General features: G+C 69.1%; 98 protein-coding genes, 1 tRNA gene, 1 pseudogene and 1 riboswitch (2 of these 101 only partly in view). Of the genes and pseudogenes, 56 read left to right on the top strand and 44 right to left on the bottom strand.

Going from position 1 to position 115,343, the window contains the following annotated elements; genetic code table 11:
- The 6 genes from U9J23_RS03195 to U9J23_RS03220 form a co-directional block, all read right to left on the bottom strand.
- On the bottom strand, positions 1-814 hold the 5' portion of the coding sequence (locus tag U9J23_RS03195; RefSeq protein ID WP_326601351.1) for an MCE family protein. 344 nt of this gene lie to the left of the window's left edge; the window shows 814 of its 1,158 coding nt (coding positions 1-814); it begins with the start codon at positions 812-814; its stop codon lies beyond the left edge, outside the window.
- A gap of 5 nt (positions 815-819) precedes the next feature.
- Positions 820-1,680, bottom strand: coding sequence for an MlaE family ABC transporter permease (locus tag U9J23_RS03200; protein ID WP_037190328.1), 861 nt, complete (start codon positions 1,678-1,680; stop codon positions 820-822).
- Positions 1,681-1,705: 25 nt separating this feature from the next.
- Positions 1,706-2,470, bottom strand: coding sequence for an MlaE family ABC transporter permease (locus U9J23_RS03205; RefSeq protein WP_016692401.1), 765 nt, complete (start codon positions 2,468-2,470; stop codon positions 1,706-1,708).
- Between the two features lie 119 nt (positions 2,471-2,589).
- Positions 2,590-4,224: a long-chain-fatty-acid--CoA ligase gene (locus U9J23_RS03210; RefSeq protein WP_059382471.1), complete on the bottom strand. Its 1,635-nt coding sequence runs from the start codon at positions 4,222-4,224 to the stop codon at positions 2,590-2,592.
- A gap of 4 nt (positions 4,225-4,228) precedes the next feature.
- Positions 4,229-5,344 carry an acyl-CoA dehydrogenase family protein gene (locus U9J23_RS03215; protein ID WP_326601356.1) on the bottom strand — a complete coding sequence of 372 codons (1,116 nt, stop codon included), beginning with the start codon at positions 5,342-5,344 and terminating at the stop codon, positions 4,229-4,231.
- A gap of 15 nt (positions 5,345-5,359) precedes the next feature.
- The gene (locus U9J23_RS03220; protein ID WP_326601358.1) at positions 5,360-6,544 is read right to left on the bottom strand and encodes an acyl-CoA dehydrogenase family protein; all 1,185 of its coding nucleotides are present in this window, start codon (positions 6,542-6,544) and stop codon (positions 5,360-5,362) included.
- 132 nt (positions 6,545-6,676) lie between these two features.
- On the opposite strand from U9J23_RS03220, the gene U9J23_RS03225 reads away from it, so the two are divergent.
- The 12 genes from U9J23_RS03225 (at position 6,677) to U9J23_RS03280 (ending at position 18,365) form a co-directional block, all read left to right on the top strand.
- A complete protein-coding gene (locus U9J23_RS03225) occupies positions 6,677-6,862 on the top strand; it encodes a ferredoxin (protein ID WP_016692405.1) in 186 nt (61 codons plus the stop codon).
- 133 nt (positions 6,863-6,995) lie between these two features.
- Positions 6,996-7,922: a 3-oxoacyl-ACP reductase gene (locus tag U9J23_RS03230; RefSeq protein WP_016692406.1), complete on the top strand. Its 927-nt coding sequence runs from the start codon at positions 6,996-6,998 to the stop codon at positions 7,920-7,922.
- A gap of 464 nt (positions 7,923-8,386) precedes the next feature.
- Complete coding sequence (locus tag U9J23_RS03235; RefSeq protein WP_006551898.1) at positions 8,387-9,151, top strand: MlaE family ABC transporter permease; 765 nt, start codon at positions 8,387-8,389, stop codon at positions 9,149-9,151.
- A 16-nt stretch (positions 9,152-9,167) separates the two neighbouring features.
- Positions 9,168-10,016, top strand: a complete 849-nt coding sequence (locus tag U9J23_RS03240; protein WP_059382468.1) for an MlaE family ABC transporter permease — start codon at positions 9,168-9,170, stop codon at positions 10,014-10,016.
- Positions 10,017-10,026: 10 nt separating this feature from the next.
- Positions 10,027-11,205: an MCE family protein gene (locus tag U9J23_RS03245; RefSeq protein ID WP_326601366.1), complete on the top strand. Its 1,179-nt coding sequence runs from the start codon at positions 10,027-10,029 to the stop codon at positions 11,203-11,205.
- A gap of 2 nt (positions 11,206-11,207) precedes the next feature.
- Positions 11,208-12,227, top strand: a complete 1,020-nt coding sequence (locus tag U9J23_RS03250) for an MCE family protein (RefSeq protein ID WP_033096865.1) — start codon at positions 11,208-11,210, stop codon at positions 12,225-12,227.
- Positions 12,224-13,282 (top strand): MCE family protein, encoded by a 1,059-nt coding sequence (locus U9J23_RS03255; protein ID WP_033096864.1) that lies wholly within the window; start codon positions 12,224-12,226, stop codon positions 13,280-13,282. The genes U9J23_RS03250 and U9J23_RS03255 overlap by 4 nt, the downstream gene beginning before the upstream one ends.
- Entirely contained in the window at positions 13,279-14,604 is a 1,326-nt protein-coding gene (locus U9J23_RS03260; RefSeq protein WP_106200646.1) for an MCE family protein, read from the top strand. Before U9J23_RS03255 ends, U9J23_RS03260 begins: the two co-directional genes overlap by 4 nt.
- A complete protein-coding gene (locus U9J23_RS03265; protein WP_272266989.1) occupies positions 14,601-15,818 on the top strand; it encodes an MCE family protein in 1,218 nt (405 codons plus the stop codon). The genes U9J23_RS03260 and U9J23_RS03265 overlap by 4 nt, the downstream gene beginning before the upstream one ends.
- Positions 15,815-17,227, top strand: a complete 1,413-nt coding sequence (locus U9J23_RS03270; protein WP_059382464.1) for an MCE family protein — start codon at positions 15,815-15,817, stop codon at positions 17,225-17,227. Before U9J23_RS03265 ends, U9J23_RS03270 begins: the two co-directional genes overlap by 4 nt.
- Positions 17,227-17,739: a hypothetical protein gene (locus tag U9J23_RS03275; RefSeq protein ID WP_326601372.1), complete on the top strand. Its 513-nt coding sequence runs from the start codon at positions 17,227-17,229 to the stop codon at positions 17,737-17,739. The genes U9J23_RS03270 and U9J23_RS03275 overlap by 1 nt, the downstream gene beginning before the upstream one ends.
- A complete protein-coding gene (locus U9J23_RS03280) occupies positions 17,736-18,365 on the top strand; it encodes a twin-arginine translocation pathway signal (protein WP_230824365.1) in 630 nt (209 codons plus the stop codon). The genes U9J23_RS03275 and U9J23_RS03280 overlap by 4 nt, the downstream gene beginning before the upstream one ends.
- A 10-nt stretch (positions 18,366-18,375) precedes the next feature.
- Here U9J23_RS03280 and U9J23_RS03285 read toward each other — a convergent pair whose 3' ends face one another.
- On the bottom strand, positions 18,376-19,887 hold the full coding sequence (locus tag U9J23_RS03285) for an alpha,alpha-trehalose-phosphate synthase (UDP-forming) (protein ID WP_085469375.1): 1,512 nt from the start codon (positions 19,885-19,887) through the stop codon (positions 18,376-18,378).
- An 85-nt stretch (positions 19,888-19,972) separates the two neighbouring features.
- The gene (locus U9J23_RS03290; protein ID WP_016692417.1) at positions 19,973-20,182 is read right to left on the bottom strand and encodes a hypothetical protein; all 210 of its coding nucleotides are present in this window, start codon (positions 20,180-20,182) and stop codon (positions 19,973-19,975) included.
- Positions 20,183-20,377: 195 nt separating this feature from the next.
- On the opposite strand from U9J23_RS03290, the gene U9J23_RS03295 reads away from it, so the two are divergent.
- From U9J23_RS03295 to U9J23_RS03305, 3 genes are all read left to right on the top strand, one after another.
- Positions 20,378-21,178, top strand: coding sequence for an alpha/beta fold hydrolase (locus U9J23_RS03295; RefSeq protein ID WP_085469374.1), 801 nt, complete (start codon positions 20,378-20,380; stop codon positions 21,176-21,178).
- Positions 21,179-21,412: 234 nt separating this feature from the next.
- A complete protein-coding gene (locus U9J23_RS03300) occupies positions 21,413-22,804 on the top strand; it encodes a lysine N(6)-hydroxylase/L-ornithine N(5)-oxygenase family protein (protein ID WP_085469373.1) in 1,392 nt (463 codons plus the stop codon).
- The gene (locus tag U9J23_RS03305; protein ID WP_006551884.1) at positions 22,801-23,037 is read left to right on the top strand and encodes an MbtH family protein; all 237 of its coding nucleotides are present in this window, start codon (positions 22,801-22,803) and stop codon (positions 23,035-23,037) included. Before U9J23_RS03300 ends, U9J23_RS03305 begins: the two co-directional genes overlap by 4 nt.
- Positions 23,038-23,373: 336 nt before the next feature.
- Here the strand turns inward: U9J23_RS03305 and U9J23_RS03310 are convergent.
- Positions 23,374-24,771, bottom strand: a pseudogene (locus U9J23_RS03310) (threonine/serine ThrE exporter family protein); the annotation flags it as partial.
- A gap of 145 nt (positions 24,772-24,916) precedes the next feature.
- Here U9J23_RS03310 and U9J23_RS03315 point away from each other — a divergent pair.
- Positions 24,917-24,991: transfer RNA gene (locus U9J23_RS03315), tRNA-Thr, on the top strand.
- A 32-nt stretch (positions 24,992-25,023) separates the two neighbouring features.
- On the opposite strand, the gene U9J23_RS03320 is transcribed toward U9J23_RS03315, so the two are convergent.
- The 4 genes from U9J23_RS03320 to U9J23_RS03335 form a co-directional block, all read right to left on the bottom strand.
- Positions 25,024-25,311, bottom strand: a complete 288-nt coding sequence (locus U9J23_RS03320; protein ID WP_059382459.1) for a hypothetical protein — start codon at positions 25,309-25,311, stop codon at positions 25,024-25,026.
- Between the two features lie 87 nt (positions 25,312-25,398).
- On the bottom strand, positions 25,399-25,626 hold the full coding sequence (locus U9J23_RS03325) for a hypothetical protein (RefSeq protein ID WP_272266984.1): 228 nt from the start codon (positions 25,624-25,626) through the stop codon (positions 25,399-25,401).
- Between the two features lie 122 nt (positions 25,627-25,748).
- Positions 25,749-25,991, bottom strand: a complete 243-nt coding sequence (locus U9J23_RS03330) for a hypothetical protein (protein WP_026061175.1) — start codon at positions 25,989-25,991, stop codon at positions 25,749-25,751.
- Positions 25,992-26,171: 180 nt separating this feature from the next.
- The gene (locus U9J23_RS03335) at positions 26,172-26,645 is read right to left on the bottom strand and encodes a general stress protein (protein ID WP_059382457.1); all 474 of its coding nucleotides are present in this window, start codon (positions 26,643-26,645) and stop codon (positions 26,172-26,174) included.
- A gap of 134 nt (positions 26,646-26,779) precedes the next feature.
- On the opposite strand from U9J23_RS03335, the gene U9J23_RS03340 reads away from it, so the two are divergent.
- Both U9J23_RS03340 and U9J23_RS03345 read left to right on the top strand, forming a co-directional pair.
- A complete protein-coding gene (locus U9J23_RS03340; protein WP_059382456.1) occupies positions 26,780-27,391 on the top strand; it encodes a TetR/AcrR family transcriptional regulator in 612 nt (203 codons plus the stop codon).
- A gap of 44 nt (positions 27,392-27,435) precedes the next feature.
- On the top strand, positions 27,436-28,305 hold the full coding sequence (locus U9J23_RS03345; RefSeq protein WP_326601384.1) for a ribokinase: 870 nt from the start codon (positions 27,436-27,438) through the stop codon (positions 28,303-28,305).
- Between the two features lie 15 nt (positions 28,306-28,320).
- On the opposite strand, the gene U9J23_RS03350 is transcribed toward U9J23_RS03345, so the two are convergent.
- The 3 genes from U9J23_RS03350 to U9J23_RS03360 all read right to left on the bottom strand — a co-directional run bounded on the left by U9J23_RS03350 (position 28,321) and on the right by U9J23_RS03360 (position 29,857).
- A complete protein-coding gene (locus U9J23_RS03350; RefSeq protein ID WP_059382455.1) occupies positions 28,321-29,151 on the bottom strand; it encodes a hypothetical protein in 831 nt (276 codons plus the stop codon).
- Positions 29,152-29,216: 65 nt separating this feature from the next.
- Complete coding sequence (locus U9J23_RS03355) at positions 29,217-29,531, bottom strand: DMT family transporter (RefSeq protein ID WP_059382454.1); 315 nt, start codon at positions 29,529-29,531, stop codon at positions 29,217-29,219.
- 13 nt (positions 29,532-29,544) lie between these two features.
- Positions 29,545-29,610: riboswitch (guanidine-III (ykkC-III) riboswitch) on the bottom strand.
- Positions 29,611-29,650: 40 nt separating this feature from the next.
- On the bottom strand, positions 29,651-29,857 hold the full coding sequence (locus U9J23_RS03360; protein WP_085469369.1) for a hypothetical protein: 207 nt from the start codon (positions 29,855-29,857) through the stop codon (positions 29,651-29,653).
- 147 nt (positions 29,858-30,004) lie between these two features.
- Between U9J23_RS03360 and U9J23_RS03365 the strand changes: the two genes are divergently transcribed.
- The gene (locus tag U9J23_RS03365; RefSeq protein WP_229579846.1) at positions 30,005-31,105 is read left to right on the top strand and encodes an alpha/beta hydrolase; all 1,101 of its coding nucleotides are present in this window, start codon (positions 30,005-30,007) and stop codon (positions 31,103-31,105) included.
- A 30-nt stretch (positions 31,106-31,135) separates the two neighbouring features.
- Here U9J23_RS03365 and U9J23_RS03370 read toward each other — a convergent pair whose 3' ends face one another.
- The 4 genes from U9J23_RS03370 to U9J23_RS03385 are packed head-to-tail and all read right to left on the bottom strand — an operon-like array spanning position 31,136 to position 34,757.
- Entirely contained in the window at positions 31,136-32,635 is a 1,500-nt protein-coding gene (locus U9J23_RS03370) for an MDR family MFS transporter (RefSeq protein ID WP_085469474.1), read from the bottom strand.
- A 58-nt stretch (positions 32,636-32,693) separates the two neighbouring features.
- The gene (locus U9J23_RS03375; RefSeq protein WP_059382450.1) at positions 32,694-33,119 is read right to left on the bottom strand and encodes an HIT family protein; all 426 of its coding nucleotides are present in this window, start codon (positions 33,117-33,119) and stop codon (positions 32,694-32,696) included.
- A gap of 25 nt (positions 33,120-33,144) precedes the next feature.
- The gene (locus tag U9J23_RS03380) at positions 33,145-33,651 is read right to left on the bottom strand and encodes an ArsR/SmtB family transcription factor (RefSeq protein WP_226950066.1); all 507 of its coding nucleotides are present in this window, start codon (positions 33,649-33,651) and stop codon (positions 33,145-33,147) included.
- Positions 33,648-34,757, bottom strand: a complete 1,110-nt coding sequence (locus U9J23_RS03385) for a serine hydrolase (protein ID WP_059382449.1) — start codon at positions 34,755-34,757, stop codon at positions 33,648-33,650. The genes U9J23_RS03380 and U9J23_RS03385 overlap by 4 nt, the downstream gene beginning before the upstream one ends.
- Before the next feature lie 132 nt (positions 34,758-34,889).
- On the opposite strand from U9J23_RS03385, the gene U9J23_RS03390 reads away from it, so the two are divergent.
- The 4 genes from U9J23_RS03390 (at position 34,890) to U9J23_RS03405 (ending at position 39,892) form a co-directional block, all read left to right on the top strand.
- Positions 34,890-35,555 carry a nucleoside/nucleotide kinase family protein gene (locus tag U9J23_RS03390; protein WP_059382623.1) on the top strand — a complete coding sequence of 222 codons (666 nt, stop codon included), beginning with the start codon at positions 34,890-34,892 and terminating at the stop codon, positions 35,553-35,555.
- 10 nt (positions 35,556-35,565) lie between these two features.
- Positions 35,566-36,819 carry a phosphoribosylamine--glycine ligase gene (gene purD, locus U9J23_RS03395; protein ID WP_059382448.1) on the top strand — a complete coding sequence of 418 codons (1,254 nt, stop codon included), beginning with the start codon at positions 35,566-35,568 and terminating at the stop codon, positions 36,817-36,819.
- An 84-nt stretch (positions 36,820-36,903) separates the two neighbouring features.
- Entirely contained in the window at positions 36,904-38,685 is a 1,782-nt protein-coding gene (locus tag U9J23_RS03400) for a CocE/NonD family hydrolase (protein ID WP_226950067.1), read from the top strand.
- 31 nt (positions 38,686-38,716) lie between these two features.
- Complete coding sequence (locus U9J23_RS03405; protein WP_059382447.1) at positions 38,717-39,892, top strand: pyridoxal phosphate-dependent aminotransferase; 1,176 nt, start codon at positions 38,717-38,719, stop codon at positions 39,890-39,892.
- A gap of 27 nt (positions 39,893-39,919) precedes the next feature.
- On the opposite strand, the gene U9J23_RS03410 is transcribed toward U9J23_RS03405, so the two are convergent.
- Complete coding sequence (locus tag U9J23_RS03410) at positions 39,920-41,563, bottom strand: GMC oxidoreductase (protein ID WP_326601392.1); 1,644 nt, start codon at positions 41,561-41,563, stop codon at positions 39,920-39,922.
- A 145-nt stretch (positions 41,564-41,708) separates the two neighbouring features.
- Between U9J23_RS03410 and U9J23_RS03415 the strand changes: the two genes are divergently transcribed.
- From U9J23_RS03415 to U9J23_RS03445, 7 genes are all read left to right on the top strand, one after another.
- Entirely contained in the window at positions 41,709-42,323 is a 615-nt protein-coding gene (locus U9J23_RS03415) for a TetR/AcrR family transcriptional regulator (protein WP_016693982.1), read from the top strand.
- A 44-nt stretch (positions 42,324-42,367) separates the two neighbouring features.
- Positions 42,368-43,789, top strand: a complete 1,422-nt coding sequence (gene purB / locus U9J23_RS03420) for an adenylosuccinate lyase (RefSeq protein ID WP_085469365.1) — start codon at positions 42,368-42,370, stop codon at positions 43,787-43,789.
- A gap of 97 nt (positions 43,790-43,886) precedes the next feature.
- Positions 43,887-44,489, top strand: a complete 603-nt coding sequence (locus tag U9J23_RS03425; protein ID WP_085469364.1) for a TetR/AcrR family transcriptional regulator — start codon at positions 43,887-43,889, stop codon at positions 44,487-44,489.
- Positions 44,486-44,914 (top strand): HIT family protein, encoded by a 429-nt coding sequence (locus U9J23_RS03430; protein ID WP_016693979.1) that lies wholly within the window; start codon positions 44,486-44,488, stop codon positions 44,912-44,914. Before U9J23_RS03425 ends, U9J23_RS03430 begins: the two co-directional genes overlap by 4 nt.
- 4 nt (positions 44,915-44,918) lie before the next feature.
- Positions 44,919-46,520, top strand: a complete 1,602-nt coding sequence (locus U9J23_RS03435; protein WP_326601400.1) for an L-lactate permease — start codon at positions 44,919-44,921, stop codon at positions 46,518-46,520.
- A gap of 19 nt (positions 46,521-46,539) precedes the next feature.
- Positions 46,540-47,604 carry a Dyp-type peroxidase gene (locus U9J23_RS03440; RefSeq protein WP_179161793.1) on the top strand — a complete coding sequence of 355 codons (1,065 nt, stop codon included), beginning with the start codon at positions 46,540-46,542 and terminating at the stop codon, positions 47,602-47,604.
- Positions 47,601-48,419, top strand: a complete 819-nt coding sequence (locus U9J23_RS03445; RefSeq protein WP_085469361.1) for a family 1 encapsulin nanocompartment shell protein — start codon at positions 47,601-47,603, stop codon at positions 48,417-48,419. Before U9J23_RS03440 ends, U9J23_RS03445 begins: the two co-directional genes overlap by 4 nt.
- A 66-nt stretch (positions 48,420-48,485) precedes the next feature.
- Here U9J23_RS03445 and U9J23_RS03450 read toward each other — a convergent pair whose 3' ends face one another.
- The 3 genes from U9J23_RS03450 to U9J23_RS03460 all read right to left on the bottom strand — a co-directional run bounded on the left by U9J23_RS03450 (position 48,486) and on the right by U9J23_RS03460 (position 50,592).
- Complete coding sequence (locus U9J23_RS03450; protein WP_059382439.1) at positions 48,486-48,971, bottom strand: MarR family winged helix-turn-helix transcriptional regulator; 486 nt, start codon at positions 48,969-48,971, stop codon at positions 48,486-48,488.
- A 58-nt stretch (positions 48,972-49,029) separates the two neighbouring features.
- Positions 49,030-49,779 carry a cutinase family protein gene (locus U9J23_RS03455; RefSeq protein ID WP_106200631.1) on the bottom strand — a complete coding sequence of 250 codons (750 nt, stop codon included), beginning with the start codon at positions 49,777-49,779 and terminating at the stop codon, positions 49,030-49,032.
- Between the two features lie 150 nt (positions 49,780-49,929).
- Positions 49,930-50,592: an alpha-ketoglutarate-dependent dioxygenase AlkB family protein gene (locus tag U9J23_RS03460; protein WP_326601405.1), complete on the bottom strand. Its 663-nt coding sequence runs from the start codon at positions 50,590-50,592 to the stop codon at positions 49,930-49,932.
- A 121-nt stretch (positions 50,593-50,713) separates the two neighbouring features.
- On the opposite strand from U9J23_RS03460, the gene U9J23_RS03465 reads away from it, so the two are divergent.
- A complete protein-coding gene (locus U9J23_RS03465) occupies positions 50,714-51,544 on the top strand; it encodes an SDR family oxidoreductase (RefSeq protein WP_085469359.1) in 831 nt (276 codons plus the stop codon).
- Positions 51,545-51,587: 43 nt separating this feature from the next.
- The gene (locus tag U9J23_RS03470; protein WP_016693969.1) at positions 51,588-52,559 is read left to right on the top strand and encodes a phosphotriesterase family protein; all 972 of its coding nucleotides are present in this window, start codon (positions 51,588-51,590) and stop codon (positions 52,557-52,559) included.
- 6 nt (positions 52,560-52,565) lie between these two features.
- Here U9J23_RS03470 and U9J23_RS03475 read toward each other — a convergent pair whose 3' ends face one another.
- Both U9J23_RS03475 and U9J23_RS03480 read right to left on the bottom strand, forming a co-directional pair.
- Positions 52,566-53,285: a 2OG-Fe(II) oxygenase gene (locus U9J23_RS03475; RefSeq protein ID WP_326601408.1), complete on the bottom strand. Its 720-nt coding sequence runs from the start codon at positions 53,283-53,285 to the stop codon at positions 52,566-52,568.
- Positions 53,286-53,367: 82 nt separating this feature from the next.
- Positions 53,368-53,796, bottom strand: a complete 429-nt coding sequence (locus U9J23_RS03480; RefSeq protein WP_272266960.1) for a MarR family winged helix-turn-helix transcriptional regulator — start codon at positions 53,794-53,796, stop codon at positions 53,368-53,370.
- Between the two features lie 89 nt (positions 53,797-53,885).
- Between U9J23_RS03480 and U9J23_RS03485 the strand changes: the two genes are divergently transcribed.
- Positions 53,886-55,784 carry an ABC transporter ATP-binding protein gene (locus U9J23_RS03485; RefSeq protein ID WP_085469472.1) on the top strand — a complete coding sequence of 633 codons (1,899 nt, stop codon included), beginning with the start codon at positions 53,886-53,888 and terminating at the stop codon, positions 55,782-55,784.
- Here U9J23_RS03485 and U9J23_RS03490 read toward each other — a convergent pair.
- The 3 genes from U9J23_RS03490 to U9J23_RS03500 are packed head-to-tail and all read right to left on the bottom strand — an operon-like array spanning position 55,735 to position 59,350.
- Positions 55,735-57,384, bottom strand: a complete 1,650-nt coding sequence (locus tag U9J23_RS03490; RefSeq protein WP_272266959.1) for a (2,3-dihydroxybenzoyl)adenylate synthase — start codon at positions 57,382-57,384, stop codon at positions 55,735-55,737. The two genes, U9J23_RS03485 and U9J23_RS03490, sit on opposite strands and share 50 nt — an antisense overlap.
- 44 nt (positions 57,385-57,428) lie before the next feature.
- The gene (locus U9J23_RS03495; protein ID WP_326601412.1) at positions 57,429-58,211 is read right to left on the bottom strand and encodes a 2,3-dihydro-2,3-dihydroxybenzoate dehydrogenase; all 783 of its coding nucleotides are present in this window, start codon (positions 58,209-58,211) and stop codon (positions 57,429-57,431) included.
- Positions 58,208-59,350 carry an isochorismate synthase gene (locus U9J23_RS03500; protein WP_326601414.1) on the bottom strand — a complete coding sequence of 381 codons (1,143 nt, stop codon included), beginning with the start codon at positions 59,348-59,350 and terminating at the stop codon, positions 58,208-58,210. Before U9J23_RS03500 ends, U9J23_RS03495 begins: the two co-directional genes overlap by 4 nt.
- A 178-nt stretch (positions 59,351-59,528) precedes the next feature.
- On the opposite strand from U9J23_RS03500, the gene U9J23_RS03505 reads away from it, so the two are divergent.
- The 5 genes from U9J23_RS03505 (at position 59,529) to entS (ending at position 79,340) form a co-directional block, all read left to right on the top strand.
- Entirely contained in the window at positions 59,529-67,322 is a 7,794-nt protein-coding gene (locus U9J23_RS03505; protein ID WP_326601415.1) for a non-ribosomal peptide synthetase, read from the top strand.
- A gap of 94 nt (positions 67,323-67,416) precedes the next feature.
- Positions 67,417-68,445: an ABC transporter substrate-binding protein gene (locus U9J23_RS03510; RefSeq protein WP_326601418.1), complete on the top strand. Its 1,029-nt coding sequence runs from the start codon at positions 67,417-67,419 to the stop codon at positions 68,443-68,445.
- 111 nt (positions 68,446-68,556) lie between these two features.
- Positions 68,557-77,793, top strand: coding sequence for a non-ribosomal peptide synthetase (locus U9J23_RS03515; protein ID WP_326601420.1), 9,237 nt, complete (start codon positions 68,557-68,559; stop codon positions 77,791-77,793).
- A 64-nt stretch (positions 77,794-77,857) separates the two neighbouring features.
- Positions 77,858-78,079 carry a phosphopantetheine-binding protein gene (locus tag U9J23_RS03520; protein ID WP_059382429.1) on the top strand — a complete coding sequence of 74 codons (222 nt, stop codon included), beginning with the start codon at positions 77,858-77,860 and terminating at the stop codon, positions 78,077-78,079.
- A 10-nt stretch (positions 78,080-78,089) separates the two neighbouring features.
- Positions 78,090-79,340 carry an enterobactin transporter EntS gene (gene entS / locus U9J23_RS03525; protein ID WP_172414896.1) on the top strand — a complete coding sequence of 417 codons (1,251 nt, stop codon included), beginning with the start codon at positions 78,090-78,092 and terminating at the stop codon, positions 79,338-79,340.
- A gap of 68 nt (positions 79,341-79,408) precedes the next feature.
- On the opposite strand, the gene U9J23_RS03530 is transcribed toward entS, so the two are convergent.
- Positions 79,409-79,807: a hypothetical protein gene (locus U9J23_RS03530; protein WP_085469349.1), complete on the bottom strand. Its 399-nt coding sequence runs from the start codon at positions 79,805-79,807 to the stop codon at positions 79,409-79,411.
- Positions 79,808-79,881: 74 nt separating this feature from the next.
- Entirely contained in the window at positions 79,882-81,315 is a 1,434-nt protein-coding gene (locus U9J23_RS03535) for an MDR family MFS transporter (protein WP_059382427.1), read from the bottom strand.
- 105 nt (positions 81,316-81,420) lie between these two features.
- On the opposite strand from U9J23_RS03535, the gene U9J23_RS03540 reads away from it, so the two are divergent.
- A complete protein-coding gene (locus tag U9J23_RS03540; RefSeq protein WP_085469348.1) occupies positions 81,421-82,308 on the top strand; it encodes a phosphoribosylaminoimidazolesuccinocarboxamide synthase in 888 nt (295 codons plus the stop codon).
- Positions 82,309-82,314: 6 nt separating this feature from the next.
- On the top strand, positions 82,315-84,462 hold the full coding sequence (locus tag U9J23_RS03545; protein WP_326601425.1) for a S9 family peptidase: 2,148 nt from the start codon (positions 82,315-82,317) through the stop codon (positions 84,460-84,462).
- A gap of 115 nt (positions 84,463-84,577) precedes the next feature.
- Here U9J23_RS03545 and U9J23_RS03550 read toward each other — a convergent pair whose 3' ends face one another.
- From U9J23_RS03550 to U9J23_RS03560, 3 genes are all read right to left on the bottom strand, one after another.
- Positions 84,578-85,204 carry an LppP/LprE family lipoprotein gene (locus U9J23_RS03550; protein ID WP_085469346.1) on the bottom strand — a complete coding sequence of 209 codons (627 nt, stop codon included), beginning with the start codon at positions 85,202-85,204 and terminating at the stop codon, positions 84,578-84,580.
- Positions 85,205-85,388: 184 nt separating this feature from the next.
- Positions 85,389-86,081 (bottom strand): response regulator, encoded by a 693-nt coding sequence (locus tag U9J23_RS03555; RefSeq protein WP_120281438.1) that lies wholly within the window; start codon positions 86,079-86,081, stop codon positions 85,389-85,391.
- A complete protein-coding gene (locus tag U9J23_RS03560) occupies positions 86,078-87,625 on the bottom strand; it encodes a sensor histidine kinase (protein WP_272266953.1) in 1,548 nt (515 codons plus the stop codon). The genes U9J23_RS03555 and U9J23_RS03560 overlap by 4 nt, the downstream gene beginning before the upstream one ends.
- A 261-nt stretch (positions 87,626-87,886) precedes the next feature.
- On the opposite strand from U9J23_RS03560, the gene U9J23_RS03565 reads away from it, so the two are divergent.
- A complete protein-coding gene (locus U9J23_RS03565; RefSeq protein ID WP_272266952.1) occupies positions 87,887-89,251 on the top strand; it encodes a cation:dicarboxylate symporter family transporter in 1,365 nt (454 codons plus the stop codon).
- A gap of 95 nt (positions 89,252-89,346) precedes the next feature.
- Here the strand turns inward: U9J23_RS03565 and U9J23_RS03570 are convergent, their stop codons facing one another.
- The 8 genes from U9J23_RS03570 to U9J23_RS03605 form a co-directional block, all read right to left on the bottom strand.
- Positions 89,347-90,210 carry a fumarylacetoacetate hydrolase family protein gene (locus U9J23_RS03570; RefSeq protein ID WP_272266950.1) on the bottom strand — a complete coding sequence of 288 codons (864 nt, stop codon included), beginning with the start codon at positions 90,208-90,210 and terminating at the stop codon, positions 89,347-89,349.
- A 27-nt stretch (positions 90,211-90,237) separates the two neighbouring features.
- Positions 90,238-91,617, bottom strand: a complete 1,380-nt coding sequence (locus tag U9J23_RS03575; protein WP_272266949.1) for an MmgE/PrpD family protein — start codon at positions 91,615-91,617, stop codon at positions 90,238-90,240.
- A gap of 79 nt (positions 91,618-91,696) precedes the next feature.
- A complete protein-coding gene (locus U9J23_RS03580; protein WP_272266948.1) occupies positions 91,697-93,043 on the bottom strand; it encodes an MFS transporter in 1,347 nt (448 codons plus the stop codon).
- 112 nt (positions 93,044-93,155) lie between these two features.
- Complete coding sequence (locus U9J23_RS03585; RefSeq protein ID WP_326601432.1) at positions 93,156-94,400, bottom strand: flavin reductase family protein; 1,245 nt, start codon at positions 94,398-94,400, stop codon at positions 93,156-93,158.
- Entirely contained in the window at positions 94,393-95,682 is a 1,290-nt protein-coding gene (locus U9J23_RS03590; protein WP_272266945.1) for an MFS transporter, read from the bottom strand. The genes U9J23_RS03585 and U9J23_RS03590 overlap by 8 nt, the downstream gene beginning before the upstream one ends.
- A gap of 83 nt (positions 95,683-95,765) precedes the next feature.
- Positions 95,766-97,010 (bottom strand): acyl-CoA dehydrogenase family protein, encoded by a 1,245-nt coding sequence (locus U9J23_RS03595; protein ID WP_272266943.1) that lies wholly within the window; start codon positions 97,008-97,010, stop codon positions 95,766-95,768.
- Between the two features lie 43 nt (positions 97,011-97,053).
- Positions 97,054-98,055, bottom strand: coding sequence for an alpha/beta fold hydrolase (locus tag U9J23_RS03600; protein ID WP_272266941.1), 1,002 nt, complete (start codon positions 98,053-98,055; stop codon positions 97,054-97,056).
- A gap of 134 nt (positions 98,056-98,189) precedes the next feature.
- Entirely contained in the window at positions 98,190-99,050 is an 861-nt protein-coding gene (locus U9J23_RS03605) for a VOC family protein (protein ID WP_272266939.1), read from the bottom strand.
- 202 nt (positions 99,051-99,252) lie between these two features.
- Here U9J23_RS03605 and U9J23_RS03610 point away from each other — a divergent pair, with 202 nt between their 5' ends.
- The 6 genes from U9J23_RS03610 to bluB all read left to right on the top strand — a co-directional run bounded on the left by U9J23_RS03610 (position 99,253) and on the right by bluB (position 103,275).
- Positions 99,253-100,104 (top strand): hypothetical protein, encoded by an 852-nt coding sequence (locus tag U9J23_RS03610; protein WP_147414376.1) that lies wholly within the window; start codon positions 99,253-99,255, stop codon positions 100,102-100,104.
- An 84-nt stretch (positions 100,105-100,188) separates the two neighbouring features.
- On the top strand, positions 100,189-101,043 hold the full coding sequence (locus U9J23_RS03615; protein ID WP_272266936.1) for an IclR family transcriptional regulator: 855 nt from the start codon (positions 100,189-100,191) through the stop codon (positions 101,041-101,043).
- Positions 101,044-101,128: 85 nt separating this feature from the next.
- The gene (locus tag U9J23_RS03620; protein WP_106200617.1) at positions 101,129-101,650 is read left to right on the top strand and encodes an SRPBCC family protein; all 522 of its coding nucleotides are present in this window, start codon (positions 101,129-101,131) and stop codon (positions 101,648-101,650) included.
- Positions 101,647-102,072: a DUF1801 domain-containing protein gene (locus U9J23_RS03625; RefSeq protein ID WP_106200616.1), complete on the top strand. Its 426-nt coding sequence runs from the start codon at positions 101,647-101,649 to the stop codon at positions 102,070-102,072. Before U9J23_RS03620 ends, U9J23_RS03625 begins: the two co-directional genes overlap by 4 nt.
- A gap of 47 nt (positions 102,073-102,119) precedes the next feature.
- On the top strand, positions 102,120-102,614 hold the full coding sequence (locus U9J23_RS03630; RefSeq protein WP_106200615.1) for a glutathione peroxidase: 495 nt from the start codon (positions 102,120-102,122) through the stop codon (positions 102,612-102,614).
- 1 nt (position 102,615) lies between these two features.
- A complete protein-coding gene (gene bluB / locus U9J23_RS03635; protein WP_085469192.1) occupies positions 102,616-103,275 on the top strand; it encodes a 5,6-dimethylbenzimidazole synthase in 660 nt (219 codons plus the stop codon).
- A gap of 108 nt (positions 103,276-103,383) precedes the next feature.
- Here bluB and U9J23_RS03640 read toward each other — a convergent pair whose 3' ends face one another.
- Positions 103,384-105,510, bottom strand: coding sequence for an NAD(P)/FAD-dependent oxidoreductase (locus U9J23_RS03640; RefSeq protein WP_326601442.1), 2,127 nt, complete (start codon positions 105,508-105,510; stop codon positions 103,384-103,386).
- Between the two features lie 138 nt (positions 105,511-105,648).
- On the opposite strand from U9J23_RS03640, the gene U9J23_RS03645 reads away from it, so the two are divergent.
- On the top strand, positions 105,649-106,353 hold the full coding sequence (locus U9J23_RS03645) for a DUF2334 domain-containing protein (protein WP_272266934.1): 705 nt from the start codon (positions 105,649-105,651) through the stop codon (positions 106,351-106,353).
- Positions 106,354-106,411: 58 nt separating this feature from the next.
- Entirely contained in the window at positions 106,412-108,055 is a 1,644-nt protein-coding gene (locus U9J23_RS03650) for an FAD-binding dehydrogenase (RefSeq protein ID WP_272266932.1), read from the top strand.
- Between the two features lie 15 nt (positions 108,056-108,070).
- On the opposite strand, the gene U9J23_RS03655 is transcribed toward U9J23_RS03650, so the two are convergent.
- Complete coding sequence (locus U9J23_RS03655; protein ID WP_006551826.1) at positions 108,071-108,715, bottom strand: MBL fold metallo-hydrolase; 645 nt, start codon at positions 108,713-108,715, stop codon at positions 108,071-108,073.
- Positions 108,716-108,745: 30 nt separating this feature from the next.
- Here U9J23_RS03655 and U9J23_RS03660 point away from each other — a divergent pair, with 30 nt between their 5' ends.
- From U9J23_RS03660 to purL, 7 genes are all read left to right on the top strand, one after another.
- Entirely contained in the window at positions 108,746-109,636 is an 891-nt protein-coding gene (locus tag U9J23_RS03660; protein ID WP_085469196.1) for an LLM class flavin-dependent oxidoreductase, read from the top strand.
- 126 nt (positions 109,637-109,762) lie between these two features.
- Entirely contained in the window at positions 109,763-110,008 is a 246-nt protein-coding gene (gene purS / locus U9J23_RS03665; RefSeq protein WP_006551824.1) for a phosphoribosylformylglycinamidine synthase subunit PurS, read from the top strand.
- Positions 110,005-110,682 carry a phosphoribosylformylglycinamidine synthase subunit PurQ gene (gene purQ / locus U9J23_RS03670; protein WP_059384275.1) on the top strand — a complete coding sequence of 226 codons (678 nt, stop codon included), beginning with the start codon at positions 110,005-110,007 and terminating at the stop codon, positions 110,680-110,682. Before purS ends, purQ begins: the two co-directional genes overlap by 4 nt.
- Positions 110,683-111,025: 343 nt before the next feature.
- Positions 111,026-111,376 (top strand): VOC family protein, encoded by a 351-nt coding sequence (locus U9J23_RS03675; RefSeq protein WP_059384290.1) that lies wholly within the window; start codon positions 111,026-111,028, stop codon positions 111,374-111,376.
- A 71-nt stretch (positions 111,377-111,447) separates the two neighbouring features.
- On the top strand, positions 111,448-112,743 hold the full coding sequence (locus U9J23_RS03680) for a M18 family aminopeptidase (protein WP_272266928.1): 1,296 nt from the start codon (positions 111,448-111,450) through the stop codon (positions 112,741-112,743).
- A gap of 80 nt (positions 112,744-112,823) precedes the next feature.
- Positions 112,824-113,414 (top strand): Uma2 family endonuclease, encoded by a 591-nt coding sequence (locus tag U9J23_RS03685; RefSeq protein ID WP_016695412.1) that lies wholly within the window; start codon positions 112,824-112,826, stop codon positions 113,412-113,414.
- A 67-nt stretch (positions 113,415-113,481) separates the two neighbouring features.
- Positions 113,482-115,343, top strand: the 5' portion of a protein-coding gene (gene purL / locus U9J23_RS03690; protein WP_085469198.1) for a phosphoribosylformylglycinamidine synthase subunit PurL. It continues 418 nt past the right edge of the window; only the first 1,862 of its 2,280 coding nucleotides appear in the window; the start codon lies at positions 113,482-113,484; its stop codon lies beyond the right edge, outside the window.

The following is a 115,343-nucleotide window of genomic DNA, read 5'->3' on the forward strand; positions in this document are numbered from 1 at the left end:
CCGTCGGGCGCAGCAGGTCGAGCACGTCGACGATCTGCTCGCTGTTCGGCTCGACCACGCGGCGACCGGCGTCGCCCATACCGATCGCGGCGAGCAGGACGCGGTCGAGGTCGTCGGCGCGGTCGACGAGGGTCGTGCCGGTGACGGCGAGATTGTCGAACGACGCCACGATCCCGTCGGTGGCTCCGGTGTAGATGTCGGCGGTCGTCTCGGCGGCGGCGAGATCGCGTCGCAGTGTCTCGGTGCGCGGTTCGACCCGGGTGAGGACGGCGTCGGTGTCGACGAGCGCGCGGCCGAGCGACTCACCCTGTCCGCGTAATGCCGACGACAGCGCACCGAGCGTGCGGTTCAGCTTCGCCGGATCGACCGCCTGCAGGACGTCGGACAGCGACTCGAAGACGGTGTTCGTCTCCACGGTCACGCTCGACGCGCGCAGCACCGTGCCCTCGGCCAGGCCGACCGGCCCGGGCGACGGCGGGTCGGTGAGGGTGACGTACTTGGCGCCGAAGACGGTCGTGGCGCGGATGTCGGCGCCGGGGTCCGCGGGCAGCCGGGCGGCGGCGTCCGGATCCAGGCGCAGTTCGATCACCGCGCCGGACGCCGTCTGCTGCACCGCGGTGACGCTGCCGACGTGCACACCGTGCGCCTTGACCATGGCGCCGTCCTCGAGCATCAGACCGGAACGGCCGCTCTCGACGGTCACCGTCACGCCGGGCGTGAACGAGCCGCGGAAGCCGTGGTAGACGAACACGAGAACGAGCGCGGAGACGACGACGAAGCACGTCGCAGCGACCTTCGGCAACCAGGTGGGCACGATCCTCACCCCGCCAGGTGCAGCTGGCGGCTGCTGCCGTAGAGGACCAGGGAGATCAGCAGGGTCACCGTCACCACCGCGATGAGCGACATCCGCACCGCGCGACCCGTCGCGACACCGACACCGGACGGTCCGCCCGTGGCGGTGTAGCCGTAGTAGCTGTGCACGGTCATGACGACCACGGCCATGGTGATCGCCTGCCCGAAGGACCACAACACGTCGGTGGGACGCAGGAAGGTCGCGAAATAGTGGTCGTAGACACCGGGCGACTGGCCGAGCACCACGACGGTCGCGATGCGGCTCGACAGGAACGACGCCAGCACCGACAGCGAGTACAGCGGCACGACGGCGATCAGGCCCGCCAGGATCCGGGTGCCGACGAGATACGGCACCGACTTGATGGCCATGACCTCGAGCGCGTCGATCTCCTCGCTGATCCGCATCGCGCCGAGTTGCGCGGTGGTGCCGGCGCCGATGGTCGCGGCGAGACCGACACCGGCCGTCACGGGCGCGACGACCCGGACGTTGACGTAGGCGGACAGGAAACCGGTGAGCGCTTCGACACCGATGTTGCCGAGCGAGGTGAAGCCCTGAACGGCGACGGTCGCGCCGGCGAACAGGGTGAGGAAACCCATGATGGCGACGCTGCCGCCCACCATCGCGAGCACACCGGTGCCGAGACCGATCTCCGAGACGACGCGCAGTGTCTCGCGCGGATAGTGCCGGGCCGCTCGCACCGTCGAGAACAGCGCGCCGACGAGGAAGACGACCTGGCGCCCCAGGGTGTCGATGCTGCGCGAGATCCCGTGGCCGACGCGGCGCACCACCTGCGCAGTCCGCCCGGTGGCCGCCCCCGTGACACTCATCGGCTCATCACCACGCTCATCGCGTTCACCGACCCATCACTGCGATACCGATCGAGGTGAGCAGCATGTTCGCGAGGAACAACGCGACGAACGCGAAGACCACCGTCTCGTTGACGGCCTCGCCGACGCTCTTCGGGCCGCCGCTGACCGAGAGTCCGCGATGGCACGCGATCAGGCCTGCGAGCAGACCGAAGACCGCCGCCTTGATCTCCGAGAGCAGCAGCTCACCGGGACCGACGAGCAACGTGACCCCCGCGGCGTACGCGCCGGGGTCGACGTTCTGGAGTGTCACCGAGAAGAAGAACCCGCCGATCAGGCCGATCGCGCACACCGCCCCGTTGAGCGTGACCGCGACGGCGGTCGACGCCAGTGCGCGCGGCAGCACGAGCCGGGCGGCGGGGTCGATGCCGAGTACCTCGAGCGCGGCGATCTCGTCACGGATGGTGCGGGAACCGAGGTCGGCGGCGATCGCGGTGGCGCCGGCCCCGGCGACGACCAGCACCGTCACGAGCGGGCCGATCTGTGTGATGGCGCCGAGCCCGGCGCCCGCTCCGCTCAGGTCGCCGGCACCGATCTCGAGCAGCAGCGAGTTGAGCGTGAACACGACGAGGACGGTGAACGGGACGGACATCAGGATCGTGGGCACGAGCGACACCCGGGCGATGAACCAGAACTGGGTGAGGAATTCGCGCCACTGGAAGCGGGAGCGGAACAGGGCGGTGAACGCGTCGAGGGACAGCGCATAGAAACCGCCGAGTGCGTGTGCGGTCGCGCGTGGCACCGATCCCATGAATCCTCGCTTCTTCCACGGTCGCATCGACGAAACCGCGTCCCGACCTCTCGGGTGCGCCGAACATACCCCAGGGTATGTAGAGCGGCAAGGGAGCGATCCCGGGTCCCGGGACGACGCTATCGCGCAGAAGTGCCGACGGAGGCGGGTTCGAGAAGGTGCACCAGTTCGTCTGACAACAGCCGGAATTCGGAATCACCACGTTCCCGGAGCCACACCGGATCGCTGCAGGACCAGCGTTCGGCAGCCAGGGAACGGGTCAGGACCTTGAAGGTCGCGGTGCGGGGGAACTCGCTGCAGACACGGATCAGACCGGGCATCTGCTTGGGTCCGAGATCGGTCTGCGCATCGAGGAAACGGGCGAACGCCACCGGATCGAAGTCGGAGCCTGCCGCCGGGATCACCGCGGCCATCACGCGGTCGCCGACGTTGCGGTCGGGCACCCCGTACACCGCGACCTGAGCGAAGCCCTCGTACCGCATCAGAATGCGCTCGATGGGTGCCGCACCGAGATTCTCCCCGTCCACCCGGAGCCAGCCCGAGCTGCGTCCGGCGAAGTAGACGAAGTCGTTCTCGTCCCGGTAGGCGAGGTCGCCGCTGTGATAGCGCCCGTCGCGGAGTCGTTCGGCGTCGGCCTCGGGATTGTTGTAATAGCCGTCGAACAGACCGGCGCCGCGCACGTTGACCAGTTCGCCCGTCGCGGCGTCGGCGTTGGTGATCCTGCCGTTCGCGTCGAACACCGCGGGAGGGCAAGGTCGCCCCGTCTCGGGGTCGAGGATCTCGATGCCCTCGGGAAGCCGACCGAGGGCGCCGGCCGGTGCGTCGGGTGCCGACGCGATCGCGATGCCGCCCTCGGTCGAGCCGAACCCGTCGACCACCCGCGCGCCGAAGCGCCGCGTGAACTCGGTGACGTCGGCGGCCGACGCCTCGTTGCCGTACACGATGCGCAGCGGGTTGTCGTGGTCGTCGGGCTGCTCGGGAGTCGCCACCACATACGACAGCGGCTTGCCGACGTAGTTCGCGAAGGTCACGCCGTAGCGGCGGACGTCGGAAAGGAAACCCGACGCCGAGAACCGGCGACGCAGGGCGATGCTGCCGCGCGCCGCGAGCCCGATCGACCAACCGGCGATCATCGCGTTGGAGTGGAACAGCGGCATCGACACGTACACGGTGTCGTCGGGGCCGAGACCGAACCGCGTGGCGAGCATCGTCGCGGGATCGGTGAACTTGCGGTGCGTGCACCGCACGGCCTTCGGGTCGCCGCTCGTGCCCGACGTGAAGATCAGCATGAACAGGTCGTCGGGGGAGGGCGCGGCAGTCTCCACGACGGTATCGGCGAACGGGGCGAGCATCGTCGTCCACTCGGGGGAGTCGACGTCGATCACCCGCACGTCGCCGAGATCCACACCGTCGAGCAGGGACGCATGGGCGGCCTCGGTGAACACGACCCGGCAGTCGGCGAGCGCGATGTCGCGGGCGAGCGCCGCGCCGCGCCGGGTCGTGTTCAGGCCCACCACCACCGAACCGGAGAAGGCTGCGGCGCCGAGCAGCAACGAGAACTCCGGGACGTTGTCCATGAGGATCCCGATGTGCTTCGGCGCCGGGTCGTCGAGCAGGTCGCGCAACAGTGCGGCGCGTCGCCGGGACTGCGCGACGTGCTCGCGCCACGACAGTTCGGTCTCCTCGAAGCGCAGACCCCGATCGTCGACGTCGGCGAGTCGTTCGAGCAGTTCGGTGACGGTGAGGGCGGTCATGCGATCAGGCCGGGACGTCGGCGAGTTCGCGTCCGAGCGCGCGCAACTGGTCGGTGGCGGAGCCGAGCAGGAACTCGTGGTGCTTGGCCGCGAGGAAGTAGCGGTGCACCGGGTGGTCCTCGTCGAGCCCGACACCGCCGTGCGCGTGCACGGTCGTGTGCGCGACACGGTGTCCCGCATCGGCCGCCCAGAAGGCCGCGGTGCGCAGGGCGTCGTCGTGGTGCTCACCCGAGGCCATGCGGAAGGCGGCCTGCCACAAGGTCAGTCGCACCGCCTTGACGTCGATGTAGGCGTCGGCGAGTCGCTGGGAGACGGCCTGGAAACTGCCGATCGGGCGGTCGAACTGGACGCGTTCGCGCGCGTACTGCGCGGTGAGCTCGAGCGCCTGTTCGAGGACGCCGCACTGGTAGGCGGCGGAGCCGAGCAGGCTGCGGTCGCGCAACCACGTCGCCACGGCGAGGCCGTCGGTGCCGAGGACACGGTCGGCCGGGAGCGCGACCTGCTCGAGGGTGACGATGCCGCGACTGTCGAAGTCGGTGGTCTGCTGGCGGGTGATCGAGACACCCGGATCGTCGGGTCGCACGAGGAACACCGCCACCGAGTCGCCGACGGTGGCCGGGACGAGGAAACCGTCGGCGACCGGCGCGGCGTCGACGACGATCTTCACGCCGTCGAGCACGTGCCCGTCGCCCGTGGCCTGCGCCCGGGTCGCCGGCGTCGTGGGGTCGGGGTTCAGTTCCTCGGCAAGGGCTGCGGAGAGGATCTGCTCGCCGGTCGCCGCGGGACGCCCCCACTCGGCCTGCTGCTCGGCGGTGCCGAACTCCGCGATCGCCGACGCGCACGCGGCGATCGAGCCGATGTACGGGACGGCGGCGACGCCGCGGCCGAGTTCGCGCAGGATGCTCGCCTGCTCGAGCGGCCCGTACCCGTCTCCGCCCAGCGACTCGGGAAGCGCGGCGCCGAGCACGCCCGACGATGCGAGCGTGTCCCACAGGGTGCGGTCGATGCGGTCCTCGGAGGCGTCGAGTGTGCGCAGGTGCTCGTTGGTGACGATGTCCGCGACGATGCTGCGGGTCAGTTCTGCGAGATCCTGCTGGGCCTCGGTAAGGGTGAAGTCCACGGTGCGCGTCCTTTTCTAACGCTTGGCGGGCGGCTGGCCGAGCGCGGTCATCGCGATGATGTCGCGCTGGACCTCGTTGGTGCCGCCACCGAAGGTGAGGATGAGGGAACTGCGGTGCATGCGTTCGATCCGGCCGCGGAGCAGTGCGCCGGCCGAGTTCTGCCGCACCGTCGCCGCGGGGCCGAGGACCTCCATGAGCAACCGGTAGGCCTCGGTCGCGAATTCGGTTCCGAACACCTTGTTGGCGGAGGCGGCCTCCGGGCCGAGCGGGGTCGTACCGGCACTCGAGGCGATGTCCCAGTTCATCAGCTGCAGGTATTCGGCCTTGGCATGGACGCGTGCCAGGTTGATCTGCACCCATTCCTGGTCGATCACCCGTCGCCCGTCGGGCAGATGCGTCTCCTGCGCCCAGCGCCGGACCTCGGTCAGCGCGGTGCGCACGGGACCGGCGGAGGTGAGCGCGACCCGCTCGTGGTTGAGCTGGTTGGTGATGAGCGCCCACCCGCCGTCGACCTCACCGACGAGCGCGGACGCCGGGACACGCACGTCCTGGTAGTAGGTTGCGCTCGTGTCGGGGCCGGCCATGGTGTGCACGGGGGTGTACGAGAAGCCCGGAGCGTCGGTCGGCACGATGAAGACGCTGATCCCCTTGTGCTTCTTGACATCCGGGTTGGTGCGCGCGGCGAGCCAGACGTAGTCGGCGTAGGCGATCAGGCTCGTCCACATCTTCTGCCCGTTGATGACCCACTCGTCGCCGTCGCGCACCGCGGTGGTGCGCAGGGAGGCGAGGTCGGTACCGGCGCCGGGTTCGGAGTAGCCGATCGAGAAGTGCAGTTCGCCCGCGGAGATGCGGGGGAGGAAGAACTCCTTCTGCTCGTCCGTGCCGTAGTGCATGATCGTCGGCGCGACCGAGTCGATGGTGAGGAACGGCACGGGCGCGCCGGCGATGGCCGCCTCGTCGGTGAAGATCAATTGGTCCATCACGGAACGGTTCTGGCCGCCGTACTCCTCGGGCCACCCGAGGGTGAGCCAGCCGTCCTTGCCCATCTGCTGCACGACCTCGCGGTACACGTTGCCGGAGCCGTACTCCCCGGTCGTGGCCGCGAGCGCCTCGCGGCGCTCGGGTGTCATGATCTGTGCGAAATAGGCCCGCAATTCCTCGCGGAGGGCTTGTTGCCCAGGGGTGTAGGAGATGTCCACGAACGCTCCGTTTCGTCGCTGCGTGTCCCCGCGAATCGTCTCTGTGGGATCATCGCGAATCATTGCACAGAATTGGAACGCGTTCTAGTCTGGACGCGATCGGTCGGCGCGAATGTGAAACGAGGTCCCGGAATGGATGTCAAGGTCGACTTCGACCGCTGCGAAGCGAACGGCGTGTGTGTCGGGCTGGCGCCCGACGTCTTCGATCTCAACGACGACGACGAGCTGATCGTCACGCATCCCGTACCCGAGGGTAGCGAGGACGCCGTCCGCGAGGCCGTCGCCCAGTGCCCGCGTGCGGCGCTCGCCGAGGCGTGAGCGCCTCGCGGTGACCGGCCCCGACCCTTGCCAGGAAAAATAACAAGTTCTACATTTTCGGTGCCCCCGGGTCCTGGTGGGGAGAGTACCGGCGTACGGCCGGCAATCGGCCCGAATCTCGAGGAGTACGTGGATGAGTGCGGACGCCAACGGTGGCGTGGAGAACGACGATCGGGTGTCTCTCGAAGGGCGGGTCGCCGTCGTCACGGGAGCCGGAGCGGGTCTCGGACGTGCCGAGGCACTCGCGCTCGCGCGGGCCGGAGCATCGGTGGTGGTCAACGATCTCGTGGAGAACGACGCGGTGGAGGACACCCTCGCGCGGATCCGCGATCTCGGTGCCGAGGCGGAGTTCGTGCCCGGCAGCGTCGCCGAGCGTGAGACGGCCGATGCGATGCTCGCCGCGGCGCAGGGCAAATTCGGCGGTCTCGACATCGTCGTCAACAATGCGGGTATCACGCGGGATCGGATGCTGCCCAACATGTCCGATGACGAATGGGACTCGGTGGTCGCCGTGCACCTGCGCGGTCACTTCCTACTCTCCCGCAATGCCGCGGCCTACTGGCGCGACCGGTCGAAGCAGGAGGGTGGACCGGTCTACGGGCGCCTGGTCAACACGTCCTCGGAGGCCGGTCTGCTCGGTCCGCCCGGGCAGCCCAACTACGGCGCCGCCAAGGCCGGCATCACCGCACTCACCCTCTCGGCCGCTCGGGGTCTCGAGAGGTACGGGGTCCGGGCGAACGTGATCTGCCCCCGCGCGCGCACGTCGATGACCGAAGCGGTCTTCGGCGACGCGCCGGACGACGGCATCGATCCGCTCTCGCCCGACCACGTCGCGAATCTGGTCGCCTATCTCGCCTCCCCGGCGGCCGATCGCGTCAACGGGCAGGTCTTCATCGTCTACGGACCCATGGTGGCCCTGATGGCCGCACCGGTCGTCGAGCAGCGTTTCGATGCCGCCGGGCAGTGGACCCCAGCCGCGCTCGCCGACGAGCTCGGCGGTTACTTCGCCGATCGTGACCCGGGCCGGACGTTCTCGGCCTCGGCGGCACTCGATCTCTAGTTCCGGCCCCCTGCTGTTCCCGCTCGGGGACAGCAGGGGGCCGTGTCTTCGCCCCCGGGCCGGATCCTGCAACCACGGGTGACGGACACCGGGGATTCCGGTAGCGTCACGCCCACTCGGGCCGTTTCTCCGGCTCTCGCCAGGCCTCGTATTTCTGCCTGGTACGTGTTCTAGTTTTGTTTCGTCGTCACGACCCGCTCGCGAGTGTGACGACCTCCTGTGGCGACGTGGTCGAGCTCGGTTCCTGCGTCGAAAATCTCAGCGAAACCCCAGTGTAAACCCACTTATGAGCGTGTCGATGCGCGTCGGTCGACGCCCGTGTGTCCGTTCGGACGGAAATGGATCGAGATGCCCCTCGGCGGATCTTTGACAGGTGAACACGTTCTAGTTACTATGACCCGGGTCACAGCACACGCCATCGATCGGCCGCGCGCCGACGACGTGAGGATCGAAGGGGGCACACGATGGTAGACCTCCTCGAGGTCCCCTTACGGGCCGTCGGCGGACTGTTCGCCATGACCGGCGAGACCGCCCGGGCAGCCTTTCGTCGCCCCTTCCAGCGGCGCGAGTTCATCGACCAGGCCTGGTTCGTCGCCCGCGTCTCGCTCGTGCCCACCGTGCTCGTCGCGGTGCCGTTCACCGTTCTGGTGAGCTTCACCCTCAACATCCTGCTCCGGGAGATCGGCGCGGCCGACCTCAGCGGAGCGGGTGCGGCCCTCGGCGCGGTGACGCAGGTCGGCCCCATGGTCACCGTGCTCATCGTCGCCGGTGCCGGCGCCACCGCGATCTGCGCCGATCTCGCGGCGCGCACCATCCGCGAGGAGATCGACGCGATGCGTGTGCTCGGCATCGATCCGATCCAGCGTCTCGTCGTGCCCCGGGTGCTCGCCTCCACCGTCGTCGCCCTGCTGCTCAACGGTCTCGTGTGCACGATCGGCATCCTCGGCGGGTTCGCCTTCTCGGTCTTCCTCCAGGACGTCAACCCCGGCGCGTTCATCAACGGCATCACCCTGCTCACCGGTTTCGGAGAACTGATGATCTCCCAGGTCAAGGCAGGCCTGTTCGGCATGATCGCGGGGCTGGTCGCGTCCTATCTCGGTCTCAATGTCAAAGGTGGAGCGAAAAGTGTCGGCGACGCCGTCAATCAGACGGTCGTGTTCGCGTTCATGGCACTGTTCGTGGTCAACCTCCTCGTCACGGCCGTCGGCATCAAGCTGACCGCGGGATGAGGGGAGCGGAGATTTCATGGCAGTGATGTCCTGGCGGTTCCCCCGTGCGGTTCGGCGCATGTCACGTGCGTCGTCCACGGTGGACCGAGTGGGGGAGCAGGCGCTGTTCTTCGGGCGCGCCCTCGCGACGGTCCCCCGGGCACTGACGCACTACCCCAAGGAGACGGTGCGTCTGGTCGCCGAGATCAGCATGGGCACCGGCGCACTCGCCGTCATCGGCGGCACCGTTGTGATCGTCGGCTTCCTGACGCTCTTCACCGGCGGCATCATCGCCGTGCAGGGCTTCAGCTCCCTCGGCAACATCGGCGTCGAAGCGCTCACCGGCTTCTTCGCGGCCTTCATCAACGTGCGTATCGCGGCCCCGACGATCGCCGGCATCGGGCTGGCGGCCACCATCGGCGCCGGCTCCACCGCCCAGCTCGGCGCCATGCGTGTCTCCGAGGAGATCGACGCGCTTGAGACCATGGCGATCCCGTCCATCCCGTATCTGGTGTCCACGCGCGTGCTCGCCGGGATGATCGCGATCGTCCCGCTGTACTCGCTCGCCGTGATCGCCTCGTTCGTCGCGAGCCGTTTCGCGACGGTGGTGCTCTACGGCCAGTCGGCGGGCGTGTACGACCACTACTTCACGACCTTTCTGATACCCACCGACATCCTGTGGTCGTTCGTCCAGGCCATCGTGATGGCGATCGCCGTGATGCTCATCCACACCTACTACGGCTTCACCGCAGGTGGCGGCCCCGTCGGTGTGGGTGTCGCGGTCGGCAACGCGGTGCGGGCCTCGCTTGTCGCGGTCGTCACCGTCACCCTGCTCATCTCGCTCGCCGTCTACGGCGCGACCGGCAACTTCAACCTGTCGGGATAGGGCGCGCGACATGGACACTCCTTCGTGGAAGAAGAAGCTCGCCGCCTTCGGTCTCGTGGGCGGCCTCGCCGCGATCGTCGCGGTGGCACTGACGATGTTCGCCGGTGGGTTCACCTCGACGGTCCCGCTCACCGTCACCTCACCCCGCTCCGGTCTGGTGATGGAGCCCGACGCCAAGGTGAAGATGCGCGGCGTCGAGGTGGGCCGCGTGGCGTCGATCGAGCACACACCCGCCGGCGCGGTCCTGCATCTCGACATGCAACCCGGGCAGATGCAACTCATTCCGTCGAACGCGCGGGTGGCGATCGAATCCACCACCGTCTTCGGTGCCAAGTTCGTCGACATCGTCGTCCCCGACGATCCGTCCTCCGTGCCGATGCAGGAAGGCGCCGTGATCGCGGCCGACAACGTCACCGTCGAGTTCAACACCGTCTTCGAGCACCTGTCCGACGTGCTCGCCCAGATCCAGCCCGAGAAGCTCAACGCCACCCTCGGAGCGTTGTCGGAGGCGCTCAACGGACGCGGCGACGCCCTCGGCGCCGCCCTGTCCGAGGCCGATGCGTATCTCGCCGAGATGAATCCGTCGCTGCCGCAACTGCAGGCCGACCTCGTCTCGGCCGCGCAGGTCACCGACGTCTACGCCGACACGGCACCCGACCTCATGACCACGATCGGCAACGCCACCGACGTCGGAAACACCGTCGTCGACGAACAACAGCAGCTCGACCTGCTGCTCATGAACCTCACCGGTCTCGCGAACACCGGACGGGACGTCCTGGGGGAGAACGAAGCACAGATGACCACCGCACTCGACAGCCTGAGCCACACCACCGGCCTGCTCGGTGAGTACTCGCCCGAACTGACCTGCTTCATCGTCGGTCTCAACGACGCTCGGGTGGCGTTCGAACCGATGGCCGGCACCGGCGAGTACGCGGCCCTGACCCTGAGCACGAGCTTCATGGGTGGTGCCACGCCGTACAACGACGCCCAGGATCTGCCCGTGGTCGGCGCGAGCGGCGGACCGAACTGCTGGGGCCTGCCGAACTTCGACCCGCGCCGCGACGGTCACGCACCGTTCGTCGTGACGAACACCGGTGAAACGCCCTACAAGCCCGCAACGGAGGCCTGGATCCGCTACCCGACGATCTTCCAGTACCTGTTCGGCGATCATCTCGCAGGCGGGCGGTGACGATGAGAGCGACCACCGTCAAGTTCCTGATCTTCGCCATCACGATGGCATTGATCTTCGCCGGGCTCGCCGTCGTGTTCAGCCAGGCGCGGTTCACCGGCACCGAGAACTACCGGGCCACCTTCACGGACGTCTCCGGTCTCGGTACCGGCGACAAGGTCCGCATCGCCGGGGTGCAGGTCGGCTCCGTGAAGAAGGTCGACATCGGCCCCGACAACACCGCCGAGATCGAGTTCGACGTGGACGCGAAGCACACGCTGTTCACCAGTACCCGCGCCACCGTGCGGTACGAGAACCTCGTCGGCGACCGGTATCTCGAACTGCTCGAAGGCGCCGGCAGCGTCGACGTCCTGCCCGCCGGTGGCAGCATCCCGATCGAACAGACCGAACCGGCCCTCGACCTCGACCTGCTCCTCGGCGGGTTCAAGCCGCTGCTGCAGGGCCTCGACGCGCAGCAGGTCAACGACCTCTCCGGAGCACTCTTGCAGGTCTTCCAGGGTCAGGGCGACACGCTCGTGTCGCTGCTGGGGAACACCAACTCGTTCACCAACTCCCTCGCCGACCGCGACCAGCTGATCGGCGACGTCATCGACAACCTCAACGCCGTCCTCGGCACGATCGACGATCACGATCGCGAGTTCGAGAACACCATCGAACAGCTGCACACCCTGGTGGGCGGGCTGTCCGCCGACCGTGATCCCATCGGCGCGTCGATCCCGCAGATCGCCACCGGCACTGCGGATCTCGCCGCACTGCTGCAGAACAACCGGCCCGACCTGCAGACGGTCATCGCCGAGACGAACCGCACCATGACCCAGCTCGACCTCGGCAAGGACGACATCAACCGCACGCTCGAACGCCTGCCCTCCGATTACAAGAAACTCATCCGCGTGGGTGCGTACGGAAACTTCTTCCAATTCTTCCTCTGTGCCAATACTTTCAAGTTCTCCGGACCGGACGGCACCACCATCCGGTACACCACGGCGAACCACGACACGGGAAGGTGTGCGAAGGTCGAATGAGTGCACCTCGTGACCCCAACTACATCCGGACGGGCATCATCGGCCTGGCCGTGTCCGCCGCGATCGTGCTCGCCGGTCTGCAGTACGACCAGCTGCACTTCCTCTCGGGTGGCCTGAGCTACTCGGCCCGTTTCCAGGACGCCGGTGGCCTCGTCCCCGGCGACGACGTCATGCTCGCCGGCGTGAACGTCGGCGACGTCACCGACGTGCGGCTCGACGATCAGGCCGTGCTGGTCACCTTCCGTATCCGCGACGGCATCGGGCTCGGCGACACCACCGGTGCCGACATCAAGACCAACACCGTCCTCGGCCGGAAGTCCCTGGCGCTACGCCCCGGTGGCGACGGCGTGATGCGCCCGGGCTCGGTGATCGCGCTCGAACGCACCAACTCGCCGTACTCGCTGACCGACGCTCTCGGCGACCTCACGACGTCGGTCTCCGAACTCGACACCGACCGGATCAACGAGTCGCTCGACGCGTTGTCGCAGTCGCTCGAGAACACCCCGCCCGAGATCCAGGGCGCATTGGAGGGCATGACCCGCCTGTCGCAATCGATCAACGCCCGCGACGAATCGCTGGACCAGCTGCTCGAACGCGCCGAGGGCGTGACGAGCATCCTCGCCGAGCGCAGCGACCAGGTCAACGCGCTCATCGTCGACGCGAATGCGCTGTTCGGCGAACTGAGTCTGCGCCGCGACGCCATCACCGAACTGATCGCGAACATCTCGTCCGTCTCGCGTCAGCTCACCGGCCTCGTGCAGGACAACCAGGCGCAGATGGCACCGACGCTCGAGAAGCTCAACCTCGTGACGGCCAACCTGCAGGCGAACAAGGAGAACATCGCCGGCGCACTCGACGGTCTGGGCCCGTACATCAGCGCACTCGGCGAATCCGTCGCCAGCGGACCGTTCTTCAACGCCTATGTGTCCAACATCCTTCCGGCACCGTGGTGGAAGGCCGTGGTGGACAGCCAGGTCGCACCCGATCTCCTCCCCGAGGATCTGCAGGACGTGATCCCGGACGAACCCCCGACGATCAAGAGGGACGGCGAATGAGTACCGATACCGCCGCAACGACCCGGCGGCGCCCGACCTGGCTGATGGCGGCGATCATCGGCGCCGTCGTCGTGCTCGTGCTCGGCGCCCTCGCCGTGTTCGTCCTCCCGGACCTCGGCAAGCGCACCGTCTATGCCGAATTCGCTTCCACCAGCGGCCTGTACGAGGGCGACGACGTGCGGGTGCTCGGGGTGTCGGTGGGACGAATCAGCGACATCGAACCCCGCGACGACCTCGTGCGGGTGACGATGCAGGTCGACAGCGGTGTCGAGATCCCGTCCGACGCGAACGCCGTCGTCATCGCGCAGAGCCTCGTCTCGGCGCGTTTCGTCCAGCTCACCCCGGTCTACTCGGGCGGTCCGACGATCGAGGACGGCGCGACGATCCCGATGCAGCGCACGGCCTCTCCGGTCGAATGGGACCAGATCAAGACCGAACTGATGCGGCTGTCCGAAGCGCTCGGACCCGAGGAACTCGACCCGCAGGGATCCCTCGGCCGGTTCATCGACACCGCGGCCGACAATCTCGAGGGCAACGGGCAGACCGTGCGTGGGGCCCTGCGCGAGTTGTCGGACACGATGCGCACGCTCTCCGAGGGGCGCACCGATCTGTTCTCGACGATCCGCAACCTGCAGACCTTCGTGTCGGTCCTCTCGTCGAGCAACGAGCAGATCGTCCAGTTCGGCGGTCGTCTCGCGTCGGTCTCCGACGTGCTCGCGCAGAGTTCCGACCAGCTCGGTGTCTCCTTGTCCGAGTTGAACATCGCCGTCGGCGACGTGCAGCGGTTCGTGCAGGACAACCGGGCCGGTCTCACCGAATCGGTGCAGCGACTCGCGGACGCGACCGAGGTGCTCGCCCGCAAGCGACCCGAGATCGAGCGGGTGCTGCATTCGGGCCCGACCGCCCTGGCGAACTTCTACAACATCTACAAGCCGGCGCAGGGTTCGCTCACGGGCGCACTCGCGATCAACAACCTCGCCAACCCCGTGGAGTGGATGTGCGGGTCGGTCGCGGCCGCCGCCAACGCGACCTCCGAACGCAGTGAGGAACTGTGCCGCCAGCAGCTCGGACCGGTGCTGTCGTCCATCAACGCCAACTACCTTCCGCTGCTGGTCAACCCGCTCGCCGGTGTGCAGGCCTTCGACGGCGACATCGTCTACACCGAACCCTGGCTCGAAGGGGCGTCGGAAGGACGCGGCACCGCACCCGGTCCGTCGCTGTCGGAAGCGGCGTCGCCGCTCGACGGGATCCTCGGCGGCCTGCCGTCGCTGCAGGTCCCGCAGGATCTCGGTTCCCTGCTGCAGCCGGGAGGAGGACGATGACCGGCCGATCGATGTTCCGCCGCCTCGGTGTCGCGGTCACCGCCGTCGCGGTGGGCACGACACTCACCGCGTGCGAGTGGGGTGGGCTCAACTCGATTCCCATGCCCGGCACCGCCGGACGCGGAGAAGGCGCCTACCGGGTGCAGATCGAGATGCCCAACGTGACGACCCTGACCCAGAACTCGCCCGTGCGGGTCGACGACGTCACCGTCGGGTCGATCTCGGGGATCGAACTCGACGGCTGGCACGCGCTCGTGACGGTCTCGCTCGACGAAGGCGTGATCGTTCCGGCCAACTCGCTCGCGCGGATCGGTCAGACGAGCCTGCTCGGATCGCAGCACCTCGAACTGATCCCGCCCGTCGGCGAACCCCCGGAGGGCCGCCTCGAGGACGGCGACGTCATCCCGCTCGAACGCGCCGGTGCGTATCCGACCACCGAACAGACGCTCTCGTCGTTGTCGGTGGTGCTCAACGGTGGTGGACTCGCGCAGATCAACGACATCACCACCGAGCTGAACGCGGCGCTCGTCGGCCGGGAGGACTCGATCCGGAACCTGCTCCCGCGCCTGGACGAACTGGTCTCCACTCTCGATACGCAGCGCGGTGACATCATCGCCGCGCTGGAGGGCATGGACCGTCTGGCGGCGACCGTGAACGACCAGAACGCGACACTCGTCCGGGCTCTCGAGGAACTGCCGCCCGCGATCGAGGTGCTGGCCGACCAGCGCTCGAACCTCACGGCCGCGATGAGTTCGCTCGGCGAGATGAGCACCGTGGCGAGCCGGGTCGTGGAGACCTCGAACGACGACCTGAAGGCGAATCTCGAAGGGCTCGCGCCGACGTTGAAGGCCCTGGCCGATTCGGGCAGTGCCCTGACCGAGGTGCTCGGTGTGCTGCTCACCTATCCCTTCCCGCAGGCGGGCATCAACAACATCATCCGCGGCGACTACGCGAACCTCGCGATGACGATCGACCTCAGTCTCGAACGTCTCGACCTGAACTTCCTGTCCGGGACGCCGCTCGCGGGACGCCTCGCGGGTCCGGAGGGGATCCTCGGCCGCGACGCGGGACTCGCTGCGCAGGCGACGGATCCGTTCCGTGCACCGCTCGAGCCGCCACCGCCGCCACCGCCCGGTCCCGAAGGAAAACTGACGATCCCCGGCATCGGTGAGATCACCATTCCCGGCCTTCCCCTGGGGGTGCCCGCACCATGATGCTCACGCGGTTCGTCCGCATCCAGCTCACGATCTTCGCGATCCTCACGGTCGTCGGACTCGTCGTGATGTCGCTGATGTACGTGCGGCTGCCCGCCCTGTTCGGGGTCGGGCGGTACGAGGTGGTCGTCGAACTCCAGTCGACCGGCGGCCTGTACCCGCATTCGAACGTCACCTACCGCGGCAACACCGTCGGCACCGTCCGGAGCGTCTCGCTGTCGCCGGTGGGCGTCGAGGCGAAGTTGTCCATCGACAGCGACGCGAAGATCCCCGCCGACGTCGACGCGGCCGTGCGCAGCGTGTCGGCGGTCGGCGAACAGTACGTCGATCTCGTGCCCCGGGCCGACGGCTCGGGCGGTGAACGTCTGGCCGACGGCGACGTGATCCCGGTCGACCGCACGACGGTGCCCCAGGAGGTCGGTGCCCTGCTCGACCAGGCCGACGTGCTGCTCGCCTCGATCGGCGACACGCGACTGCAGACGGTGGTCGACGAGGCGTTCGACGCGTTCAACGGCTCCGGACCCGAACTGCAGGAACTGATCGACTCGACGCGCCTGTTCGTGCAGGAGGCCTCGGCGAACAGCGCCGAGACACGGCAGTTGATCGATCAGATCGGTCCGCTGCTCGACACGCAGGTGGTCACGAGCGACGCCATCCGGTCGTGGACACGCGACATGGTGACCTTCACCGATCGTCTGCGCGAGAGCGATCCCGACCTGCGGGCCCTGCTCGACGTCGGGCCGGGAGCCGCTGCCGAAGCCGAATCGTTGCTGCAGGACCTGAAACCGACACTGCCGCTGCTGCTCGCGAATCTGGTGAGCGTCGGCGAGGTGGGCGTCATCTACAACGCCGGCATCGAACAGATCCTGGTGCTGTACCCGCCGATGACGACGGCCCTGATCACCGCGGCCGGCGACGGCCCACCCGAGGACGGTGCCGTGGTGGACTTCCATCTGCAGCTGCACGATCCGCCGCCGTGCCTGGCCGGTTTCGTGCCGCCGGAACAGTGGCGCAGCCCGGCCGACACGTCCATGGTCGACACCCCGGGCGACGTCTTCTGCCAACTGCCGCAGGACTATCCGAATGCGATCCGCGGTGCCCGGAACCTGCCGTGCATGGAGTACCCGGGCCGTCGCGCACCGACGCCCGACATGTGCCGCACCGGGTACAGCCCCACCTACTCGGACAATCCGTGGACCGGGCCGCCCACGCCGGTGGCCTCGGAGAACGTCGCACCCACACCCGCCTCCTACGGCGGGGGAGACGACACGGCTCCCGCCGGGGTCGCGGCGCGACGGATCGATCCGCAGACCGGGACGTACATTGGTCCCGACGGCACCGTGTATACGCACGCCGATCTCGGTGGAGATCGGAGCTTGGAGAGTTACATGAAGGCGCAGCAGGGCTGATGGCAGACGAGATCGACAAGAAGACGAAGCCGAGATGGGCCAAGCCGGTCGCGATCATCGCGTCCGTGCTGGTGATCGCACTCGTGGCGGTCGGGGCCTGGCTCATCGTCGACCGGCAGCCCGCGAACGAACGCGACGAGCGTCGGGAGGCGTACCTGCAGGCCGCGCGGCAGACGGTGCTCAACCTGACCACCATCAACGCCGACACCGCCGACGCCGACGTCGCGCGTCTGCTCGAAGGCGCGACGGGTGATTTCAAGGCCGAGTTCGAGGGCCGCGAAGGACCTTTCGTGGAGGTCGTGCAGCAGGCCGGTGTCGACACCACCGGTGAGGTCCTCGAGGCGGGGATCCAGAACGAGGACGGCACGTGCGCGTCGTCGCTCGTCGCCTCCCGCGCGATGGTGAGCAACGCCGACCAGACCGAACCCGAAGCGCGCGACTTCCGTCTGCGGGTGACGATCTGCGACGAGAACGGCAGATTGTTGGCGTCGAAGGTGGAGTTCGTGCCGTGACCGACGAGAAGGACGATCGCGTGACGCTCGACAAGACGACCGACGACACTGTGGCCGGTGGGACCGGAGAGAAGGACGGATCCACCGCCGCCGAGACCTCGGCCGCCGACGCCTCCGTCTCGGACGTGGCCTCGGATCCGAAGGCCTCGTACCTCCCGCACATCGCGATCGGATTGTCGGTCGTGGCACTGGTTTTCGCGGTCCTGGTGGGATGGCTCGCCTACGGTACCGTCCAGCAGTCCGCCGCCGAGACGGCGCGGACGGAGGCGCGGGTCGCTGCGGAGGAACAGGCGGTCGCGATGCTCGCCTACACCCACGACCAGGTGGACGCGCAGACCGACGCCGCCGCGGAGGGTCTCACCGGCGACTTCCGCGACGAGTACACCAATCTGATGAAGAACATCATCGCGCCGGGCGCCAAGGAGAAGGCGATCAGCGTGCAGGTGAGCGTGCAGGCGTCGTCGGTGGTCTCCGCCGACGCCGACAACGCCGTGACCCTGCTGTTCCTCAACCAGATCACGACGAGTTCGGAGAACCCCGAAGCGGTGAGCAGCGGCAGCCGGGTGCGCGTCGAACTCGAAAAGCAGGACGGGCGTTGGCTCGTCAGCCGACTGACCCCGATCTAGGAGAGAGCCGTCAGGTGGGGTCGGGTTCGCCGGCCTCACCCGGCGCGATCAGCGCGCGCCCGGCAGCGCCGGTGTTGGCGAGGGTCTCGAGGAACGAACGGGCCCAGCGATCCACGTCGTGCGTGAGCACCTGACGGCGCAGCGCACGCATCCTCTTGCGGCCGTCCTCGCGCGGCACCTCGATCGCGGCCTGGATCTTGTCCTTGACATCCTCGAGGTCGTGCGGGTTGCACTGGAACGACTGCCGCAGTTCGGCTGCGGCACCGGTGAACTCGCTGAGCACCAACGCGCCGCCGAGATCGCTGCGGCACGCGATGTACTCCTTGGCGACGAGATTCATGCCGTCGCGCAAGGGGGTCACCAGCATGACGTCGGCCGCGACGAAGAATGCGATGAGCTCGTCGCGGGGGACCGGGCGGTGGATGTAGTGCACCACCGGACGCCCCACCTCGGCGTACTCACCGTTGATGCGGCTGACCGTCCGCTCGATCTCGCCGCGCATGTGGACGTAGGAATCGACGCGTTCCCGGCTCGGGGTCGCGAGTTGCACCATCACGGTGTCCTTCGGGTCCATGCGACCCTCGGCGAGAAGTTCGTGCACCGCCTCGAGCCGCACGTCGATGCCCTTGGTGTAGTCGAGCCGGTCGACACCGAGCAGGATCTTCTTCGGGTTGCCGAGTTCCTTGCGCAGCGCCTTGGCGCGGTCGCGGATGGCCTTGCTGCGCGACTGCTGGTCGAGCCGGCCCGATTCGATGGAGATGGGGAAGGCACCGACGCGCACCGAGCGGAAGCCGACCTGGACCACGCCGAGCTTCGACCGGATCCCGATGTTGCCGCGTGAGGTCTGGGCACCTGCCAGACGTCGGGCGAGATACAGGAAGTTCTGGGCACCACCGGGGAGGTGGAAGCCGATGAGATCGGCGCCGAGCAGACCCTCGACGATCTCGGTGCGCCACGGCAGCTGCATGAACAGCTCGATCGGCGGGAACGGGATGTGCAGGAAGAAGCCGATCGTCAGATCGGGGCGGAGCATCCGCAGCATCTTCGGCACCAGCTGCAGCTGGTAGTCCTGGATCCAGACGGTCGCGCCCTCCGCGGCGGCCTTCGCGGTCTCCTCGGCGAAGCGGCGGTTGATCTCGACGTAGGAGTTCCACCATTCGCGCCGGTACTCCGGGCGCACGATCACGTCGTGGTAGAGCGGCCACAGCGTGGCGTTGGAGAAGCCCTCGTAGTAGTCGGCGATGTCCTCGGTGCTCAACCGCACCGAGTGCAGGGTCAGCCCGTCCTCGACGATGACGCCCGACTCGGCGTCGGCCACACCGGCCCAGCCGACCCACGCGCCGTTGTTCGCACGCAGGATCGGCTCGAGCGCGGTGACGAGGCCGCCCGGACTGCGCTTCCAGCGGGTGGTGCCGTCGGGAAGCCGTTCGAGGTCGACCGGCAGGCGATTGGCGACGACCACGAAGTCCGACCCGGCGTGCGAGTCGTGGTTCCCCGCTGCGTCCGCTTCGCCTGCTGTCACGTTGTGGTCCTCTTTCGGGGCCGGTGCCGTCGCCGGCCCGGCAGGGTGGGTGCCGTCACCGGCACCGGGATGGGTGTCGAGCTCGTCAGTGCTTGTCGCTGGGGCCGATGCCGAGCATCGACAGCAGCATGCGGCACTCGTCCGCATTCTCTGCGTAGGCGGCGACGACTCGTTGCGCCTGTCGCGCGGTTTCGTCGGCGACGGGTTCGAGATCCTCGTCGGCGATGTCGTTCGCGGTGGTCGGGTCCGCGGCCATGATGTCCTCCCGGGGTCGCTGCTCTGTGCGAGCACGCATCGTCCTTCGACTCTAGGAGAATCGGACAGCTCGCCGCCACCCACCTTCCGAGGTCGGTCCTGGCGCGGCCCTGCCCGTCTACGTCGCGGTACCGTAGGACGGTCGTGCTGTAGGTACACCGTGTGTGTTTCCGGCGCGCGACGTCACGGCGCCGACCCGCGGCGCACAACCGCGCTCTCGTCGAGGAAGGTATTCATGCCCATTGCCACCGTGAACGGCATCCCGCTGAACTACCAGGTCAAGGGAACGGGCGATCTCGTCGTCCTCATCATGGGAACGGGTAGTCCGGGGCGCGTGTGGGATCTGCACCAGGTGCCCGCGCTCGTGAAGGCCGGTTACCGGGTCGCCACCTTCGACAACCGCGGCATCGCACCGTCGGGCGAGAGCCTCGGCGGCATGACCATCGACGACCTGGTGAAGGACACCGCCGGCCTGATCGAACTGCTCGGCGGTCCCGCCTACGTGATCGGTACGTCGATGGGTGCGCGTGTCGCGCAGGAGCTGGCGCTCGCCCGTCCCGAACTCGTCCGTAAGGCCGTCTTCCTGGCCGGGCACGCCCGCATGGACCAGTTCCAGCTGACGCTCACCGAGGGCGAGCGGCAGCTCTACGACAGCGGCGTGGAACTGCCGCCGAAGTACCAGGCCGCCGTCACGGCCGTGATGAATCTGTCGCCGGCCTCGCTGGCCGACGAGCACACCGCCCGCGACTGGCTGGACGTCTTCGAGTTCAGCGGCGGGAAGGTGTCGGCGGGCGTGCGTGCGCAGCTCGGCATGGACCGGGAGTTCGATCGGCGCGCGGCCTACCGCGGCATCACGGTGCCGTGCCTGGCCGTCGGGTTCGCCGACGACCGGATGATCCCGGCCTATCTGTCGCGCGAGGTGGCGGACGCCATTCCGGGTGCGCGCTACGAGGAGATCCCGGACGCCGGGCACTACGGCTATCTCGAGCGGCCGGAGGCGGTCAACAAGATCCTGGTGGACTTCCTGGCTTCGTAGGGGAGAACCCCGCACAGGGGAGATCGGCAGACGGGCGCGGTGGAATCGGTCACGATCCACCGCGCCCGTCGTTCATGGAGGCGTCGAAGGTGCCGGTGATCCGGTGGATCGGGACGTCCCACGGATCGCCGGGCGCTGGTACGCTCACCGAACAAAGGTTAGCCTGAGCTACCTTCAAGTCTCGTACGAACCGATCACGGGCCCCTCCGGCCCCTCTAGTACGGAAGTTGAGTGATGACCGACCGTTCCAGCCTTGTCGCCGATGACGCGGGGAGGTCGGAGGGCAACCCGCAAGGAGACGTCTTCGACCTCGTCGGTATCGGTTTCGGCCCCTCGAACCTGGCGCTCGCGATCGCCGTCGAGGAGCACAACACCGACAACCCCTCCTCGGCGATCCGGGCACGATTCTTCGAACGCCGGTCGGCCTTCGCCTGGCACCCGGGCATGCTGCTCGAGGGCGCCACGATGCAGATCGCGTTCCCCAAGGATCTGGTCACCTTCCGCAACCCCACGAGCTCGTACAGCTTCTTCTCCTACCTGCACGATCGTGGCCGTCTCGTGGACTTCGTCAACCACCAGACGTTCTTCCCCACGCGCCACGAGTTCCAGGACTACCTGCAGTGGGCAGCCACGCGCGTCGACGCCGACATCCACTACGGAACCGAGGTCGTCTCGGTCGAGACCGTCCGCAACCACAACGGAGTCGCCGACCTGTTCGCCGTGCGGACCGCCGACGGCGCCGTCGCGTACGCGCACAGCGTCGTGGTCGGAGTCGGACTGCGTGCCCGACTCCCGAAGTGGGCGACCGAGTCCGCCCGCTGCTTCCACAACCACCACTTCCTCTTCCACATCGAGGACATGCCGGAGCCGCAGCACCAGCGCTTCGTAGTGGTCGGCGCGGGACAGAGCGCTGCCGAGGTCGTGCAGTACCTGCACACGCACTACCCGCAGGCCGAGGTCCACAACGTCTTCAACCGCTTCGGATACAGCCCCGCCGACGACAGCCCGTACGCGAACCGCATCTTCGACCCGCAGGTCGTCGACGAGCTGCACGCGGCCCCGCTGTCCGAGCGTGAGCGTCTGCTCGCTCTGCACCGCAGCACCAACTACTCGGTCGTCTCGCCCGAACTCATCGAGGCGCTCTACGCGACCGAATACCGCGAACGGGTGAGCGGTCGTCGCCGCCTGTTCATGCGGCGTGCCTCGGAAGTCGTGTCGGCGATCGAGAGCGACGGTGGAGTCACCGTCGAGATCCGCGACAATCTCGAAGGCGACAGCGAGACACTCGAGTGCGACGCGGTGGTCCTCGCGACCGGCTTCGAGCCCGCGCCCCTCGCGCCGCTGCTGGGCGATCTCGCCCCCGAGACGCCCGTCCTGTCCGTCGCCCGCGACTACCGTCTGCCGCTGCCGGAGAACGTCACGGCCGACGTCTACCTGCAGGGCGGAACCGAGAAGACACACGGTCTGACCGCGTCGTTGCTGTCCAATGCAGCGATCCGCGCGGGTGAGATCCTCACCTCGATCGTCGAACGCCGAGAGCTCCGTCTGCCCGGAGCAGGGGGAGGAATCGATGAGCTTGGTAGGATATCGGACCATCACACCTACGCAACAAGTGAGGCGAGATGAGCACGAATCCATTTGACGACGAAGACGGCCGCTTCTACGTCCTCATCAACGATGAGGAGCAGTACTCGCTGTGGCCGACCTTCGCCGAGGTTCCGCAGGGGTGGCGGGTGGTATTCGGCGAAGAGTCGCGCGCCGCTTGCGTCGAGTACGTCGAGCAGAATTGGACCGATATGCGTCCGAAGAGCCTTCGCGACGCAATGGAAGCCGACGAGAAGGCCCGCCAGGGCAGCTGAACGCTTCCGTCAGATCCGCCGAGAGTCACGCCCGCGCCGAAAGCGCAGCGTGGCTCTCGTCGTCTGTACGGACGATCCTGCCTCCCGGCCCGATGACGACCCGTGTGAATCGAGAGGTATCGGGCCGGTGGCCAGGGGACCCGACGCGATCGGGCCCGTCGGTATCGGGCCGGTGGCGATCGGACCGGTGGCGATCGGTCCCGTCGCGAGGGGGCCGGTCCCGGGAGCTGTGGGTATCGGACCGGTGTGCAGCGATCCCACCGGGATGGGACCCGTGGCGGGGCCGGGCGCCGGACGCCACACCGGGCGGTTCTTGTCGAGCCGGATCCGGGGGATACGCCGCAGCTGCGGGCGACGCAGCGCGCCGACGCGGAGGACACCGCGCGGGTTGCGGGTGCGGCGGGCGAGCCATTCACCGAGCGTGACACCCGCGGCGAGCGCGCACCCGATACCGAACGCCGAGAACAGCGCCGTCATGCCGGTGGCCATCTGATTGCGGAGCATCGCGTACAGGCCGCGATAGAGGGCGAGACCGGGCAGCAGCGGCGTGATGCCGGCGACCGCGACGACCAGCGGCGGCGTGAGCGCGCGGCGGGCCATCAGACCACCGGCGAAACCGATGACGGTCGCGGCCAGTGCCGACGAGATGATCGGGCCGAGCGACAACCCGAGCGCGAGCTGGTAACCGAGGCTGCCGGTGGCGCCGGCGAGCGCGGCGACCGTGAGGGCCCGGCGTTCGGCGTAGCAGGCGAGGGCGTAGAACAACGCCGCCGCGGCGCCGGCGAGGATCTTCGTCGGCAGCTGTGTGAGGTCAGGGAGTGCCTCGTAACTGATGAGGGGGAGTTCGGCGCCGAACACCGACGCGACCCGCAGGGTCGTCGCGACGCCCGCGATGATGCCGCCCGTCATCATCAGCACTTCGAAGAAACGCGCCGACGCCGTGATGGGGGCACCGGTGATGGCGTCCTGCACCGAACCCACGAGCGACAGACCGGACAACAGCACCGTCACGCCGGCCGCGATGATCAGTCCCGGAGACACTTCGACCCCGATGGTCTCCCGTATCCCGTACAACGTGATCGCCGGGGCCGTCGCGATGATGCCGCCCACCAGATGCTGGAAGAAGAACGGCAACCCGGCCGCGTTGAGTTTGCGATTGACGCGGTCGATCACGAACGTCGAACCGAAGGCGACGAGCGCGACCAGCGCGTCGCCACCGAGGAGCACGGAGATCGAGGCGGCCATCGCCGACCACGCGATCGTCGCCACCCAGCGGTTGTACGGATGAGCCTTGGTGGTGATGGCGAGCAGTTCCTCGTGCGCCTGTGCCGGGGAGATCGCGTCGCGGCGGATGCGGCGGGTCAGGCGGTCGACGGCCGCGAGTCGCGTGAAGTCCATCGAGCGGTAGTGCACCACCCGCATCGTGCTCGACGGCGGCATGGTCGGTCCGCGATAGGCCGACAGCACGATCGAGTTGTAGGTGACGTCGACGTCGCACTGCGCCAGACCGTAGGTGGCAGCGACGAACCGCACCTGTTCGGCGGTGTCGATCGCGCCGGTGCCCGAGGCGAGCAGGACCTCACCGACACGTACGGCGACGTCGAGCGCCTCGGCGACCACTGCATCGTCGGTCAGATCGATCGGCTGCAGTGGCGCCGGCGCCTCGGTGACCGCGTCGATGGTCGCGCGGCGGGTCCCGAGAACCCGATCGAGGAAGTCGTCGAAGCGGCTCACCGTCCGCGGCCTCCGGTACGGCTGGGGGAAACGGGGAGGGTGGGCATGCAATCCACCGTAACGAAGGCGGGTGGGTGCGCGCCGGGAGTGTGACGCGCTATATGATGGCGTCGCTCACGCGTCGTCCGCGACCGTCGAGTTCTGTGCCTCCTTAGCTCAGTGGTAGAGCACTCGCCTTGTAAGCGAGCGGTCGTCAGTTCAATCCTGACAGGGGGCTCCAGTAGGGCCCGTCGCGTACCGCGCGGGCCTGTTTCATCCGGTGCTGCTGTGAACCGCTGCGAAGACCACGAATACGGCGAACAGCGCCGCAGCGCCCAGGCAGGCACCGATCAGAGCTTCGCGACGATGCGTCGCCGTACCCCTGTCGATCCGTTCGAGACCGATCCATCCGCACACCACCGCGACCAGACCTGCCGGGATCGCGACGAAGTCGCCGATGACGGGTACGAAGGCGAAGACGAGCGCGACGATTCCCGAGATCAGTGCCGTGTTCCCGGCGCCGTTGCGGGGCGGGACCGGGGTGAAGCGGTCTGCGGTCATCGTCCCTCGATCCGGGAGGCACACATGCACGGGCGGGTGTTCGCCCGGACCGGATCCCGATGTCCCGTCGAAGGCGAGAAGGACAACCTACATCGGAAGACGGGGCTCCGGGAGAGTTGCCGGGCCGTTGCCGTCCTGCCCCGACAGGTGGCGTTCCCCGAGGCGGAGTGCTCGGCGCTCGGACAGATCGATCACCGGCGCGATCGTGCGCGGCGCCTCGTGGAGGTCGCGTGCCGCGGCGACGCGGCCGAATACGAGGGCGACCACCGGGGATGCCGTGAACCATCCGAGCAGCGGCCAACCGATCCATGTCATACCCGGAGAACGGTTCGGGCGCACGGAGCGTTAACGGATCCGGTGCAGTTCACCCGGCAGTTCACCCCTCACATGTCACTGCAGGGGCGTGTGAATACGGAAGTGACGAAATGGATCGGATATCAGGACTTCGAGGATTCGAATGCGTCCATATCGACGAATATCAGTCGTCCGTCGTCGAGTGCCACGGCCCAGCGGCGCACGGGCGCCCAGTCGCGACCCAGCTTGTCGCCCACGGCTTCCTGTGCAGGACCGAAGTCTTCGACGATCGTGCCGGGACAGGCCTTGTCGCCCGCGACACCCGCGCGTACGACGACCTTCGAGCCCACAGCAGGCTTCGGGGGAGTATTCGACGATCCGGCCATAACTCGAATCATGCCATCAGTGGAAAGAAATGACCGGGCAAACATGCATTATCCGCATCGGACGAATGTGGTGATTCGAGTGGAATATCCCTTTTGCGTTGTTCTTTCCTCCGGAAACGACTTCGCCCACGCCGGTCGGCGTGGGCGAAGAGGTTCTCGAATCGGAGAAACAATGGTCGGTCAGCGCAGTGCGAGCTTCTCGCGCGCCTGATCGACGAACTCGGAATCGACCATGAGGTCGTAGCGCGAGGCCTCGATGCTCTTTCTCGAGACGAAGTCGCGGCGTCCCCCGGTGCTCCAGTGGGTGAAGAAGCCGAGTGATCCGCCCCATACCGCGCCGAAGACGACAGCGGCGAGGATCACGGTGGCCATGCCGGTAGCAGGCAGGAGCAGTGCCAGGAGCAGCCCGAAGAGCAAGCCCGTCCAGACGCCCGCGGCGGCGCCGCGAAGGGCGGCCTTGCCGTTGGTCATGCGGCCTTCGATGTGTTCGACGGTGGTGACTCCCTGGCCCACGACTCGCAGGTACTCCACGGGAAAGCCTTCGTCGGACAGGTGGTCGATGGCCCTCTCGACGGCGTCGTAGGTGCGGTAGCTCTCGAGGACGGTTTCGGATTCGGTGTGGTGCCCGGGTGTCGGTGCGTAGATATCTGTCATGCGTTCCCCTTCGTCGACGATTGGAACGATACGCTCATCGTAGCGTATCGTTTCGTAGTGTTTGATTCGGGGTCGCCTTTTCGGGGAGACTCGGGAATCCTGCGGGTGTATGCCCGCGCGAGGAGGATGTAGACATGGTGGGCGAGGTCGAGACGGAGTCCGTGGCCCTGACGTCGCGGCGTCCCGTCAAGGAGCGTGCCGGGACCGACGCACGCATCGTGAAGGCCGCGCTCGAGATCCTGCGCCTTCACGGGCCCAACCGCGTCACCGTCGAGGCGGTCGCGGCGCTGTCGGGCGTTGCGAAGACGACGATCTACCGGCGCTACGCGAACCGCGAGGAGATCCTCGACGCGGCACTGCACTCGCAGGTCGCCTCGCCGTGCGTTCCCGACGGGTTGTGCGTCTACGACCGCGTCAAATGGACCCTCGAACTGATCCGTCGCGGACTGTCGAACGAGGTGGGCATGGGCAGTGTCGGCGCACTGCTCACCGACCAGGAACCCGAGTTCACCGAGTCGATCCGCGAGATCATCAATGCCCGGAGCGAGGTCGTCGCCGACGTGCTCCGCACCGCGATCGAGTCGGGCGCGATCCGCAAGGACATCGACGTCGACACCGCCGTCTCGATGCTCGTCGGCGCGTATCTCGGCGCCTACCTGCGTCACGGCGAGGTGGGGGAGTCCTGGGCGGACGAGGTCGTCCACATCGTCTGCCCCGAACTGGAACCGGACACGAAGGGGCAGTGATCGTAGGCCCGCCCCCGCGGGTCGATCGGCCGTAGGCTCGACCCGTGACCGAGTCGAGTCGATGCGTGGTGGCGGTCGTGGGATCGCTCAACCTCGACCTGACGGTCGTCGTGGCACGTGCTCCCGAAGAGGGTGAGACGGTACTCGGCCGGCATCTGCGCACCTATCCGGGAGGCAAGGGCGCGAACCAGGCCATCGGTGCTGCCCGCCTGGCTCCCACCGCCATCGTCGGCGCGGTGGGCAGCGATCATGCCGCCGACGTGCTGCGCGGCGTGCAACAGAGGGCCGGGGTCGACACCTCCCATCTGCGCACCACACCGGGCCCGACCGGCCGGGCCGTCATCATCGTCTCCGACGACGGGCAGAACCGGATCGTCGTCGTACCCGAGGCCAATTCGCTGCTGAAAGCCGAGGACGTGACCACCGCACTCGATGCCCTCGATCCCGCGGTGGTGCTCACCCAACTCGAGCTGCTCCCCGCGGTGACCTGGGCCGCCGCCCAGTGGGCGCGCGATCACGACCGCCGGTTCGTGCTCAATCCGAGCCCGGTGATCGACCTGGACGAATACGTCCTCGCCGGCGCCGATCCGCTCGTACTCAACGAGCAGGAAGCCCTGCACTACGCGGGTCTTCCCGCCGGGGCCCCCTTCGACGAGATCGTGCCCCGCCTGCTCGAACAGGTACGCACCGTGGTGATCACCCGGGGCGGGGAGGACGTCGTGGTCGGAACCGAGGACGCGATCGAACATCTGCGGGTCCCGCAGGTCGACGTCGTCGACACGACGGGTGCGGGCGACCACTTCGCCGGCACGCTCGCCGCACTGCTCGGCACGGGGGAGGACCTGTTCGCGGCAGCGCGCCGGGCATCGGCCGACGCTGCCCGGCTGGTCGCATCCCGTCGCTCCGATCGCTGATCCGCGGGAACCGCGTCAGGGCGGCGGAAGCAGTTCGCCCTTGCCGCTGCGCAGCCAGCGGCCGGGAAGCCTGCCGGCGAGGTCGCCGAGCGGACCGACGGCCCCGCGCAGCAGCTCGACCGTTTCCTGCAGCATGTCGATACTCGCGTTCATCTGCGAGATGCCGGGCGTGAGATGCGCGAGTGTCTCCGAGAGCGAGACGATCTGATCGAGCGGACCGCCCTCGGCGAGCAGTCGTTCCAGGGCGCCCCGTTCGGAGAGCAGGACGTCGAGGACGCCGCCCTGGGCGAGAGCCCGCTCGACGACCCCGCCGGGCCGGATCGCCACGTCGACGATGCCGCCCGGTGCGGTGAGCCGCTCCACCGCCCCGTCCTGGGCGAGCAGCCGCTCGAGCGGGCCGTCGTGCGCGGTGAGGCGATCGAGCAGACCGCCTTCCGACACGAGGCGGTCGAGGGCACCGTCGTCGGCGAGGATCCGGTCGAGGGGACCGCCCGGCGCGGTGAGCCGGTCGACGGGTCCGCCCGGTTCGAGCAACCGATCGAGCAGGCCACCCGGCTCGGTGAGCCGATCCACGGGACCACCCGGCGCGAGCAGCCGGTCGAGGGGACCACCGGGACGCAGCGCGTGACCGAGTCCGCGGTCCTCCGACGTGAGCTTCGAGATCTGCTGCAGCAGACCCACCGAACTGCGGGTGTCGGGCAGGCCGACCGCGCCGAGCGCGGAGTAGGTGGTGGGCGACACCGCGACCCGCACGGTGCCGACGACCGTCTCGGCGACGCTCAGGGCGGCCTCGGCGGCGGTCAGACCCACACGCACCGGCATCACGAGTATGGACCCGAGGTTCATGGAACCGACTGTAACGGTCAGTGTCCGAGAACGTCAGTGCCGGAGGTTGTCGGTGCACGGAAAGGTCAGTGCACGAGTTTCAGGCCGACGACGCACAGCACGATGCCCGCGATCAGTGCGATCTTCAGCAGCGAGGCGGTCTCGGTGCCCGTGACCATCGCGTATCCCACCGTGAGGGCGGCGCCGATACCCACCCAGACGGCATAGGACGTCCCGACCGGCAGCGTGCGCAGGGCGTACGCGAGTCCTGCCATGCTCAGGACGAGGGCGACGACGAACACCAGTGTCGGTGTGAGCCGGCTGAAACCGGCGGATCTGCCGAGGGCCGTGGCCCACACGGCTTCGAGCACACCGGAGAGGACGAGAACGATCCAGGCCATGACGTACAACGCTCCTGCACCGTCTTGTCGCTGGCCGGGTACGGTGCGCTCGTCCGGGAGGCCGACCGGCGGCCACCTCCGTCGAGGTTAGGAATCCCGGGCGAGTATTGGCAAATTGCTCAGGACACGCGCAGCAGCTGTGATTCCTGCGCAATCACCGTGCACGAGCATCCGCCGTCCAGTTCGGTGCAGTCGAGAACGAGGGTGTGCCGCACGATCTCGAAGTCGACGCAGTCGGGTTCTGTGCAGTCGACCCGAGTATCGGCGTGGATCACGAGGGTGCCGTGGCAGTGGTCGAGATCGTGGTTGCACTGTGAGCACGTCATGCACCACTTGATAGCACTACCGTCGGACAGGTTCTCAGAGGCGGGTCGTGTGCCGTCCGGTTCGTCCGGTGCGCGGGCCCCGACGTCCCACGACTATCGTGAGCACGCGCAACAAGCAGGTATTGCCGACTCGGGGAGGAGTCACACATGGGGATCACGGACGTGGTCGGGAAGGCCGCGCGGAACGCGTGGTCGTTGTTCGTCGCCGACGGAATCGCGCCGCCCCATCGCACTCCCTCGGTGGTCGTCGGGGACGGTCGCCACCGGACGCTGCGTCGCTTCGGCCCGGAGAACGCCGGTCCGCCGGTGCTGCTCGTGACCCCGCTCGCCGCGTCGCCCACCTGCTTCGACCTGATGCCCGGCCAGAGTCTCGTCGAGCACCTGCTCGAGCTCGGCCGCAGCGTCTTCCTCGTCGAGTACGGCGAGATGACCTCCGACGACCGCGACCTCGGCCTCGAGTTCTGGATCGACGACGTCATCCCCGAAGCGATCGCCCGCACGTCCGAACTGTGCGGGAACCGCGAGGTGGACGTCGTGGCGTGGAGCATCGGCGGCACGCTGGCGATGCTCACCGCCGCGGCGCATCCCGACCTGCCGATGCGGTCGCTGACGGCCTTCGGCAGTCCGCTCGACTACTCCGCGATCCCGCTGATGGCGCTGCCCCGACTCGTCGGCCGGTTCGTCGCCGAGCCCGCACTCGGTCTGCTCGACGCCGTCTTCGGCGGGGTACCCGCACCCATCGTCCGCACGGCCTACCGCCTCACCGCGATCGAACGCGAGATCCAGCGTCCGTGGTTCGTCGCGACGCACCTCGCCGACGCGGAGACGCTCGCGCGGATGGAACGCGTCGACCGTTTCCAGGACGAGATCCACGGCTACGCCGGACGCGTGTTCCACCAGCTCGCGACGAGCGTGACCGTCGACAACGAACTCGCCACCGGACGTCTGGACCTCGGCGACCGGGTCGTCGACCTCGCCGATGTCACGGTGCCCGTGCTCGCACTCGGCGGCGAGGACGACGTGCTCGCCCCGATCCCGGCGGTCGAACCCGTCACGAGGCTGCTCGGCAGCACGCAGGTGCGCTTCGTCCGCGTTCCGGGGACGCACCTCGGCATGCTCACCGGCAGCGCCGCGCGCGACACCTCGTGGGTCGAACTGGACGCTTTCCTGCGCGAACCCCGTGCGAACGGCAACGCGCCGGCCGCCACGCTTCCCGTCGAACAGGAAGTCGTGACGACCGGCGCGTGAGTTGCCCGGCCGGCCGGTGGGTACCGCCGGCTAGTGCGTGCCGGCGGTCTCCGGGACCGACGCCTCCACCGCATCCGGTTCGGGCTCCGGGGCCCGTCGGACGAACAGCGAGCCGACGACGGCGATCACCGCGATCACCGCACCCCACGTGAAGGCACCGTGGACACCGTCGGCGAGCGCGCCTGCGGGATCGTCGGCGTTCTCGGCGCCCGCGACGGTCGTGCGGGTCAGCACCGTGATGAACAGCGCCGTACCGGCCGCGCCGGCGACCTGCTGCATCGTGCTGACGATGGCGCTGCCGTGCGAGTACAGCCGTCGCGGCAACGCTCCGAGGGCGGAGGTCAGCAGCGGCGAGAACATCAACGCGAGGCCGATGTTGAGCAGCACGTGCCAGGCGATGACCGTGCCGATCGCGGTGGTCGCGTCGAAGGTCGTCATGCCCCACATCGCGACACAGGCGATGACCGCGCCCGGCGCGACGAGCGGCCGCGGACCGAACCGGTCGAACAGGCGTCCGACGATGTAGCCGAGCAGACCCATGACGAGACCGCCGGGCAGCAGCATCAGGCCGGTGGTCAGCGTCGACTGACCCAGCACGTTCTGCAGGTAGATCGGCAGCAGGATGAGGGTGCCGAACAACGACATCATGCTCACCGACACGAGTGCGACCGCGAGCGAGAACGCCGGGGTGCGGAAAGCGCGCATGTCCAGCAGCGCGCCGTCGCCGAGGCGGAGCTGACGCAGGACGAAGACCGTCAGCGACGCGATACCGACGACCAGCGGCAGCCACGGGGGCAGCAGCGGATCGCCCTCGGCGGCCTCACCGAGACTGCTCAGACCGAAGACGAGACCGCTGAACCCGAGGGCCGACAGCACCACCGACGGGGCGTCGAGCGGAACGGCGACCGGTTCGGTGACATTGCGGATCCAGCTCAGGCCGAGTGCCGTCGCGACGACCGCGATCGGCAGCACCAGCCAGAACATCCACCGCCAGTTCAGCTGGTCGAGCACGACGCCACCGATGGTCGGGCCGATCGCGGGCGCGACCGCGATGACGATCGAGATCACGCCCATCGTGCGTCCGCGACGATCGGCGGGAACCAGGTTGAGCACCGTCGTGAACAGAAGCGGCAACATCACCGCGGTGCCCACGGCCTGGACGACACGACCCAGCACGAGGACCGGGAAGATCGGGGCGCTCGCGGCGATCAGTGTTCCGAGCAGGAAGCTGCCCATCGCGATCGCGAAGACCGTGCGCAGGGACAGTCGTGTGAGCAGGTAACCCGTGATCGGGATGACGACGGCCATGGTCAGCATGAATGCCGTCGTGAGCCATTGGGCGGTGGCTGCGCCGACGTCGAACTCGACCATCAGCTTCGGCAGCGCGACGCTCATGATCGTCTCGTTGAGGATGACGACGAATGCGGCCCCGACGAGAACGGCGATCAGCAGACCGGCGCGTGGTGCGGCAGCGGCCTGCGGCTCGGCCGTACCGGCCGGGGCTGGGGAACTCGGTGGAGTAGAAGACACGAGGAACTCAACGGGATACCGGTCGGAATTGTTCCGCCGATATCCCGTCGAGTGGAGATCAGTCCGGGACGTGCTCGCCGTGACCCTGTTCGCGCAGCGCATCCTTGATCTTCTGCTGCGCCCGGTCGAGCGATTCGGGCGAGGGATCCTTCTCGGCCGTCGCGAAGTCGAAGTCGCCGAGGGAGTAGGCCGGGAAGACGTGCAGATGCAGGTGGGGGACTTCCAGACCGGCGATCATCAGGCCGGCGCGCGGGGCGTCGAAGGCGGCGGTGACGGCGCGGCCGAGGATGCGGGCGACGTCGTTCACCTTCGCCCACAGGTCGTCGTCGACGCTCTGCCAGTGATCGACCTCCTGCCGCGGCACGACCAGCACATGCCCCTCGGTGAAGGGATTGATGGTCAGGAAGGAGACGACGTCGTCGTCCTGCCAGACGAAACGGCCCGGCAGTTCACCGGCGATGATCTTGCTGAACACGGAAGTCATACCGGGAGGATAAGGGACACCGTGTTCACCGGAGCTGTTCCCCGACATCGGCCGCCGCGACGGTGAGGACGAGCAGCGGCACGACCTTCTCCGGAGCGATCCGGTAGCGGTTGCGGCTCTCCTGCTCGACCACGCGCGCAGCCGACAGGGCCCGGAGATGGTGGTACAGCCGGCCGGTCGACGTGAGGTCGGTGGCCTCCTGGAGTTCGGTGGCGGTGGCGGGACCGCGCAGCAGGGTCCGCACGATCGCGAGTCGCGCCGGGTTGCCCAGCGCGTCGAGGACGGCGGCGACGGGAACGGGATCGAGTACGAGGGATGCGCCCGCGTCGTACTCGATGTTCCAGCGCACGTTCCCGTGCAGGGAGACCGCGCCCCCGTAGGTCACGGACCCGGTGCCCGCCGCCACGTCCGCCGCGGGGCCGGGACCGTCCCCGGCGCTCGGACGGGTCGCGTCGCCCTCGAGGATCCGCACACGGCGTTCGAGATCCGCGAGCCGGGCCTCGTACTCGTCGTTCACGTCGCCGTCGCTCACATCGCGCAGCGTATCCGCTCGAGGAAATCGGGATCGTTCGCCGCCGTGAAGAGCATCTCCTGGTGGGCGAACGATTCGAAGGCTCCCGCATAGTCGCTGTCCGACATGCCGGACGCGAGCATCACCGTGGTCGCGATCGTGCCGTCGTCGCGGCGGAAGGTGATCGCGTCGGTGAGGACGCCGGGCAGGCTGCCGCCCTTGAAACCGATTCCTTCGAATCCCGGAACCGTGGACGGTTGCCATTCGAGGTGGGTGCGCGCGAGGTCGCTGCCGGCGCCGAACGAACCGTCGGCGATCGCGCGATGCAGGTCGGTGAGTTCGGCGGCCGATCCGGTGTTGTCGAAGCGCTGGACGCGGTCGACCCGGGCGGCCAGATCCTCCGGCACCGGGTTCTGCACCACTTCGGCGCGGTAGGCGGGGTCGGAGGCGTAGCGGCGCGCGGCGTCCCGGACCGCCGACGAGTCGTCGAGCGTCGGGTCGAGCAGCGCGAGCGTGTTGCCGAGCATCGTCGGCGGCGTGAAGTCGTCCCAGCCGCCCTGGGCGGCGGCCTCGCGCAGGGCGTCGTCGCCGAGCCGGTCGCGCAGGTAGTCGGGGACGGCGTTGTCGCTCTCCTGGATCATCGCCGACACCATCTCGTCGAGGGTGACGGTGTCCTCCGGATCGTTCACGCCGAGCCGTTCGAGAGCCCGGGGATGTGCGCCGCCGTCGGTGTCGGGGAGATGCCAGCGTTCCCAGTCGGTGAGCGGTACACGCTCGTCGGGGGAGAGTTCACCGGCTGCGACGGCGCGGGCGTAGGCGGCGAGATGCACGACCTTCACGGCCGATGCGAGCGGTTGCCGCTCGTCGGGTCGCTGTTCGAAGGACCCGCCGTTGCCGTCGTGGACCGCGACGGCGACCGTGTCGGAGTTCTCGGCGAGGTAGCCGATCCAGCCTTCGGCGGTGGTCACGTCGGCGGCGGGGGTCGGCAGGCATTCACCGGTCGGCGCGGATCCCTCGGCACCGGAAGGTGCGGCGACGTCGGGTTCCGGCGGGTCGGTCTGTCCGCATCCGGCGAGTGCGATCACGACGCTCGTCGCGGCGAGGGTGGTTCCGATCCTGTTCGGCATGGCGATGTCCGTCCGTGTCGAGGTTGGTAGTTCGTAATTTCGAACTTACGAAATAACGATAGACCGGTCGGGGTGGGCGTGTCGAGAGCTCACGGCGACTCCGATGTCGCGAGCGGTCGTATCGTCGGGCTCATGGGAGGTGACGGGAGTGTGCGGGAGGCGCCGCTGCGCGTGCTCGTGGACGAACTCGTCACGCACGTCCTCGTGGGACTTCCCGCGGATCGGCGCACGGTCGTCGGTCTGTGCGGGCCGCCGGGCGCCGGGAAGAGCCGCGCCGCGGCGCTGCTCGTCTACGCCCTCCGATGCGCGGGGGTGTCCACCGGGCAGGTGCCGATGGACGGCTACCACCTGTCCAACCGCCAGCTCGACACCTTCGGCGCGCGGGACCGGAAGGGAGCGCCCGACACCTTCGACGTCGCCGGCTTCCGCGACATGCTGAGCCGGGTGCGGCAGTGCCGCGACGAGACGATCTACGCCCCCGACTTCTCCCGGCCCCTCGACGAACCGATCGCGGCGGTGCACGCCGTGCCGGCCGACGCGCGGGTGATCGTCACCGAGGGCAACTACCTGATGTTCGAGACCGGGGGATGGGAACACATTCGCCCGCTGCTCGACCTCGTCATCTACATCGACGCACCCCGCCGCACGCTCACCCGGCGTCTCGTGCGCCGGCACCGCCACAACGGGCGGGACGACGACGGAGCGCGCGAGTGGGTGCGGACCGTCGATCTGCCCAATGCGGAAGCCGTCCAGCGCACGCGCTCCCGCGCCGATCTCGTGTGGAGACCGGTCCCGTAGTCTGTCCTGCGTGCGCGTACTCGTTATCGGCTCCGGTGCCCGTGAACATGCTCTTGCTCTCGCCCTGTCCCGCGACCCCGGCGTGACCGCCGTGCTGGCCGCGCCCGGCAACCCCGGTATCGCGAACGTCGCCGAGCTGTTCCCTGTCGACGCGGCCTCCGCCGAGAGCGTCGTCGACCTCGCCACCGAGCAGAAGGCCGACCTCGTGGTCATCGGCCCCGAGGTCCCGCTCGTCCTCGGTGTCGCCGACGCCGTCCGCGCCGCGGGCATCCCCTGCTTCGGACCGTCCGCCGCCGCCGCGCGCATCGAGGGATCGAAGGCGTTCGCGAAGGACGTCATGGCCGCCGCCGGTGTGCGTACCGCCCACAGCGAGGTCGTCGACAGCCCCGCGACCCTCGACGAGGCGCTCGACCGCTTCGGGCCGACCTGGGTGGTCAAGGACGACGGTCTCGCCGCCGGTAAGGGCGTCGTCGTCACCACCGACCGTGCCGCGGCCCGCGACCACGCCGCCGAGATCCTCGAGAACGGCCACCCCGTCCTGCTGGAGTCCTTCCTCGACGGCCCCGAGGTCTCGCTGTTCTGCCTCGTCGACGGCGAGACGGTGGTGCCGCTGCTGCCGGCGCAGGACCACAAGCGCGTCGGCGAGGGCGACACCGGCCCCAACACCGGTGGCATGGGTGCCTACACGCCGCTGCCGTGGCTGCCCGAGGGCAGCGTCGAGCAGATCGTCTCCGAGGTCGTCGAGCCGGTCGCGGCCGAGATGGTGCGTCGCGGATGCGGTTTCTCCGGCCTGCTCTACGCGGGTCTGGCGATGGGTGCCGAGGGTCCGGCCGTGGTCGAGTTCAACTGCCGTTTCGGCGACCCGGAGACCCAGGCCGTGCTCGCCCTGCTCGAGTCGCCGCTGGGCGAGGCCCTGAACGCGGTCGCCACCGGCACGCTCGCCGAACTCCCGCCGCTGCGCTGGAAGGACGGCGCCGCGGTGACCGTGGTGCTCGCCGCCGAGTACTACCCGTCCACCCCGCGCACCGGCGACGTGATCACCGGTGCCGAGGGTGAGACGGTGCTGCACGCCGGCACCAGGCGTCGCGACGACGGTGCGCTGGTCTCCGCAGGTGGGCGCGTGCTCAACGTGATCGGTGTGGGTGCCGATCTCGCGTCCGCGCGCGAAGCCGCTTATGATCGGCTCGCCGACGTGAAGCTGCCGGGCGGTCACTTCCGCCGCGACATCGGTCTGGCAGCCGTCGAGGGCCGGATCTCGGTCTAGCCTTTCACCCGCGTCCTTCACCTTGCACCTACCGGGTGTATGTTGCACACTCGGTGCATCTTTGATGCCGCCAGGGGTGACTGCATGGTTTCTCGAAGACGACCGCCGAAGCCGGACCCGACACCGCTACGGCACCACCACGTCGTCGTCCACGGGCTGCCGGACGACGTCCTCGTCGAGCGCGACGTGCCCATCCGCACGGGCGACGGCACCGTACTGAAGGCCGACGTCTACCGCCCCGCAGGCTCCGGTGAGCACGACCGCTGCCCCGTGCTGGTCGCCGTCACCCCCTACGGCAAGGACGCCGGCGTCGACCGGTATCCCGTCGACTTCGACGATCTCGCCGAATCCGGCAACCACGTGGGCGATCTCGAGATCAGCGACTGCACCTCCTTCGAAGCGCCCGACCCCGCCTACTGGGTTCCTCACGGTTACGTGCTCGTCGTCGCGGACATGCGCGGCCATCACGCGAGCAGCGGCCGTCCCCGACTGCTGCTCGGCCGGGCCGCGCTCGACTGCGCGGCCGTCGTGGAATGGGCCGGCGGTCAGAAGTGGAGCAACGGCCGCGTCGGCCTCGCCGGCGCCGACTACCTCGCCACGCTGCAGTGGTACACGGCCGCGCTCGACCCGCCCTATCTCGCGGCCATCGCACCCTGGGAGGGCGTGAGCGATCCCTGCCGCGACATCCTCACCCAGGGCGGCATCCCCGAGACCCGCTACAGCGCGTTCTGGTACAGCGCGATGAACACCGGAGCCCGCTGCGGCGCCGCGTCCCTCCGGCGATTCACCCCGTGGTTGCTGCGCCGGTTCCCCGACCTCTTCCGCCACGTCGCCCCACCGCCCCGGCTCGAGGACGTCACCGTGCCCGCCCTCGTCGGGGTCTCGTGGTCCGATCAGGGCCCGCGCGCCCGCGGATCGGTCGAGGGCTACCGCCGCATCGCGTCGGAGCACAAGTGGCTCTACACCCACGGCCGGAAGATGTGGCAGACCTTCTACGGCAACGAGGCACTCGACTACCAACGACGTTTCTTCGACCGCTTCCTCAAGGGCGAGGACAACGGCTTCGAGGACACCCCGCGCATCCGCCTCGAGACCCGCCACGACCTGCGCACCTATTCCGAACGCCTCGAATCCGAGTGGCCCGTCCCCGACACCCGCTACGTCGCACTCCACCTCGACCACGCGAACGCAGACCTGAGCACCACCCCGTGCGAGAGCCGCCAGTTCCGCCGCACCTTCCCCGTCGCGGGCGACGAACTCGTCTTCACTCACACCTTCGACGAGGACACCGAGATCACCGGCCACGCCGCGCTGCGTCTGTGGGTGCAGGCGAAGGACGCCAACGACATGGACCTGTTCGTCGGGCTGGCCAAGCGCGACGAACACGGCCGCGACGTGTGGTTCGAAGGCCACGGCGGCTACGAGAAGGGATTCGTCGCCCACGGGTGGATGCGGGTCTCGCGCCGGGCACTGGACCCGGAGGCCTCCACCGCCTACCGGCCCGTCCACGACCAAAAGAAGTACTGGCCGTTGCTGCCCGATCAGATCGTGCCGGTCGACATCGAGATCATGCCGCACAGCACCTTCTTCGAGGCCGGATCGAGCCTGGTGCTCGTCATCGCCGGTCACGACCTCGACGAGAACCCGCGCGTCGGGCACGATCGCACCATCAACAAGGGCTTCCACATCGTGCACGCCGGCGGACAGTTCGACTCGCATCTACTGTTGCCGGTCGTGCCGCAGCCGCAGCCGGAACCCGACGAGACCGCCACCGACGCGGACGCCGTACCCGCGAAGGGCGTCGATCGTCACGACTACCCGATCGCGTGGGGCGCCCTCACCCGACTTCAGCGCGTCCGGCTCTGACGAACGACACAGGCGTACTACCGTCGTCGACGTGCGCCCCGAATCCCAACGCTCCGGTATCGAGACGTTCCATGTCATGGATGTGTGGAAGGCGGCTGCCGAGCGGCAGCGCAGCCACGGCGACGTCCTGAGTCTCGCCGCCGGACAACCCTCGACCCCCGCACCCGCTCCCGTGCTCCGCGCCGCCAACCTCGCGATCGACGCCGAACTGCTCGGTTACACGGAGACCTTCGGCATCCTGCCGTTGCGCGAGGAGATCGCGGCGTACCACCGCCACAAGTACGGCATCGACGTCGACGCGGACGACGTCGTCGTCACCACCGGCTCGTCGGGTGCCTTCACCCTGGTGTTCCTCGCGGCCTTCGATGTCGGCGACACCGTCGTCGTCGCCCGCCCCGGTTACCCGGCCTACCGCAACACCCTCGCCGCCCTCGGCTGCCGCGTCGTCGAACTCGACTGCGGCCCGCAGACCCGCTACCAGCCGACCGTCGCGATGCTCGAGGAACTCGACACTCCGCCCGCGGGAATCGTCGTCGCCAGTCCGGCCAACCCGACCGGCACGATGATCGAACCGTCCGAGCTCGCGGCGCTCGCACGCTGGTGCGACGAGCACGGCAGCCTGCTCATCTCCGACGAGATCTACCACGGCATCGAGTTCGGTACCCCCGGATCACCGGCGACCTCCACGGCGTGGGCGACCTCCCGCGACTCGGTGGTGATCGGCTCGGTCTCGAAGTACTTCTCGATGACCGGCTGGCGGCTCGGCTGGATGCTCGCGCCCGAGACGATGCGTCCGGCCCTGCAGCGACTCGCGTCGAACATGACGGTGTGCCCGCCGTCGATCTCCCAGTTCGCGGCGATCGAGGCGTTCGGGACCGAGGCCCGCACCGAACTCGACGGACACGTCTCCCGTTATGCCGTGAACCGGGAACTGCTCCTCGAAGGCCTGCCGGATCTCGGAATCACGAAACTCGCCCCGGCCGACGGCGCCTTCTACGTCTACGCCGACATCGGTCATCTGCTCGACGGCGAGAACTCGACGGCGTGGTGCGCGCGGCTGCTCCACGACACCGGTCTCGCGCTCGCACCGGGCGTCGACTTCGACACCGTGCGCGGCGACGGGACCGTGCGACTGTCGTTCGCAGGATCGACCGCCGACGTCACCGCGGCGCTCGACCGGCTCGCGGGCTGGCTCCCCGTCTCCTGATCGCCGGCCCGGACCGCCGCGGACGGATCACCGCCCGTCGGCGACGATCCGCGCGATGTTCCGTTCGGCCAGCGCCGCGATGGTCAGCGACGGATTGGCGGTGCCGGTGCTGCCCGGGATCAACGCGCCGTCGACGACGTAGAGGCCGGGATGACCGTGCACGCGGCCGTACCCGTCGGTCGCGTCGCCGAGCACCGCACCACCGAGCGGATGCGCCGTGAAGGTCGCGTTGACGTCCTCGGCCATCGGCGATGCGCCCGGGATCGTGCCACCGGCCTGCGCCATCGAGTTGTGCACGGCCCGAAGGGCCTCGACGCTCTCGCGTTCGCCACCGGCCGGCCAGTTCGGAACCGCGCGATCGGCACCCGGGTCGTACGTGAAGTCGGCGCGGGTGGGGTCGAGGGTCATGCCGAGGGAGGCGAGCATCCCGACGTCCTTCGCGGTGCCCGCGACAAACCAGTTCTCGAGGCTCAGCGGCAGACCGGACTCGTCGACGATGCGCGACGCCGACGGCGCGCCCTGGTCGCCGCCGAAACCCTCGGTGAGCGCGAACGAACGGACGAGCACCGCGTCGCCGTTGGTGCCCCAGCCCCGGCCCACGCGCTCGTCGAGGTTCGGCAGCGAACCCGTGTGCCGCGCCTTGACGAGCAGTTCGGTGGTGCCGATCGATCCGGCGCCGAGGACGAGGCGGTCGCACGTGATCGTGGTGGTGCGCAGCACCGCACCCGTCGGGTCGACGGCCTGCACGTCGAGCCAGTACCGGCCGTCGCCGTCCTGACCGACAGCGAGCACCCGGTGACCGTGGCACACCAGGGTGCGCCCGGTCGCCTCGGCCGCCGGGATGTAGTTCTGTGTGAGATCGAACTTCGCGCCGTTCGAGTTGCCGAGATTGCTCTCACCCGCGACGGCCGACCGGCGGACCGAGCCGGCGAGTTCGGCGCGCACGACGTCCCAGTCCCAGATGCCGTCGATGCGGTGCGGGCTGTAACCGGCGGCGCGGGCGTCGTCGTCCCAGCGCCGCGAGTGCGTGAACTCGGCGGCGTTGTAGATGTCGTCGGGCATCGGATCGAGGCGCAGCATCGAGCGCACCTTCGGGTACCAGGTGGACGCCATCTCGTCGTAGGAGAGACGGCCGCCGAAGACGTGCTCGAAGAAGTGCCGCTCGGGAGCGATCATCACGCCGGTGAACACGATCGATCCGCCGCCCACCGCGGCGCCGCGCCACACCGACATGTTCGGGTAGTCGACCACGTCGAGGACGCCGGCGAAGTCGTCGCACACCACCGGGATGCCCGTCGGGCCGGTGAACCGGGTGCGGTGGTGGTAGCCGCGACCGTCGGCGAGCAGGTCGGTCGTGAAGATCTCGCGATGCGGGTCGCGGGGCCAGCGCATACCGCGCTCGAGCATCGTGACCCGACCACCGGCCTCGGCCAGGCGTAGCGCGGCGACGCTCGCCCCGAAACCGGAACCCACCACGACGACCTCGGAATGCTCCGGCGGGGCGGGCGGCGGCACGAACAGTTCGGGCACGAGACGGAGGTACTCGTCGACCCCGACCGGCAGGGCGTCCGCACGGGGGACACCGATGCCGGTCAGGCCGGAACCTGCGGCGCCGGTGCCCGCCAGGGCAGCCCCGAGAAGCGAGGCCTGCAGAAAGCGTCGACGTCTCATCCGGTACGGCTCCGATCGTTCGATGACCTACTCGCGGGGCGGCGCCCGCCGAGGACTCGACACGCGCGGGCGGGCGCAATGGTACCGGTTGGTCTCCAATTCCGTTTTCCCCTGGTGAGACGCTCGGGACTGTCACCATGAGAAGGTGTCGATTGCTGCGACCCCCAAGGGCGAACGGCGCCGTCAGGCGCTGGTCGAGGCAGCGGCCGACCTCATTCTCGAAGGGGGGATCGACGCCGTTCGCCACCGGGCCGTCGCGACCCGCGCGGGCCTGCCGCTCGCATCGACCACCTACTACTTCGAATCACTCGACGACCTCGTCGCGTGCGCGGTCGACTACAACAGCGAGCGGGAACTCGACGCGATGCGGGAACGCGTCCGCGACATCGAGCCGCTCCCGCGCAGTCTCGAGGGCACGGCCGATCTCATCGTCGACCTGCTGATCGGGCCGCGGGACTGCGACGGCGGCATCGACCGCGAACGCCTGATCTCCCGCTACGAGCGGTGCGTCGCGACGGCCCGCTATCCGGAACTGCGCGACGTGCAGGTCCGCATGCGCGAACAGATCGACCACCTGCTCACCGACCTGCTCGAACGCTGCTGCCGATCGGTGCGGCCCCGTGAGGTGCGCCGGCTCGTGGCGGTCGTGGACGGCGCGGTCCTCGGCGGACTGGGCGAACTCGATCCCGACCCGCGCTCGCTCGCGCGCGGCATCCTGCTCGACGTCGTGGAGACCGTCGCACCCCCGGTCGAGGATTGAGGTCGGGGAATACGGGAACAGGCCCGGACCGTAAACTCACTTCTGTGAGCCACATCCCCAACGTCCTCGCCACCCGCTACGCCAGCCCCGAACTCCGGGACCTGTGGTCGCCCGAGTACAAGATCGTGCTCGAGCGCCAGCTGTGGCTCGCGGTGCTGCGGGCGCAGGCCGAACTCGGGATCGACGTTCCCGCCGAAGCGATCGCCGACTACGAGCGCGTGATCGAGCAGGTCGACCTCGAGTCCATCGCGCAGCGCGAACGCGTCACCCGCCACGACGTCAAGGCTCGCATCGAGGAGTTCAACGCCCTCGCCGGTCACGAGCACGTCCACAAGGGCATGACCAGCCGCGACCTCACCGAGAACGTCGAGCAGCTGCAGATCCTGCGGTCGCTCGAACACGTCCACTCCCACGGTGTCGCCGTGGCCGCACGCCTCGCCGAGCGCGCCACCGAGTACGCCTCGCTCGTCATGGCCGGCCGCTCGCACAACGTCGCGGCGCAGGCCACCACACTCGGCAAGCGCTTCGCGTCGGCCGCCGACGAACTGCTCATCGCGCTGCAGCGCGTCCGGGAGCTGATCGCCCGCTACCCGCTGCGCGGGATCAAGGGCCCGATGGGCACCGCCCAGGACATGCTCGACCTGCTCGGCGGTGATTCCGCCAAGCTCGCGCAGCTCGAACAGAAGGTCGCGCAGCATCTCGGCTTCGCGAACGTCTTCACGAGCGTCGGCCAGGTCTACCCCCGTTCGCTCGACCACGACGTGCTCTCCGCGCTCGTGCAGGTCGGCGCCGGCCCCGCGTCGTTCGCCCACACCATCCGGCTCATGGCCGGCCACGAACTCGTCACCGAGGGCTTCCAGCCCGGCCAGGTGGGATCGTCCGCCATGCCGCACAAGATGAACACCCGCTCGTGCGAGCGCGTCGACGGCCTGCAGGTCGTCCTGCGCGGCTATGCCTCCATGGCCGCCGAGCTCGCCGGCGCGCAGTGGAACGAGGGCGACGTCTTCTGCTCCGTCGTCCGCCGTGTGGCCCTGCCCGACGCCTTCTTCGCGATCGACGGCCAGATGGAGACCTTCCTGACGGTCCTCGCCGAGTTCGGTGCCTACCCGGCGGTGATCGAGAAGGAACTCGTGCGGTACCTGCCGTTCCTCGCGACGACCAAGGTGCTCATGGCCGCGGTCCGGGCCGGGGTGGGTCGCGAGACCGCCCACGAGGTCATCAAGGAGCACGCGGTCTCCGTCGCACTCGCGATGCGCGAGGAGGGCCGCGAACCCGATCTGCTCGACCGTCTCGCCGGCGACGACCGGCTCCCGCTCGACCGCGCCGCGCTCGATGCGGCGCTGGCCGACCGGGAGGCCTTCGCCGGGGCCGCGGTCGCGCAGGTCGAAGCGGTCGTCGCAGCGGTGCAGGAACTCGTAACGCAGTATCCCGAGGCGGCGAAGTACACGCCGGCGCCGATTCTGTAGGAATCACGGGAGCCGACCGACGGGGGAATGTCCGATGGGGGTGGCGGTATCAGCAGGGGAGAACGAAGTGTCGGTGAAACCGGGAAATACGGGTCGGGTGCGTGACGCAGCGCGAACACGCACCGCGCTGCTCGATGCGGCGCGCGAGGTGTTCCTGCGCGACGGATACGCGGCTGCGGCCACGGAGGAGATCGTCTCGGTCGCCGGGGTGACGCGCGGTGCGCTCTACCACCACTTCGCCGACAAGCGGGATCTGTTCCGCGGCGTCATCGAGCGCCTCCAGAAGGAAGCGGAGAGCTCCCTGGTCCCGGCCGAGCCGGTCGACGACGCCTGGGAGGGTTTCACCCAGGCCGTGCTCGCCTCGCTCGATGCTGTCTACGATCCCGCGACCCGCCGACTGCTGCTCATCGAAGCTCCGGCGGTCCTCGGCTGGGCCGAGGTCCGCGAGACCCACCGGCACTCCTCGCTGAGGGCGATCGAGCGCATGCTCGTCACCCTCGACCCCGACACTTACGAGGCGTCGCCCACGCGGACGTCGGTGCTCGCGCACCTGCTCGTCGCAGCCGTCGAGGAAGCGATGCTGTGCCTCGCGAACAGCGACGATCCGGTACGCGACCGTCCCGCGGTGCAGAGCGAACTGCTGCGGCTGCTCGAATCCGCCCGCGGACCCGCACGTACAGAGGACTCCACGCCACGGTGACGGACTGCATCTTCTGCGCCATCGTGGCCGGGCAGTCGCCGGCCAGCGTCGTGCTCGACGAACCCGACGTGCTCGCATTCATGGACATCCGCCCGTTCACCCCGGGGCATCTGCTCGTGATCCCGAAGCGGCACGCCTCCGGACTGGCACAGCTCGATCCCGACGACGGAGCGAAGGTGTTCGCCGCCGGGCAACGGATCGCCACAGCGATGCGCGCGTCCGACCTCCCCATCGAGGGCGTGAACATGTTCCTCGCCGACGGCGTGGCTGCCGGCCAGGAGGTCTTCCACGTGCACCTGCACCTCGTGCCGCGCAGGGCCGGGGACGGCTTCGGGATCCGCGCCGACTGGCGGACACCGAACCGGACCGTGCTCGACGGCACGGCCGCCACCATCCGCACCGCCGTGGAGACACACCGGTCGTGATGCAGTGACAGGTACATACGTTCAGCCGATCGCGCCGGTCGGCGGGTCGCTCGCGTGGTCGGCACTGGTGGCGGTACTCCCGCTGCTGACCATGCTCGTCCTGCTCGCCGTCTTCCGACTGCGGTCGCATTCGGCCGCGGGCATCGCGGTAGTGGTGGCCCTCATCGTGGGCACCGCCGTCTACGGCATGCCGGTCGGGTCCGCGCTCAGCGCCGGTGTCGAAGGTGCGGTCTTCGGTCTCTTCCCGATCATGTGGACGGTGGTCAACGCCGTCTGGGTGTACCGGCTCACCGTCGAATCCGGGCACTTCGACGTCCTCACCCGCGCGTTCGGGCGAATATCCCCGGATCCGCGGATCCTCACCATCGTCATCGCCTTCCTGTTCGGCGCGCTGCTCGAGGCGGTCGCCGGCTTCGGCACCCCCATCGTCGTGTCGACCGTCGTGCTCATCGGCGCCGGTCTGCCGCCGGTGCGTGCAGCCGCGGCGTCACTGCTCGCCAACTCGGTCGTCACCCCGCTCGGAGTCATGGGCACACCGATCCTGACGATGTCGCGCGTGTCGGAGATCCCGATCGACGAGATCGGACCGGTCGTTGCGCGCCAGGTCTGCCTGCTCGCGGTGTTCGTCCCGCTCGTGCTGGTCGCGGTGATCGGCGGATGGCGCGGTGTCCGCGAGACGTGGCCGGTCGCGCTCGTCGTCGGACTCGCCTTCGGCGCCGCCCAGTTCGTGTGCGCGAGCTACCTCACCGTCGGGCTGAGCAACATCGCCGGTGCCGTGGCCGGTCTGCTCGTGCTGCTCGTCGCGGTGAAGGTGCACCCCACGCATCGGGAGGCCCGCCGGGCCGCGGCCGAGCGAATCCACGACTCGCGGCGACGCGTCGTCGAGGCGTTCGCTCCCTACGCGCTGATCGTCATCGTCTTCCTCGTCAGCCGGTTCGGTCCGGTGGCGTCGCTGCTGTCGAACGCGAGCCTGTCCTTCCCGTGGCCGGGTGTGGACGTGACCACGGCCGACGGGGACGTTCCCACCGCGGAGACCTTCACCATCGATCTGCTCACGGCTCCGGGCAGCCTCGTCTTCGTCGCCGCGCTGCTGTCCATGCCGGTGCTGAAGGTCGCGGTGGCCGACGCGGTACGGTGCTTCGTCGCGGCGGTCGTGCAGTTGCGGTGGTCGTTCGCGACGGTGACGGCAGTTCTCGCCCTCGCGTACGTGATGAACCTGTCCGGGCAGACCGCCACGATCGGCGGGTTCCTCGCCGGTGCGGGCGTCGCGTTCGCGCTGTTGTCGCCCGTGCTCGGCTGGCTCGGCGTCGTGGTCACCGGCTCGAACACCGCCTCCAACGCGATGTTCGGCAGCCTGCAGGTCGCCGCGGCCCAGCAGTCGGGACTCGACCCGACCGTGCTGGTCGCCGGGAACATGGCCGGCGGCACCACCGGCACCCCGATCGCACTGCAGAACCTCGCGCTGGTGTCGTCGGTGAAGGGACTGTCCGGCAAGGACGGGCTGCTCATGCGCCGCATCTGGCCGCTGAGCATCGCCGGCCTCGCGGTGCTCTCCGTCCTCGTATGGCTGCAGTCGACCTCGGTGTTGGGTTGGATGGTGCCCTGACACTCCCGGCGTGCCGTGAATGCCTGGTTCGCCGGGGTGCACTAGCGTTGTCCGAGTGGTTCGCGCACAACCGATACTGACCCCGCTCACCGAAGCGGCGATCTTCCTCGTCGTCACCGTCGACGAGGGTGCAGAGGACACCGTGCGGGATCTGCTCGAAGATCTCTCGGGCCTGCGCCGCTCGGTCGGTTTCCGCATCCCGGAGGGCGGCCTGTCGGTCGTCACCGGCATCGGCTCGGACATGTGGGACCGGCTGTTCGACGGTCCCCGCCCTGCCGAACTGCACCCGTTCGTCCCGCTCGACGGCGGTCGGCACCAGGCACCCTCGACCCCCGGCGACCTGCTGTTCCATCTCCGCGCGTCGACGATGGACCTGTGCTTCGAACTCGCCGCGAAGATCAACGATCGGCTGCGCGGAGCGGCGCGGGTCGTCGACGAGACCCACGGCTTCCGCTATTTCGAACGCCGCGACCTGCTCGGCTTCGTCGACGGCACGGAGAACCCCGAGGACGACGAGGCCGTCGAAGCGGCCCTGGTCTCCGACGAGGATCCGGACTTCGCCGGTGGCAGCTACGTCATCGTCCAGAAGTACCTGCACGACCTCGCGTCGTGGAACTCGTTGACCGTGGAGGAGCAGGAACGGGCGATCGGCCGGACCAAGCTCGACGACATCGAACTCGACGACGAGACCAAGCCCGCGAATTCGCACGTCGCGCTGAACGTGATCGTCGACGAGAACGGGATCGAACGGCAGATCGTGCGCGCGAACATGCCGTTCGGCAGCTTCGGCGCCGACGAGTTCGGCACCTACTTCATCGGTTACTCCGCCACCCCGGAGGTGACCGAGCAGATGCTGCGCAACATGTTCCTGGGCAGCCCGCCCGGCAACACCGACCGCATCCTGGACTTCTCCACCGCGGTGACGGGGTCGCTGTTCTTCTGCCCCTCGCTGGAGTTCCTCGAAGATCTTCCGCCGTCACCGGCGGACAACCCCTCCCATGAAGATTCGAGTGCCTCGACCACCGGCCGGCCGGCCGACGGATCACTCGGAATTGGCGCTCTGCGAAGGAGTTCGACACTGTGAACAATCTGTATCGCGACCTCGCCCCGATTTCCGAGGCTGCATGGACCGAGATCGAGGAGGAGGCCGCGCGCACCTTCGAGCGGCACGTCGCCGGGCGCACCGTGGTCGACTTCTCCGGCCCGCACGGCACCGACTTCGCGGCGGTGGGTCTCGGCCGCACCCGCGAGATCGAACCCCCGGCGGCCGGAGTGCGGGCGCGCCAGCACCGCGTCGCACCGGTCGTCGAACTGCGGGTGCCGTTCACGCTGTCACGCGAGGAGATCGACAGTGTCGAGCGCGGATCGCGCGACATCGACCTCGATCCGGTCAAGGAGGCGGCCCGCCAGATCGCCTTCGCCGAGGACCGCGCGATCTTCGAGGGCTACGCGTCCGCGGGCATCGAGGGCATCCGCGCGTCGTCGTCGAACCCGTCCCTGCAGCTGCCCGAGGACCCCCGCGACTTCCCGGAGGTCATCAGCCAGGCGCTGTCGCAGCTGCGACTGGCGGGTGTGGGCGGCCCCTACTCGATCCTGCTCGGCGCCGACGAGTACACCAAGGTCAGCGAGACGTCCGATCACGGCTACCCGATCCGCGAACAGCTGCGCCGCCTCATCGACGGCGACCTCATCTGGGCACCGGCGATCGACGGCGCGTTCGTGCTGACCACGCGCGGCGGCGACTACGACCTGCAGGTCGGTCAGGACCTGTCGATCGGCTACCTCTCGCACGACGCCGAGACGGTGAACCTGTACTTCCAGGAGTCGTTCACCTTCCTCGTCTACACCGGCGAGGCCTCGGTTCCGCTGGTGCCGACGACGCTCGAACTCCCGCACTGAGCCGACCCCGGGGCGTTCGCGCGTGCGGCGCCCCGGGTCACCGAGCTAGAGCGAAGTGCGCGCGATCTAGTTCCGGATCGCCCCGGCCTTCAGCGCCGCCGCGTTGACGCGGACGAGCGCGGCGTGCAGGTCCTGGAGTTCGTCGAGCCCGACACCGAGGGCGTCGACGACCTGACCCGGCACCGATTCGGCCTCGGCGCGCAGCGCCCGCCCGGCGTCGGTGAGCTCGAGGACGAGTTGCCGTTCGTCGGCGGCGCTGCGCGCACGGGTGATCAGCCCCAGAGCTTCGAGCCGCTTGAGCAGGGGAGAGAGCGTGGGGGAATCGAGCTGGAGCAACTGCCCCACTTCCTTGCTCGTCAGCGGCGAGCGTTCCCACAGGGCGAGCATCACCAGATACTGCGGATGGGTCAGGCCCAACCTGTCGAGGATCGGCCGATAGACCGCGAGCACGGCGCGGTTCGCCACGGCGAGCGCGAAACACACCTGCCGCTCCAGTGCGAGAGGATCATCGCCGGAAGCGGGGAGATGAGTGGCCGGGGACTCGACGCTCATGAATCGACGATACCGAACCGGTATGCCCTGACCCGGGTTCTCCCTGGTGCAACGATCCTCACGGGTCGTAATCGGGATAGGTCGTGTGCAACCTCAGGTAGCCGGTGACGTTCTCGCCCAACCATCCTTCGCTCTCCTCCGGCGTCACGCCGTCGCAGACCGCGTCGCCCTCGATGCAGATCCGTTCGACGACGATCGGCCCGAAGTCGTCGCGACCGCCACTGAGTGTGATGCCCGGAGCGACCTCGCCGGGGAACAGCGTCTCGACCCCCCGGGTGTCGCGCGGATCGGAGTACAGCACACCGCTGATCCGCTCCGGCGGCACCGAACCGTCGGCGGCGATCTCGGCGAGGACGTCGCCGGCGATCGACGCGCCCTGCGAGTAACCGAGGACGACGAGTTCGCTGTCGGGACACGAGCTGTGCCGGACGGTGATCGTCTCGCGCAGGCGCTGGTGCCCGATCCTCTTGGACTCGTCGTAGGCGAGACGCCCCGACCCCTCGCTCGACCCGGACTCGGGCACCGGGACCACGACGGCGGGATACCGGATGTGCTCGACCACCGTGCCGGGTGCCGCGTATCGCGCCGAGATCTTCGCGAGGGGCGAATCGGGATCGATCGAATCGGGGGTGTCGATGTTGCGGGTTCCGTCGACCGCGATGACGAACCGCTCCGGGCACGGACGGAAGGTCTCCGCTCCGGCGGTGGATGCGGTGCCGGCGGTGGCAGCGGCGGCGACAGGTCCGGTCAGACCGAGGGTGAGTCCTGCGATGATCGCCAGGACACGACGGCAAGCGAAGTCGGACATGGCAGTCTCCTGTGATCGATCCCGACACCGACGACTACCGCACGAGAATATCGTCCCTTTTGACTCATTTCTCGTCGGAGAACCGCTACCTGGAGTGTAGTTGGTTACAAAGTCACAGACCGAACGTTCGGAATTTTCGAGGAGGGTCGGTCAGGAGAGTCCGGTGCTCCGCAGGGTGATGTTGAGGCGCCCCGCGGTGAGTCCGCAGCGGGCGCTGCCGGTGTCCGGATACACGACCGGCACCCCGTGGTACGCGAATCGCGACGGCCCACCGAAGACGAACAGGTCGCCGGATTCGAGACGCACGTCGGTGTAGGGCCGGCCTCGCGACTCGGTGTTGCCGAACCGGAACAGGCAGGCCTCCCCGAGGCTGAGCGACACGATCGGCGCGTCCACCCGTTCGTCCTTGTCCCGGTGCATGCCCATCCGCGCGTCGCGGTCGTAGAAGTTGATCAGGGCGGTATCGGGTTCGTACCCGCTCCCGGCCGCCGGATCGTCGTAGGCATCGGCGACGGCACGCCGCCCGAGTTCGACGAGCAGGTCGGGAAGCGGTGGAACGGGAGCGTCGTCGACATCGACCGCGGTGCGGGTGTAGCGGTACGGCGACCAGTGCCATCCGAGGCACACCGTGCTCACCGACATCCGTCCGCCACCCGGCAGCAGGGTGTGCCGCATCGGCGCCGGCGGACGCGCCCATTCACGACACAGCTCGACGAGCTCGCGCTGTTCGTCCGGGCCGAGCCAGTCGGGCACGTGCACGGCACCCGGCGCGATCGCGCGTCGCGGCCGGGAGACGGAGAACAATTCGTCCATCCCGGGTGCTCGACCTTCCGTGCGTGTGAGCGGTACGTACAGCCGGTGATACGTGTAGACAGGTTCCGTACCAACTGTGCCGCACGGGACGGCACTGCGATTCGACGGGGAGGTAACAGCGATGAAGGTCGAAGGCAGAGTGGCCGTCGTGACCGGCGGGGGCGGCGGAATCGGCGGCGCCATCGCTGCCGGACTCGTCGAACGGGGTGCGCGAGTGGTGGTCGCCGACCTCGACGAACACGCGGCCCAGCGCGTCGTCGCGACGCTCGAGGAGAAGACCCCGGGCAGCGCCGTCGCGGTGGCGGCGGACGTCTCCGACGACGAACACATCCGTGGGCTCGTCGAGCGCGCCGAAACGGAATTCGGTCCCGTGGACCTGTACTTCGCCAATGCCGGTGTCACCGGTGTGCCGGGCCTGGAGATCGAGGACTCCGTGTGGGAGCAGTCCTTCGATGTCAACCTGCGCGCACACATCCGGGCGGCGCGACTGCTGGTGCCCCGATGGGTCGAACGCGGCGAGGGCTATTTCGTCAGCACGGCGTCGGCGGCGGGCCTGCTCACCCAGATCGGCTCGGCCACCTACTCGGTCACCAAGCACGCGGCCGTCGGTTTCGCCGAGTGGTTGTCGGTGACCTACGGCGACAAGGGCGTGCGGGTGAGCTGCCTGTGCCCGATGGGCGTCAACACACCCCTGCTGTACTCGGGGGACGCATCCGGGCATGCACTCGGCGAACTCGCCACCCGCGCCGTCACGACCGCCGGTGCGGTGCTCGAACCCGCGGACGTCGCGGAGACGGTGTTCGCCGCGATGGAGGAGGAGCACTTCCTGATCCTTCCTCACCCGGAGGTCCTCGAGATGTACCGGAACAAGGGCGCCGACTACGACCGGTGGCTGCGCGGCATGCGTCGCTACCGTCAGGCCCTCGAGGAGTCGACTCCCACCGATTCGTGAAATCGGTGCCCCTCCCGCCGGTGGTGTCCTAACGTCACCGGTCATGACATCCGTCGACACCGTTCGCGGCCCCCTCGACACGGGCCGTCTGGGCAGAGTCCTCATGCACGAGCACGTCTTCGTGCTCGGCGAGGAGATCCGCAGCAACTTTCCCGACTACCCGAGCCCGTGGGACGAGGACGAGCGTGTCGACGACGCGGTGGCGAAGTTGAAGGCGTTGTCGGAGCGTGGCATCGACACGATCGTCGATCCCACGGTGGTCGGTCTCGGCCGGTACATCCCGCGCATCCAGCGCGTCGCCGAACAGGTGGACATCTCCATCGTCGTCGCGACGGGCCTGTACACCTACAACGATCTGCCGTTCCAGTTCCACAACGTCGGGCCGGGGCTGCTGGTGGACGGACCGGAACCGCTCACCGAACTGTTCGTGAAGGACATCCGCGAGGGCATCGCCGGCACGGGGGTACGTGCAGGAATGCTCAAGTGCGCCATCGAGCTTCCGGGCCTCACGCCGGGCGTCGAACGCGTGATGCGGGCGGTGGGGCAGGCGCACGTCGAGACCGGCGTGCCGATCACGGTGCACACCAACCCGCACACCGGATCGGGGGAGGTGGCGCAACGCGTGCTCGCGGAGGAAGGCGTCGACCTCACCAAGGTGGTCGTCGGGCACAGCGGTGATTCGACCGATCTGGATTACCTGCGACGGATCGCCGACGCCGGTTCGATTCTGGGGATGGACCGCTTCGGCCTCGACCTGCTGTTGCCGTTCGAGCAGCGCGTCGATACGGTGGTCGCGCTCGTGGAGGCCGGTTATACCGAGCGCATGGTGCTCTCGCACGACGCGGCATGCTTCATCGACTGGTTCCCGCACGACGTGAAGCAGGCCGCCGTGCCCAACTGGAACTACAACCACATCAGCGACGAGGTGCTGCCGGCCCTGCGTGAACGGGGCGTGACCGAGGAGCAGATCACCACGATGCTCGTGGACAATCCGCGGCGGATCTTCGAACGGTAAGAGTGCTCAGGCCGCGTCGTGCAGGACCAGGCCGAGCGTGCGACGCAGACCGGAACGGACGGTGCTCACGCCGTGCCGGACCGGTGCCCGCGACCATCCGCGTGCCGAGCGGATCGGTCGGTCGCGGGTGGTGAAGATCAGCGCGTGGCCTCGCTCGAGCACAGTGACGGTGCCCCGCGACTGCGCGCGCGGCCGTTGTTCGACCAGCAGGAACTCACCACCGGTGTAGTCGACGCCCGCCCGGTCGAGCCCGATCACGACCTGCAGGGGGAACACGAGGTCGCCGTAGAGATCGCGGTGCAGGGCGTTCCAGTCGCCGGTGGTGTAGCGCAGCATCAGCGGGGTGGGGTCGGTCTGGCCGGCCGCGTGGCACATGCCCAGCCAGTCGTCGAAGTCGTCGGGCCAGGGTGCCGGATCGCCGAGGCGTTCGGCCCACGAGTGCGCGACGCCGAGCAGCTGCCGGTAGAACGCCGAGCGCAGGTGTGCGACGGCGTCGGGGACGGGTGGGCCGAAGTACTTGTAGATGCCGTGCCCGTATCGGTAGCGGCTCATGTCGACCGTGGTGCGGAATCGGGCGTCGTCGTCCCACAGGGCCGCGAGCTCGGCGCATTCGTCGTCGCTCAGCAGCGGCCCGGTGAGGACGCAGCCGTTCTCGTCGAGCTCGTTCGTCAGCTCGGGCAGGTTCAGTGCGTCGACGCGCGACTGCAGGCTGTCGATGGTCTTCACGGGGTTCTCCTCGATCGGCACGGACACTCGTAGGGAAGACGTCGCCGCCGTCGGAAATGTGAGTACCCGGAACCGGAAAGGATCAGCGCGGCCGGTCGTCGACGAGTTTGTGCAGCAGATCGGACAGTCGCGCGCGTTCCTCGGCGCCGAGCCGGTCGAACATCTCGACGGCGTCGGCATCGCGGGCGGAGGCCAACTCGGCCCGGATCCTGCGGCCCTCGTCGGTCAGCCGCACGCAGACCGCGCGCCGGTCGGCGGGATCGGGGAGTCGCTCGATGAGACCCCGCGTCTCGAGGCGGTCGACGACCTCGGTGGCCGAGCGGGGGACGATGCGCAGTTCCTTGGCCACGACGCCGAGGCGGATCGGGTCGTCGGCGCGTCCGATGACGTCGAGGGCCCGGTACTCGTGGGGTGACAATCCCCACGGCTGGAGGAGGTCGTGCCAGCGTCGGCGCAGCGTACGCGTGGTGGTGAGGAGCAGATCGCGCAGTGCGACGGGTGAATCCGACATAGTGCTCACCTTACCTCACTTGACGGTTGCCACTCAATGAGGCAACCTCAATAAGTACGAAACACGAATCACGAATCGAGGTGGCGCACATGATGCAGCCCCCACCCACACTCGGCGGCAAGCCGGGCAGCCGCGGCAGGATCGACAAGAAGGATCTCGAACAGCTCCGCGAAGCCCCGGTGAGCCTGCGCCGTATCGGCGCCCTCTTCGCGCCCTACCGGTGGAAGATCACCCTCGTCGTCGCGCTCATCATCGCCTCGTCGGTGATCTCCCTCGCGACGCCCTTCCTCGTCCGCGCCGTCATCGACGACGCCATCCCGCACCAGAACGTGAGCCTGCTGCTGTGGGCGGTCGGTGGCATGCTGGCCGTCACCGTCGCGAGCTCGCTCCTGTCCGTCGTCCAGACCTGGATCTCCACGACCGTCGGCCAGAACGTCATGCACGGTCTGCGCACCCGGGTCTTCTCCCACCTGCAGCGCCAGTCTCTGAACTTCTTCACCCGCACTCGCGGCGGCGAGATCCAGTCGCGGCTGACCAACGACATCGGTGGCATGCAGTCCGTGGTCACCAACACCGCGACCTCGCTGGCGTCCAACGTCACCACCGTCGTCGGCACGGCGATCGCCATGGCGGTCCTCAGCTGGCGACTGGCCCTGCTGTCCCTGATCGTGCTCCCGCCGGCCATCTGGCTCACGCGCCGGGTCGCGCTCATGCGCCGCGCCGTCACCGCCCGTCAGCAGCGCCGCCTCGCCGACATGCAGTCGCAGATCGACGAAGGACTGTCGGTCAGCGGCGTGCTGCTCGTCAAGACGCTGGGCACCGGCCCGGCACTGTCCGACAAGTTCGCCCGCACATCGGAGGAACTGGCCGATCTCGAGGTGCACGCGCAGTTGTCCGGCCGCTGGCGCATGGCCACGATGAACATCGTCTTCGCGGCGATCCCCGCGGTCCTCTATCTCGTCGCCGGTCTGCCGGCCACCTCGGGCGGCATGACGATCGGCACCCTGGTGGCCTTCACCGGACTGCAGGGCGCGCTGTTCCGGCCGCTGATGAGCCTGCTCGACGTCGGTGTCTCCGTCACCAGTTCGCTGGCCCTGTTCAGCCGCATCTTCGAATACCTCGACCTTCCCGTCGACATCGACGACCCGCGCGATCCGGCGCCCGTCGACCCGGCGACCGTCGCCGGCCGGGTGCGGTTCGAGAACGTGAGCTTCCGCTACGAAGGAGCGCACCGCAACGCGCTCGACGGGATCGACCTCGACGTCCCGGCGGGGGCGCAGGTCGCGCTCGTCGGTGAGACAGGCTCGGGCAAGACCACGCTCGGCTCGCTCGTCGCACGACTGTACGACCCGGTCGAGGGGCGCGTGAGCATCGACGGCGTCGACCTGCGCGACATGCGGCTCGCCGATCTCGCCGGACTGGTCGGCGTGGTCTCGCAGGAGACCTACCTCCTCCACGCGACCGTCCGGGAGAATCTGCGCTACGCGAAGCCGGACGCGACCGACGACGAGATCGAGGCCGCGGCCCGCGCCGCACACATCCACGACCTGATCGTCTCGCTGCCGGACGGCTACGACACCGTCGTCGGCGCCCGCGGACACCGCTTCTCGGGCGGCGAGAAACAGCGACTGGCGATCGCACGCACGCTCCTGCGCGACCCGCGTGTCCTCGTGCTCGACGAGGCGACCAGCGCCCTCGACAACGACACCGAGCACGCCGTGCAGCAGGCCCTCGACGCCGCGCGCAGCGGACGCACGACCATCACCATCGCGCACCGGCTCTCGACCGTGCGCAACGCCGACGAGATCGTGGTCCTCGACCGGGGCCGCATCGTCGAACGCGGAACGCACGACGACCTCGTCGCCCGCGGTGGCCGCTACGCGACCCTCGCGGCGCGCGCCGAGCGAGGTGAGACCGTCCCGTCGTCGCGGAGCGAGATCAGTCCTTCAGAGTGGCCGCGAGAGCGCGCCGCAGTTCGTTCCGGCTGATCTTGCCCACTCCCGTGACCGGGAAGGCGTCGACGAACTGCACCTTGTCGGGGATCTTGTACTCGGCCAGCCCTCGCTCCCTCAGGAACTTCTTGAGCGCGAGGGCCTTCGGCACTTCACCCTCGGTGACGACGAAAGCGCAGGTGCGTTCGCCGAGATACTGGTCGGGCATCGACACCACCGCCGCATCGAGCACGGCCGGGTGCGCGATCAGATGGTTCTCGACCTCCTCGGCCGCGATCTTCTCGCCACCACGATTGATCTGGTCCTTCGCGCGTCCCTCGACGACGATGTAACCGTGCTCGGTGAGCCGGACGATGTCGCCGGTGCGGTAGAAACCGTCCGGGGTGAACGCCGTCGAATTGTGTTCCGGCGCGTTGTAATAACCCCGGATCGTGTACGGGCCGCGGGTGAGCAGGTGACCGGTGGTGCCCACGGGCACGGGTTCGTCCGCGTCGTCGACGACGCGGATCTCGTCGTCGGCACTGATCGGCCGGCCCTGGGTGGTGACGATGGTGTCCTCGTCGTCGTCGAGCCGGGTGTAGTTGACGAGACCCTCCGCCATACCGAAGACCTGTTGCAGCGTGCAGCCGAGTTCGGGGCGAACGCGTTTGGCAGCCTCGGCCGGGAACTTCGCGCCACCGACCTGCAGCACCTGGAGCGACGACAGGTCGCGCTCGGTGCGGGCCCGCGCCGACAGCCACGCCTGCGCGAGGGGCGGGACGAGCGACGCCATCGTCACGCCCTCGCTCTCGATCAGGGCGAACGCGGTGTCCGGGCTCGGGTCCGGAGCGAGGACGACGGTGCCGCCGGCGTGCAGCACACCGAGGATGCCCGGTGAACTCATCGGGAAGTTGTGCGCCGCCGGCAACGCGACCAACATGCGGGTGTTCTCGTCCACCCCGCAGATCATCGCGGACTCGCGCACCGAGTACAGATAGTCGGCGTGGGTGCGGGGGATGAGCTTCGACGTCCCGGTGGTGCCGCCCGACAACTGCAGGAAGGCAACGCTTTCGGAGTCGTTCTCCGTGATCGGCGCGGGTTCGCGGTCGCGCAGCGAGTCGAGCGCGGTGAACTCCTCGGCCTCACCGGCGACCACGACCGCCGGCGGATTCTCCATCTCGGAGGTGACCTGCCGGGCGAGCACGCGGTAGTCGAATCCGCCGTGTTCGTCGGCGATCACGTACGCCGCGGCGTCGCTGAACCGGCAGAAGTAACCGATTTCCGACGCGCGGTGTGCGGGCAGGGAGAAGACGGGGAGCGCGCCGAGCCGGAAGACCGCGAAGAGCACCTCGGTGTACTCGACGATGTTCGGCAACTGCAGGACGACACGGTCGCCCTTGCGTACCCCGAGGTCGGCGAGACCGGCGGCGATGCGGGCCGAGGCGTCGTCGAGTTCGCGGTAGGTGATGCTCCGCCGAGTGGCCGTCGCGTCGTGTCCGACGACGGCGGTGCGATCGGCGAACCGGGCGGCGCGGGCCGGGAGGAACTCGCCGAAGGTCTCACTCGTCCAGTAACCGGCTGCGCGATACCGCTCGGCGAACTCCTCGGGGTAGCGGGCGGTGTCGACGAGCGGGGTGCGCTCGAAACCGGTTGTCACGGAACGGTTCCTTTCGGGATGCGGATCGATGTGGGGTCGGTCGGTCAGGCACGGAGGGTGGCGCCGCCGTCGATGTGCAGCGCCTGCATGGTGATGTGACGGGCACGGTCGGACAGCAGGAATTCGATGGCCTCGGCGATGTCGGCGGGCTCGGCGATGCGGCCGAGGGGGATGCCCACCTTGAACTGCGACGGATCGCCCTCGATGGCGCTGCGGGCGCCGGCGTCGTCGTTCGGATCCTCCCACAGCGAGCGCTGCATGGCGGTGTCTGTGGAGCCCGGCGCGACGATGTTGGCGCGGATCCCGTACTGCGCCAGTTCGAGTCCGAGGATCCGGACGATCATCGTGGCGGCGGCCTTGGACGATCCGTAGGCACCCATGCCCATCCGCGGCACGCCCGCGGAATTCGATCCGACGACGACGATCGAACCCGACCGCCGCTCCCGCATGGCCCGTCCGACCGAACGCAGGACCGACAGCAGGCCGGTGACGTTGACGTCGTACATGTGCTGCCAGTCCTCGGGATCGGAGTCGAGCACCGATCCCGTGGTGAAGACACCGGCGACGTGCGCGAGATGCTCGATCGGTCCGTGCTCGGATTCGATGCTCTCGACGACGTGGGCGACAGCATCGTGGTCGCGGATGTCGACGGGGTAGGTGGGGACGGGGCCGCCGAGCAACGCGGCGGTCTTGCAGAGTCCTTCGGCGTCGCGGTCGGCGAGCACGAGACGGTGACCGGCGCGCGCGAGGGTCTCGGCGGTCGCGCGGCCGATGCCCTGCGCGGCCCCGACGACGAGCGTGACGGGGGCCGGTGCGGTCTCGGTCATCGGAGTACTCCCAGTGCATCGAGGACGGTGCCGAACTTGACGGTGGTCTCGGCCAGTTCGTCGGCGGGATCGGAGTCGGCGACGATGCCGCCCCCGGCGTGGGCCGTGAGCCCGATCCCGTCGGCGTCGAGGACGGCGCAGCGGATGGTGACCATCCATTCGCCGTCACCGGCGGCGTCGCACCATCCGACGGCTCCGGCGTAGAAGCCCCGGTCGCCCTCGGTGGCGAGGATCAGATCGCGGGCGGTGGTGGTCGGCGTCCCACAGATCGCGGGAGTGGGATGCACTGCCAGCGCGAGGTCGAGGGCCGTGACACCCGGATCGCGCAGGCGACCCTCGATGGGAGTGCCGAGATGCCACAGCTGGCGCGTGCTCGTCACGGTCGGCTGCTCGGGGATGTCGAGATCGACGCACAACGGTTCGAGAGCGGTGCGGATCGCATCGATCACGTGCGCGTGCTCGGCGAGGTTCTTCGCGGAACCGGCGAGCCTGTCGGCCGTCGCCCGATCGATCTCGGGGTCGCGGTGGCGCGGTGCGGATCCGGCGAGGGGGTGGGCGGTGACCCGATCGCCGCGTCGGCGCACGAGCACCTCCGGGCTCGACCCCACCAGGTGGCGGCCCGTCCACGCGCCGCCGGCGGACGTGAGGTCGACGAGGAAGCCGTTGTGCAGCGGATCGTTTCGCGTGAGAGCGACGAGAAGGTCGTGCGGGGTGACGGGCCGGTCTGCGCGCAGGGCGAGTGTCCGGGCCAGCACCACCTTGAGCAGGTCGCTGTCGTCCGAGCGGAGCAGCCGCAGTACGGTCTCGACCCGATCGATGTGTTCGCCTTCCGACGGCAGTGCGCCCGTGATCGTGATCGGGGGCAGCTCGGCGGCCGGTGCATCGTAGTGCGCGGGGGAGTGGTGGAGTGTGTCCGGAGCGATCAGTGCGGCCGGACCGTCGGGTGCGAAGGGCAGTGCTCCGACGATCGCGGCGACCTGTCCGCTGCGCAGGGCGTCGGCTGCGGAGGACGCGCGATCGAAGCGTCCGCTCACGCCTTCGGCGACCACCGTGCCGTGCGGGCGGGACAGGACGAACGGGTGCGCGACGGGCCGCTCGGCCCGGTCGGTAGCGGTTGCGCCGAGGACCGGCACTTGCATTCTCGTACCTTCCGGTTGAGGAGGTCTGCTGGCAGGACCGCGCCACAGGACACACGATCACTGAGCAAGATATACGGTAAGCCTAACCTTTGGTACTGTGCCCTCCGGCGCCGCAGCGCGCACATCAGCGGATTCCGTTCCCAGTCAATCGTTTCGATCGAAGGAAAGAGGATCTCCAGTGCCCCTTGCCGGCCCGGACGCCTCGCGGCTCGCCCTGTCGCGTGCACAGTCGGGTGTATGGTTCGCCCAGCAGCTGAACCCCGACAACCCGCTGTTCAACACCTCGGAGTGCATCGAACTGCGAGGCGTGGTCGACGAGGAAGCGCTGGTCACCGCCGTTTCCTCGGCGGCATCCGAGGCCGAGGTGCTGGTCGCGGGGTTCGAGACCCGCGCCGACGGTACGGTCGTCCAGATTCCCGGTGCGCGCACGCTCGATCTCGCCCCGACTCTCGACCTCACCTCCGCGGCGGATCCCTGGGGCGCGGCCCACGAGTGGATGGCACGCGACCTCGAACAGCCCGTCGACCCGGCAGTGGATCCGTGCGTCCGGGCCGCGGTCCTGCGACTCGCCGACGATCACGTCCTGCTCTACGTGCGCGCCCACCACATCGTGCTCGACGCCTTCGGTTTCTCGTTGTTCAACCGGCGCATCGCCGAGCGCTACACCGCCGCAGTTGCCGGCGCGAAAGTTGCTGCTGCACGGTTCGATCCGGTCGAACCGGCGATACGGGAGGAATCGGACTACCGCGACTCGGCCGCCTTCGACGCCGACCGTGACTTCTGGGGAGAGTACCTCGACGGCGTGGACGAAGCGGTCGCCCTCCGGCCCGGCCCGGGTGGCATCGCCCGTCGCTCCCGGGGTGCGCGCTTCACCCTCGACGCCGAACAGCAGCGCGGTCTGGTGACCCTGGGTAAGGTGGCCGGTGCGAGTTGGGGCGACGCGGTCACCGCCCTCGTCGCCGCGTACCTGCGCGGAGCGACCGGTCGCGAGGACCTCACGCTCGGTTTCCCCGTCATGAACCGCCTGGGCACCGCCGCACTGCGGGTGCCGATCACTGCCGTCAACGTCGTTCCGCTGCGCCTGAACCCCACCGCATCGGCCACCCTCGTCGATCTCGTCGCCCAGGTACGCGACGGAGTGGCATTGTGTCGCAACCACTATCGCTATCGCACCGAGGACATCCAGCGCGACCTGCGACTGCCCACCGGATCCCGCGGCGTCATCGGCCCGTCGGTCAACGTCAAACCGTTCGGCGACTCGCTCCGGTTCGGCGACATGCGTGCGGCCGTGCACTCGATCGCCCGAGGACCCCTGCAGGACTTCATGGTCACCGTGCGGCCGCTCGACGGCAGTGCCGGACTCGAGGTGTTCGTCGACGTCGACGCCGACGTCTACAGCCAGGCGGATCTGACGATCCACACCGAGCGCCTGGAGATGCTGTTCGGTTCGGTGGCCGAGCGGGATCTGCACACCCCGCTCGCGCAGGTGTCCGTCCTGACCGCCGACGAGCGGCGGACCATCCTCGACGACTGGAGCCACAGCCCGGACATCCCGTTCGACCCCGAGCTGACCCTCGTCGACCTGCTGCGGGAGAGGATCGAGGCGGCCCCCGACGCACCGGCCGCAGCGGACGCCCATGTGACGCTCACCTATGCGCAGTTCGGTGCGCGGGTGCACCGCCTGGCCCGCCACCTCGTCTCGAACTTCGATCTCGACCGGCCGCACGCACGGGTCGCCCTCGCGCTGCCCCGCACCGTCGACGCGCTGGTCGCCATTCATGCCGTCCTCGAGACCGGCGCCGCCTACGTCCCGCTCGACGTCGATCAACCCCTCGAACGCCTCGCCCACATCCTCGGCTCCACCGACCCCGTCTGCGTCCTCACCACCCGCACGACCGACGGCCGGGTCGCCGAGGTGACGGGGGCGCCGCAGCGTGTCGTGCTCGAGGATCTCGACCTCGACGCCGTGTCCGATGCTCCGCTCGACGACTCGGAGCGCGGTCCGCTGACACCCGACTCGATCGCCTACGTGATCCACACGTCCGGCTCCACCGGCAGACCGAAGGGTGTCGTCGTACCCCACCGCGGGCTGGTCAACCTGTTCCACAGCCACCGCGCCCAGGTGTTCACCCGTGCCGCCCGCGAGGCCGGCCGCGAATCCGTCCGCCTCGGACTGGCCTGGTCGCTCGCGTTCGACGCGTCGTGGCAGCCGCTGCTGTGGATGCTGGCCGGGCACACCGTCGACATCGTCGACGAGGCGACCCAGCGCGACCCGGCGGCACTCGCACGCCGCGCCCTCGACGAGGGATGGGATTTCGTCGAGTTCTCACCGAGCCAGCTCGAACAGTTCGTCGACGACGGCCTGTTCCCGGACGGCACCGTGCCCACCCTCGGTTTCGGCGGCGACGCCGTCTCCGAGCGGTTGTGGAGCCGCCTACGCGAACGCCGGGGCGCGGCCTTCAACTTCTACGGCCCCACCGAGTGCAGCGTCGACGTCCTCGTCGCGGAGGTCGCCGACGCCGAGACACCGGTCGTCGGCCGTCCTGTCGCCAACCTGCGCGTCCACGTCCTCGACGCGGGACTCGCGCCCGTGCCCGCCGGAACCGAAGGCGAGTTGTACGTCGCCGGGCCGGGCGTGGTCCGGGGGTATCTCGACGCACCCGCCCTCACCGCGACGAGGTTCGTCGCGAATCCGTACTCGGAGGACGCTTCCGGTCCGTACGCCCGCCTGTACCGCACCGGCGATCTCGTGCAGTGGACCGAGGACGGCCGGCTCGTCTACCGCGGCCGGGTCGACAACCAGGTCAAGGTCCGGGGATTCCGCATCGAACTCGGTGAGGTCGATGCCGCTCTGTTGCGCATCCCCGGCGTCTCCCGCGCCGCGACGGTGGTGCGCACCGATCCTTCCGGCACCGCGCAACTCGTCGGTTATCTCGTCGGTCAGGACGTGCCCGAACCGGTCGAGGCCCGCCGCCTCGTCGCCGAGTTCCTGCCCGGATACATGGTTCCCGCGGCGCTCGTCGTCCTCGACGAGATGCCGTTGACCTCCAATGGCAAGCTCGACCGCAAGGCACTGCCCGAGCCGGACTTCTCGTCGATGGTCTCGTCCCGCGTCGCGGAGACCGAGACCGAACGGGCACTGTGCCGCATCTACGCCGAGATCCTGGGGCTCGACACGGTGGGCGCCGACGACGACTTCTTCGCCCTCGGTGGACATTCGCTCAGCGCCGCGAAGCTGCTCGCCCGGATCCGCGACGAGCTCGGTGTGGAGCTGCCGATCCGGACGGTCTTCGACCATCCGCAGGTCGCCGCGCTCGCCGTCCACTGCAGCAACGGTGCGGACACCGCCCCGGACCGGCCTGTGCTCGTCCCGCGCGGTGGGACCGATCCTGCACCCCAGTCCCTTGCTCCGCTGTCGTATGCGCAGCAGCGGTTGTGGTTCATGTACCGCATGGAAGGGCCCAGCCCGACCTACAACGTCCCCATCACCGTCGACCTGCACGGACCCGTCGATCCGGATGCTTTGCGGCACGCGGTCTCCGACGTGCTCGCACGCCACGAGAGCCTGCGCACCGTCCTCGTCGACCGCGACGGCGTGGGGATGCAGCAGGTGCGCGGCGTAGAGGACGTTGCCGGGGCCGCAGTTCCCTTCGCGGTCGAGACCGTCGACCGCGATGCGCTCACCGGGCGCCTGCATTCCGAGGCCCGGCACGCGTTCGATCTCGAACGCGAGATCCCGTTGCGGATCCGGTTGTTCACGATCGCACCCGACGAGCACGTGATGCTCGTGCTCGCCCACCACATCGCGAGCGACGAGCTGTCCACACCGCTGCTGCTGCGCGATCTCGGCAACTTCTACTCCGCGCACGTACGCGGCGACTCCCACAACCCGGCGCCGTTGCCCGTGCAGTACGCCGACTACGCGATCTGGCAACGGGAACTTCTCGGCGACCAGGGCGACGAGAACTCGCTCGCTGCAGGACAACTCGCGTTCTGGCGCGAGGAGCTCGAGGGCCTCCCGGCCGAACTCGACCTTCCCGTCGACCGTCCGCGCCCGGCCGTGGCGTCCTACGCGGGTGGCGGTGTCGAGCACCGGATCCCTGCCGACCGCGCGGCGACGATCCGGGAGGCCGCCCGCACGACCGGCACCACGATGTTCATGATGGTGCACGCGGCGGTCGCGGTCGCACTGTCGCACAGCGGCGCGGGAGAGGACATCCCGCTCGGATCGCCCACCGCGGGACGGCCCGCCCCCGAGCTCGACGATCTCGTCGGCTTCTTCGTCAACATGGTGGTGCTGCGCACCGACCTCTCGGGCGACCCCACGGTGCGGGAGCTGCTCGCCCGGATCAAGGACACCGACGTCGCGGCGTACTCGCACCAGGAGGTCCCGTTCGACCGCGTCGTGGAAACGCTCGACCCCGAGCGCAGCGCCGCCCGGCACCCGCTGTTCCAGGTGATGGTGCAGTACCAGAGCCCGCCCGCGATCACGGGATTCGACGAGCTGACGCCGACACCTTCGTTCGTCGCGAACGACACCGCGATGTTCGACCTCACCTTCGACGTCATCGAGGAATCCGACGGCGGCCTGTGCGTGAGCGTCGAGTACGCCCGCGACCTGTTCGACGAGTCGTCCGCCGAGGCCTTCGCCGCGCGGGTCGAGCGGGCGTTCGCCGCGGTGTGCGCCGATCCGGACGCGAGGCTCTCGACGCTCGATCTGCTCACCGGCGCCGAGCGAGAGGTGCTGCGTGCCGGTGACGCCGCCGCGCTCCCGGATCCGTCCGGACCGCACCGTGGCAGCGCCGACTGCTCGGCGACCCGCAGCCTGCCCGCCCTGTTCGCCCGCACCGTGGAGCGCTACGCCGACGAGATCGCGCTGGTCACGCCGTCGAACCGCCTGACCTTCCACGACCTCGACACATGGTCCGACCGGATCGCCCGTCACCTCGTCGCGAACGGGATCGGTCCGGAGGACGTCGTGGGATTGAGTCTTCCGCGCGAATCCGTGCTGGTCGCGGCGATCGTCGGCGTGTGGAAGTCGGGAGCGGCCCATCTGGTGCTCGACCCGGAACAGCCCGCGGAGCGGAACGAGTACATCCTCCGTGACGCCGGTGTGGGCGTCGTCCTCGATGCCGACGCGGTCGGATCGATCACCGACCCCGCCCCGGACGTGCGCCTGCCGGACGTGCACCCGGACACCGCCGCCTATCTCGTCTACACCTCCGGTTCGACCGGTACCCCCAAGGGCGTGGTGGTGCCGCACCGCGGTGTCGTGAACCTGTGGGAGACGGTGCGCACCCGCACCGTCGGCGATCCCGCGACGCGCCGCCGCGCCGTGCTGCTGAGCTACACCTTCGCGTTCGACTCGTCCGTCGAACCCCTCCTCGCGATGCTGGGCGGTCATACCGTGCACGTGCTCGCCGAGGACCTCATGGCCGATGCCGAGGGCATTGTCCGGTACGTCCGGGAACACCGCATCGACGCACTCGACTGCGGCCCCGTGCTCGCCGGTCGCCTGCTCGCCGAGGGACTCCTCGACCCCACCGAGCCGCACCGTCCCGAGTCGATGGTGCTCGGCGGCGAAGCCGTCCCGGGTGAGCTGTGGTCACGGCTCGCCGCGGAAACCGATGTGCGCGTGAGCAACATGTACGGTCCGACGGAATGCACCGTCGACGCGACCGGCGTCGTGCTCACCCCGGGAAGCGCCCCGAACATCGGAACGCCGATCCACGGCGGCCGGGTGTACGTCCTCGACGCGTACCTGCGGCAGGTGCCCCCGGGCGTCGCCGGCGAACTGTACGTCGGTGGTCCGCACGTCACCCGCGGCTATCTCGGCCGGAGCGCGCAGACCGCGGGACGGTTCGTGGCCGACCCCTTCGGCACCGACGGCGAGCGCCTGTACCGCACCGGCGATCTGGTGCGCTGGAAGATCTCCGAGAACAACGGGCCGGTGCTCGACTACCTCGGCCGCACCGACGACCAGGTGAAGATCCGCGGCTTCCGCATCGAACTCGGCGAGATCGAGACCGTGCTCGGCAGCCATCCCGCGGTGAGTGCCACGGCGGTCGTGGTCCGCGAGGACGAACCGGGACGCAAACGGCTCGTCGCCTACGCGGCCGGAACGGCGGATCCCGACACCCTCCGGACGTACGTCGCCGACCGGCTGCCCGACCACATGGTTCCCGCCGTCACGGTCGTGCTCGACGAACTGCCGGTCACCCGTAACGGAAAGATCGACCGCAGAGCCCTTCCCGAGCCGGTCTTCACCCCGGCCGTCGAGAGTCGGCTGCCGGCGGACGAACTCGAACAGCGCCTGTGCGAGCTGACGGCGGGTGTGCTCGGACTCGACGCAGTAGGCCCCGACGACGATTTCTTCGCTCTCGGCGGCGATTCGATCGTGTCCATCCAGTTGGTGTCCGCAGCGCGCGCCGCCGGGATCCGCTTCACCGCCCGGCACGTCTTCGAACACCGCAGCCCGGCGGGACTCGCCCGTGTCGCGGAGATCGAGGACGGGCCCGGGACGGTCGACGTCGAGGCGGCGCTCGGGGAGGTCCCGGCGACCCCGATCGTCCACGACATGCTCGACCGCGGTGGACCGTACGCCCGCTACGCGCAGTCGCGGCTGCTCCTCGCGCCCGCAGGGTTGACGCTCGACCGGCTGACCGACGGCGTCCAGGCCCTGCTCGACACGCACGACGCGCTGCGGGCCGTCTTCGACCCGCAGGCACGGGTGCTCGACGTCCGCCCGGTCGGATCCGTCGACGCCGCCGATGTCGTGACCCGCGTGGACGTCTCGGGTTCGGCCGACCTGCAGGACGCGATCGTCGCCGCGACCGGGACCGCCTACGCCGAACTCGATCCCGCCGCGGGCGCGCTCGTGCGCATGATCTTCTTCGACGCCGGTCCCGACGCGCCGGGGCGGGTGTTCGTCGCGGTGCACCACCTCGTCGTCGACGGTGTGTCGTGGCGGATCCTGGTGCCCGACCTCGCCGGTGCGGTCGACGGTGTCGCCCCGGTCCGCGCGGGCACGTCGCTGCGTCGCTGGGCGCGGGGACTGCTCGACGGGGTGCCGGCGCGCAGATCGGAACTGTCGCTGTGGCGGCGGATCCTTGCCCCGGCGGGACGCGTGCGTCTGGCGTCCGGGGATCCGGATCCCGTGCGGCACACCATGGCGGACACCGCGAAGGTGCAGGTCGAAGTTCCGTCCGAACTCACCGATGCGCTGCTCACCACCGTGCCCGAGCGGTTCCACGCCGGCGTCGAGGACGTCCTGCTCACGGCTCTGGCGTTGGCGTCCGCGCGGGTGTGTGGCGACGGGGCGGTCGCGGTCGACCTCGAAGGACACGGCCGGGAGGAACAGGCCGTTCCGGGGGCGGATCTGTCGCGCACGGTGGGCTGGTTCACCACGCTCTATCCGGTGCGCCTGGACGTCGCGGGACTCGACGTCGCCGACGCGTACGCCGGGGGAGCGAGCGCTGGTGACGCTCTGAAACGCGTGAAGGAACAGCTGCGGGAGATACCCGACAGCGGAATCGGATTCGGGATGCTGCGGCATCTCGACCCCGTGGGTGGCCCGGAACTCGCGAGCGTCGGCTCGGTGGACATCGGCTTCAACTATCTCGGCCGGTTCACGCTGGGCGAGACGGAAGGTCAGGCGTGGGCCGGTGCCCCGGAGGGTTCGGCACTCGGTGGGGCCACCGAAGCCGATATGCCCGTGGCGCACGCCGTCGAGATCGGTGTGCTCACCGACGATTCCGGCGCCGAGCCGGTGCTGCGCGGAATGTTCGGGTACAGCCCCGATCTCGTTCGGGTGGAGACGGTGTCGGCGTTGGCCGACGAGTGGGTCGCGGCGCTGCGTGCGCTCGCCGGGCACGCGTCGGACGAGGACGCGGGCGGGTTCACACCGTCCGACCTCACGCTCGACGACCTCGACCAGTCGGAGATCGACGATTTCGCGCTCGAATTCGGCTGAGGGTGGAGCGCTTGGCGGGGCGGTCTCTTTCGGTTAGCCTAACCAATCGTGACCGGGGCAACGCGCCCCGGCGAGAGACTCTGGGAGTACAACGATGCGCGTTCTGGAACGCAAGCGCGCGCGGGGCGCCGCGGCGCTCGGCGCGGCAGCTCTGCTGGCCGTCGGACTTGTGGGATGTTCGAGCGACGGCGACAGCAGCAGCGCGGAGAGCGGCACCGACTCCGCCGCGACGCGCACCTTCGAAGCGCAGAACGGCAGCATCGAGATCCCGGCCGACCCGCAGCGGATCGTGTCCTGCGGCTACGCGACCCTCCCGCTCATCCAGGCCGGCGCGAATCTGGCCGCCGTGTGCGAGTGGAGCCGCGAGCTCGACAACATGGACGAGGAAACCCTCGCCGCCTACGAGGCGCTGCCGAAGGTCGCTCCCGACGGTGCCGTCTCGGAACTCAACTACGAGGCCGTCACCGCCGCCGATCCCGACCTCATCATCATGGGCGTCCCGGCCCGCGTGCAGGAGCAGGTCGACGTGGCCAAACTCGAGGCGCTCGCCCCGGTGGTCTTCGTCGGACTCACGGTTCCGGGCGAGTGGCGTGAACTCGGTGAGCAGTACGCCGATGCCGCGAACGTCAGCGACTCCTACGGGGAGTTCAAGGGGGAGTACGAGACTCGCGCCGCCGAGATCGCCGACAAGTACGCCGGCTCGCTCGGGGGCCTGAAGTTCGCCGGCGTCTGCGGTGTGTGCGGTACCGAGCCCGGTGAGTTCTCCCGCGAGTACGCCTCGTCGTACACCACCAACCTGTTCGACGATCTCGGACTCGACTTCTACGGTGAGCCGACCGATCCCGAAGAGGTTCACTCCGAGTACCTGTCGGTCGAGCAGCTGCCCGAGAACCTCGGCGAGGCCGACGTGATCGTCTACGGTGTCGAGGCCGACGGTTCGCTGCCGCCCGAGCTGGAGGAACTGTTCGCCTCCCCGCTGTGGCAGGATCTGCCCGCAGTGAAGGCCGGCAACCTCGTCGCCGTCAAGCACTCCAGTGCAGCGACCTACGAAACCGCTCTGCTGGCACTCGATTCCATCGACGCCGAGTTGGCGAAGCTTCCTGCGAACCAGAACCAGGAGTAGTCGCCGCTGCGGGCCCGTCCCGCACCACCGACCGAACGGCCCCCGACGTCCCGACGCGGGGGCCGTTCGTCGTTCGTGCCCGAATTGACCGTCTTACAACGAAAGCGACAGATGACCCGTTCCACTGCGCTCGAAGACATCGTTCCGCTCTCGCCGCTGCAACAGGGCCTGCTCTACCTGAGTACCGTTGCGGCGCCGACCGGCTCGGTATCCGACAACACGGGTACGGCCGACCCCGACGCCTACACGGTGCAATCGGTGGTACGACTGTCGGGCGCGGTCGACGAGGGGCGGATGGCGGCCTCCGCCCAGGCGCTGCTCGATCGTCATCCGGCGCTGCGCACGTGCTTCCGTCCCCGAAAGGACGGCCGTACGGCGGGTCTCGTCGTGTCGGGCGTGGAGAATCCCTGGCGTAGCGAGGATCTGTCGGGTCTCGAACGCGCCGAGGCGGAACGCCGGCTCGAGCAGATCGTCGAGGACGACCTGCACGACTGGTTCGACCTCACGCAACCGCCGCTCGTGCGCTGGACCTTCGTGCGGTTCGGCGCCGACGAGGTGCGCCTGCTGCTCACCGCCCACCACATCGTCGTCGACGGCTGGTCGTCCCCGATCCTGGTACGCGAGCTGCTCGAGATCTACGCTGCCGGGGGATCGGCGTCGGGTCTGCCGTCCGTACGCCCCTACCGCGACTACCTCGCATGGCTCGGGCGCCAGGACCACGAGGCCGCCCGGTCGCTGTGGCGCGAGGCGCTCGACGGTGTGAGCGAACCGTCGCTCGTGGCACCGCCGGGCGCGACCCGCTCGTCGGAACGCTGCGGCGAACTCGACGTGCCGGTCCCCGACGGGCTCGGCGCGAAACTCGCGGAGCTCACCCGCGCAAGCGGGGTCACCCTCAACACGGTGCTGCAGACCGCGTGGGCGATGCTCCTGTCCGGTCTGCTCGGCCGCGACGACATCGTCTTCGGCGCGACGGTCTCCGGCCGCCCGCCGGAACTCGTCGGCGTGGAATCGATGGTCGGGCTGTTCATCAACACCGTGCCGGTGCGGGTGCGGCTCGATCCCACCGCGACCGTTACCGAGCTGCTGCGACGCGTGCAGCTCGAGCAGTCGCGCACCGTCGACCACCAGTATCTGGGCCTGTCCGAGGTGCAGCGCGCCGTCGGGATCGGTGAACTGTTCGACACCCTCACGGTGTTCGAGAGCTATCCCGTCGACCGCGACGCCCTCGAACGAGCGCAACGCGCCGGGGGAGTGACGATCACCGGCGTCGACGGACGCGACGCCACCAATTATCCGCTGGTACTCACCGCCGGCATGTCCGACAGGCTCGTCGTCAGGCTCGACCACCGCCCGTCGCTGATCGACGCGGACGAGGCCGCCGCCCTGGGCGCCCGACTCGTCGCAATCCTCGAGGCCCTGTGTGCCCGACCCGATGCGCGTGTCGCCGACCTCGATGTCCTGCCGTCCGCGGAACGGGAACACGTACTGAGCATCTGGTGCACCACACCCGCGGCGCCGTCGAGTGGCACCGTCGCCGAGCTGCTCGCGCACCGGTTCACCACCGGCACCGACCGCACCGCAGTGGTGTGCGGTGAGCAGGAATCGTCGTTCGGTGAACTCGGTGCGGCCTCGGCGCGACTCGCGCGGCTGCTCGTCGACCGCGGGGTGCGCCCCGACGACCGGGTCGGACTCGCACTTCCCCGGACCGGCACCATGGTCGACGCGATCGTCGCCGTCCTCACCGCCGGAGGCGCCTACCTGCCGCTCGACCCGTCCTATCCCGCCGACCGGCTGAAGCACATGATCACCGACGCCGCACCGCGACTGGTGGTCACCACCGGAGCCGTGCGCGCAGGTCTCGGCGACGTGCTCGACGGCGCCGACGTGCTGACACTCGACGACCCGGACGTCGGGGCCGCACTGTCGACGCTGTCGTCCGCTCCGCTCACGGACGCGGACCGGCGCGCTCCGCTCCACCCGGAGCACCTGGCCTATGTCGTCTACACCTCCGGTTCCACGGGTCTGCCGAAGGGCGTGGCCGTCACGCACGCCAATCTCGCCGATCTGCACGCCGCACAGACCGCCGGGCCCATGCAGGCCACCGATCGTGCGCCCCGCGACGGGCAGTGGCACGTGCTGCTGACCTATCCGTTCGCCTTCGACTCGGCGGTCGCCGCGCTCACCTGGCTCTTCGAAGGTCATGTGCTGCATGTGCTTCCCGACGAGTACCGCGCCGACGTCGACCACATCGTCGACTACGTGCGCACCCACGGCATCGACTACGTCGACACCGTGCCCGTCCTCATGAACCGCCTGCTCGACGCCGGGCTCCTCGCACCCGGCGGGCACGTCCCCGCGACCGTCACCGTGGGCGGCGAAGCGGTGAGCACCGCGCTGTGGCAGCGACTCGCCGCGAGCGACGTGGTGGCGACGAACTGCTACGGCCCCACCGAATGCACCGTCGACGCGACCTCCGCGCGCATCGCCGGGGACACCGTGACGATCGGCGGCCCGACCCCCGGCACGAGCGTGCGGGTTCTGGACCACTGGCTGCGTCCCGTGCCCGCCGGGGTCGCCGGTGAACTGTACGTCGCCGGAAACGGTGTCACCCGAGGCTATCTCGGCAGGCACGATCTCACCGCGGCGCGCTTCGTCGCCGATCCCCACGGGCCGGCCGGTTCCCGCATGTACCGCACTGGCGACGTCGTCCGCTGGACGGGCGACGGCGCACTCGAATACGTCGGCCGCGACGACGACCAGGTCAAGATCCGCGGATTCCGAGTGGAACCCGGCGAGATCGAGACCGCGCTCATCGCGCATCCGGCCGTGCGGAACGCCGTGGTGGTCGCACACACCGACGACCGGGGGACGACCCGACTCGTCGGCTACATCGACGGTGACGGACCCGACACCGCCGCCGTGCGGGCCGCGCTCGCCGAGCGGCTGCCCGACTACCTGGTCCCGGCCGTGCTCGTCGCTCTTCCCGTCCTTCCGGTCACGGCCAACGGCAAGGTCGATCGGAAGGCGTTGCCCGAACCCGACTTCTCGTCCCTGGCGGGTGCCGGCGAACCGCGCACCGAGACCGAGCGGACGCTGTGCGCCACCGTCGCCGACGTCCTCGGCCTCGACCGCGTGGGTGTCCACGACGACTTCTTCACCCTCGGCGGCGATTCCATCGTCTCCATCCAGCTCGTGTCGCGTCTGCGGGCGGCCGGGTTGCGTGTGACGGCCCGTCAGGTCTTCGAACTGCGCACCGCCGCCGCGCTCGCCGCAGCGTGCGAGGCACCCGCCGAGGAACCCCGGCGAGCCCGGACGGCGGCGACGGGCCCGGTGCCCGTCACCCCGATCGTGCACGAATCCCTCGCGTCCGGATCGTTCGACTCGCTGCGCCGGTTCACCCAGTCGCGGGTGCTCGTCGCCCCCGTCGGCTTGCGGGAGGCGGATCTCGTCGCGGGTGTGCGGGCACTGCTCGCGGCCCACCCGATGCTGCGCTCGCGGTTCACCGTGGGCGACACCGGACCGTCGTGGCTCGTGCCCGAGGGCCTCCCGGAGGCCGCGACGCTCGTCCGGCGGGTGGAGGTCCCGGCCACAGAGCAGTTCTCGTGGAGCGACCTCATCACCGAGGCGTCGTCGGAGGCCGTCGACGCGCTCGACCCCGAGGCCGGGGTCGTGCTCCGCGTGGTCTTCCTCGACCCGGGACCGCAGCAGGCCGGGCGGATCGTCGTCGTCGCGCACCACCTCGTCGTCGACGGGGTGTCGTGGCGGATCCTGGTGCCCGACCTCGCCGGTGCCGTCGACGCGGCCACCCGAGGGAAGACTCCCGCGCCGGAGGACACCGGAACGTCCTTCCGGGAGTGGGCGGAATCGCTCGTCGAGGCTGCCTCGTCCGAGCGGATCACCGGAACGGGAGCGGTCTGGGAATCCGCTCTCGCCACCGAGGGTGAGCCCGCGGTGGGAAGCCGAGTCCTCGACCCGCAGCGCGACATCGTATCGACCTCGGCATCCGTCGAGATCGACGTGCCGATCGACGTCACCGAACGCATCCTCACCACCGTGCCGTCCGCCCTCGGTATCGGCACCGGCGATGTGCTGCTCGCGGCCCTCGCACTTGCCGTCACCGACGTCTGCGGCGGATCCGTCCTACGAGTGCATCTCGAGGGGCACGGCCGTGAGGAACAGATCGTGCCCGGCGCCGACCTGTCGCGCACCGTCGGATGGTTCACCTCCCTGTACCCGGTGACCGTCGAACTCGGCGGAGACCGTGTGCTCGACGGCGGCGATCCGCTCCGGGCCGTCGCCCACGTGACCGAGTCGTTGAAACGCATACCCGACAACGGGATCGGCTTCGGTCTGTTGCGCTTCCTCGGTGACGACCGCGACCGCTTCGCCGGTTACCGGGCCCCGGAGGTGATGTTCAACTACCTCGGCCGGATGACCCTCGGCGATACCACCGACTCCGCGTGGTCCGCCGCACCCGAGGTGGCCGCACTCGGTGGTTCCGTCGACCCGGCCATGCCGCTCGACCACGTCCTCGACGTCAACGCGATCACGGAGGACGGACCGGACGGCCCCGCACTGTCGGCGGTGTTCACCTACGCCACCGGCGCGCTCGACGCCGATCGCGCCCACCGGATCGGGCAACGCTGGCTCGAGGCACTGCACCTCCTCACCGACACGGTCACCGGCGGCGGCGTCGGTGCACCCGTACCGTCGGTGCTCACCGCGTCCGGGCTGTCCGTCGACGAGGTACTCGCGCTGCACGCCGAGAATCCGGACGGCATCGAGGACGTCGTGCCGCTGACACCCCTGCAGCGCGGCATGTACTTCCTGGCCGGACTGGACGAACCGTCGGGATCGGGCGGTGCCGCCGAGGGCGTCGACGTCTACACGATGCAGACCGACCTCGCTCTCGACGGCAGGGTCGACGCCGGGACGATGCAACGCTCGGTGCGTGCACTCGTCGACCGGCACGCCGTGCTGCGCACCGGCTATCGACTCGGCGCAGCGGACGAACCGATCGGCGTCGTCCGTCGTATCGCCGAACCGCACTGGCAGGTCGTCGATCTCGGGGACGTCGAGCCCGGCGAACTCGACACGCGGGTGGCGGAACTGCTCGCCGCCGACCGCGCCCGCAGATTCGATCTCGCGGCCGCGCCCCTGGTGCGCTTCACGCTGGTGGTCGCCGGGCCGTCGCGGGCGCGACTGCTGTTCACGATGCACCACCTCGTCTCCGACGGCTGGTCCACCCCGCTGCTCGTGCAGGAACTCCTGCAGATCTACGCCGCCGGCGGATCCACCGCCGGCCTCGCGCCCGTCGCGCCGTTCTCGGACTACCTCGACTGGCTCGGCGCACAGGATGTCGCGGCCGGTGTCGAGGTGTGGCGCGAGCTTCTCGACGGTGTGGACGAACCCACCCTCGTCGCACCGTCCGGAACGGCGTTGCGACCGGAGTTCCCCGCCGAACTGACGGTCGTCGTACCCGACGGACTGTCGCAGCGACTGGTCGAGGCGAGCCGCGCGCAGGGTGTCACGGTGAACGGGCTCGTGCAGACCGCCTGGGGTCTTCTCGTCGGATCGCTCACCGGCAGAAATGATGTCGTATTCGGTGCGATCGTCTCCGGCCGCGTCCCCGACGTGCCGGGGGTGGAATCGATGATCGGCCTGTTCATCAACACCGTCCCGGTGCGCGTCCGCACGGAGGCGGGAGAGTCGATCACCGACCTCGTCGCGCGTACGCACGGCGCGCAGAACCGCGTGATGGACCACCAGTACGTGGGTCTCGCCGACATCCAGCGTGCCGTCGGCATCGGCGAACTGTTCGACACCCTCCTCGTCTTCGAGAACTATCCCGTCGACCGCGATGCCCTCGCCGCGGCGCAACGGGACGGCGGCGTGCGGGTCGGATCGGTCGGGGGTTCGGACGCCACGAACTTCCCGCTCGTGCTGGTCGCCGGGTTGGAGGGCGAACTGCACCTCGGCCTCGAGTACCGGACCGATCTGTTCACCGAGGACGACGCCACGGCATTGGGGGAGCGGCTCGTCCACATCCTCGACCAGCTCGTCGCCGAGAAGCCCGGCACCGTGGCGCAACTCGATGTGCTCACCGCCGACGAGCGGGCCGATCTGTGCAGCGACCGGTCGACGACCCCTGCGGCCCCGCCGAGCGGAGCGGCGACCGTCGCCGATCTCCTGGCACGACAGATCGCCCGTACCCCGCACGCACCCGCGGTGGTCGCCGACGGCACGACACTGTCGTTCGCGGAACTGGGCCGGCGATCCGCGCGACTCGCCCGGCTCCTCGTCGACGCCGGGGTCGGGCCGGAGACGGTCGTGGGACTCGCGCTGCCGCGATCCGAGCACATGGTCGTCGCGATCACCGCGGCGATCTGGTCGGGTGGTGTCTACGTACCGATGGACCCGTCCTATCCGCAGGATCGACTGGCGCACATGGTGTCCGATTCGCGTCCCCAGGTGATCGTCACGGTCGCCTCGGTTCTGGGTGGCATCGCCCCCGTCGCAGGCGACACGCGGATCGTGGTGCTCGACGACCCCGACCTGCAACTCGACGAATTCTCCACGGCCCCACTGACGGACGCCGACCGGCTCGGAGCGTTGCGCCCGCACAACGGTGTGTACGTCATCTACACCTCCGGTTCGACCGGACTGCCGAAGGGCGTCGCGGTCACGCACGCGAACCTGCTCAACCTGTTCGAGAGTCACCGCGCGGACCTCTACGTCCCGACCGTCGCGGCGTCCGGACGCGACTCCGTCGGCGTCGGGCACGCATGGTCGTTCGGCTTCGACGCGTCCTGGCAGCCCACCCTGTGGCTGCTCGACGGACACACCGTGCACGTCTTCGACGAGGACACCATGCGTGATCCCGAACGGATGGTCGCGTACACGCTCGAGCACGAACTCGACTTCCTCGAGGTCACCCCGTCCTTCCTCGACCGCATGCTCGCGGCGGGACTGTACGAGAGCGGACACCGCCCCGCCTCCGTCGGATTCGGTGGCGAGGCCGTCAATCCGGCGTCGTGGCAGCGACTGCGCGAGCTGACGGACGGGCGGGCCTTCAACCTCTACGGGCCCACCGAATGCACCGTGGACTCGCTCATCGGAGCCGTCACCGACGCCGACACACCGTGCCTCGGCCGGGCCGTGCACGGCGCCGGTGCCCACGTCCTCGACGCGATGCTCCGGCCCGTGCCGATGGGTGTGGTCGGCGAACTGTACGTCTCCGGTGCCGGGGTCGCCCGCGGATATCTCGGTCGGCCCGACCTCACGACGGTCCGGTTCCTGCCGGATCCCTTCGTCGCCGACGGCACCCGCATGTACCGCACCGGTGACCTCGTCCGGCGGGTCCGCGGCACCGACGGTCGGCCCGTGCTCGAGTTCCTCGGCCGCGGCGACGACCAGGTCAAGATCCGCGGCTTCCGGGTCGAACTCGGCGAGGTGGAGGCCGCGCTGACCGCGGTGCGTGGCGTGCGGGACGCGGTCGTGAACGCGCACACCGACACTCGTGGAGTGACACGTCTGGTCGGCTACGTGACCCCGGACGGTGACGTCGATCCGGCGGTCGTTCGTGCCACCGTCGCCGAGCGCCTCCCCGACCACATGGTGCCCGCCGTGGTGCTCGTGCTCGACACCTTCCCCGTCACCGCCAACGGCAAGGTCGACCGGAAGGCGCTGCCCGAGCCGGACTTCTCGTCGCTGGTCGGCGCCCGTGCACCGCGCACCGACACCGAACGGGTCCTTGCCGGACTCGTCGCGGACGTGCTCGGACTCGAACGAGTGGGGATCGACGACGACTTCTTCTCCCTCGGTGGTGATTCGATCGTCTCGATCCAGCTCGTGTCGAAGGTCCGGGCGGCAGGATCGTGGATCACGACCCGTCAGGTGATCGAACTGCGCACCGTCGAGGCACTCGCGGCTGCGATCGACAGTGACGGCGGACGGACCCGTCCGGCAACCGTCGGCGACGCCACGGGCGAGGTCACCGTCACGCCGATCATGTGGGACACCCTCGACCGGTGGACCGGTCTGTCCCGGTTCTCGCAGGCACGGCTGCTCGTCGCGCCGGTCGGGCTCACGCTCGACACGCTGCGGACGGCGGTCGAGGCGCTCGTGACCGCCCACCCGATGCTGCGCTCGATCTTCCGTGTCGACGACGAAGGCCGGCCGTCGTGGAGGGTCCCCGAGTCCGTTCCCGACCTCACGGGATCCGTGCGGCGCGTCGACGCGACGAGCCGGGATTGGGACGATCTGTTCGACGAGGAACGTGAGAACGCCTACGCAGCACTCGATCCCGGAAGCGGAGTCATGGTGCAGGTCGTGTGGTTCGACTTCGGGCCGCACCGGGCCGGACGCGTCCTGATGGTCGTGAACCACCTCGTGGTGGACGGCGTGTCGTGGCGCATCCTCGTCCCCGACCTCGCCGACGCCGTCGAACAGGCCGAGCGCGGAGAGCCGGTGAGGCTGACGTCGAGCGGCACACCCTTCCGGGTGTGGGCGGACGAACTCGCGAAGGCCGCCCGCTCGGAGCGGATCACCGCGTCGTGGTCGGCCTGGCAGCCGGCCGTCGACGCCGACGAACCGATGCTCGGCTCGCGTCCGCTCGACCCGGCACGCGACACCGTCTTCTCGACCCGCTCGGCCCGCGTGCAGCTGCCCGTCGACGTCACCGAACGGATCCTGGCCGCGGACGTCGTCGACGACATCCTGCTCTCGGCCCTCGCTGTCGCGGTGGCCTCGGTGCGCGGCGGCGACCACGTCCGCATCGACCTCGAGGGACACGGCCGGGAGGAACAGGTGGTCCCCGGCGCCGACCTGTCGCGCACGGTCGGCTGGTTCACGTCGATGTATCCGGTGACGGTGGATCTGTCGGAGGTCGACGTGGCGTCCGCGTCCCGGGACACCGACGCGGCGGGCGCGGCGCTGCGCGCGGTGGCACGCGCGTCGCGGGAACGACCCGACAACGGCATCGGCTTCGGTCTGCTGCGTCGACTGAACCCGGACTTCGGCGACCGCTTCACCCGGTACGTGCCGCCGGCCGTCGTCTTCAACTACCTCGGCCGGCTCACGCTCGGCGAAGCATCCGGCAGCCCGTGGTCGGGCGCACCGGGTGCCGCGGCGATCGGCGGTTCGGTGGATCCGGACATGCCGCTCGACCACGTCCTGCAGGTGGACGCGATCACCGAGGACACCCCGGACGGCGCGGTTCTAGAATGCGAGTTCGCCGCCGCAGCGGACGTGGTCGACGCGGACACGCTCGCCGAGATCGCGCGGATCTGGCAGGACACGGTGCAGGTCGTCGTCACCGCGAGAGAACTCACCGGCACCGCGCCGTAGGGCGTCTCCGGCACCGCCTACTAGGGCACAGCGCGCCTGCACACATCGAAAGAAGGAGAACACCATGCTCGATCGCACTACCGTCCTCGCCGACACCGCCCGGATCCTGGACATCGACGTCGACGAACTCGACCCCTCGGCGAGCCTCGTCGACCAGGGACTCGATTCCGTCCGGCTGATGGCCCTCGTGGAACAGTGGCGCAGCGCCGGCGTCGAGGTCGACTTCGTGGACCTCGCCTCGGCCCCCGACCTCGAGCAGTGGATCGCGCTGCTCACCCGCGGATGAGCGGGTGATCGTGGCCGTCTTCGAGAAGCTCTTCATCGACCTCGACCCGCTGCGGACCAGCCGCGAGTTCCGGTACCTGTTCACCGCACGCGTCGTCTCCCTGTTCGGTCTCGGTTTCCTCATCGTGGCCGTGCCCGTGCAGGTCTACCAGCTCACCGGCTCGACGGCGCAGGTCGCCGCCGTCTCCGCGGTGATCGGTGTGACCACCTTCGGGGCCACCTTCGCGGGCGGGGTGCTCGCCGACCGGTACGACCGGCGGAACGTCATCGCCCTCGCTCGCGGCACCGCAGGCGTCGCCTTCGCGCTGCTGGCGATCAACGCGTTCCTGCCCGAACCGCAGATGTGGGCGATCTACGTGCTCGCCGTCGTCGACGGCATCGCGGGCGGGATCTCGGCGACCGCGCTCATGGCGGTCACCCCCAGCTTGATCCCGCGCGACAAGCTCGCTGCGGCCGGCGCGCTCATGGCGCTGACCGCCGACCTCGGCTCCATGATCGGCCCGGCGCTCGGCGGTGTCGTCATCGCCGCCGGTGGTGTGGGCGTGGCCTACGCGCTCGCGGCGTTCACCACCGCGATCACCACCTTCTGCATCACCCGCCTGCCGTCGCTGCCCCCGACGCATGTCGCGGAGGAGTCACCGCTGAAGTCTGTGGTGTCGGGCTTCCGGTACGCGGCACACAACCGCGTGGTGGGGCAGGTGCTGATCGTCGGGTTCCTCGCGATGCTGCTGTCCGGCTGGGCCGTGCTGATCCCGGAGTTCGCCGACGAGGTGCTCGGCGTCGGACCGTCGGTGGTGGGCCTGCTCTACACCGCGCCCGCAGTCGGAGCCGTGATCGGCTCGCTGACCAGCGGCTGGACCGGCTCGATCCGCCGGTACGGGCTGGTGGTGTACCTGCTCATGGCGGTGTCCGCCGCCGGTCTGGTGGGTGCCGGCGCGACCGGCGTCCTCGCCGTCGTGCTGCTCGGCCTCGCCGCGCACGGTTTCGGCGACTCGCTCGCGGACGTCGTGCGGTACGCGACCGTCCAGCGCAACACCTCCGACGAGTACCGCGGACGGATCGCGGCCGTGTGGGGCGCGCAGGTGACGGCCGGTACCTCCGTCGGCGCAGTCGCGGCGGGCGTCGTGGCCTCACTGGTGCCGATCTCGATGGCCCTGACCGTCTACGGCGTGGCCGGTGTGGTGATCATCGCGATCATGTTCGTCGCGACCCCGACGCTGCGGCGGTTCGAGGACGCGGGCGATCTCGAAGCTGTGGGCTGACCTGCGGGTCGATGAGCGGGGCCGGGGTGAACCCCGGCCCCGCCTTCGCGTCGATCAGCGCCTTCGCGTCATACCCGTCCGTCGCGCGCCCAGGCCTCCACGGCCGAATACCCTTCGCTGACGCCCTGGGTGTAGGCGACGAGCGCGCCGTACAGCCGGGATCCCTCGGTGGCGAGCTCGATGGTGCCCACCCAGTCGGCAGCGCGTGCCATGACGTGCGCGGAGATGTCCTGCCGGTCGCGGGTCGCGGACGACACGATCCGGAACGCCTCGTCGGCGATCCGGAAGGTCTCGGCGACACCGCGCCAGAAGTACTCCGCGTCCATGGCAGAGCGCAGCGACTCGTAATCCGTCGTGTCCTGCATCGCCGTGGCGTGTGCCAGCCGCTGCAGAGCATGCTCCGCAGCCCCGACGGGGAAGTACGTCACGTCGTCGATGGTGTCCTTGCCGCCGCTTGTCGTTCTCACCGCAGAGATGGTGCCCGATCTCGAGCGAATACGAAACAGCGCGTAGGTAACGGTATAGGCACGCGGCGTGTCGCCTACCCGGCCGCCGCCGGACGGTTCTGGATCAGGCACACGCACGACACCAGCAGGGCGGCGCAGACCAGAACGGCGACGAACACCGGCGCCACGGACGCCGCCAACTGCGCCGCGTCGGGAGCCCCCATCGTGGTCTCGTCCGCTGCTGCACCACCGAGCGCGGCGTTGGCGAGCGCACCGAACACCGCCACACCGACCGCGCTGCCGATCGCGCGAGCGAAGGCGTTCGCCCCCGTGACGACGCCCCGCTCCGACCACTCGACACTCGACTGCGCCGCGATCAGCGACGGGCTGGCGATCAACCCCATCCCGAGACCGACGAGCACGCAGCAGACCGCGACCTGCCAGGGAGCCGACTCCACACCGACCTGCGTCAGCAGTGCCGCGCCGCAGAGCAGCGGCACCGCACCCACCAGGCCGGTGTTGCGGAAACCGATCCGCAGGTAGAACCGGCCCGACTGCGCCGCCGCGATCGGCCAGCCGATCGTCATCGTCGCCAGCGTGAAGCCCGCGACGAGCGCGGTGGTCCCCAGCGCGCCCTGCACGAACGACGGAACGTACGAGGTCAGACCCAGCACGACCGCCCCCACCAGGCACGATACCGCGCTGGTGGTGACGAGCACCCGCCGCGTGAACAGGCGGATCGGCAGGATCGGCTCGGCTGCGCGGGACTCGATCCACACGAACACCGCGATCAGCGTCGCGCCCGCGGCGAAGATGCCGATGCTCGGCGCCGACGTCCACGCCCACGACTGGCCGCCCTCGAGCAGTCCGAGGATCAACAGGGCGGCGCCCGCCGCGAGGGTCGCCGCGCCGGCCCAGTCCACCCGCGGTCGTGGTCCGGCCGGTTTCTCCTCGCGGAAGTTGCGGACGAGCACCCACGCCGCGAGGGCGCACAACGGCAGGTTGACCCAGAAGATCCACCGCCACGACAGGAAGTCGGCGAAGATGCCTCCCACGGCCGGGCCGACCACCGCCGACATGCCCCACACGCTGGCCAGATAGCCCTGCGCCTTGGCCCGCTCGGCGACCGTGTAGATGTCCCCGGCGATGGTCTGCGCCATCGGCAGCACCGCACCGGCGCCGAGTCCCTGCACCGCGCGGAACGCGATCAGCGCCGGCATGCTCCACGACAGCGCGCACAGCACCGAACCCGCCGCGAACACCCCGATCCCGAACAACAGGAGCGGAGTGCGGCCGAAGACGTCGGAGAGCTTGCCGTAGACGGGGACGAGCACCGCCTGCGTGAGCAGGTAGGCGGAGAACAACCACGGGAACTGCGTGAAGCCACCCAGGTCCGCGACGATCGTCGGGACCGCGGTGGCCAGGATCGTGCTCTCGAGCGCCACGAGGGAGGTGGCGAGCATCAGAGCGATGAGGATCGGGCCCCGATCGGACCTGAACCCGACGTCCACCCGCGACGATGCGGCCATGCCACTCCTGTTCTCGCTCGCGTCGCTGCTCCGTCGTGCTGTGACCGAGTGGGATATCCGCCACGGGGTGCGGTACGCCCACTCGATGAGCACTAGGGTGTCAGCGTGCGTCCTTCACTCGAGTCCTACCAACACCTCGCCGGCGGCAAGGTGCGTGATCTGTACGTGATCGACGACGAGCACCTGCTCCTCGTCGCCAGTGACCGGATCTCGGCCTACGATCACGTGCTCGAGACCCCGATCCCCGACAAGGGGCGGGTCCTCACTGCGATGAGCGTGTTCTTCTTCAAGCTGCTCGACGCCACCAACAACCATCTCGCGGGAGAACCCGACGACGAGCGTATCCCCGAGGAGGTCCTCGGCCGTGCCCTCGTGGTCAAGCGCCTCGAGATGGTGCCCGTCGAGTGCGTCGCCCGCGGCTTCCTCACCGGCTCCGGCCTCCTCGACTACCAGGCCACGGGCTCCGTCTGCGGTGTCGCCCTGCCCGAGGGTCTCGTCGAGGCCAGCAGGCTGCCCGAGCCGATCTTCACCCCGGCCAGCAAGGCCGCGCTCGGCGACCACGACGAGAACATCTCGTTCGACGACGTCGTCGAGAAGGTCGGCCTGAACCTGGCGATGAAGCTGCGCCAGGACACGCTCGACATCTACGACCGCGCCGCCATGTACGCCTCCGAACGCGGCATCCTGCTCGCCGACACCAAGTTCGAGTTCGGTCTCGACAAGGCCGGCAACCTGGTGCTCGCCGACGAGGTCCTCACTCCGGATTCGTCCCGCTACTGGGACGCGAACGAGTACGAGGAGGGCAAGGTGCAGCCCAGCTTCGACAAGCAGATCGTCCGGAACTGGCTCACCGGACCCGAATCGGGCTGGGACCGCGCCTCCGACACCCCGCCCCCGCCGCTGCCGCAGTACGTCGTCGACAAGACGCGTGCCCGCTACATCGAGGCGTACGAACGTATTTCGGGAATGTCCTTCGACGATTGGATCGGCTGACCGCATATGACCTCCTCGAAGATCGCTCCGCCGGTCGCGAAGAAGGTGCCCCTCGAGCGCACCCACCACGGGCACACCTTCGTCGACGACTACGAATGGCTGCGCGACAAGAACGACCCCGAGGTCGTCGCGTACCTGGAGGCGGAGAACTCGTACACCGAGGCGCAGACGGAGCATCTCGCTCCGCTGCGTGAGGCGATCTTCGAGGAGATCAGGTCGCGCACCCAGGAGACCGACATGTCGGTCCCCACCCGGATGGGCGACTGGTGGTACTACGCCCGCACCGTCGAGGGCAAGCAGTACGCGATCCAGTGCCGGTGCCCGATCACCGACGCCGACGACTGGACGCCGCCGAACGTCACGCCGGGTGTCGAACTTCCCGGCGAGCAGGTGCTCCTCGACGGCAACGTCGAGGCCGAAGGGCACGAGTTCTTCTCGCTCGGAGCGTTCTCGATCAGCCACGACGGCACCCTGCTCGCGTACTCGACCGACGTCGTGGGCGACGAGCGCTACACCCTGCGCATCAAGGACCTCACCACCGGTGAGATGCGGTCGGACGAGATCCCCGGCACCGCACCGGGAGCGACGTGGGCGCTCGACCACAGCCACGTCTTCTACCAGACGGTCGACGAGTCGTGGCGGCCCGACACCGTCTGGCGGCACAAGCTCGGCACCTCCGTCGACGAGGACGTGAAGGTCTTCCACGAACCCGACGAGCGGTACTGGGTGTCGATCGGATCGACCCGCAGCGAGAAGTACCTCATGATCTGGGTCGGGTCGAAGATCACCACCGAGGGGTGGGTGCTCGAATCCGAGAACCCCACAGGCGAATTCCGTGTGATCCTGCCGCGCCGCGAAGGTGTCGAGTACGGCGCCGAGCACGCCGTGATCGCCGGCGAGGACCGCTTCCTGATCCTGCACAACGACGTCGACCCCGAGACGGGGGAGAAGGCCGAGAACTTCGTCCTCGCCGAGGCTCCCGTCGACGACCCGTCCGCGCTGCGCACCCTGATCGAGCACCGGCACGACGTGCGCCTCGAGGACGTCGACGCGTTCGAGGGACACCTCGTGCTCGGCTACCGCCGCGAGGCCCTCACGCGACTCGCGGTGTGGCCGTTGACCGACGAGGGCTACGGCAAGCTCACCGAACTCGAGTTCGACGAGGAACTCTTCGCCGTCGGACCGGGCGCGAACCCCGAGTGGACCCAGCCCACACTGCGTCTGGGCTACACGTCGTTCATCACCCCGAGCCGGGTCTACGACTACACGGTGAGCACCGGCGAGCTGAAGCTGCTGAAGTCGCAGCCCGTGCTCGGCGAGTTCGACCCGACGCTCTACGAGCAGCGCCGCGAGTGGGCGACGGCCGAGGACGGCACGAAGATCCCGCTGTCGATCGTTGCGCGCAAGGGCACCTCCGAGAACGCCCCCACCCTGCTGTACGGCTACGGCTCGTACGAGGCCAGCATCGACCCGGCCTTCTCCGTCGCACGCCTGTCGCTGCTCGACCGGGGCATGGTCTTCGCGGTCGCGCACGTGCGCGGCGGCGGCGAGATGGGCCGGCACTGGTACGAGAACGGCAAGTCGCTGACGAAGAAGAACACCTTCACCGACTTCGTGGCGTGCGCGCGGCACCTGATCGACACCGGCGTCACGAGCCCGGAGAAGCTCGTCGCCGACGGCGGCAGTGCCGGTGGCCTGCTCATGGGTGCGGTCGCGAACATCGCGCCCGAGCTGTTCGCCGGCATCCTCGCAAACGTCCCGTTCGTCGACCCGCTCACCTCGATCCTCGATCCGTCCCTGCCGCTCACGGTGATCGAATGGGACGAGTGGGGCAACCCGCTCGAGAACCCCGAGGTGTACGAGTACATGCGCTCGTACAGCCCCTACGAGAACGTCGAGGCCAAGGACTACCCGGCGATCCTCGCGATCACCAGCATCAACGACACCCGCGTGCTCTACGTCGAACCCGCCAAGTGGGTCGCCAAGCTGCGCGCGACGAAGACCGGCGATGCCCCCTTGCTGCTCAAGACGGAGATGAGCGCGGGGCACGGCGGTGTGTCGGGTCGCTACGAGAAGTGGCGCGAGGTCGCGTTCGAGTTCGCGTGGGTGCTCGAGACGTCCGGCGCCTACCGCGCGGAGGCGTCCGCGCAGTAGCGGCTCGTCCTCGAGCACTACCTGCCGTGAGCTACTCGTATCCGCTCGCTTCTTCGTCATCCGCTACGGCAATTGCTGTAGCGGATGACCGAACTCGTAGCGGATGAGCGCAGCGTCAGTTGTAGGAGTCGAGCATCTCCTGCGGCAGCGGGTCCAGCATGACGATCTGCGAGCCGTCCCAGGTGTACCGCACTGTCGCGGGGCCGCCCTCGGGGCAGCAGAACGGCTCGTCGCCGGCGAGCCAGCGGTACTCCGCCGTGACCGTGTCGTCGGAGGCGTCGACCACCGAGGTGTACGCGTACGGCTCCGACGTCGCAGTACCGAGATAGCTGCCGTCGGCGAAGAACAGCAGGTGTTCGGGGGAGGACGCACTGTTCCCGCCCACCGCGACCAGCCACATCAACGACGGGCAGTCGCCGACGACGGCATCGGTGGAGTCCTCGACCTGCCATGCGAACCCGTCGTCGCTCAGACCCGCGAGCGCGTCCGCGACAGGAGGCGCCGCCGGGTCGAGACACAGCCCGTCGCCTTCGAGCGCCGACGCCTCCCGCGTGGGTTCGATCGGCGCGGGTGCTGCGGTCGACTCGGCAGGTGCAGGTCGCGTCGTGTTCGCGCCGGTGGGCTCCGCGGTCGCGTTTGCGGAGGTCGTGGTGGGGGCGGGCGTCGTATCGTCGTTCCCGCATGCCGCGAGCAACGTCGTTGCGACGACGGGGATCAGGAGCGCGGTCGGTCGGAATCTCACGTGTGTGCCTCCTCGGTGGAGTCGGACGGGTGATCACCCGGTACGTCGCGACTCGCCGGCGCACCCGTTAACGGAGTTATCGCATCGTTGTCGCCTCGTCATCGGGACATCCGCTCCACAGTTCGTCATCCGCTACAGCAATTGCCGAAGCGGATGACGAACTGTGTAGCGGACGCGCGACCGCTCACCTGCGGAGTTCGTACCGGACCTGGGGTCGGCCGGCGCGGCCGTACTCGGTGAGGCGGGTCGCGGCACCGTCGTCGGCGAGCCGTTCGAGGTAACGCCACGCCGTGACGCGTGAGACCCCCACGGCCGAGCCGACTTCCGCGGCGGTGCGCGGGCCGTCGGCGTCGTGGAGGAAATCGGTGATCTTCGACAGCGTGTCGGGGGAGATGCCCTTGGGGGTCGACGGGCGGGAACTGCTCGTGCGCAGCGCCGCCATGGCGCGGTCGATGTCGTGCTGACCCGCCGCCGTCTCCGCGTCGCGCAGCGCCGAGCGATAGGCCACGTACTGCTCGAGTTTGTCCTGCAGCGCCGCGAAGGTGAACGGCTTGAGCAGATACAACACCACGCCCCGCGCGACCGCCGTCCGCACGACCTCCAGATCGCGGTTCGACGTGACGGCGATGATGTCGGGGCTCGGACGACCGGCGCTCAGGCGCGCGGCGACCTCGAGGCCGTTCGTGTCGGGGAGCCCGATGTCGAGCAGCACCAGATCGACCGGCGTTCCTGCCCGCGCCGCCGACGCGACCGCCCGCACGGCGTCGCTGCCCGTGTGCGCGACGCCCACCACCTCGAATCCGTCCACCCTGCCGACGTATTCGCGGTGGGCCTCGGCGATGAGCGGCTCATCCTCGACGATGAGCACCCGGATCACGACGCGCCCCCGAGGGGGATCTCGGCGACGATCATCGATCCCAGCGACGGTTCGGTGCGCAGTGTGCCACCGTGACGCGCGACGACCTGGGCGACAAGCGCGAGTCCGAGACCGCGCTGCTCGGACTTGGTGGAGTACCCGCGCTGCATGGCCCGGGCCAGCACTTCCGGCGACATCCCCGGTCCGCTGTCGGCGACCTCGACGATCATCGACGAATCCTCCTGGCGCACAGTAACCTCCACCCATGGATCGTCCGACGCATGGGAGGCGTCGATGGCGTTGTCGATGAGATTCCCGACGAGAGTGACGATATCGCGCGCCGGGATCGGCACCGGACCGAGTTCCGTGTCGTCGGTGACGGTCAGTTCCACACCGCGTTCGGCGGCCTCGTCGATCTTGCCGAGCAGCAGGGCCGACAGCGCCGGTTCGTGGACGGCACCGGTCAACCTGTCGATCAGGTGCTGGGACACCGCCAGTTCCTGCGTCGCGAAGGCGACCGCCTCCTCCGGCCGGCCGAGCTCGACCATCGTGATGATGGTGTGCAGGCGGTTCGCCGACTCGTGTGCCTGCGCACGCAGTGACTCGGCGAACCCGCGGACCGAGTCGAGTTCACCCAGGACACCGCGTAGTTCGGTGTGGTCGCGAAGAGTGACGACCGTGCCGATGCGTCGCCGTTTCCACAGCACCGCATCGCTGTTCACCACCAGGACCCGGTCCCGGGTCAGATGCACCTCGTCGCGTGCCTCGTCGGCGACGGCGAGTTCGCGCACCGTCGCGGGCAGACCGTCGAACTCCACCGCGCCGACGGGCTCCAGCCCGAGCAGCCGGCGGGCCTCGTCGTTGACGATGTCGACGCGGGGGGAACCGTCTGCGGTGCCGAACACCAGTAGTCCCTCACCGATCGAGTGCAGGACGGCGTCGTGGTGTTCGTACATGCGCCGCAGCTGGTCGGGATTGAGGCCGAGGGTCTGCCGGCGGAGCCGCCGGGAGATGAGGTAGCCGCCCGCCGCGGTGACCACGAGCCCGGCCGCCACCAGACCGAGGATGCCCGGCAGGCTCCGCACGAAGTTCTCGGCGATCCTCTCCCGCGTCACCCCGACCGACACGAACCCGACGAGCGTGCCGTCGTCGTAGACGGGGGCGATGGTGCGTATCGACGGGCCCAGGCTGCCGGTGTACGTCTCGGTGAACGGCGTGCCCGAGCGGGCCTCGTCGGTGTGACCCGTGTAGGGGAGTCCGATCTGCTCCGGGACCGGGTGTGTCACACGGATACCCTCGGGGTCCACGACGACGACGAAGTCCACCCCGGTCGCCTCACGGATCTGCTCGGCGCGGGGTTGGAGCGCTGCCGTCGGATCAGGAGCGACCAATCCGTCCGAGACCTCCGGGAAGAGCGCGGCGGTCACTGCGATATCCGTCACGGTGCGGCGTGTGGCCTCGTCGGCGTCGCCGCGTTCGTCGACGACGATGAGCGCGCCCGCCACGATCGCTACCACCGTGAACACCACCAGTTGGAGGATGAGCAGCTGGCCCGCCACGCTCATCGGCGGTCTCGCCTCGCGACGGTTCACCGGTCACCTCCCGTGAACACTATGTACACAAACTTCTCCCGCAGTGAGCGGACCACCACCATTTCCCTGTGTGGACGTGATGCCGGTCACCGCCCGGGCGCGGAGAGGCCCTACCAGGGTCCCGTAGTACCCGACCGAACCACGGTCGATTCCCGAGTCCTCGCCGGTGCGTCACCGCATCCCGTTATCCGTGAACATCGCGCGACGAGCCCGCGCATGATCGAAGGGCACTCCATGAGCACCACAACAGTGCGTGGCGAGAAGAGCCGCGACCGTACCCACTGGCTGTACATCGGCGTCATCATCGCTGTCGTCGCCGGTATCGCCGTCGGATGGCTGGCCCCGGAGACGGGCAAATCGCTCGGTGTCCTCGGCACCATGTTCGTCGACCTGATCAAGATGATGATCAGCCCGGTGATCTTCTGCACCATCGTGCTCGGCATCGGGTCGGTCCGGGCCGCGGCGAGTGTCGGCCGGATCGGCGGACTCGCGCTGATCTACTTCGTGGGCATGTCGACCGTGGCACTCGCGATCGGCCTCGGTGTGGGCAACCTGCTCGACCCGGGCTCGGGCCTGACCCTCGACCCGGCCAACGCCGGTTCGGGTGCCGAACTCGCCGAGAAGGCGCACGCGGCCGGCGGCACCGTCGACTTCATCGCGTCGATCATCCCGACTTCCCTGCTCTCCGCACTGACCGCAGGCAGTGTCCTGCAGACCCTGTTCGTGGCGCTGCTCGTCGGCTTCGCGATCCAGGGCATCGGCAAGTCGGGTGAACCGATCCTCCGCGGCATCGGCCACCTGCAGAAGCTCGTCTTCCGCATCCTGACGATGATCCTGTGGCTCGCCCCGATCGGTGCGTTCGGCGCCATCGCCAACGTCGTCGGTCAGACCGGACTGAGCGCGGTCCTGCAGCTCGGTGTGCTGATGATCGCCTTCTACCTCACGTGCGTCGTGTTCGTCTTCGGCGTCCTCGGATCGCTGCTGCGGGCCGTCGCCGGTGTCTCGGTGTTCAAGCTCGTGAAGTACCTCGCCCGCGAGTACCTGCTCATCTTCGCGACGTCGTCGTCGGAGTCCGCGCTGCCGCGCCTGATCGCCAAGATGGAGCACCTCGGTGTCCAGCGCACCACCGTCGGCGTGGTCGTGCCCACCGGCTACTCGTTCAACCTGGACGGCACCGCGATCTACCTGACGATGGCCGCTCTGTTCGTCTCCGACGCGATGGGCAGCCCGCTGAACATGGGCGAGCAGCTCTCGCTCCTGCTGTTCATGATCGTCGCCTCGAAGGGTGCGGCCGGGGTCACCGGTGCCGGGCTGGCGACGCTGGCCGGCGGTCTGCAGAGTCACCGTCCCGACCTGCTCGACGGCGTCGGCCTGATCGTCGGTGTCGACCGGTTCATGTCCGAGGCGCGAGCCGTCACCAACTTCTCCGGCAATGCCATCGCGACCCTGCTCATCGGCACCTGGACCCGGTCGGTGGACCGTGAACGCGTCGACGAGGTGCTCAGCGGACGGTTGCCGTTCGACGAGAGCATGATGATCGACGATCACGAGCCCGCTCCCGAGCGCGAACCGGCGAAGCTGGAGAAGGTCTCCGTCTGATCCGGCATCCGCTACGACAATGGCTGTCCGCTACGGAAATTTCCGTAGCGGACAGCCATTTCTGTAGCAACCAGGAGCCGGCGGCGACAGCAGATCTACGCGCCGGCGGCGACGAAACGCTGGTGCAGTTCGCCGATGCCTTCGATCCAGCTGTCGAGCTGTTCACCGGCGCGCAGGTAGCGCTGCGGGTCGCGGCCCATGCCCACCCCGGCGGGTGTGCCGGTGAAGATCACGTCGCCCGGGTACAGGGTGACGTTGCGCGACAGCTCGGCGACCAGCGCGGGGACGGAGAAGATCATCTCCCGCGTGCGGCCCTTCTGGACCTCCTCGCCGTCGATCGCGCACCCGAGTTCGAGATCGTCCGGGTCGGCGAACTCGTCGGGGGTGACGAGCCACGGACCCTGCGGAGCGAAGCCCTGATACGACTTGGCGAGACCGAACTGGGGCGCCGGTCCGCGCATCTGGGCGACGCGTTCGGAGATGTCCTGCCCCGCCGTCAGGCCCGCGACGTACGACCAGGCGTCTGCTGCGTCCACGTCGCGTGCCTCCCGACCGATGACGGCGACGAGTTCGATCTCCCAGTCGACGTTGCCGCCGTCCGGGATCGTGACCTCGGAGTCGGGGCCGGTGAACGCGGAGACGTACTTGGTGAACACCGGGGGCAGATGTGTGGGGGCCTCGAAGCCCGATTCGGCGGCGTGGTCGTCGTAGTTCAACCCGACCGCGAAGACCTGACGGGGCGCGGGGGAAGGGGCGCCGAGCCGGGCACGGTCGATCGCAGCGTGATCGGTGACGTCCGCGTCCGCTGCCCACGCCCGCACCTCGTCCCACGACTCGTAGATCGAGGTGAGGTCCGGTCCGAACCGGCCGTCGGACGCGGTGGCGATGTCGATGCCCCGCTCGTTGCCGGAGTCACCGACGACGAGGACGGCTCGGTTGTCGAGGTTGGCGATGCGCATGTGTTCTCCTCGAGGGACTGGAAGGCGTTACCGGGCGTCGGGCCCGAACAGTGCGGACAGGTCGATTCGATCATCCGAGGCCAGGATCGCGCGCACTCGGGACAGCAAGGCGTCGGCGGACTCCCCGAAACCTGCATGTCGCAGGTTCGCCACGAACTTGGCGTCGACGTCGGCGCGTCCGGCGGGCACGCCGCGAGGGTCACCCCACGGATGGTCGATACGGTCGGCACGGGTTCGTCCGTCGTCCGCTCGGATCTCGAGATGCGCCGCGGTCAACGGGAACGATGCCTGGGCTGCGGGCCGGAGACGGACGAGGCGCGCGATCCGGAGAACCTCCGGGTCGTTGCGGAACGGGTCGTCGAAATGGGCGGGCACCGGTCGTCCTCGGACCAACGCGTTCGCAGTCTGGAACCGGAAGCCGAACAGGGCCGCCGGCCGGGACACCTCCGCGCCCTCGACCGGGAGGTCCAGGGGCGAGCCGATGTGGTGCGGATGGACGGTGAGGGTGACCTCCCGGATGGTGCTCGGGTCGGCGACCTCGCGGAGGTTCCTGGCGACGTCGATCGGACCGTGTGTGAACCGGCAACCCGGGTAGGGCTTGACGATGCGGTCCCCGAAGTACACCTCACCGAGGCCGGCCGTCACCGAGGACTCGGCGGGGAGCCCTGCGCCGTACGTGCGGAACAATCCGAAGCGACCGTCCAACGCGCCGTCGCCACCTGCATAACCGTGCCGGGCCAGATCGGCGGCCTCGACGCCGTCGCGTGCGGCGAGTCCTTGCACGAAGGTGAACGCATCACTGTGCTCGTCGATGGCCTGGAAGGTTCCCGACACCTGCTGGAGCACCAGTCCCCATGCTTGCACCAGTTCGTCCGCACTCAGGTTCCACAGCCGGGCGGCGACGACGGCCGAGGCGAACCGATTGATGAGGCCGGGGTTGTCCCATCCGGTCCCGGGGACGAATTCGAGTGCTCTGCTGATCCGTGCGGCCACGTCGTCGGCGACGACGAGGGCTTCGAGCATCGCCCGTGCCGAAGCGCCACAGTCCTCGGCCAGGGCGACGGCCACGGGAACGGTCGTCTCCGAGATGTGGGACCAGATCGGTGACGCCCCGTCGAACGGGGTCAGGGGGCCGAAGTCGTAGGCGCGGGAGAGAAGCGCATTGGCGTAGGACGCCGCGGCAGGCCCGACCTTTCCGTCCTCGAGCGGGACGGAGGACCGGCCGGGCGCGGAGTTACGGGCGACGAGTGCTGCGGCCCGGCGGGTCGAATCGACCCGTGTGCCTGCGACCATGCAGCCCAGCGTGTCCACGACCCGATCGAGAAGGTACTGATCGTGCGGAGACTCGAAGGCCGCGTCCGGGGTCGCTTCGACGGCATGGGACGCCAGGGTGCGTGCGAGATTCACAGTGGAGGATCTCCTGATGTCTCTGCGAGCGAGCGGAGCCCCGGCGCATGCCGACGGCTCCGCTCGCTCGGGGGGATCCCTACTTGGAGACCAGATCGTTCGGCGCGGCGACGGGTCCGTCGATCGCGGACTCCTCACGCTGCTGGATCCGGCCCAGGGTCACGATGCAGATCGTGCCGACCGCCAGCGGGACCGCCATCAGGTAGAAGAGGTTGCCCGCGGTCCAGCCGCTCTCGAGCAGGAAGCCGGTGCCGATCGGGGAGACGATCGAGACCAGGCGGCCGACGCCGACCATCCAGCCGACACCGGTGCCGCGCAGCGAGGCGGGGTAGACCGTCGGGCCCACGGCGTAGAAGCCGGCGACCGAGCCGACCGCGACGATGCCGAGGAAGATGCCGAGGGTGATCGCGAGCCATCCGACTCCGAAGGCCGCGCCGTAGACGGCGTAACCGATCGCGCCGAGACCGAGGGTGGTCATGAGGATGTTGCGGGGGATCCATCGGAACGCGGCGGCCGCGAACAGGAGGCTGCCGATGATGCCGCCGAGGTTGAGGACGGTGCCGACGGTGGTGCCGCTCTGTACGTCGCCGGTCGATTCGGCGACCAGCTTGGGGATCCACGAGTTCGCGAAGTAGTAGGCGGCCATCAGGCAGGCGTAGGCGAGCCACAGGGCGAGGGTCTTGATGCCGGTGGTGCCGGTGAAGATGGCGCCGAGGCGGGCGTTGTGACGATCCGCGGGGGTCTGCTCGGGCAGTTCCTTCAGCGCCGGATGCCCCATCTTGCCGAGCATCGAATTGATGCGTTCGAGGGCGTTCTTCGGGCGGCGTGCGACCAGGAAGTCGATCGACTCGGGCAGTGCGGCCCACGCGAGGACGAGCAGCACCACGCTCAGCACGGTGCCGACGACGAACAGGTTCTTCCAGTCGGCGGGATCGAACAGGCCGGCCACGACACCGGCGAGAGCGGCACCGATGGGGAAGCCGGTGGCGTAGATGCCGACGACGGTGCCGCGACGCTTCTCCGAGGCGAACTCGGAGACGTACGCGTTGAGCTGGGACATGGCACCGATGCCGAGGCCGGTGAGCACACGGGCGACGATCATCGTGGCGACATTGGGGCTGATCACCGCGAGTACCATGCCCACCACGACCATGCTCATCGACACGATGGTCAGGGTGCGGCGCCCGTAGCGGTCACCGAACGGGCTGAACAGGATCGCGCCGGCGGCCATGCCGAAGAGGCTGCCGCTGAGAACGATCCCGAGGGTGCCGGAGCTGACGCCCCATTCGTCCGACATCGGCTTCGCGGCGAACGACATCACCGCGATCTCGAATCCGTCGAGAATGATCAATGCGAGTGCTATGGCGATCGCGCGGATCTGCAAGGGCGTCATCTTCGACGCCCTGATATCAGCCAACACATCCATCGTTAGATTCCTTCACTTTGGTCGCGCTCGAGGAGCGAAGCTCCGAGCTGAGACGACACCACGCCAGGTGGCGGCAGTCACATAGTGCAGTCGGGGTCCGCTGTGATCACAGTCACCGGTGCCACTGGGTGGCATCGTCGGCCGGTGTGCCGCAACGGGATCCCGACGGCTGCCGCAGGGCGATCTCGACGACCGCCGCCGACTGCTCGATTCGATGGATGTAATCGAGTATGTCTGCGCCCGAAGTGCTCTCGGGAAGCCTCGACAAGCGCAGAACCATGACGACATTACCCTCCGGGTCGTGGACGGGCACGGAGAGCTGGAGCGGCGTGTACGTCGCCACGGGATCGATCTCCGCCGGCTCGTGGTGGGCCGACATCCGCTGCAGGGCGTCGATGAGTCTCTGTTCGTGCTCCGGCGTACGGTCCGGCGTGCTGAAGGCGTCGACGAGTTCGTCGAGCGTGTGGGTGTCGACCTCGCCCGAGAGGGTCACCGACCATCCGCGTTCCTGCACGCGTCGCAGCTGGAGCTCCGCCGCCTCGCGGATCTCCGGCGACCGGCGCGGCACGCGGTCGAGCCAGTCCTCGCTCGACGGGGCGCCGCGGTGGCCGACCATGAGGGAACCGAGCGGCGGGACGAACGGCAGACGGGTGCCGGGCATCGTCGAGTGACTTGCACCGTCGGCGCTCGCCGTCGCCACGAAAGCGAATTCGTCACCGAGTGGGGCGAGCAGGCTGACCTCCACCCCGAGTTCGGTGGCGAGGAGCTCCATCTCCTGACGTCCGCACTCCGCCGTCCGGATGGCGGCGGCGAGGGAGCGGTAGTCCGAGGCCATCAACGATCCCGGTGTGAACCGACCGTAGCCCCGCTGGAAGAACAACAGCGGCAGGCAGTTCCGCTCGGTCGCCAGTTCCCGCACCGCGCCGAGGACGAAGTAGTGGTCACCGGCGTCGACCACGTCCGCCCACTCGCATTCGATCCACGCCGTCGTGCCCTCGAGAATCGGTGCACCGGTGGGGGACTCGCGCCAGTCGACGCCCTCGAACTTGTTCTCCCGCCGCATGAATGCCCCGCACACGTGTTCCTGGTCGGCGGCCATGATGTTGACGCAGAAGGTACGCGACTCGCGCAGTGCGGCGAAAGTGTACGACGACTTCATCGGCATAAACGACACCAACGGTGGGTCCATCGACACTGAGTTGAACGTCCCGACCACCATGCCGAGCGGCGTGCCGTCGGCTGCGCGTCCGGTGACGATGGCGACGCCGGTGGGGTAGCTGCCCAGGACGTGCCGCATGTGCTGGGGGTCGATGGGCGCGGCGACCGGAAGGTCGGCGAGCGTGGTTGCGTCAGACATCTGACGTAGTCCTTTCGGCGACCGGCGTCCTTTCGGGGACCGGCGTGGACGGAACGGGGACGATCTCGGCGGGATCGTCGAGACGGGACAGTCGCAGGTCGCGCGGTCCGAAACGCAGGACCACGGCCGCGACGACCAGCAGCAGCGCGGAGAGTCCGACGGTGGGCCGCAGGCCGATCAGGTCGGCGACCGCGCCCTGCAGAGCAGCACCGAGGGCCACCGAACCGGTGTAGACCATCACGCTGACCGACAGCACCCGTCCCCGGATGTGGTCGGCGACGAGCACCTGTACGGTGCTCTGCCCGATGGTGAGGGCGAGGAGGAAGAAGACGCCCACGCCGACGGTGGCGGCGGTGGCCGTGGCCGTCGTCGGGGCGATGGCGAAGAGCGCCAGCGTGATTCCGAAGCCGAGGAAGGCGACGAGGGCGACGGTCGACCGGCCGACGCGGCGCAGGGCACGTCCCAGCAGGGGGATGCCGGCCATGGTGCCGATGCCGAGCCCCAGGTTGAGGGCGGCCAGGCCCAGCTCACCGCTGTCGAAGACGTCCTCGGAGAACGTGATCACGTGCTGGAAGATCGGCATGCCCAGAGTGCCCGTTACCAGGACGACGGTCATCGCGGTGAGCACTCCCGGGGTGGATCGGGTGTAGCGCAGTCCCTCGACGAAGCGCCCGCTCTTCCTGTTGCCCCGAGCGGCGGGGGCGGGGGCGTTGACGGGTTTCGCGACGACCAGCGCCACGACGACGGAGAGCACCATGACGAAGGTGACCGCGAACGCGACCGCCGGTCCCCACCAGTACAGGACGACACCGGCCACAGCGGGCCCGAACGATCGCGCGAGGTTGAACTGGATCGTGTTCAGCGACGCGGCGGAGGCGAGCGAACCGCGCGGCGCATAGTCGTTGGTCAATGCCTGCCAGCTCGGCATCGACACGCCTTGCGCGATTCCGGTGAGCACGGCGAGGCCGAGCAGCAGCCACGGCGAGTGCCATTCGGCGAGCCAGCAGACGCAGATGGCCAGGGCCACGAGGGAACGCATCAGCTGCATCCACAACACGAGCAACCGCCGGTCGACCCGGTCGGCGAGCGCACCCGCGTAGGGCCCGAGCACCATGATCGGAACGAACTGCGCCGCGGTGGCGAGACCGACCCACGCGGCCGACCCCGTGATCTGGAAGAGCACGAAGGGAACGGCCAGCGACTGGAACCACCCGCCGGTGTTGGTGAGGAAGGCGCCGGTCAGGAAGACCACGAAGCCGCGGTGCCGCAGCGCTTCGAACATGGTGTGCTCGTCCTTTCCTCCGGTACGGGACCGGAATGACGAGGAGGCGCGACCGGGGTCCGGCCGCGCCTCCCGACCGTTGATCAGCTGTAGAGGCGTGCGGAGCGCTCGCGGGCGCCGGCGCGGTCCTCGTCGCTGAGCAGGAAGGCGGCCGCCGCCGGGTTGCCCATCTCGAGGTTCGCCGCGGTCGCGGCGGCGAAGTCGGTGTTCTGGGTGAAGTGCTGGCGGGCCACGATCAGGTCGCGGTAGATGCGCGAGAGCGGGTTGGCCTCGTGCACGACGCTGGCCGACATCGACGGCATCAGCTGCTGCGGGACGTTCAGCGCGGCCTCGGCGGTGCGCGCCATGTCGTAGATGCCGCGGGCGGCCTCGAGATCGCCGGGGATCTCGAAGTTCTCGGCCTGCTCGAAGCCCTTGCGCAGCCACCGCAGAGCGGTCTCCTGCTGGTCGGACAGGCGCACGCGCACGTCGTTCATGCGCAGCAGTTCCACGCGGTCCTCGCTGAGCTTCTGGTTGTCGAAGCGGCGGGTGAACTTCTTCAGCTGGGCGACGTACTCGTCGTAGAAGGCCCAGGCCGCACCGAGGGCGGGCGCACCGGCGACGAGGTTGTAGAGGTAGCCCTGCGGGATCCGGTAGAGCGGGTCGACGTTCTGCTTCAGGCCGGGACCTGCCTGGGCGAGCAGGATCTGGCGGTCGAGCACGCGGTGCGCCGGCACGAAGACGTTCTTCAGTGCGACCGAGCGCGAACCGGTGCCGCGCATGCCGAGCACGAACCAGTCGTCGATGATCTCGGCCTCGGACAGCGGCACGACGAAGTTGTGCATGATCGGCTTGCCGTCGACCTCGACCGACGCGCCGAGGATCACCCACTGGGCGTGCGTGATTCCCGAGGAGGACTTCCACGATCCGTCGAGGATGTAGCCGCCCTCGACCGGCGTCGCCTTGCCGTGCGGCGCGTAGGACGAGGAGAGCAGCGTGGTCGGATCGTCGAGGAACAGCTCGTCCTGGAGCTGTTCGGTCATGTGCGAGACCTCCCAGCTGTGGACACCGAGCAGCATGAGGACCCAGCCGGTCGAGGTGCAGGACTTCGACACCTCGATGACCGCCTCGACGAAGTCGGCCGGGTGGGCCTCCTCGCCGCCGTACCGCGCGGGCTGCAGCGCCCGGGTCAGGCCGCAGTCGATCATCGCCTGCACGGCCTCGGGGGCCACCGTGCGCTGCTGGTCGTTCTGGACGGCGTACTCGGCGACGATCGGGGCGATCTGCCGGGCGCGCTCGACGAGGGAGAGACCGGTGGCGGTGACGGGGGGTTCGGCGTAGGTGGTCATCGGGGTGCTCCTTGATGCGAGAGTGGGCGAAGAGGTATCGGGGTCAGCGTGCGGACAGGGCGTCGGCGGGCACGTCGACCAGCTCGGGGTGGGGGGCGCGGCGGGTCGAGATGCCGGCGGCCTGCGCGGTCTCCCAGGAGACCTTGCCGTCGCGGAAGAACTCCAGGAAGACCTGGTTGTGCAGCTCGGGGCGGTCGGTCTGGCCCTGGTGGCCGGTGTTCTCGGGGTAGAAGAACTGCACCTTCGGCAGTGCGTCCTCCTGCAGGTGGGCGGCCTCGACGGCGTAGAGCACGTCCTTGTCGCCGAACATCGCGATGCCCGGGATGGAGATCCGGTCGAGCCGGCCCGTGGTGGTGAGGCGGAGCAGCTCGTCGGGGTCGGTCGGGCGCAGGACCCGGCCCATGTTGGCGTCGTAGTACTCCTGGTTGCGGTTCGCGGCCGCGGTACGCATGGTGACCAGCTCGTCGGTGACGCCGGACGGGTCGACGACCATCGACTCGATCATCGCGCGCATCATCGTCTCGGAACCGTCGTAGGTGCCGCCGCTGCCGGGCAGCGGTCCGTTCTTCGCCCGGTTGTCCACCGCGCGCATCTCGTCGCGGGTGACCAGGTCGCCGATCATGCCGGCGATCACCGCGAAGCGCTCGACCCGCTCCGGGTGTGCGACAACGTAGTTGACGGTGTTCTGGCACCCCATCGAGTTGCCGCCGAGGCAGAAGGTGTCGAGTGCGACAGCGTTGACGAAGTCCTGCAGGAAGTCGACCTGCCCGCCCTGTCCGTACGCGTAGAAGCGTCCGGGATCCTCCGTCAGGCCGAAGCCGGGGAAGTCGGGGCAGTAGACGCGGAAGCCGTGGGCGCCGAGAAAGGGTGCCATGTAACGGAATCCGGCCGAACCGGAGCTACCGGGGATGCCACCGTGCAGCAGGACGACGGCGGGACCGCTCTCGCCCGAGGTCGAGTAGTGGGCCTTGACGCCCGTCTGCAGCCGGACGTAGCGGCTGAGCAGTCCCGGAACGTGAATCTCCTGGTCGTCGGTCAACGACACGGTGTCCTCCTCGATGTTGCGTGCATCACGTCGTGAGCAGCAGTGTGTGACGGGTTCTCGGATAGGGGCCATCGCGAGGTGCCACTGTTCGGCACCGGCGTCCGGTCCTCGCCGGACGGGCTCGACGGGGTCCGTCAGCCGACGCGCTGATGTCCCCAGAAGTGGGCGGCGTTCCACCGGCCGGGAACCCAGGTGTCCTCGTCGATCTCGAGTCCGCCGTAGCCGTACTCCATCTCCCAGCCGGACGGTGTCTTGACGTAGTACGAGATCATCTCGTCGTTGGTGTGCTTGCCGAGCGTGGCGCCCAGCGGCGCGGCTCCCTCGAGGATCCGGTCGTAGGCGCGTCCGACCGTGTCGAGGTTGTCGACCTGCACCATGAGGTGGCCGAGGCGCGGGCCGAAGCCGGGGCGGTGGGCGAAGGCCACCGAGTGGTGGCGGGGATTGCAGTGCAGGAAGGTGCCCGGGTCCGGGCCGATGTCGATGTAGTCGCTCAGGCCGAGGCCGAGGATGTCCATGTAGAGCTCGCGGAAGGGAGCCGACTCGCTGACCGCGAACATCACGTGGCCGATGCCCATGCCCTCGGTGACGAAGCGCGCGCCGGTCGGGGAGACGAACGGCGTCGACTCGCGGTGCTGGCCGTAGTAGACCTCGATGCCGTGGCCGTCCGGGTCGGTGAAGGCCAGGTAGTCGGTCACCTGGCGGTAGGCGGCCTCCTCGGGGCTCGCACGGTGGGTGGAGTAGCCGTGGTCGATCAGCGCCTTCTCGAGGGCTTCGATGTCCTCGGGTCCACGCACCTCCCAGCCGACGGCGTCGATGTGCTCGACCTCGCCGCGGTGCAGGTCGATGCGCCAGGCCCGCTCGTCGAGGCGGAGCTTGAGCCTGTCCTCGGTGTGCTCCACGATCTGCATTCCGTGGACGTCCGCAGCGAAGACCTTCCAGGCTTCGATGTCCCTCACGGTCGCGACCAGGTAACCGAATGCGCGGACCCGTCCCATCTTTCCTCCTGATTGCCTGCGTTCTGTGGACCGATTACCTGCCGCTCGGGGCGGGGTCGTGTCCGGCGATGGATGACAGAGTGGCCCCGGTCACGCCGCGGTGGCACGGATCGTGTGCCACGGCGTGAAACCGTCACGCGGTTCCGTCAGGTGGCACGGCCGGATTGCGCGGGCAGGCCGTGTGGTCTGCACCATGGTCGCCATGACCGCACTCTCGCCGGCCCCGGCACCGTGGGACGAAGCCCCCAAGCAGGTGGCACTGCACACGGTCGCGAACATGCTGTTCAACGCCGGACTGACCGGGCGCCCGGCCCGAGCCGCCGACGAACTGCTCGCGCCCTACGCCGAACAGGGTGCCGAGGACGTGGCCGTCACCAATTTCCGGCGTGGAACCGACGAAGGGTGCCGGGTCGCGGGCCGTGCAGTGACCGTGGTGGACAGCCCTACCGGTGAGGTGGCGGTCGGCGGCTACTACTTCGGCGGTGCGGTACATGCCACCGGCACCGGGATCCCCGACACGCTCCTGGTCCGTCCACGGGTCTCCGCGACGCTCGCGCTGCGCGTCGGGCGACCCCTCGACCGGCCGGACGTGACGGTCGCGGAGGTCCTCGGTGCCGTGGAAGGCGTGCACGCGGCGTTGGTCGTCGCCTGCCCTCGGGTCGGTGAGCCCGCAGGATCGACGGTCCTCGAGTGCATCGCGGACAACGCTCACGCCGGGCACGTCGTCGTCTCCGATACCTGGATCGCGCCGTCCGGTGCCGACCCGACCGGAATCCTCCTGGACGTCGAGGTGGGTGGTGCCACGGCTCTGCACCGGCCGCACCCGGCCGCCTCGCTGCACCTGGTCTCGGCGCTGCGCCGAGCGATCGCGCTGTTCGGGCCGGTGTCCGTCGGAGAGGTGCTCGTCCTCCCGTCGGCCGGTCCGGCACTCGAACTCGGTCCGGGAGCGACTGCGGTGCTGCGTTCACAGGTGTTCGGGACGGTGACGGTCGAGCGGGCGAAGGGGGAGTACGAGGACGGCTTCGAACCCCTGACCCACGCGCACGGCCGGTAGAGGTGACCTCCCCGTGGTGCCGGGGGATGTGGTTGACTTCGACACCTGGGGGTGACCGTCGTCATAGGTGAAAGGCAGTGAACCGTGAGTTCCGGAAACCCTCAGGAATCGGCCGTCAACGTCAAGCCGAGCATCGCCGTCGGCCGTGCGCTCTCACTGCTCGACGCCTTCCTCGACGCCGGGCACACCATGAGCCTGACCGAACTGGCCCAGCTCACCTCGCTGCCGAAATCGACGGCCTTCCGGATCCTCGGGCAGCTAACCGCGAGTGGCCACGTCATCCGCAACGGCAACCAGTACCGTCTCGGCATCAAGATGTTCGAGCTGGGCAACCACTTCGTCCACAGCCGCCCGACCGGGCTCAAGGAGGTCGCCGCACCTCTGCTCGGCGACCTGTTCCTGCACGTCGGGGCCACCGTGGGACTGTCCGTCCTCGAATCGTGGGACGTCATCCTCATCGACCAGATCACGAGTTCACGCAGCCGGATCGTCACGCCCGTCGTCGGAGGCCGGGCCCCGGCCCTGAGCACCGCGTCGGGCAAGGCCCTCGTCGCCTTCCTCGACACCGAGAACCGTGAGAGGGCGGTCGCCCACCACGTCCGGCAGGAGCCGTCCTCGAGCCGCACCGTCCGGCACGCGGGCCGGTTGCGTTCGCAGCTCGCCGAGGTGCGCGAGAACGGTCATTCGTGGGCGTGCGACGAATTCAGCATGGGGATGAGCGCGGTCGCCTCGCCGGTGCTCGTCAACGGCCGGCCGATCGCCGCGGTGAGCGTCTCCGCGGCGACGGGCCGGCTCGACAGGGCGAAGGCCGCAGCGGCGGTCCTGCGCACCTCCCGGCTGATCGCCACGCAGTTCATCCGGGCCCGCGAGCTCGCGCAGGACTACAGCACCTCGGAGCTGCAGTGGGACATCGAGGACGAGTTCGACCGGGTCTCCTGATCGCACTCTCCTGTCGGAGCGATGCGGCATAGTTCGGGGAAGAAGCCACGCAACGCTCTTCAACCGCACAACTTCGGGAGTCGCTGTGAAGAACCGAGCTCGATTCGTCGATGTCGAAGGCCGTCCCGCGATCCGCTTCGAGCGGGAGTACCCGTATCCGCAGGAACGATTGTGGAGCGCGGTGACCGACCCGGCCGAACTCTCCCGATGGTTCCCCGCCGCCGTCGACATCGAACTGCGCGAAGGCGGCACGATCACCTTCGCCGACGAGCCCGGCGCCGAGCCCACGAAGGGCACGATCCTGGCGTGCGAGTCACGCGGCAGCCTGTCCTACACGTGGGAGGGCGACGAACTGGGATTCACGCTGAACCCGACGCCGCAGGGCTGCCTGTTCGTCTTCGTCAACGTCCTCGGCGACCGGGAGACCGCCGCGATGGTCGCCGCGGGCTGGACGGTCTGCCTCGACGAGTTCGACGCCCTGCTGGCAGGCGAACCGCCGTCGCAGGAGGCCGACTCGGAGGCCTGGCGGCCGGTCTACGAGTCCTACATCGCAGAAGGGTTCCCGGCGGGTGCTCCCGTGCCGGGACAAGGAGGGGAGACCTCATGAGCGAGTCCGAGAAGGGCACCGGACCCAAGCTGTTGTCGGGTGGCAACCCGCAGATCCCGAAGGGGATGGGCAGGGAACCGGTCGAGGCCTACATCGCGGCGATGCCCGAGTGGAAGCACGACATCGGCCGACGCCTCGACGAGCTGATCCTCGAGGAAGTTCCCGACGTCCACAACGCCGTGAAGTGGAACCAGCCGCTCTACGGCACCGCCGACGACAGCTGGTTCCTCACGTTCCGCTGCTTCACGAACTACGTGCAGCTGAGTTTCTTCAGGGGGAGTTCGCTCGACCCGCTGCCGGAGAAGGGGTCCAAGCATCCCGAGATGCGCTATCACGACATCCGCCGGCTCGAGGACCTCGACGAGGAGAAGGTCCGGAAGTGGGTTCGGCAGGCCGCCGCGCTCCCGGGGGAGAAGATGTAGCACGCCGATGTTCGGGGGAGTGATCGGGCACACGATAGTTTGGAAGCATGACCACGCCTCTCCAGGACATCCCGATCAACACCCTCACGGGTGAACCCACGAATCTCGGCGCGTACGAGGGCCACGCGGTTCTCGTCGTGAACGTCGCGTCCAAGTGCGGCCTGACCCCGCAGTACACGGCGCTCGAGAAGCTCGCGCAGGAGTACCGCGACCGCGGACTGTTCGTCGTGGGCGTGCCGTGCAACCAGTTCATGGGTCAGGAACCCGGAACGCCGGAGGAGATCCAGGAGTTCTGCTCCACCACCTACGGCGTGACGTTCCCGCTGCTCGAGAAGATCGAGGTCAACGGCGAGAACCGGCATCCGCTCTACGCCGAGCTCACCAAGCACCCGGACGCCTCCGGCGAGGCCGGCGACATCCAGTGGAACTTCGAGAAGTTCCTCATCGCCCCCGACGGCACGGTCGCCGCGCGCTTCCGTCCCCGCACGGAACCGGATGCGCCCGAGATCCTCGACGCCCTCGAAGAGATCCTGCCGGCCTGACATGTTCGGCACAGAAGCGCGGGACGCGCTGTACGACATCATCCGCATGCGTCGCGACGTCCGTGCAGAATTCAACGGGGAACGGCTCGACGAGGACACGCTGATGCGCATCCTGCGGGCCGCCCACCACGCACCCAGTGTCGGCAACACCCAGCCCTGGGACTTCGTCGTCGTGCAGGACGAACAGCGACTGAAGGAGTTCGCCGAGCACGTCGCCGGTTGCCGACAGGCGTTCGCCGACTCGCTCCCCGAGGACCGGAAGAGCACCTTCGACCCCATCAAGATCGAAGGCATCGTCGAATCGGGGACCGGCGTCGTCGTCACCTACGACCCCGAACGCGGCGGCAAGCACATCCTCGGCCGCCACACCATCGACGAATCCGGCCTGTTCTCGGCCGTGCTGGCGATCCAGAACCTGTGGCTCGCCGCGACCGCCGAGGGACTCGGCGTGGGATGGGTGTCGTTCTACGAGGAGGACTTCCTCGCCGACTTCGTCGGAGTGAGCGCACCCGTGCGTCCCATCGCGTGGCTGTGCGTCGGCCCGGTCACGCGACTCCAGGAAATACCCGACCTCGAACGGTTCGGCTGGCGCAAGGGTCGTCCGCTCGAGGAGGCCGTGCACCGCGACAGGTTCGCGGCGCCGGGCGACCGGGAGGCCTGATCCGACGGGTGGCGGCCGGTTCGTGAGTGCACGAACCGGCCGCCACCTACTGTTCTCACAGGTCGGTCGCCACCTGCCGCTTCACAGGCCGGTTGCCACCTGCTGTTCTCACAGGTCGGTTGCCACCTTCCAGGCACTGTGGATGGCGCCCTCGATGTAGTCGACCCGACCCGCGTCCCCGACGACGCGGACGTCGATGCCCGAGCCGGCCAGCTCGTCGGCGAGCGGTGCCGCCGCCGACACCCCGGACGCGACGACGACCATCCGGGCGCGCACCGATTTCGTCTCCCCACCGACCGTGAACTCCACCGTCTTCCGCGTGATGCGCTGAACGGTCGCATTGCGGTGCACCTCGACGCCCACCTCGCGCGCGTGTTTGACGGCGGTCCACCGGCGCGGCATTGCCATCGGCACCCCGAGCTGCTGACCTTCGGCGAGCAGCGTCACCCGGCTGCCGCGTTCGGCCATGAACTCGGCCAGCTCCAGACCGACGAGCGACCCGCCGATCACGACGACGTCCTTCGCCATCGGCAGGAAACGCAGGAACCGCCGGCTCAGATCGCGGATCCTCCGAGGGCTGGTGGTGATACCGGCGAGCCTGCCTACCCGGCCCATCACCCGCAGCACCGGGGACTGATCGGAGACGTCGCCCGCACCCGTCATGAGCGCACGCATGCTGTCGCCGGTGTGCACGTGCGGAAGGTCCCCGCCCGGCACGGTGGGACGTTCCCGCACGGCGCCCGTCGCGACGACCACCACGTCCGGCTCCAGGGCGCGGATCGATGCGGCGGTGGCCTCGGTGCCGAGCCGCACGTCGATGCCGAGGCGGGTGACCTCGGCCGTCAGCCATTTCAGCAGCCGCTCGTTGTCGGGGGTGGTGAGGGTCGAGAACCACAGGGTCCCGCCTAGCCGGTCGGTCTTGTCCAGGACGGTGACGCGGTGCCCGCGCTCGGTGGCGACCCGCGCCGCCTCGAGACCGCCCGGACCGGCACCGACCACGACGATGTGCTTCGGCGCCGCAGTGCGGACGAACGGCACGAGTGTCTCGTTGCCCAGCGCCGGATTGACCGCGCAGATGGGCGTGGCGTCCCAGAAGTTCTCCTGCACGCACACGTAGCAGTTGATGCACGGGCGGATCTGTTCGCTGCGCCCCTGCTTCAGCTTGGCGACGAGCGCGGGATCGGCCAGCAACTGACGTCCCATCGCGACGAAGTCAGTGACGCCCTCGGCGATCATCCGCTCGCCGACCTCCGGCAGCATGCGGCCGACGGTGATGACGGGGATCGACACCGCACGCTTGATGACCGCGGCCTCGGAAGTGTAGAAGCCGACCTTGTCCGGCAGCGGGCCGTCGGTGAAGTTCGCGAACGCGTTCAGTGCGGTGCCCGTGACGTGGAGAGCGTCGGCGCCGGCCTGCTCGAACAGCACTGCGGCAGCGGCGGATTCCTCGACGGTCAGGCCGTCCGTCTCACCGTATTCCTGCCCTGCCAGGCGCACGATGACGGCGAGGCGGTCGCCGACCTCGGCCTTGACCGCGCGGATCACCTCGCAGGTCAGCCGGGCCCGGTTCTCCAGCGACCCGCCGTATTCGTCGGTGCGCTGGTTCGTGTAGCGGCTGAGGAAGGCGCCGAGCACGTAGTTGTGGGCGGCGTGGATCTCGACGGCGTCCGCTCCGGCGGCAGCGACCCGGCCCGCTGCCTCGGCGAACATGCGGATCAGCCACTGGATATCGGTTTCGGTGGCTTCGTTGTAGGTGGCCTGCTTGCCGCCCTGGATCGCAGCCATGCGCTGCAGCTCCTCGGGGGTGCAGTCCGCCATCGCGCTCATGTCGCTCGGCGGCTTCGGGATGCTCGGTACCAGTTGCGGACGGCCCTGCAGGGTGTCGATGCGAGCGACCTTGCCGTGATGCACCATCTGCACGCACAGCTTGCTGCCGGCCTCGTGGACGGCGTCGGCCAGCGCACGGAGACCGGGGATGAACCGGTCCTCGGACAGGCCGGGTTCCTTAGTGCTGGCGCATCCCGCCGGATAGGCGACCGCGCAGCATCCGGTGACGATCAGCCCGGTGCCTCCGGCCGCGCGGGCGACGAAATGGTCGATGTCGCCCTGTTCGATCTCCCCGTCCTCGCAGAGGTTCATGTCCATGGCGGGCATCACCACTCGGTTGTCCAGGGTGATCGGCCCGATGGTGCCGGGGGAGAGAAGGCGCGTATAGGTCTGGTTCGGGACTGCCACGCCCGGACGGTATGCCCGGCTCGATGTGGCCGTCGACACTGTCCCGATGAACGGGATGCGGATTGCCGGCCCGAGTCTTCATCCGGACTTCCCGGCAGGGCAGGACGCCGTTCACCCGGGTGCAGCAGGCTCGGGGTCATGAGCGGACGGATGATCGTGTCGGTGTCGGGGATCCGGGACGTCACGCGCGACCTCGTGGACGCCTTTGCCCGTGAGACGGATGCGCGCGGAGTGCCGTTGTCATTGTTCGTCGCACCCCGCCTCGAGGACCACTACCGCCTCGCGCGGGATCCGGCGACGCAGGAATGGCTGCTCGAGCGACGCGAGGGCGGCGACGCGATCGTGCTACACGGTTACGACCAGGCGGCGACGAAGCGACGTCGCGCCGAGTTCGCGACGCTGCCCGAGCACGAAGCACGGTTGCGCCTGCTCGCCGCCGACCGCGTGCTCGAGGAGACCGGACTCCGCACCCGGCTGTTCGCACCACCGCGATGGCGCGCGTCGCCGGGCGCAGTGGCAGCACTTCCGCAGGTCGGTTTCCGGATGATGGCGGACAACGCCGGCATCCACGACCTGGTAACGGGCACCGTGACGAAGGCGCGGGTGTACGGCCTCGGCGACGGTGCGGGGTCGGACGTGTGGCGATGCCGCGCGATGGTGATGGGCGCGTCGCGGACGGTGCGGCGCGGAGAATTGCTGCGTCTGGCGATCGCCGCTCCCCGGCTCGCCGAGTCCGGACCCCGCCAGGCGATCCTCGACGCTGTCGACCTCGCGCTGCACCACGGTGCCGAGCCGACCGTCCACGCCTGGCGGCCGCGCCCGTCGAACAGTCGCGTGGCGTGATCCCGCCGGGCCCGCCGGTGCTCCCGGTCGCCGCATCCGCTCGGTAATGTTGGCGGCCATGGACGCTGACGTGATCGTGGTGGGGGCGGGACTCGCGGGGCTCGTGGCGGTCGGTGAACTGATCGACGCCGGCCGCAAGGTTCTGCTGGTCGATCAGGAGAACTCGAACAACATTGGTGGGCAGGCCTTCTGGTCGTTCGGTGGGTTGTTCTTCGTCGACAGTCCCGAACAGCGACGACTCGGGATCAAGGATTCCTACGAACTCGCCCTGCAGGACTGGATGGGCACCGCCGGCTTCGACCGCGAGATCGAGGACCGCTGGCCGCGGCGCTGGGCCCAGGCCTACGTCGAGTTCGCCGCGGGGGAGAAGCACGCCTGGCTCAAGCAGCGCGGGCTGAAGATCTTCCCGATGGTCAACTGGGCCGAACGCGGCGGATACGACGCTGCAGGGCACGGCAACTCGGTCCCGCGATTCCACATCACCTGGGGCACCGGTCCGGGCCTCGTCGAGATCTTCGAGCGCAAGCTCCGCGAAGGCGTCGAACGCGGACTCGTCACGCTGAAGCACCGCCACCGGGTCGACGAACTCGTCGTCACCGACGGCGCCGCCACCGGTGTGCGCGGGGCGATTCTCGAACCCACCGACGCGGCGCGCGGCGTGGCGTCCTCCCGCACCGTCGTCGGGGACTTCGAGTTCTCCGCCGGAGCCGTCATCGTCACCTCCGGCGGTATCGGCGGCAACTACGACCTCGTGAAGAAGAACTGGCCGAAGCGGATGGGGGAGCCGCCGAAGCACATGCTCAGTGGTGTGCCCGCGCACGTCGACGGCCGGATGCTCGAGATCACCGAGAAGGCCGGCGGGAACATCGTCAACCGCGACCGCATGTGGCACTACACCGAGGGCATCACCAACTACGACCCGGTGTGGCCCGAGCACGGCATCCGTATCCTGCCCGGCCCGTCGTCGCTGTGGCTCGACGCCACCGGTAAGCGGTTGCCGGTGCCGTTGTTCCCCGGCTTCGACACGCTCGGCACCCTCGAGTACATCGTGAGCACGGGCTACGACCACACCTGGTTCGTGCTCGACCAGAAGATCATCGAGAAGGAGTTCGGGCTCTCCGGTTCCGAGCAGAACCCCGACCTCACCGGGCGCAGCCTCCGCCTGCTGCTGCAGCGGGTCAAGTCGGGTGCACCCGGACCGGTCGAGGCATTCAAGGAGCGCGGGGTCGACTTCGTCGTCCGCGACACGCTCGCCGATCTCGTCGCGGGCATGAACGAACTCACCCCCGAGGCGCCGCTCGACTACGAGCAGGTGCGTTCGGTGGTCGAGGCCCGCGACCGCGAGATGGACAACAAGTACACCAAGGACCTGCAGGTCGCGGCGGTTCGCTCGGCGCGCGCCTACGCACCCGATCGCGTCGTCCGCATCGCCGCGCCGCACCGGATCCTCGACCCCAAGGCCGGCCCGCTCATCGCGGTCAAGCTGCACCTGCTCACCCGTAAGACGCTCGGCGGACTCGAGACCGACCTGTCCTCGCGCGTGCTGCGGTCGGACGGGTCGGTCTTCGACGGCCTGTTCGCGGCCGGTGAGGTCGCCGGATTCGGTGGCGGCGGCGTCCACGGCTACCGGTCGCTCGAGGGCACCTTCCTCGGCGGGTGCATCTTCTCGGGCCGGGCGGCGGGTCGCGCCGCCGCCCGCTGAACCATCTCCGCAGCGTCAGACCTCGACGCCGTCCTCGTGCGGCAGCACGCGGAACTCGGTGCCCTCCGGCGCCATCTCGCTGTACCGGCCGTAGAAGATGCCGCGACCGTTGTCGTTGACGATGCCCTGGTGGATCGGCACGGCGACCCGCGGGTTCACCGCGCGCAGGTAGTCGATCGCCTCCCAGATCTTGAGCCACGGCGCGGTCGACGGCAGGGCCAGCACGTCGACGCGCTCGTGCGGGATGTACAGCGAGTCGCCGGGGTGCAGCAGCCGCGACGGATTCTCGTCGTCGCCGACGAGGAAGGCCGTGTTGTCGATGACGGGCATGTCGGGGTGGATCACCGCGTGCCGTCCGCCGGTGCCGCGCACGGTCAGCGAACCGACCGAGAACGAGTCGCCGGGACGCACCGCGGTCCAGTCGCCGTCGAGCAGGTTCGCCGACTGCGGGTCGGAGAACAGCTGCGCTCCGGGATTGGCCTCGAGGAGCGCGGGCAGCCGGGTGGTGTCGGCGTGGTCGGGATGCTGATGGGTCACGAGGATCGCGTCGAGTCCGGTGATGCCCTCGAACCCGTGGGAGAAATTTCCGGGGTCGAAAAGGAGCTTCGCGCCGAGGTGTTCGACGAGGATGCAGGAATGGCCGAAATGGGTCAGTTGCATGCCGTCGAGTATGCCGTCGGAAGGAGCCCGATGACCGACTACGGACAGGAACTCCGCTTCGGCAGCTTCCTCACGCCCTCCGCTGTCGATCCGGCAGGCGTCGTCGACCTCGCCACGGTGTCGGAGCGTGCCGGACTCGACCTGGTGACGATCCAGGACCACCCCTATCAGCCGCGATTCCTCGACACCTGGACGTTGCTCGGGTGGATCGCCGCGCGCACCACGACCGTGACGGTCGCGCCCAACGTGGCGAACCTGCCCCTGCGCGGGCCGGTGATCCTCGCGCGGAGCGCGGCCTCGCTGGACCGGCTCAGTGGGGGTCGCGTCGAACTGGGTCTCGGGTCGGGTGCCTTCTGGGACGCCGTCGCCGCGAACGGCGGACCGCGCCGCAGCCCCGGTGAAGCGGTCGACGCACTGATCGAGGCGATCGAGGTGATCCGCGCCCTGTGGTCGGACGAGAAGGGCGCGGCCCGGGTCGACGGCACGTACTACCGGCTGACCGGCGCGAAGCGGGGGCCGTTCCCCGCGCACGATCTCGGTATCTGGCTCGGCGCCTACGGCAGGCGGATGCTCGACGTCACCGGCCGCTCCGCCGACGGATGGCTGCCGAGTTCGTTCGCCGCCGGGCCCGAGAAGCTGGGGGAGATGAGCGCCCGCGTCGACGAGGGCGCGCACCGTGCCGGGCGTGATCCCGCCGCGATCCGCCGGCTCTACAACATCTCCGGCACCTTCGCGGACACCGCGGACGGGTCGTTCCTGCACGGACCGCCCGAGGTGTGGGCCGAACAGCTCGCCGAACTGACCCTGCGGCACGGGACCAGCACCTTCGTTCTCGGCAGCGACGAGCAGCCCGACCTCGAACGTTTCGCCGGCGAGGTCGCGCCCCGCGTGCGCGAACTGGTTGCTGCGGAGCGGCGTTGAACGGGCGTGACAGGTCTCGCACGAGAGGGACCTCGGCCGATGCCCGTCCCGGTGGCCACGGCCGGTAAACTGCTGGATGTCCGGTGTCCGTCCCCGGGCGCCAGCACTACTACCGAGGAGCAGCACGTGGCGCGTGTCGTCGTCGAAGTCATGCCCAAAGCCGAGATTCTCGACCCCCAGGGTCAGGCCATCACCGGGGCGCTGTCGCGGCTGGGCTTCGCGGGCGTGACCGACGTCCGTCAGGGCAAGCGTTTCGAGCTCGAGGTCGACGGCAGCGTCGGCGACGAGGAGCTCGAGAAGATCGCCGAGTCGTTGCTCGCCAACACGGTGATCGAGGACTGGGCCATCCGGCGGATCGACGGTGACGCATGAGCGCACGCATCGGAGTCATCACCTTCCCGGGCACGCTCGACGATGTCGACGCCTCCCGCGCGGTGAAGCTTGCCGGTGGTGAGGCCGTGAGCCTGTGGCACGGGGACGCCGACCTCAAGAACGTCGACGCGGTGATCGTGCCCGGCGGCTTCTCCTACGGCGACTACCTGCGCTGCGGTGCCATCGCCCGGTTCTCGCCGGTGATGGGCAAGGTCGTCGAGGCCGCTCAGAAGGGCATGCCCGTCCTCGGTATCTGCAACGGCTTCCAGGTGCTGTGCGAGGCGGGTCTGCTGCCCGGCGCGCTCACCCGCAACGCCGGTCTGCACTTCGTCTGCCGCGACGAGTGGCTGAAGGTCGAGTCGAACACCACCGCGTGGACCTCGCGCTACGAGGCCGGCGCCGAGATCCTCATCCCGCTCAAGTCGGGTGAGGGCCGCTACCAGGCATCGGAGAAGGTGCTCGACGAACTCGAGGGTGAGGGTCGCGTGGTGTTCCGCTTCGCGGGCGACAACCCGAACGGTTCGCAGCGCGGCATCGCCGGCATCTCCTCGGCGAACGGCCGGGTCGTCGGTCTCATGCCGCACCCGGAGCACGCCACCGAGGCGCTCACCGGCCCCAGCGACGACGGACTCGGCATGTTCTACAGCGTGCTGGACGCGGTCGTCAACGCGTGACCGTCTGACCGGAACTTCCGGCGAAGCCCCATCGACTCTCCCGTGTCGGTGGGGCTTCGCTCGTTCCGGGTTCGATGGATCCCGAACTCGAAGTCCCGGAACAGGAGAGACGGAACGAGGGACCCCGCCACCGTCCCGATCGGCTGCGGAATCCCTCGTCCCTACAACCCGGAGCTCGACCCCCCGATCAAGTCCCGGGCGCGATGTCGTCGTCATCCCCCATGCGCGACATCGCGGATCAGTCTGCCGGAGCCGAGTGGGCCTGTCCTGAGTAGGACTACCCAAATCGGGCCCCTCCATCGATGGGGCGTTGCGTGTCGGTCCCCGGCGGTACCGTCGCGTCATGACAGCGACCATCGCGATGATCACCTTCGACACCACCGATCCGGCTCCGCTCGCGACGTGGTGGGCCGAGCGTACGGGCGGCCGCATCGAGCAGGAGAACGACGGCTGGTTCGTCATCGTCGCCCTGCCCCAGGGCATCCGGCTCGGTTTCCAGAAGGTGTCCGATCCGACACCCGGCAAGAACCGCGTGCACCTCGATCTCACCGCTCCCGATCTCGACGCCGAGGTCGAGCGCTTCGTGCAGGCCGGCGCGAAGGAGGTCCACCGCGAGAACATGGGCGACGACTTCCGCTGGGTGACGCTCGCCGACCCCCAGGGCAACCTGTTCTGCGTCGCCGAGGGCCACTGAGCTCGGCGCGGAGAGAGCGGGGCGACTCTTTCGGTCAGCACTCCCACTGTCCGTGATGCGAAGATGCAGTCATGTCTTCCACGCGTGCCGATGCTCGGGGTCTCTGTAATTTCGTCGACCTGTCGCCGTCGCCGTTCCACGTCTGCGCCACCGTCGCCGCGGCGCTGACCGAAGCGGGCTTCGCCGAACTGCACGAGCAGCAGGCCTGGCCCTCCGAACCGGGACGCTTCTTCCTGGTGCGCGGCGGGTCGCTGATCGCGTGGAGCACCGAGGGTGTCGCCGACGATCCGGCCGCGCCCTTCCGCATCGTCGGTGGGCACACCGACAGCCCCAACCTGCGGGTCAAGCAGCATCCCGACCTCACGTCGGCGGGCTGGCGGATGGTGGGGCTCGAACCGTACGGCGGTGCGTGGCTCAACTCGTGGCTCGACCGCGACCTCGGGATCTCCGGGCGCTTCACCGTGCGCGCGGGGGAGACGACCGAGGACGTCCTCGTCCGCGTCGACGCGCCGGTCCTGCGGGTCCCGCAGCTCGCCATCCACCTGTCCGAGGACCGCAAGGGCGTCCAGCTCGACCCGCAGCGCCACGTGAACGGCGTCTGGGGGGTCGGCACCGAACCGCGCTCGTTCATCGCGTGGGTCGCCGAGCAGCACGGTATCGACCCGGGCGCGGTGCTCGGCTGGGAGCTGATGACCCACGACCTTGCGCCGAGCGCGGTCGTCGGGCCGGGCCGCGACCTGGTCAGCGCTCCGCGTCTCGACAACCAGGGCACCTGCTACGCCGGACTGCACGCCCTGCTCGACGCCGCGGAGCACGTCGCAGCTCACGGTGGCCCGATGCCGCTCCTCGCCCTGTTCGACCACGAGGAGGTCGGCAGCATGTCCGACCGCGGCGCCTTCTCGGAACTGCTCAACACCGTCCTCGAACGGATCGTCCTGATCCGGGGCGGCGGTCGCGAGGAGTTCCTCCGCGCTCGCGCCGGCTCGATCGTCGCGTCGGGCGACATGGCGCATGCCACGCACCCCAACTATCCCGAGCGGCACGAACCCGCGCACCGCATCGCGGTGAACGGCGGACCGGTCCTGAAGGTGAACCAGAACCTGCGGTACGCGAGCGACGCGACCGGAGCCGGAGCCTTCGCGCTGGCGTGCGAGCAGGCGGGAGTTCCGTTGCAGCGGTACGTGCACCGCGCCGACCTGCCGTGCGGCTCGACGATCGGCCCGATGACCGCGTCGAGGACCGGCATCACGACCGTCGACGTCGGCGCCCCACAACTCGCCATGCACTCGGCGCGCGAGTTCATGGGCGCGGACGACGTGACGAGCTATGCGCAGGCCCTGACCGCTTTCCTGACCCCGGCATCGTGACCGCGTTCGCCCGCCCCGAAGCACCCGCCGGTGACACACTGAAGACGGTCGTGTCCGGTCGGAGAGAACGGGGGAATGCAGTGGACGTCCCGTCCTACCCCGATCATCTGCTGTCCCTCGCCGAGTGGTCTGCCCTGCCCGAATCCGACGGGCACCACGTGGAGGTGTGCGAGGGTGTCCTCGTCGCCGCGCCCGCGCCGGGAGCGGCACACGATCACGCCGCAGTGACCCTGGCGTTGCTCCTCGACGAGAAGTTGCCCGACGAGTGGTGCGCGCTCGGCGGCGTCGAGGTGCTGGTCGCGGAGAAGCCGTTGACCGTGCGGTGCCCCGACGTGATCGTCGTGGGACGCTCCCTCGTCGACGCCGACCCCGATCGGGCGCCGATCTCCGAGGTGAAGCTGGTCGTGGAGGTCACCGTCGACGGCACGGCCCGCACCGACCGGGTCACGAAGTTCTCCGAATATGCGGAGGCCGGCGTCCCGCAGTACTGGATCGTCGATCTCGGCGGGCCGCCGGTGATCGCCACCTTCACGCTCGTCGACGGGTGGTACCGATTCGACGGGGAGCACTCGGGCACCGTCACCCTCGATGCGCTGGGCACCGAGGTGGCCGTCACACCGTCGGAGCTCGTGCCCGCACCGGTGAACCCCGTCGCGCCTGCGCAGCGATAGACTGATCCGCGGCAGTTCCCGCCCGGCCTGCCGTTTTCGATCCCAGAGTGAAGGGACCCGACGCCCAGTGTCACCGCACGTGGATACCGTCTCCCACGCCGCCGAAACCCCCGACGCCGCTCAGCCCTATCGGGAGCTGGGTCTGAAGGAAGACGAGTACACCCGGATCAAGGAGATCCTGGGCCGTCGCCCCACCGACGCCGAACTCGCCATGTACTCGGTGATGTGGTCCGAGCACTGCTCCTACAAGTCGTCGAAGGTGCACCTGCGCTACTTCGGCGAGACCACCACCGACGAGATGCGCGAGTCGATGCTCGCCGGCATCGGTGAGAACGCCGGTGTCGTCGACATCGGCGACGGCTGGGCCGTCACCTTCAAGGTCGAGTCGCACAACCATCCGTCGTACATCGAGCCGTATCAGGGCGCCGCGACCGGCGTGGGCGGCATCGTCCGCGACATCATGGCCATGGGCGCCCGCCCGATCGCCGTGATGGACCAGCTCCGCTTCGGCGCGGCCGATCACCCCGACACCCGTCGCGTCGTCGACGGTGTCGTGCGCGGTGTCGGCGGCTACGGCAACTCCCTGGGTCTGCCCAACGTCGGTGGCGAGACCGTCTTCGACGCCTCCTACCAGGGCAACCCGCTCGTGAACGCGCTGTGCGCGGGTGCGATGCGCGTGGAGGACCTGCACCTCGCCCACGCTTCCGGCACGGGTAACAAGGTCATCCTGTTCGGCGCCCGCACCGGTCTCGACGGCATCGGCGGCGTGTCCGTCCTCGCCTCCGAGACCTTCGACGACAGCGCCGGTGGTCGCCCCAAGAAGCTTCCGAGCGTGCAGGTGGGCGACCCCTTCACCGAGAAGGTGCTCATCGAGTGCTGCCTCGACCTCTACCGCGAGAAGCTCGTCGTCGGCATCCAGGACCTCGGCGGCGCCGGTCTGTCCTGCGCGACGTCCGAGCTCGCCGCCGCCGGCGACGGTGGCATGCACATCAACCTCGAGCGTGTCCCGACGCGCGCGAAGGGCATGACCCCGGCCGAGGTGCTGTCCTCGGAGTCGCAGGAACGCATGTGCGCGGTCGTCACGCCCGACAACGTCGACGCCTTCATGGACGTCTGCAAGAAATGGGACGTCCTGGCCACCGTCATCGGTGAGGTCACCGACGGCGACCACCTCGTCATCGACTGGCACGGCGAGACCGTCGTCGACGTGCCGCCGCGCACGGTCGCGCACGAGGGCCCGGTCTACGAGCGTCCCGTCGAGCGTCCGGCCTCGCAGGACGCGCTGATCGCGAACACCACCGCCGGTCTGAAGCGTCCGCAGACCGCCGACGAGCTGCGCGAGACGCTGCTGAAGATGCTCGCGTCGCCGGCGCTGTGCAGCCGCAAGTGGATCACCGAGCAGTACGACCGCTACGTGCGCGGCAACACTGTGCTCGCCGAGAACGCCGACGCCGGTGTGGTCCGCATCGACGAGGAGACCGGCCGCGGCATCGCGCTCGCGACCGACGCCTCGGGCCGCTACACGCAGCTCGATCCGTACGCGGGCGCCCAGCTCGCCCTCGCCGAGGCCTACCGCAACGTCGCCGTCACCGGCTCGACGCCGAAGGCCGTCTCGAACTGCCTGAACTTCGGTTCGCCCGAGGATCCGGGCGTGATGTGGCAGTTCCAGCAGGCCGTGCGCGGCCTCGCGGACGGCTGCGCGAAGCTCGGCATCCCCGTCACCGGCGGCAACGTCAGCTTCTACAACCAGACCGGCGCCACCGCGATCCTGCCGACCCCGGTCGTCGCCGTGCTCGGTGTGATCGACGACGTGCACCGCCGCATCCCCACCGGCATCGGCCTCGAGCCGGGCGAGACGCTGATCCTGCTCGGTGAGACCCGCGACGAGTTCGACGGCTCCATCTGGGCGCAGGTCGAGCACGACCATCT

The organism is Rhodococcus sp. PD04 (assembly GCF_035918275.1).
GTDB lineage: Bacteria > Actinomycetota > Actinomycetes > Mycobacteriales > Mycobacteriaceae > Rhodococcus > Rhodococcus rhodochrous.

Coding starts and splice junctions, on each gene's coding strand:
- U9J23_RS03515 (WP_326601420.1), top strand. CDS start 68,557: ATGACCCGTTCCACTGCGCTCGAAGACATCGTTCCGCTCTCGCCGCTG.
- U9J23_RS03200 (WP_037190328.1), bottom strand. CDS start 1,680: ATGAGTGTCACGGGGGCGGCCACCGGGCGGACTGCGCAGGTGGTGCGC.
- U9J23_RS03365 (WP_229579846.1), top strand. CDS start 30,005: ATGGGGATCACGGACGTGGTCGGGAAGGCCGCGCGGAACGCGTGGTCG.
- U9J23_RS03205 (WP_016692401.1), bottom strand. CDS start 2,470: ATGGGATCGGTGCCACGCGCGACCGCACACGCACTCGGCGGTTTCTAT.
- U9J23_RS03590 (WP_272266945.1), bottom strand. CDS start 95,682: ATGTTCGAAGCGCTGCGGCACCGCGGCTTCGTGGTCTTCCTGACCGGC.
- U9J23_RS03675 (WP_059384290.1), top strand. CDS start 111,026: ATGACAGCGACCATCGCGATGATCACCTTCGACACCACCGATCCGGCT.
- U9J23_RS03630 (WP_106200615.1), top strand. CDS start 102,120: ATGACCACGCCTCTCCAGGACATCCCGATCAACACCCTCACGGGTGAA.
- U9J23_RS03500 (WP_326601414.1), bottom strand. CDS start 59,350: ATGCAAGTGCCGGTCCTCGGCGCAACCGCTACCGACCGGGCCGAGCGG.
- U9J23_RS03570 (WP_272266950.1), bottom strand. CDS start 90,210: ATGCGCATCGCCAACCTCGACAACCGAGCCGTCCTCGTCGTCGGTGAC.
- U9J23_RS03295 (WP_085469374.1), top strand. CDS start 20,378: ATGCCCATTGCCACCGTGAACGGCATCCCGCTGAACTACCAGGTCAAG.
- U9J23_RS03230 (WP_016692406.1), top strand. CDS start 6,996: ATGAGTGCGGACGCCAACGGTGGCGTGGAGAACGACGATCGGGTGTCT.
- bluB (WP_085469192.1), top strand. CDS start 102,616: ATGTTCGGCACAGAAGCGCGGGACGCGCTGTACGACATCATCCGCATG.
- U9J23_RS03485 (WP_085469472.1), top strand. CDS start 53,886: ATGATGCAGCCCCCACCCACACTCGGCGGCAAGCCGGGCAGCCGCGGC.
- U9J23_RS03660 (WP_085469196.1), top strand. CDS start 108,746: ATGACCGACTACGGACAGGAACTCCGCTTCGGCAGCTTCCTCACGCCC.
- U9J23_RS03560 (WP_272266953.1), bottom strand. CDS start 87,625: ATGAGCGTGGCGGGCCAGCTGCTCATCCTCCAACTGGTGGTGTTCACG.
- U9J23_RS03300 (WP_085469373.1), top strand. CDS start 21,413: ATGACCGACCGTTCCAGCCTTGTCGCCGATGACGCGGGGAGGTCGGAG.
- U9J23_RS03655 (WP_006551826.1), bottom strand. CDS start 108,715: ATGCAACTGACCCATTTCGGCCATTCCTGCATCCTCGTCGAACACCTC.
- U9J23_RS03250 (WP_033096865.1), top strand. CDS start 11,208: ATGAGAGCGACCACCGTCAAGTTCCTGATCTTCGCCATCACGATGGCA.
- U9J23_RS03680 (WP_272266928.1), top strand. CDS start 111,448: ATGTCTTCCACGCGTGCCGATGCTCGGGGTCTCTGTAATTTCGTCGAC.
- U9J23_RS03650 (WP_272266932.1), top strand. CDS start 106,412: ATGGACGCTGACGTGATCGTGGTGGGGGCGGGACTCGCGGGGCTCGTG.
- U9J23_RS03520 (WP_059382429.1), top strand. CDS start 77,858: ATGCTCGATCGCACTACCGTCCTCGCCGACACCGCCCGGATCCTGGAC.
- U9J23_RS03385 (WP_059382449.1), bottom strand. CDS start 34,757: ATGCCGAACAGGATCGGAACCACCCTCGCCGCGACGAGCGTCGTGATC.
- U9J23_RS03270 (WP_059382464.1), top strand. CDS start 15,815: ATGATGCTCACGCGGTTCGTCCGCATCCAGCTCACGATCTTCGCGATC.
- U9J23_RS03290 (WP_016692417.1), bottom strand. CDS start 20,182: ATGCGTGCTCGCACAGAGCAGCGACCCCGGGAGGACATCATGGCCGCG.
- U9J23_RS03340 (WP_059382456.1), top strand. CDS start 26,780: ATGGTGGGCGAGGTCGAGACGGAGTCCGTGGCCCTGACGTCGCGGCGT.
- U9J23_RS03240 (WP_059382468.1), top strand. CDS start 9,168: ATGGCAGTGATGTCCTGGCGGTTCCCCCGTGCGGTTCGGCGCATGTCA.
- U9J23_RS03360 (WP_085469369.1), bottom strand. CDS start 29,857: ATGACGTGCTCACAGTGCAACCACGATCTCGACCACTGCCACGGCACC.
- U9J23_RS03375 (WP_059382450.1), bottom strand. CDS start 33,119: ATGACTTCCGTGTTCAGCAAGATCATCGCCGGTGAACTGCCGGGCCGT.
- purQ (WP_059384275.1), top strand. CDS start 110,005: ATGAGCGCACGCATCGGAGTCATCACCTTCCCGGGCACGCTCGACGAT.
- U9J23_RS03605 (WP_272266939.1), bottom strand. CDS start 99,050: ATGGGACGGGTCCGCGCATTCGGTTACCTGGTCGCGACCGTGAGGGAC.
- U9J23_RS03535 (WP_059382427.1), bottom strand. CDS start 81,315: ATGGCCGCATCGTCGCGGGTGGACGTCGGGTTCAGGTCCGATCGGGGC.
- U9J23_RS03225 (WP_016692405.1), top strand. CDS start 6,677: ATGGATGTCAAGGTCGACTTCGACCGCTGCGAAGCGAACGGCGTGTGT.
- U9J23_RS03350 (WP_059382455.1), bottom strand. CDS start 29,151: ATGAACCTCGGGTCCATACTCGTGATGCCGGTGCGTGTGGGTCTGACC.
- U9J23_RS03210 (WP_059382471.1), bottom strand. CDS start 4,224: ATGACCGCCCTCACCGTCACCGAACTGCTCGAACGACTCGCCGACGTC.
- U9J23_RS03330 (WP_026061175.1), bottom strand. CDS start 25,991: ATGGCCGGATCGTCGAATACTCCCCCGAAGCCTGCTGTGGGCTCGAAG.
- U9J23_RS03235 (WP_006551898.1), top strand. CDS start 8,387: ATGGTAGACCTCCTCGAGGTCCCCTTACGGGCCGTCGGCGGACTGTTC.
- U9J23_RS03455 (WP_106200631.1), bottom strand. CDS start 49,779: ATGTCCGACTTCGCTTGCCGTCGTGTCCTGGCGATCATCGCAGGACTC.
- U9J23_RS03585 (WP_326601432.1), bottom strand. CDS start 94,400: ATGTCTGACGCAACCACGCTCGCCGACCTTCCGGTCGCCGCGCCCATC.
- U9J23_RS03440 (WP_179161793.1), top strand. CDS start 46,540: ATGCCTGGTTCGCCGGGGTGCACTAGCGTTGTCCGAGTGGTTCGCGCA.
- U9J23_RS03625 (WP_106200616.1), top strand. CDS start 101,647: ATGAGCGAGTCCGAGAAGGGCACCGGACCCAAGCTGTTGTCGGGTGGC.
- U9J23_RS03275 (WP_326601372.1), top strand. CDS start 17,227: ATGGCAGACGAGATCGACAAGAAGACGAAGCCGAGATGGGCCAAGCCG.
- U9J23_RS03390 (WP_059382623.1), top strand. CDS start 34,890: ATGGGAGGTGACGGGAGTGTGCGGGAGGCGCCGCTGCGCGTGCTCGTG.
- U9J23_RS03545 (WP_326601425.1), top strand. CDS start 82,315: ATGACCTCCTCGAAGATCGCTCCGCCGGTCGCGAAGAAGGTGCCCCTC.
- U9J23_RS03595 (WP_272266943.1), bottom strand. CDS start 97,010: ATGACCACCTACGCCGAACCCCCCGTCACCGCCACCGGTCTCTCCCTC.
- U9J23_RS03245 (WP_326601366.1), top strand. CDS start 10,027: ATGGACACTCCTTCGTGGAAGAAGAAGCTCGCCGCCTTCGGTCTCGTG.
- U9J23_RS03260 (WP_106200646.1), top strand. CDS start 13,279: ATGAGTACCGATACCGCCGCAACGACCCGGCGGCGCCCGACCTGGCTG.
- U9J23_RS03470 (WP_016693969.1), top strand. CDS start 51,588: ATGACATCCGTCGACACCGTTCGCGGCCCCCTCGACACGGGCCGTCTG.
- U9J23_RS03305 (WP_006551884.1), top strand. CDS start 22,801: ATGAGCACGAATCCATTTGACGACGAAGACGGCCGCTTCTACGTCCTC.
- U9J23_RS03255 (WP_033096864.1), top strand. CDS start 12,224: ATGAGTGCACCTCGTGACCCCAACTACATCCGGACGGGCATCATCGGC.
- U9J23_RS03355 (WP_059382454.1), bottom strand. CDS start 29,531: ATGGCCTGGATCGTTCTCGTCCTCTCCGGTGTGCTCGAAGCCGTGTGG.
- U9J23_RS03495 (WP_326601412.1), bottom strand. CDS start 58,211: ATGACCGAGACCGCACCGGCCCCCGTCACGCTCGTCGTCGGGGCCGCG.
- U9J23_RS03480 (WP_272266960.1), bottom strand. CDS start 53,796: ATGTCGGATTCACCCGTCGCACTGCGCGATCTGCTCCTCACCACCACG.
- U9J23_RS03460 (WP_326601405.1), bottom strand. CDS start 50,592: ATGGACGAATTGTTCTCCGTCTCCCGGCCGCGACGCGCGATCGCGCCG.
- U9J23_RS03465 (WP_085469359.1), top strand. CDS start 50,714: ATGAAGGTCGAAGGCAGAGTGGCCGTCGTGACCGGCGGGGGCGGCGGA.
- U9J23_RS03450 (WP_059382439.1), bottom strand. CDS start 48,971: ATGAGCGTCGAGTCCCCGGCCACTCATCTCCCCGCTTCCGGCGATGAT.
- U9J23_RS03400 (WP_226950067.1), top strand. CDS start 36,904: ATGGTTTCTCGAAGACGACCGCCGAAGCCGGACCCGACACCGCTACGG.
- U9J23_RS03610 (WP_147414376.1), top strand. CDS start 99,253: ATGACCGCACTCTCGCCGGCCCCGGCACCGTGGGACGAAGCCCCCAAG.
- U9J23_RS03580 (WP_272266948.1), bottom strand. CDS start 93,043: ATGGATGTGTTGGCTGATATCAGGGCGTCGAAGATGACGCCCTTGCAG.
- U9J23_RS03325 (WP_272266984.1), bottom strand. CDS start 25,626: ATGACATGGATCGGTTGGCCGCTGCTCGGATGGTTCACGGCATCCCCG.
- U9J23_RS03265 (WP_272266989.1), top strand. CDS start 14,601: ATGACCGGCCGATCGATGTTCCGCCGCCTCGGTGTCGCGGTCACCGCC.
- U9J23_RS03645 (WP_272266934.1), top strand. CDS start 105,649: ATGAGCGGACGGATGATCGTGTCGGTGTCGGGGATCCGGGACGTCACG.
- U9J23_RS03320 (WP_059382459.1), bottom strand. CDS start 25,311: ATGACCGCAGACCGCTTCACCCCGGTCCCGCCCCGCAACGGCGCCGGG.
- U9J23_RS03410 (WP_326601392.1), bottom strand. CDS start 41,563: ATGAGACGTCGACGCTTTCTGCAGGCCTCGCTTCTCGGGGCTGCCCTG.
- U9J23_RS03565 (WP_272266952.1), top strand. CDS start 87,887: ATGAGCACCACAACAGTGCGTGGCGAGAAGAGCCGCGACCGTACCCAC.
- U9J23_RS03335 (WP_059382457.1), bottom strand. CDS start 26,645: ATGACAGATATCTACGCACCGACACCCGGGCACCACACCGAATCCGAA.
- U9J23_RS03510 (WP_326601418.1), top strand. CDS start 67,417: ATGCGCGTTCTGGAACGCAAGCGCGCGCGGGGCGCCGCGGCGCTCGGC.